At 40.0% G+C, this 99832-nt stretch carries 100 protein-coding genes and 2 pseudogenes; 42 read left to right on the top strand and 60 right to left on the bottom strand.

What is annotated here, in order from left to right:
• Nucleotides 1-43: 43 nt before the first annotated feature.
• Both gshA and F7734_RS13955 read right to left on the bottom strand, forming a co-directional pair.
• A complete protein-coding gene (gene gshA / locus F7734_RS13960; protein ID WP_166481890.1) occupies nucleotides 44-1177 on the bottom strand; it encodes a glutamate--cysteine ligase in 1134 nt (377 codons plus the stop codon).
• A 216-nt stretch (nucleotides 1178-1393) separates the two neighbouring features.
• Nucleotides 1394-2305, bottom strand: coding sequence for a histone deacetylase (locus tag F7734_RS13955; RefSeq protein ID WP_155745289.1), 912 nt, complete (start codon nucleotides 2303-2305; stop codon nucleotides 1394-1396).
• Between the two features lie 542 nt (nucleotides 2306-2847).
• On the opposite strand from F7734_RS13955, the gene F7734_RS13945 reads away from it, so the two are divergent.
• Both F7734_RS13945 and F7734_RS61980 read left to right on the top strand, forming a co-directional pair.
• The gene (locus F7734_RS13945; RefSeq protein WP_155745288.1) at nucleotides 2848-3099 is read left to right on the top strand and encodes a UPF0175 family protein; all 252 of its coding nucleotides are present in this window, start codon (nucleotides 2848-2850) and stop codon (nucleotides 3097-3099) included.
• A gap of 28 nt (nucleotides 3100-3127) precedes the next feature.
• Entirely contained in the window at nucleotides 3128-3283 is a 156-nt protein-coding gene (locus tag F7734_RS61980) for a hypothetical protein (RefSeq protein ID WP_207714098.1), read from the top strand.
• A 64-nt stretch (nucleotides 3284-3347) separates the two neighbouring features.
• On the opposite strand, the gene F7734_RS13940 is transcribed toward F7734_RS61980, so the two are convergent.
• Nucleotides 3348-3683, bottom strand: a complete 336-nt coding sequence (locus tag F7734_RS13940) for a hypothetical protein (RefSeq protein WP_155745287.1) — start codon at nucleotides 3681-3683, stop codon at nucleotides 3348-3350.
• Nucleotides 3674-4318, bottom strand: a complete 645-nt coding sequence (locus F7734_RS13935; protein WP_243146872.1) for an AAA family ATPase — start codon at nucleotides 4316-4318, stop codon at nucleotides 3674-3676. Before F7734_RS13935 ends, F7734_RS13940 begins: the two co-directional genes overlap by 10 nt.
• Before the next feature lie 526 nt (nucleotides 4319-4844).
• Here F7734_RS13935 and F7734_RS13930 point away from each other — a divergent pair.
• From F7734_RS13930 to F7734_RS13920, 3 genes are read left to right on the top strand one after another with little or no spacing between them, the layout of a single operon-like run.
• Complete coding sequence (locus F7734_RS13930; protein WP_155745286.1) at nucleotides 4845-5069, top strand: hypothetical protein; 225 nt, start codon at nucleotides 4845-4847, stop codon at nucleotides 5067-5069.
• Complete coding sequence (locus F7734_RS13925; protein WP_155745285.1) at nucleotides 5066-5497, top strand: PIN domain-containing protein; 432 nt, start codon at nucleotides 5066-5068, stop codon at nucleotides 5495-5497. The genes F7734_RS13930 and F7734_RS13925 overlap by 4 nt, the downstream gene beginning before the upstream one ends.
• Before the next feature lie 12 nt (nucleotides 5498-5509).
• Nucleotides 5510-5722: a HepT-like ribonuclease domain-containing protein gene (locus F7734_RS13920; RefSeq protein WP_243146871.1), complete on the top strand. Its 213-nt coding sequence runs from the start codon at nucleotides 5510-5512 to the stop codon at nucleotides 5720-5722.
• A 170-nt stretch (nucleotides 5723-5892) separates the two neighbouring features.
• Here the strand turns inward: F7734_RS13920 and F7734_RS13915 are convergent, their stop codons facing one another.
• A complete protein-coding gene (locus F7734_RS13915) occupies nucleotides 5893-8169 on the bottom strand; it encodes a caspase family protein (RefSeq protein ID WP_155745284.1) in 2277 nt (758 codons plus the stop codon).
• A 244-nt stretch (nucleotides 8170-8413) separates the two neighbouring features.
• The gene (locus F7734_RS13910) at nucleotides 8414-8608 is read right to left on the bottom strand and encodes a hypothetical protein (RefSeq protein ID WP_155745283.1); all 195 of its coding nucleotides are present in this window, start codon (nucleotides 8606-8608) and stop codon (nucleotides 8414-8416) included.
• A 111-nt stretch (nucleotides 8609-8719) separates the two neighbouring features.
• Between F7734_RS13910 and F7734_RS63410 the strand changes: the two genes are divergently transcribed.
• Together F7734_RS63410 and F7734_RS13900 are read left to right on the top strand one after the other, a co-directional pair.
• A complete protein-coding gene (locus F7734_RS63410; protein WP_243146870.1) occupies nucleotides 8720-8974 on the top strand; it encodes a hypothetical protein in 255 nt (84 codons plus the stop codon).
• A 159-nt stretch (nucleotides 8975-9133) separates the two neighbouring features.
• Nucleotides 9134-9454: an RNA-binding protein gene (locus F7734_RS13900; protein ID WP_155745282.1), complete on the top strand. Its 321-nt coding sequence runs from the start codon at nucleotides 9134-9136 to the stop codon at nucleotides 9452-9454.
• Nucleotides 9455-9770: 316 nt separating this feature from the next.
• On the opposite strand, the gene F7734_RS13895 is transcribed toward F7734_RS13900, so the two are convergent.
• The 7 genes from F7734_RS13895 to F7734_RS13865 all read right to left on the bottom strand — a co-directional run bounded on the left by F7734_RS13895 (nucleotide 9771) and on the right by F7734_RS13865 (nucleotide 23772).
• On the bottom strand, nucleotides 9771-11555 hold the full coding sequence (locus tag F7734_RS13895) for a CHAT domain-containing tetratricopeptide repeat protein (protein WP_155745281.1): 1785 nt from the start codon (nucleotides 11553-11555) through the stop codon (nucleotides 9771-9773).
• 96 nt (nucleotides 11556-11651) lie between these two features.
• Complete coding sequence (locus tag F7734_RS13890; RefSeq protein WP_155745280.1) at nucleotides 11652-17393, bottom strand: tetratricopeptide repeat protein; 5742 nt, start codon at nucleotides 17391-17393, stop codon at nucleotides 11652-11654.
• Between the two features lie 102 nt (nucleotides 17394-17495).
• Nucleotides 17496-20504 (bottom strand): CHAT domain-containing tetratricopeptide repeat protein, encoded by a 3009-nt coding sequence (locus F7734_RS13885; RefSeq protein WP_155745279.1) that lies wholly within the window; start codon nucleotides 20502-20504, stop codon nucleotides 17496-17498.
• 17 nt (nucleotides 20505-20521) lie between these two features.
• A complete protein-coding gene (locus F7734_RS13880) occupies nucleotides 20522-21739 on the bottom strand; it encodes a CHAT domain-containing protein (RefSeq protein WP_243146869.1) in 1218 nt (405 codons plus the stop codon).
• A 399-nt stretch (nucleotides 21740-22138) separates the two neighbouring features.
• Nucleotides 22139-22699, bottom strand: coding sequence for a DUF3808 domain-containing protein (locus F7734_RS13875; protein ID WP_166481889.1), 561 nt, complete (start codon nucleotides 22697-22699; stop codon nucleotides 22139-22141).
• 49 nt (nucleotides 22700-22748) lie between these two features.
• The gene (locus tag F7734_RS13870) at nucleotides 22749-23420 is read right to left on the bottom strand and encodes a tetratricopeptide repeat protein (protein ID WP_155745276.1); all 672 of its coding nucleotides are present in this window, start codon (nucleotides 23418-23420) and stop codon (nucleotides 22749-22751) included.
• Between the two features lie 169 nt (nucleotides 23421-23589).
• Entirely contained in the window at nucleotides 23590-23772 is a 183-nt protein-coding gene (locus F7734_RS13865; RefSeq protein ID WP_243146868.1) for a hypothetical protein, read from the bottom strand.
• A 171-nt stretch (nucleotides 23773-23943) separates the two neighbouring features.
• On the opposite strand from F7734_RS13865, the gene F7734_RS13860 reads away from it, so the two are divergent.
• Complete coding sequence (locus F7734_RS13860; protein WP_155745275.1) at nucleotides 23944-24339, top strand: type II toxin-antitoxin system RelE/ParE family toxin; 396 nt, start codon at nucleotides 23944-23946, stop codon at nucleotides 24337-24339.
• Nucleotides 24311-24628, top strand: a complete 318-nt coding sequence (locus F7734_RS13855; protein WP_155745274.1) for a DNA-binding transcriptional regulator — start codon at nucleotides 24311-24313, stop codon at nucleotides 24626-24628. The genes F7734_RS13860 and F7734_RS13855 overlap by 29 nt, the downstream gene beginning before the upstream one ends.
• 4 nt (nucleotides 24629-24632) lie before the next feature.
• Here F7734_RS13855 and F7734_RS13850 read toward each other — a convergent pair whose 3' ends face one another.
• From F7734_RS13850 to F7734_RS13820, 7 genes are all read right to left on the bottom strand, one after another.
• Nucleotides 24633-24857 carry a hypothetical protein gene (locus F7734_RS13850; RefSeq protein ID WP_155745273.1) on the bottom strand — a complete coding sequence of 75 codons (225 nt, stop codon included), beginning with the start codon at nucleotides 24855-24857 and terminating at the stop codon, nucleotides 24633-24635.
• Nucleotides 24832-25350 carry a tetratricopeptide repeat protein gene (locus F7734_RS13845; RefSeq protein WP_207714097.1) on the bottom strand — a complete coding sequence of 173 codons (519 nt, stop codon included), beginning with the start codon at nucleotides 25348-25350 and terminating at the stop codon, nucleotides 24832-24834. The genes F7734_RS13850 and F7734_RS13845 overlap by 26 nt, the downstream gene beginning before the upstream one ends.
• 49 nt (nucleotides 25351-25399) lie before the next feature.
• Nucleotides 25400-26071 (bottom strand): tetratricopeptide repeat protein, encoded by a 672-nt coding sequence (locus F7734_RS13840; protein ID WP_155745271.1) that lies wholly within the window; start codon nucleotides 26069-26071, stop codon nucleotides 25400-25402.
• Nucleotides 26072-26240: 169 nt separating this feature from the next.
• A complete protein-coding gene (locus tag F7734_RS13835; protein ID WP_155745270.1) occupies nucleotides 26241-26732 on the bottom strand; it encodes a hypothetical protein in 492 nt (163 codons plus the stop codon).
• Between the two features lie 385 nt (nucleotides 26733-27117).
• Nucleotides 27118-27846, bottom strand: a complete 729-nt coding sequence (locus tag F7734_RS13830) for a DUF928 domain-containing protein (protein ID WP_155745269.1) — start codon at nucleotides 27844-27846, stop codon at nucleotides 27118-27120.
• Nucleotides 27839-30373, bottom strand: coding sequence for a CHASE2 domain-containing protein (locus F7734_RS13825; RefSeq protein WP_155745268.1), 2535 nt, complete (start codon nucleotides 30371-30373; stop codon nucleotides 27839-27841). The genes F7734_RS13830 and F7734_RS13825 overlap by 8 nt, the downstream gene beginning before the upstream one ends.
• 61 nt (nucleotides 30374-30434) lie before the next feature.
• Nucleotides 30435-34847 carry a tetratricopeptide repeat protein gene (locus F7734_RS13820; protein WP_347566193.1) on the bottom strand — a complete coding sequence of 1471 codons (4413 nt, stop codon included), beginning with the start codon at nucleotides 34845-34847 and terminating at the stop codon, nucleotides 30435-30437.
• Nucleotides 34848-34878: 31 nt separating this feature from the next.
• On the opposite strand from F7734_RS13820, the gene F7734_RS63405 reads away from it, so the two are divergent.
• The 3 genes from F7734_RS63405 (at nucleotide 34879) to F7734_RS13810 (ending at nucleotide 36185) form a co-directional block, all read left to right on the top strand.
• On the top strand, nucleotides 34879-35067 hold the full coding sequence (locus tag F7734_RS63405; RefSeq protein ID WP_243146866.1) for a hypothetical protein: 189 nt from the start codon (nucleotides 34879-34881) through the stop codon (nucleotides 35065-35067).
• 224 nt (nucleotides 35068-35291) lie between these two features.
• On the top strand, nucleotides 35292-35498 hold the full coding sequence (locus tag F7734_RS13815) for a hypothetical protein (RefSeq protein WP_155745266.1): 207 nt from the start codon (nucleotides 35292-35294) through the stop codon (nucleotides 35496-35498).
• 366 nt (nucleotides 35499-35864) lie between these two features.
• On the top strand, nucleotides 35865-36185 hold the full coding sequence (locus F7734_RS13810) for a hypothetical protein (RefSeq protein ID WP_155745265.1): 321 nt from the start codon (nucleotides 35865-35867) through the stop codon (nucleotides 36183-36185).
• 227 nt (nucleotides 36186-36412) lie between these two features.
• On the opposite strand, the gene F7734_RS13805 is transcribed toward F7734_RS13810, so the two are convergent.
• Nucleotides 36413-36673, bottom strand: a complete 261-nt coding sequence (locus tag F7734_RS13805) for a hypothetical protein (RefSeq protein WP_155745264.1) — start codon at nucleotides 36671-36673, stop codon at nucleotides 36413-36415.
• Nucleotides 36674-37174: 501 nt separating this feature from the next.
• On the opposite strand from F7734_RS13805, the gene F7734_RS13800 reads away from it, so the two are divergent.
• The 3 genes from F7734_RS13800 to F7734_RS13790 all read left to right on the top strand — a co-directional run bounded on the left by F7734_RS13800 (nucleotide 37175) and on the right by F7734_RS13790 (nucleotide 38462).
• Complete coding sequence (locus tag F7734_RS13800; protein WP_155745263.1) at nucleotides 37175-37549, top strand: STAS/SEC14 domain-containing protein; 375 nt, start codon at nucleotides 37175-37177, stop codon at nucleotides 37547-37549.
• Nucleotides 37542-37967 (top strand): HNH endonuclease signature motif containing protein, encoded by a 426-nt coding sequence (locus F7734_RS13795; protein WP_155745262.1) that lies wholly within the window; start codon nucleotides 37542-37544, stop codon nucleotides 37965-37967. Before F7734_RS13800 ends, F7734_RS13795 begins: the two co-directional genes overlap by 8 nt.
• Before the next feature lie 162 nt (nucleotides 37968-38129).
• The gene (locus F7734_RS13790) at nucleotides 38130-38462 is read left to right on the top strand and encodes a hypothetical protein (RefSeq protein ID WP_155745261.1); all 333 of its coding nucleotides are present in this window, start codon (nucleotides 38130-38132) and stop codon (nucleotides 38460-38462) included.
• Nucleotides 38463-38543: 81 nt separating this feature from the next.
• On the opposite strand, the gene F7734_RS13785 is transcribed toward F7734_RS13790, so the two are convergent.
• On the bottom strand, nucleotides 38544-38942 hold the full coding sequence (locus F7734_RS13785) for a hypothetical protein (protein ID WP_155745260.1): 399 nt from the start codon (nucleotides 38940-38942) through the stop codon (nucleotides 38544-38546).
• 17 nt (nucleotides 38943-38959) lie between these two features.
• On the opposite strand from F7734_RS13785, the gene F7734_RS13775 reads away from it, so the two are divergent.
• Together F7734_RS13775 and F7734_RS13770 are read left to right on the top strand one after the other, a co-directional pair.
• Nucleotides 38960-39136 (top strand): hypothetical protein, encoded by a 177-nt coding sequence (locus F7734_RS13775; RefSeq protein WP_155745259.1) that lies wholly within the window; start codon nucleotides 38960-38962, stop codon nucleotides 39134-39136.
• A gap of 465 nt (nucleotides 39137-39601) precedes the next feature.
• Complete coding sequence (locus F7734_RS13770) at nucleotides 39602-39919, top strand: hypothetical protein (protein WP_155745258.1); 318 nt, start codon at nucleotides 39602-39604, stop codon at nucleotides 39917-39919.
• A gap of 171 nt (nucleotides 39920-40090) precedes the next feature.
• Here F7734_RS13770 and F7734_RS13765 read toward each other — a convergent pair whose 3' ends face one another.
• The gene (locus F7734_RS13765) at nucleotides 40091-41449 is read right to left on the bottom strand and encodes a DUF1822 family protein (protein ID WP_155745257.1); all 1359 of its coding nucleotides are present in this window, start codon (nucleotides 41447-41449) and stop codon (nucleotides 40091-40093) included.
• Nucleotides 41446-42870, bottom strand: a complete 1425-nt coding sequence (locus F7734_RS13760) for a hypothetical protein (protein WP_155745256.1) — start codon at nucleotides 42868-42870, stop codon at nucleotides 41446-41448. Before F7734_RS13760 ends, F7734_RS13765 begins: the two co-directional genes overlap by 4 nt.
• Nucleotides 42871-43148: 278 nt before the next feature.
• Between F7734_RS13760 and F7734_RS13755 the strand changes: the two genes are divergently transcribed.
• The 5 genes from F7734_RS13755 to F7734_RS13735 all read left to right on the top strand — a co-directional run bounded on the left by F7734_RS13755 (nucleotide 43149) and on the right by F7734_RS13735 (nucleotide 48167).
• The gene (locus tag F7734_RS13755) at nucleotides 43149-45386 is read left to right on the top strand and encodes a S8 family serine peptidase (protein ID WP_243146865.1); all 2238 of its coding nucleotides are present in this window, start codon (nucleotides 43149-43151) and stop codon (nucleotides 45384-45386) included.
• A gap of 196 nt (nucleotides 45387-45582) precedes the next feature.
• Nucleotides 45583-45777 (top strand): type II toxin-antitoxin system HicA family toxin, encoded by a 195-nt coding sequence (locus F7734_RS13750; RefSeq protein WP_155744954.1) that lies wholly within the window; start codon nucleotides 45583-45585, stop codon nucleotides 45775-45777.
• A complete protein-coding gene (locus tag F7734_RS13745) occupies nucleotides 45774-45929 on the top strand; it encodes a type II toxin-antitoxin system HicB family antitoxin (protein WP_155744955.1) in 156 nt (51 codons plus the stop codon). Before F7734_RS13750 ends, F7734_RS13745 begins: the two co-directional genes overlap by 4 nt.
• A 316-nt stretch (nucleotides 45930-46245) precedes the next feature.
• A complete protein-coding gene (locus F7734_RS13740; RefSeq protein WP_155745255.1) occupies nucleotides 46246-46467 on the top strand; it encodes a hypothetical protein in 222 nt (73 codons plus the stop codon).
• Entirely contained in the window at nucleotides 46461-48167 is a 1707-nt protein-coding gene (locus F7734_RS13735; RefSeq protein WP_155745254.1) for an RluA family pseudouridine synthase, read from the top strand. Before F7734_RS13740 ends, F7734_RS13735 begins: the two co-directional genes overlap by 7 nt.
• A 51-nt stretch (nucleotides 48168-48218) precedes the next feature.
• On the opposite strand, the gene F7734_RS13730 is transcribed toward F7734_RS13735, so the two are convergent.
• The 3 genes from F7734_RS13730 to F7734_RS13720 all read right to left on the bottom strand — a co-directional run bounded on the left by F7734_RS13730 (nucleotide 48219) and on the right by F7734_RS13720 (nucleotide 50516).
• Nucleotides 48219-48572, bottom strand: coding sequence for a DUF5615 family PIN-like protein (locus F7734_RS13730; protein ID WP_155745253.1), 354 nt, complete (start codon nucleotides 48570-48572; stop codon nucleotides 48219-48221).
• Complete coding sequence (locus F7734_RS13725; RefSeq protein WP_155745252.1) at nucleotides 48569-48805, bottom strand: DUF433 domain-containing protein; 237 nt, start codon at nucleotides 48803-48805, stop codon at nucleotides 48569-48571. The genes F7734_RS13730 and F7734_RS13725 overlap by 4 nt, the downstream gene beginning before the upstream one ends.
• Nucleotides 48806-49226: 421 nt before the next feature.
• Nucleotides 49227-50516: a Tudor-knot domain-containing protein gene (locus F7734_RS13720; protein WP_155745251.1), complete on the bottom strand. Its 1290-nt coding sequence runs from the start codon at nucleotides 50514-50516 to the stop codon at nucleotides 49227-49229.
• A gap of 335 nt (nucleotides 50517-50851) precedes the next feature.
• Between F7734_RS13720 and F7734_RS13715 the strand changes: the two genes are divergently transcribed.
• A complete protein-coding gene (locus F7734_RS13715; RefSeq protein WP_155745293.1) occupies nucleotides 50852-52330 on the top strand; it encodes a Rieske 2Fe-2S domain-containing protein in 1479 nt (492 codons plus the stop codon).
• A gap of 6 nt (nucleotides 52331-52336) precedes the next feature.
• On the opposite strand, the gene F7734_RS13710 is transcribed toward F7734_RS13715, so the two are convergent.
• Nucleotides 52337-53092, bottom strand: a complete 756-nt coding sequence (locus tag F7734_RS13710) for a DUF4058 family protein (RefSeq protein ID WP_155745250.1) — start codon at nucleotides 53090-53092, stop codon at nucleotides 52337-52339.
• Between the two features lie 309 nt (nucleotides 53093-53401).
• A pseudogene (locus F7734_RS13705) lies at nucleotides 53402-53785 on the bottom strand (ATP-binding protein); the annotation flags it as partial.
• A gap of 600 nt (nucleotides 53786-54385) precedes the next feature.
• Here F7734_RS13705 and F7734_RS65255 point away from each other — a divergent pair.
• The 3 genes from F7734_RS65255 to F7734_RS61975 all read left to right on the top strand — a co-directional run bounded on the left by F7734_RS65255 (nucleotide 54386) and on the right by F7734_RS61975 (nucleotide 55456).
• Nucleotides 54386-54517: a hypothetical protein gene (locus F7734_RS65255; protein ID WP_279239710.1), complete on the top strand. Its 132-nt coding sequence runs from the start codon at nucleotides 54386-54388 to the stop codon at nucleotides 54515-54517.
• A 50-nt stretch (nucleotides 54518-54567) separates the two neighbouring features.
• Complete coding sequence (locus F7734_RS13700; protein ID WP_155745248.1) at nucleotides 54568-54897, top strand: helix-turn-helix transcriptional regulator; 330 nt, start codon at nucleotides 54568-54570, stop codon at nucleotides 54895-54897.
• A gap of 208 nt (nucleotides 54898-55105) precedes the next feature.
• On the top strand, nucleotides 55106-55456 hold the full coding sequence (locus F7734_RS61975; RefSeq protein ID WP_207714096.1) for a hypothetical protein: 351 nt from the start codon (nucleotides 55106-55108) through the stop codon (nucleotides 55454-55456).
• Between the two features lie 3 nt (nucleotides 55457-55459).
• Here the strand turns inward: F7734_RS61975 and F7734_RS63400 are convergent.
• From F7734_RS63400 to F7734_RS13675, 5 genes and pseudogenes are all read right to left on the bottom strand, one after another.
• A pseudogene (locus F7734_RS63400) lies at nucleotides 55460-55598 on the bottom strand (IS4 family transposase); the annotation flags it as partial.
• The gene (locus F7734_RS13690) at nucleotides 55531-55740 is read right to left on the bottom strand and encodes a hypothetical protein (RefSeq protein WP_155745247.1); all 210 of its coding nucleotides are present in this window, start codon (nucleotides 55738-55740) and stop codon (nucleotides 55531-55533) included. The gene F7734_RS13690 and the pseudogene F7734_RS63400, both read right to left, overlap by 68 nt.
• Entirely contained in the window at nucleotides 55718-55939 is a 222-nt protein-coding gene (locus F7734_RS13685) for a hypothetical protein (RefSeq protein ID WP_155745246.1), read from the bottom strand. The genes F7734_RS13690 and F7734_RS13685 overlap by 23 nt, the downstream gene beginning before the upstream one ends.
• 357 nt (nucleotides 55940-56296) lie before the next feature.
• Nucleotides 56297-56716: a type II toxin-antitoxin system VapC family toxin gene (locus F7734_RS13680; protein WP_155745245.1), complete on the bottom strand. Its 420-nt coding sequence runs from the start codon at nucleotides 56714-56716 to the stop codon at nucleotides 56297-56299.
• A 5-nt stretch (nucleotides 56717-56721) separates the two neighbouring features.
• Nucleotides 56722-57015, bottom strand: coding sequence for a helix-turn-helix domain-containing protein (locus F7734_RS13675; protein WP_155745244.1), 294 nt, complete (start codon nucleotides 57013-57015; stop codon nucleotides 56722-56724).
• 143 nt (nucleotides 57016-57158) lie between these two features.
• Between F7734_RS13675 and F7734_RS13670 the strand changes: the two genes are divergently transcribed.
• Genes F7734_RS13670 through F7734_RS13655 form a run of 4 tightly spaced genes read left to right on the top strand, consistent with a single transcriptional unit; the run spans nucleotide 57159 to nucleotide 59021 of the window.
• Nucleotides 57159-57419: a hypothetical protein gene (locus tag F7734_RS13670; RefSeq protein ID WP_155745243.1), complete on the top strand. Its 261-nt coding sequence runs from the start codon at nucleotides 57159-57161 to the stop codon at nucleotides 57417-57419.
• 4 nt (nucleotides 57420-57423) lie between these two features.
• Entirely contained in the window at nucleotides 57424-58077 is a 654-nt protein-coding gene (locus F7734_RS13665) for a hypothetical protein (RefSeq protein WP_155745242.1), read from the top strand.
• A 24-nt stretch (nucleotides 58078-58101) separates the two neighbouring features.
• The gene (locus tag F7734_RS13660) at nucleotides 58102-58557 is read left to right on the top strand and encodes a hypothetical protein (RefSeq protein ID WP_155745241.1); all 456 of its coding nucleotides are present in this window, start codon (nucleotides 58102-58104) and stop codon (nucleotides 58555-58557) included.
• The gene (locus tag F7734_RS13655) at nucleotides 58554-59021 is read left to right on the top strand and encodes an HNH endonuclease signature motif containing protein (RefSeq protein WP_155745240.1); all 468 of its coding nucleotides are present in this window, start codon (nucleotides 58554-58556) and stop codon (nucleotides 59019-59021) included. Before F7734_RS13660 ends, F7734_RS13655 begins: the two co-directional genes overlap by 4 nt.
• A gap of 78 nt (nucleotides 59022-59099) precedes the next feature.
• Here the strand turns inward: F7734_RS13655 and F7734_RS13650 are convergent, their stop codons facing one another.
• Complete coding sequence (locus F7734_RS13650; RefSeq protein WP_155745239.1) at nucleotides 59100-59366, bottom strand: peptidoglycan-binding domain-containing protein; 267 nt, start codon at nucleotides 59364-59366, stop codon at nucleotides 59100-59102.
• 395 nt (nucleotides 59367-59761) lie between these two features.
• Between F7734_RS13650 and F7734_RS13645 the strand changes: the two genes are divergently transcribed.
• A complete protein-coding gene (locus F7734_RS13645) occupies nucleotides 59762-61030 on the top strand; it encodes a hypothetical protein (RefSeq protein WP_155745238.1) in 1269 nt (422 codons plus the stop codon).
• A gap of 2 nt (nucleotides 61031-61032) precedes the next feature.
• On the top strand, nucleotides 61033-61989 hold the full coding sequence (locus F7734_RS13640) for a pyridoxal-phosphate dependent enzyme (RefSeq protein WP_155745237.1): 957 nt from the start codon (nucleotides 61033-61035) through the stop codon (nucleotides 61987-61989).
• A 60-nt stretch (nucleotides 61990-62049) separates the two neighbouring features.
• On the opposite strand, the gene F7734_RS13635 is transcribed toward F7734_RS13640, so the two are convergent.
• A complete protein-coding gene (locus F7734_RS13635; protein ID WP_155745236.1) occupies nucleotides 62050-62331 on the bottom strand; it encodes a hypothetical protein in 282 nt (93 codons plus the stop codon).
• 255 nt (nucleotides 62332-62586) lie between these two features.
• Entirely contained in the window at nucleotides 62587-63402 is an 816-nt protein-coding gene (gene nudC / locus F7734_RS13630; RefSeq protein WP_155745235.1) for an NAD(+) diphosphatase, read from the bottom strand.
• A 108-nt stretch (nucleotides 63403-63510) separates the two neighbouring features.
• Here nudC and F7734_RS13625 point away from each other — a divergent pair, with 108 nt between their 5' ends.
• Nucleotides 63511-65010, top strand: coding sequence for an NAD(P)/FAD-dependent oxidoreductase (locus tag F7734_RS13625; protein ID WP_243146864.1), 1500 nt, complete (start codon nucleotides 63511-63513; stop codon nucleotides 65008-65010).
• Nucleotides 65011-65057: 47 nt separating this feature from the next.
• Here F7734_RS13625 and F7734_RS13620 read toward each other — a convergent pair whose 3' ends face one another.
• Both F7734_RS13620 and F7734_RS13615 read right to left on the bottom strand, forming a co-directional pair.
• The gene (locus F7734_RS13620) at nucleotides 65058-66170 is read right to left on the bottom strand and encodes an ATP-binding protein (RefSeq protein WP_155745233.1); all 1113 of its coding nucleotides are present in this window, start codon (nucleotides 66168-66170) and stop codon (nucleotides 65058-65060) included.
• A 19-nt stretch (nucleotides 66171-66189) separates the two neighbouring features.
• Nucleotides 66190-68373 (bottom strand): histidine kinase dimerization/phosphoacceptor domain -containing protein, encoded by a 2184-nt coding sequence (locus F7734_RS13615; RefSeq protein ID WP_155745232.1) that lies wholly within the window; start codon nucleotides 68371-68373, stop codon nucleotides 66190-66192.
• Between the two features lie 180 nt (nucleotides 68374-68553).
• On the opposite strand from F7734_RS13615, the gene F7734_RS13610 reads away from it, so the two are divergent.
• Nucleotides 68554-68862 carry a hypothetical protein gene (locus F7734_RS13610; RefSeq protein ID WP_155745231.1) on the top strand — a complete coding sequence of 103 codons (309 nt, stop codon included), beginning with the start codon at nucleotides 68554-68556 and terminating at the stop codon, nucleotides 68860-68862.
• Between the two features lie 130 nt (nucleotides 68863-68992).
• On the opposite strand, the gene F7734_RS13605 is transcribed toward F7734_RS13610, so the two are convergent.
• The 5 genes from F7734_RS13605 to F7734_RS13585 form a co-directional block, all read right to left on the bottom strand.
• A complete protein-coding gene (locus F7734_RS13605; RefSeq protein ID WP_155745230.1) occupies nucleotides 68993-70390 on the bottom strand; it encodes an ABC transporter substrate-binding protein in 1398 nt (465 codons plus the stop codon).
• 322 nt (nucleotides 70391-70712) lie between these two features.
• Complete coding sequence (locus F7734_RS13600) at nucleotides 70713-74300, bottom strand: AAA-like domain-containing protein (RefSeq protein ID WP_155745229.1); 3588 nt, start codon at nucleotides 74298-74300, stop codon at nucleotides 70713-70715.
• A 5-nt stretch (nucleotides 74301-74305) separates the two neighbouring features.
• Entirely contained in the window at nucleotides 74306-75754 is a 1449-nt protein-coding gene (locus F7734_RS13595; RefSeq protein WP_155745228.1) for an AAA-like domain-containing protein, read from the bottom strand.
• A gap of 362 nt (nucleotides 75755-76116) precedes the next feature.
• Entirely contained in the window at nucleotides 76117-76767 is a 651-nt protein-coding gene (locus F7734_RS13590) for a hypothetical protein (RefSeq protein ID WP_166481888.1), read from the bottom strand.
• Between the two features lie 462 nt (nucleotides 76768-77229).
• Nucleotides 77230-77919 carry a cadmium resistance transporter gene (locus F7734_RS13585; protein ID WP_155745227.1) on the bottom strand — a complete coding sequence of 230 codons (690 nt, stop codon included), beginning with the start codon at nucleotides 77917-77919 and terminating at the stop codon, nucleotides 77230-77232.
• Between the two features lie 531 nt (nucleotides 77920-78450).
• Between F7734_RS13585 and F7734_RS13580 the strand changes: the two genes are divergently transcribed.
• Nucleotides 78451-78900: a hypothetical protein gene (locus F7734_RS13580; protein ID WP_155745226.1), complete on the top strand. Its 450-nt coding sequence runs from the start codon at nucleotides 78451-78453 to the stop codon at nucleotides 78898-78900.
• A gap of 23 nt (nucleotides 78901-78923) precedes the next feature.
• On the opposite strand, the gene F7734_RS13575 is transcribed toward F7734_RS13580, so the two are convergent.
• The 3 genes from F7734_RS13575 to F7734_RS13565 form a co-directional block, all read right to left on the bottom strand.
• Nucleotides 78924-79064, bottom strand: coding sequence for a hypothetical protein (locus F7734_RS13575; protein ID WP_155745225.1), 141 nt, complete (start codon nucleotides 79062-79064; stop codon nucleotides 78924-78926).
• An 87-nt stretch (nucleotides 79065-79151) separates the two neighbouring features.
• Nucleotides 79152-79769 carry a methylthioribulose 1-phosphate dehydratase gene (mtnB, locus tag F7734_RS13570; RefSeq protein WP_155745224.1) on the bottom strand — a complete coding sequence of 206 codons (618 nt, stop codon included), beginning with the start codon at nucleotides 79767-79769 and terminating at the stop codon, nucleotides 79152-79154.
• Between the two features lie 21 nt (nucleotides 79770-79790).
• The gene (locus F7734_RS13565; protein WP_155745223.1) at nucleotides 79791-80345 is read right to left on the bottom strand and encodes an acireductone dioxygenase; all 555 of its coding nucleotides are present in this window, start codon (nucleotides 80343-80345) and stop codon (nucleotides 79791-79793) included.
• A gap of 436 nt (nucleotides 80346-80781) precedes the next feature.
• On the opposite strand from F7734_RS13565, the gene F7734_RS13560 reads away from it, so the two are divergent.
• Together F7734_RS13560 and F7734_RS13555 are read left to right on the top strand one after the other, a co-directional pair.
• On the top strand, nucleotides 80782-83001 hold the full coding sequence (locus F7734_RS13560) for a hypothetical protein (protein WP_155745222.1): 2220 nt from the start codon (nucleotides 80782-80784) through the stop codon (nucleotides 82999-83001).
• The gene (locus F7734_RS13555; protein WP_155745221.1) at nucleotides 82973-84007 is read left to right on the top strand and encodes an NAD(P)/FAD-dependent oxidoreductase; all 1035 of its coding nucleotides are present in this window, start codon (nucleotides 82973-82975) and stop codon (nucleotides 84005-84007) included. The genes F7734_RS13560 and F7734_RS13555 overlap by 29 nt, the downstream gene beginning before the upstream one ends.
• 156 nt (nucleotides 84008-84163) lie before the next feature.
• Here F7734_RS13555 and F7734_RS13550 read toward each other — a convergent pair whose 3' ends face one another.
• From F7734_RS13550 to F7734_RS13535, 4 genes are all read right to left on the bottom strand, one after another.
• The gene (locus F7734_RS13550; protein ID WP_155745220.1) at nucleotides 84164-84466 is read right to left on the bottom strand and encodes a HigA family addiction module antitoxin; all 303 of its coding nucleotides are present in this window, start codon (nucleotides 84464-84466) and stop codon (nucleotides 84164-84166) included.
• A gap of 13 nt (nucleotides 84467-84479) precedes the next feature.
• Entirely contained in the window at nucleotides 84480-84620 is a 141-nt protein-coding gene (locus F7734_RS13545; RefSeq protein ID WP_347566192.1) for a type II toxin-antitoxin system RelE/ParE family toxin, read from the bottom strand.
• Nucleotides 84621-84635: 15 nt separating this feature from the next.
• Nucleotides 84636-84761, bottom strand: a complete 126-nt coding sequence (locus F7734_RS65250; RefSeq protein WP_279239709.1) for a hypothetical protein — start codon at nucleotides 84759-84761, stop codon at nucleotides 84636-84638.
• A 134-nt stretch (nucleotides 84762-84895) separates the two neighbouring features.
• Entirely contained in the window at nucleotides 84896-85492 is a 597-nt protein-coding gene (locus tag F7734_RS13535; RefSeq protein WP_155745219.1) for a hypothetical protein, read from the bottom strand.
• Nucleotides 85493-85659: 167 nt separating this feature from the next.
• Between F7734_RS13535 and F7734_RS13530 the strand changes: the two genes are divergently transcribed.
• The gene (locus tag F7734_RS13530; RefSeq protein WP_155745218.1) at nucleotides 85660-87372 is read left to right on the top strand and encodes an ATP-binding protein; all 1713 of its coding nucleotides are present in this window, start codon (nucleotides 85660-85662) and stop codon (nucleotides 87370-87372) included.
• Complete coding sequence (locus tag F7734_RS13525; protein ID WP_155745217.1) at nucleotides 87369-88856, top strand: tetratricopeptide repeat protein; 1488 nt, start codon at nucleotides 87369-87371, stop codon at nucleotides 88854-88856. The genes F7734_RS13530 and F7734_RS13525 overlap by 4 nt, the downstream gene beginning before the upstream one ends.
• A gap of 186 nt (nucleotides 88857-89042) precedes the next feature.
• Here the strand turns inward: F7734_RS13525 and F7734_RS13520 are convergent, their stop codons facing one another.
• The 7 genes from F7734_RS13520 to F7734_RS13490 all read right to left on the bottom strand — a co-directional run bounded on the left by F7734_RS13520 (nucleotide 89043) and on the right by F7734_RS13490 (nucleotide 94552).
• Complete coding sequence (locus F7734_RS13520; protein WP_155745216.1) at nucleotides 89043-89525, bottom strand: DUF3368 domain-containing protein; 483 nt, start codon at nucleotides 89523-89525, stop codon at nucleotides 89043-89045.
• Nucleotides 89509-89763 (bottom strand): UPF0175 family protein, encoded by a 255-nt coding sequence (locus F7734_RS13515; RefSeq protein ID WP_155745215.1) that lies wholly within the window; start codon nucleotides 89761-89763, stop codon nucleotides 89509-89511. Before F7734_RS13515 ends, F7734_RS13520 begins: the two co-directional genes overlap by 17 nt.
• Nucleotides 89764-89875: 112 nt before the next feature.
• The gene (locus F7734_RS13510) at nucleotides 89876-90787 is read right to left on the bottom strand and encodes a pirin family protein (RefSeq protein WP_155745214.1); all 912 of its coding nucleotides are present in this window, start codon (nucleotides 90785-90787) and stop codon (nucleotides 89876-89878) included.
• Nucleotides 90788-91197: 410 nt separating this feature from the next.
• Complete coding sequence (pstB, locus tag F7734_RS13505) at nucleotides 91198-92028, bottom strand: phosphate ABC transporter ATP-binding protein PstB (protein ID WP_155745213.1); 831 nt, start codon at nucleotides 92026-92028, stop codon at nucleotides 91198-91200.
• Between the two features lie 116 nt (nucleotides 92029-92144).
• Complete coding sequence (pstA, locus tag F7734_RS13500; protein WP_155745212.1) at nucleotides 92145-93047, bottom strand: phosphate ABC transporter permease PstA; 903 nt, start codon at nucleotides 93045-93047, stop codon at nucleotides 92145-92147.
• A 4-nt stretch (nucleotides 93048-93051) separates the two neighbouring features.
• Nucleotides 93052-93984, bottom strand: coding sequence for a phosphate ABC transporter permease subunit PstC (gene pstC / locus F7734_RS13495; protein WP_155745211.1), 933 nt, complete (start codon nucleotides 93982-93984; stop codon nucleotides 93052-93054).
• Between the two features lie 118 nt (nucleotides 93985-94102).
• On the bottom strand, nucleotides 94103-94552 hold the full coding sequence (locus F7734_RS13490) for a substrate-binding domain-containing protein (protein WP_243146863.1): 450 nt from the start codon (nucleotides 94550-94552) through the stop codon (nucleotides 94103-94105).
• Between the two features lie 565 nt (nucleotides 94553-95117).
• Here F7734_RS13490 and F7734_RS13485 point away from each other — a divergent pair.
• From F7734_RS13485 to F7734_RS13475, 3 genes are all read left to right on the top strand, one after another.
• Nucleotides 95118-95702 carry an IS607 family transposase gene (locus tag F7734_RS13485; protein WP_155745210.1) on the top strand — a complete coding sequence of 195 codons (585 nt, stop codon included), beginning with the start codon at nucleotides 95118-95120 and terminating at the stop codon, nucleotides 95700-95702.
• Entirely contained in the window at nucleotides 95680-96903 is a 1224-nt protein-coding gene (locus F7734_RS13480) for an RNA-guided endonuclease TnpB family protein (RefSeq protein WP_166481891.1), read from the top strand. The genes F7734_RS13485 and F7734_RS13480 overlap by 23 nt, the downstream gene beginning before the upstream one ends.
• Nucleotides 96904-97213: 310 nt before the next feature.
• A complete protein-coding gene (locus F7734_RS13475) occupies nucleotides 97214-98311 on the top strand; it encodes a Gfo/Idh/MocA family oxidoreductase (RefSeq protein ID WP_166481887.1) in 1098 nt (365 codons plus the stop codon).
• 424 nt (nucleotides 98312-98735) lie between these two features.
• On the opposite strand, the gene F7734_RS13470 is transcribed toward F7734_RS13475, so the two are convergent.
• Nucleotides 98736-99140: a hypothetical protein gene (locus F7734_RS13470; protein WP_155745209.1), complete on the bottom strand. Its 405-nt coding sequence runs from the start codon at nucleotides 99138-99140 to the stop codon at nucleotides 98736-98738.
• A 223-nt stretch (nucleotides 99141-99363) separates the two neighbouring features.
• Entirely contained in the window at nucleotides 99364-99456 is a 93-nt protein-coding gene (gene psaM, locus F7734_RS13465; protein ID WP_347566191.1) for a photosystem I reaction center subunit XII, read from the bottom strand.
• Nucleotides 99457-99832: the final 376 nt, after the last annotated feature.

The following is a 99832-nucleotide window of genomic DNA, read 5'->3' as shown; positions in this document are numbered from 1 at the left end:
CCCTTGTCTCCCTTGTCCCTACCCCCTACCCCCTACTCCCTAGTTAAGCAACAGAAGAACACAATTTGTCTTCTAATTCGATTTCGCGTTCCTTAGCAGCATCAATCGCTTGGGAAATAATATGTCTTGGGCTAATACCCAAAGCATGGAGTTGCAGCCATTGTTGGGCTTCATTGCCTTCTCGCAGAATTTTTTGTAACGGCGAAAGGAAACAGGCAAAACCGTGTTGTTTGGCGATCGCCCATACATCCTGATAGATTTCATTAATCCAATCTCTTGCTGAGAGAGTTCTACCATCTTGCCAATGCCTAAGTTGAGCATCTAGACTGGTAGCCGCCGCCGCTGCTTCATTTGCCATGGAGAGAGAGATGAGTTCCTCTGGTGAAAACTCACTTTGAATTAAAGGATCTAACCGAGGGTTTTCAATAACTTGTAGCAACCGTGCCTCTAGGAAAGCAGTGATGGCAAGCAAGGCGACTGGATCTATGATTAAATCGCAAATTCGTAACTCCAGACGATTTAAGTCATAGGGACGGCGATCGCCATTTGGTCTAACTGACATCCACAAATGACGGACATTTTGCATTGTTCCGGCTCTTAGCTGGCTTTCCACCCATTGAACGTGGTGGGCGTGGCTTTCAAACAAAGGAACATAAGCAGGTGTTTGTGGAAAAATACCCCATCGAGTGGAATGATAACCTGTTGCTTTGCCATCTATAAAAGGCGATGAAGCACTAAGAGCAAGGAACAAAGGCGCTTCCACCCTAATAATTCGGCACGCCCGCATTAATAATTCCAGGTCACTAATACCTATATTGATATGAACGCTAGCTGTAACGACCTTAGTGCCGTAAGTTTGCTCAATATAATCGTGATAGGGATTTGTTGGGTCAGAGCGAAAAAAGCGAGTACTATCACCCAAAGATAAAGAACTGCCTGGAATAATAGTATAGTCACCCAATTGCTTGATATAGTTTCGTAACTTTACGCGAGGCTGTAATAAAGCACACAACAACTGCTCGTAACTTTTTGCTGGAGCCGTTGTGTATTCTACATTCCGGTTATCTGGCTCTCGTACAAATCCATCTAAAGATGTGACAATCTTGTCGGAGAGACCGACGATATCACCATTGGCTGTACCAGTGTACATTTCTACTTCAAAGCCTTTTGACAGCACCTTAATTATTCCCCTCGGCTCTCCATACTCCTAGATTGTATCTGGAATCACTAAATTTCTGCATCATACGTTTGAGTTACTTAACAAGTAGGGGTTAGTGGTTAGTGGATAGTGGATAGTGGATAGTGGATAGTGGATAGTGGTTAGTGGATAGTGGATAGTGGTTAGTGGTTAGTGGTTAGTAGATACCAACAACTAACAACCAACAACTAACCACTATCCAATACGATATACTTCGCTAGCAGCACGATGCACGAGGGAGTGACGCCATACTAGGGATTTCATATCGTCAGCGTAACCACCGCCAATGACACAGGCGGTAGGGTAACCAGCTGCAACGCAGGTACTCAAAACCTGCATTTCACGCCGAAAAATGCCTGTATCGGTGAGTGCTAATTTTCCCAATCTGTCACCTATGTGAGGGTCAACACCAGCGTCGTAAAATACGAGATCGGGCTTGACATCAGATAACAAATCTGGTAGATAATTTGCTAATGTTTGTAAGTAATCATCATCTTCCATTCCCACTGGTAAAGGAACATCTAAATCGCTTTTCTGTTTTGTACCGGGGAAATTGACTTCACAGTGCATTGAGAAAGTAAACACTCTATCATCTTCTTGAAAAATAAAAGCAGTGCCATCTCCTTGATGCACATCTAGATCTACAATCAGAATTTTTTGAACAAAACCGAGTTTTTGTAACACGCGGGCTGCGATCGCTAAATCGTTGAAAATGCAAAAACCAGAGCCATAACTGGGAAAAGCATGGTGAGTTCCGCCTGCGGTATTGCAAGCCAAACCGTTCTCAAGTGCGAGTTGGGCGGTGAGAATGGTACCGCCAACCGCCACACAGGTACGATTGACGAGTGCTGGACTCCAAGGTAAGCCGATACGCCGTTGCGCTTTGGCATCCAAAGTCCCTTCGATGTAAGCTTGAACGTACTCTGTAGTGTGAACTAACTCGATAAATTCCTGCGGTGGGCGCGAGGGGGTATGAAATTGTTCTTTTTGTGCGACACCATCATGGAGTAGCAGATCGTAAAGTAATTTAAACTTGGGCATCGGGAAGCGATGACCTTCGGGTAATGGGGCAACGTAATCGGGATGATAAACAATAGGTAAATCCATATCACTCTATTGAAGCATCAAGATTTCGATTAACGACTGAAATTCCATTATTTATCCTCTAGTTCTTCAAACAAAGCACTAAGATCCCGATAACCACTCACTACCCTTAGTATTTCAATTCCCCTTTAATTGGACGAGAAAATATTAAATAATTATTAATTGGAAAACTTCGTAAACTAACAAATATTACTCATTGGCTAATAAGCTTGCTCCCGACGCTGTTGTATTTTCTGTTGCAGGTGGCTGAACAAAGTTTCGCCATCAATAACTTCTTCCCGTAAAGATGCTTCTACACCAATGGCGATTTCCTGTTGCAATTCTTCAAATCGTCCCTTATAAATACGATTGCGCTCTGCAAATGTTTGTAAAGCTGCTAGGACGACTTCTTCAGATAACGCATATTTCCCACTTGCTACCTGGTTGCTGATTTCTGGACTCGTGACTGGGAAACCACTGTATTTCTCACCGAGCGTGCATTTGTATCAGAAATTTTTGTTAAAGTTGATGTGTAAGCTTTGAGAGTTGTTCAGGGTTGATGATAAATGAGTCAATTTATTCAGCCAATCAACTTGGAAATATCACCCGATTCCTTAAATCAAGGTGAACAGGCTATCCGTCAGGAATTAGCCCTACAGTTATATATGCAGAATATTTTTACCTTTAGTCAAGCGCGTCACTTGGCTAACTTATCTATATGGGAATTTCAGAAACTTTTGGGGCAACATAAGATTGAACGTCATTATAATGAAGCAGATTTATCCCAGGATATTGAAACAATTGAAGCAGGTTTTTAGAAATTGTGACGATTATTTGTAATGAAATATGTCAGATTTTAGCACTACGATTGTACGTCCTGTTTACTACAGAATTATTGAGCGTCGGGGTAATGGTGGTTCTTCCGTACTTAGTGGGCTAATTTTATCTAAAACTTTTTTGAGAGCTTTGTGTAATCAGCTTTTTAAGCATTATCTAAGCTAGATCGATCCATAAAGCACTTAATCACCGCATTGAAATCCCATACAATCAGGTTCAGATACGAAGCTTATTGATAATTTAGCCCACTAAGTACGCAAGAACCGTAATTTTCAATCTCTTTGCGCTCCCAGTACCAACCTAAGGGAACCTGCGTACCCCCATCCGTGATGTACCAGTTTCTGGGATGAGCGCTTGGCGAAGAATCATCATCATCAAAATCACGATCTCTCAGTCCCGCAATTGTTGAACCAGTCCGCACGTCTTTCCCACCCAGTATCCGTTGAGCGAAACCTTGCTTGCTACCGATTGGTCGCACTACACAGCCAGGAGGGACAATAGCAGAAATAACACGTACATCGGGGCTTTTCGCAACACCCTCACAGTATAAAATATTTACAGGCACAACGAACCCCCAAGCAACCGATAAGTATCGCCCTCACCAATTACGTCGCTAACAGCATCATTATGAGTTGTCACGATAAACTGACAAGTTTGACAGAGTTTGGGAAGTTGGCGCACTAACAACTGTGCCGCAGGCGGATGAAGGTTGAGGTCAATTTCATCAATTAATACGACTGAGTAGGCAATTTGCTGGCGTATAAACTCGTAGAGAATCGGAAATACTGACTGTTCTCCGGCTGACATTTCAACTAAGTCATATGAGCGATTTCCATCATCAATAAGAAAGTAGTAATCTTCGGGTGTTGGGGAATCAACTCCAGGCATTGGTTCGACACCTGCAAAGGTGCGTCCGGGGAAAATCTTAGTATATAAGTTTTCTAATTGTGTCAAGTAATCTACAGTAGAAGTACGAGTCAGTTGAGCAAATTTCCACCCGTTGAGGTACTTACGCAGCCTCGCCACGCCCACTTCAAAAGATATGCGACCGCTTGTAGATTTCCCGATACTCACTCGCCCTGCACTTGTACCGTTTTCTTCTGGTTGCGGCGTCACACCAAGATTGCGGAACTGGTCAAACCAAAAAATACCAGGTAGCTTAGAAAACTCAGAACGCACCGTAGGATCGGTTTCTAACAAGCTGCGTGCGTAGTAACGTCCGGCAAAGTGTATAGCGATGCAAGTAATATAATTCGAGCGATACCCCAGTAATTAACGGTTAGACATTGGTCACTCCTCTTGTATGGCTACAGGCGATCGCTTGTTCAATCTCTTGTATTTCTGAGGACAAACCAGGTTATGCAAAATTTATGCAAAATCAAAAATTAACCCCAGCATAGTTACGATACTTTGAGGAGATATACCGTACAAACACTGATAGTCATTTGGAAAGTAAAGATATTGTGAAGAAAAACCAAATAAGTCTCTTTGGTACTGAGTTTTTCTCTTTCTGCTGACAGGGTTGCTGTGTTCAGCCTCAAGCGTTGGGCTAGGCAATCCTTTATAATAGAAAAAATTCCGTTCTGTAGCTGATAGTGACCATCTACCAATTTATAAACTTCAAATGGTTGATGTTCGTCACGTCGCCAATACGTAGCGTTGGGTTTTTCTATTATACAATTGGAATACAGCCGATAGAGATGGTCTAGAAGTAAAGGTTTGAAATATGGAGTCAGTTGAGTTTCAGGTTATTGTAAAAAACGGTATTATTGAAATTCCTCAAGCATACCAGGAAGATGTTCAAGACGCTGATTTTGTCAAAGTGGTGGTCATGAAGAAAGCAAGGAAAAAACGAATTTCACCAAACGGATTTTTTGCTGAACTTGCTCGAAATCCAGTTGAAGTAGAGGGTTTCTTAACTCGGGAAGAAGTTTACGATCGCAAATTATGAGTCAATCAGGATGCTTTGTTGATTCCAATGTGTGGCTGTATTGGTTAGCCGACGACATGAAACTATCGACTGAGGAACGTTTGAGAAAACGGCACTTGGCGGTTGAAGTTATAAAAAATGAGAATTTAGTTATCAGTACTCAAGTGCTCAACGAAGTATGTGCAAATTTAATCAAAAAAGCTGGGTTTGGAGAAGACTATATTCACCAAGTCGTTCAGGAATTTTATGACAGTTGCGATGTCATAGTATTCAACTATGATATTCTAATTCAAGCTAGTGAACTTCGAGGTCGCTACAATTTTTCATTTTGGGATAGTCTGATTGTCTCTAGCGCACTCTATGCGAAAGCTGTCATTCTATATTCCGAAGATATGCAGGATGGAATAGTGGTGTCTGGGCAGCTTGAGATTGTTAATCCATTTAAATAGGGATTAGTTCTAATGCCTCAGAAGCAAGCATTAGACTGCATCTTTCGACAGGCGCAGCTTATCCAGATGTACCTTGGAAGTCCCGTAGCAGGTTTTAGAGATGTACTGATTCATGATTATTTAAAGGTGAATTTAAATCGAGTTTGGGGCGCGATTGAGCAGAATTTGCCCCAACTTAAGGCAACTATTGAGGCGATTTTGCAAGAATTTGGGAAATGTAACTGAACCAGAAACTCTACATAATTTGATTAGAGATAAAGTATTGCGATCGGCTGTGGCGTTATGAGAGACGATCGCCTGTACTTGAGCAACATCTTTGAATGTATCGATCGCATAGAGTCTACTATTGAGAGTCTATCGCTCAATAAACAGTTCTATCTATGCTGTGTATTTATTTAAGCAACAACCTCAAATGGAATTGACATTACAGCTAACTTGGTAGCATCACTTCCAAGAGTATCTGGAGGAAGCTGTGTATTTTCATTACCAGTTGTCCCGCGTGTGCTTCTGTCTAAATCATCTAGTAAACTATTAGTTAAATCTAAAAATTCGTCTCCAGTAATATTTGGTATTGGACTACGTTGATTGCCTATTCCTCTGGTATTTGCTAACGTTTTTATTACATCTATAAAATCACGTAACGGCGCATTGCTGGCAATTATAACTGCTTCTCCAAAACCAAGTGGTTCTGAAATATCAAAGGTGGTAGGATTTTCCCCTGGTTCGGGTGGTTGAGGAATTAAAAGTTTTTGCCTTGGTTGTATTATTGTCGCACCCTCTGAGCGATCGTAAGGGAAAATAACGTCCATTCTTCCGGTGCTGTCTATGCCTAAAATACTAACGTGGAGGGGTGCAGATTCATTATTTTGAATTTGGAAGGCTATTTTCATTCCTACAGGTAATTTTGGCACACCTAAATCAGAAAATTTTATTGGTTTTGTTGGTTGTGGACGATTTCCGACTCCTATATTTTGTTGAATACTACGAGTTGTGAAAGTTTCGGCAAGTAGTTTTTGATTTCCAGCAACAACCATTGAAGCTGTTATATTTATTTTTGATGTATTTGTATTGCCAAGTATATCTTTAACTATTTTGGCTGCTAGAAATGATTTTAGTTTCGGTTGTAAGCGTTCCACTGCGTTGATTACAGTTTCTTTTGTATCGCCAAAGGAAGTAGAGATGATTTCATCTAATGTTGGTGAAAATAGTCCGAAACTACCGACAGGAGGCAAATTTGGCATCCGTTTTTGTTGTAGTTCTTGGTATTTTGTTTTGGTCATGCGACCAAAAATATAATGTACTTGACTTTTTTCAAGGGGTAGTACTTCAATGCGCCTAATTGCTTGTAGTGTTTGTTTGGCTTGTTTTATAGTGTTGCTATCTAAAGAAGTATCATCTAGTCCAATTTTTAAAGTTAAATCTTTGGGGATAGTGCGGATACGTTCTTGTAAAAGTGTACCTTTTTGTAATTGGGTACGTGTAGTGCCAAGCAATCTACCTTTAGCTGTCAATCCTTGACGGGATGAAATTTGAACCTGTCCCCGTCCTTGACCATTTGCATCTACTACTGTAAAAACCGCTTTTTCATTAAATCCTTCTAAACTTTGTGAAGGTATCCCACCCAACCATAAATTTACTTCATCGCCATTAACATCTGTGACAACAGCTTCTGCTGGAAGTGCTTTGAGAGTGGAATGATATATTGATGTATTTGAATTTTGTCGCAAATTTTGCTCTATTTCTGGTATCTGACGCTCACCGGCTCCTTCTTGATTCCAGATGATTTCTTGAGTGCTTTCACGAACATTCACAAAAGTTTTACTAAAAGATTCATCCCCTATTTGTTGCCAAAGATGTTGAGTTAATGCGTAAGTAAAAGCTCCAGCACTAAAGTCACTTGTTCTGGTTTCAAGGGCTTCTTGGTCACGTTTAGCAGCAGTAATTACAATACCCTTGGCAACATTTTTTTTTCGTTGGTTGATAAACTCTTGTGGTGAAAGTCCGGTTTTTGCAAGCAATTTACGCTGTTGTTCATACTCTGCGGGACTGGGCAAAAAGTTACTTCCTCCATCGCGGGAACGCACTATTAAATTACCTCGTTTGGTTGCACCAGAGTAACAACTATCTAGGACGACGGTGACATTTTCGGTTTTTAATGCATGCATGAGTAAAAATAGGGTATGCCCCATAATGTCCTGAACTACACCACCATTAGGAGGTAAAGAACTATCGAAGGGAACAAGGGTACCGTTAAGCCCATCCGGCGTATCACGGTCTTTATCTTGTACTCTTGAACCATGCCCTGAATAATGAAATACTACCACATCGCCCGGTTTAGCTTGGTCGATTAAATGTTGTTCAAAAGCCTGTAAGATACCTTGGCGTGTTGCTTGTGCATTAGTCAAAGTCAGAATATCTTTGTCGTTAAAACCAAAGCGGTGAGTTAGTAACTCGCGTTGCAACAAAACATCATTTTTACATCCTTCTAATGGTGTGATGTTATTTTTATACTCATCAATCCCTACCAGTAATGCCAATTTGCGGGATGTATTTTGTGCTACAACTTTAGCGTATTGTTCGGATTGGCGCATGATGTCCAATTGGCTTATACCAACTGTTGCTAAAGCAGAACTAGCGAATTGCAGAAATTGACGGCGTTTGATGTATGTCATAAGATTTTGGATTTTGAGTTGAATGTGAATGATGTTAGGTTTTGTACTTTAATACTTAAGTAGTATCAAAGCTGTATATTTCCAGCTTTTGGGAGGATATGCAATCATTTGGGGCTACAATTTATGGGACAACAAGTAAAAGATGACAAAACTGACAACTATAAGTTGGCAAAAACTAAGCTGTAATGCCCATTCTGACGTTGATATTTTTTGCTAGATGCGCCCGACTGACAGCCAGAATTTGTCAACAAGTACTCATGACAACCATCGCTTGCTGTAGTGTATTGTTGGCTACTGCTTTATTCTCAGGTTTCTGGCGATGATAAAGCGGAATCAAACCTAGTAGCGATCGCAGTTCGTTTGCTTTGTCATTCTGAGTTCGAGAAAGATTTAAGCTTTGCTCAAAATATTCTCGGATAATTTTTAGATAAAACTTCATACACAAGATACAAAACTTTGGTTTGGGCGAATTAGAACTAATACACGTCAAGGAATTATTGCTATCGATTTACAAAGATGATAACGTCAGTGTAATTTAACAGATTATCGTTTGTATACCATCGCCGAAATGCACGATCGACAAATTGTTGCGACTGCAATGGTTTTAGTAAATCAAGGAGAAACAGTAACAATCTATAAAGCACCTCAGAAACGCAAGGGTCAAAAACTACTCAAGGAAGGCTTTCAACCAGTTGATTTTCCATATAATCCTCCCTACGCTGACGGAAATTGTTACTTTGCTGGACCTAACGACAGAAGTATTGCAGAAGAATACAATCAAAGCTACAAGGAAGGCATCCTTTGAAGTTGTGATAGATAAACTAACTTACGAGGAGTATTTCAAACCTCTAGAGTATCGCTACGATCAAAAAGGAGGTCGTGAGCGAGTTGAGGTGATCATCCCTCAAAAACTATTTTCAGTCCTCAACAAATTTCCACGTGTACTTAAGCCACAATAAGCACCATGAACAGTAATACCTGGGAGCAAGTTAAGTCAGAGTACAAGCTTGGTCAGTTTGTACAAGGTAAAGTCGAGCACCACACACCTTTTGGGGTTTTTGTCAATATTGGTGAGTCAGTCGTGAAAGGGTTAATCAAAATACCTGACTTTTTGGACGAAGGTGAGATGACAGAGGAAATGTATCCGGAGATCGGTGCATTAGTAGGGGCAATTGTTGTTGGATACAATGAAAGTAACCGTAGTGAAGTTTATCTTAATGCTAAGCCTAGTGTTTTACATCAAGCCCTTGTCCCTCTTCAAGGTCGTAATGCATTGATAAACTAACTCTTCTTTAAAAATCCAAATCTAAGATTTTTCTAACCCGGAACCGTCTATTCTGTGTGACTAGCCAAGTCAACTCACAGATAGTTCCATCGGGGGATAACTACAATACTGTTGCTAAAGCTAGGAATGCTACGTTACTTTAGGAAAAGTGCTTTCCAATTTTGGAATATATTGCTACACTCTCTGTCCGCCATGAATTTATTATCCCGATACTTGTAAGTTTCGAGAAGAAAGGAAAGGTGCGATCGCCCTCCCATTTTTTCGTACCCAAATTATACTTAGGACGCACTGACAACGATATGACAATTTTGCCAAATTATCGTTGTTGTCCCAATTTAGCAGAAGTCCAATCTCCGGAAGGTATGAAAGCAGCCCAGTAAAAAGGATGTTGATATTGCTGGGACTTCAGCATTTCTAATTGCGTCTGTCGCAAGGCTTCGGAACGTCCTTCATTTTTGATGAGTTGCCTGTAATATTTAACCATTAGTTCTTTTGTACCTAAATCGCTAACATCCCATAGACTAATTAATTGACTTTGGGTACCAGCCATCACAAAAGCACGACGCAAACCATATACCCCTTCGCCGTTGGTTGCTTTACCTACTCCTGTTTGACAAGCTGAAAGTACGACTAATTTAGTACCCAATAAATTTAAGGAAGATGCTTCTAATGCTGTCAATACACCATCTCCGTTACCACTACGACGCTCGTTAAACCCAGCTAAAGCAATACCGGAACGCAGTAGGGGATTTTCAATGTTTTTACTTACTCGACGACTGGAACCAGGTTTGACTGTGATGCCACGATTTTCTACTGCTAAATCAAGAGTATCGGGAACCTCTATTTTTTCGTCAGTCAAAAAGAAACCGTGGGTAGCGATATGGAGAATACTAGGCGATCGCACTTGTTTTAATGCATCTTCTGTGGCTTGACTACCTGTTAAAAGGTTGACATTTATACCTTTTTCTTTTAACAGAGGTAGAATAGCATCTGCTTCTTGTTTTGTTCCTGGTAAGGGACTAAATGTGAGTCTGTTGATTTCTGAGGAGCGTTTTAACTCTTCCCCGTTACCTACGGCGATGAAGGCTTGCATCCCCAAGTTATTGACAAAATTGGGATGTTGGGAACCAACAATACTTTCTGTGATGTCAAGAGATTTTTGCGTGAGTTCCACTGCTTTTTGATTATTTCCCAGAAGAAAGTATGTCCAAGCTTGGTTGCTCAGGTTAATTGCGACTAGGGTATGTTTAGTACCATAGGCTTTTTCGTAAATCGCTAAAGAACGTTGTAAGAGTTTAAGGGATTCTTGAGGCTTACCCTGCACATTATATAAACTTGATAAATTATTCAGACTGAGAGCAACATCGGGATGATTGGAGCCAAATATTTTTTCTCTAATCTCTAAGGCACGTTTGATAAATGTTTCGATTTGAAGATTATCTGTTGGTTCACCAAATAGCTGTCGAATTTTTAAAGATTCTTGCAGAGGTTCTACGGACTCTTGGGCTTGATTCTGAGCAATATAAACTAAACCTATATTAGTTAATGTTTCTCCCTCCCCTTTCTTATCTTTTGTTTCTCGGCGTATACTCAAAGCTTGTTGAAATGTGTCTAATGCTTTTGAATATTCTTTTAACCCCTGATAAGTTTCACCCAGATTATCTAATACATTACCTTCACCTTGGCGATTATTCAGCTTTTGATAAATAGCTGACGCTGGAGTTAATGCTTTCTGCGCTTCTAGATATTCGCCTAATGAGTTATAAACTTCACCCAAATAATTTAATGCTTCTGATTCACCTAAAGAATCTTGTTGTTTTTGTCGCCGTGCTAAAACTTGTTGAAAAGTTTTCTCTGCATCTCTGAGTTTATATTCGCGTAACTGTGTAATCCCTAGTTGTAATAATTTATCTGTAGATATTGCTTGAGGAGTAGAGGAAATTGAGTTTTGAGTAATAATTTCCTGTCTAGAAGAAAAAGCTGCTTTGTGTATTCCACTTAATAAAAGTGTAAGGCTAATAAATGTACCTAAGCGTAGAATCAGCAAGTTTAATTTAGCGTTGGGTTTCACTGATTTTTTAGCAGATGATATAGTTTGCATAAATTTGTGATTGTCAATGGTTATTAAAATTTGTCTCTCTTATGCGGGTTGGTGATGTATATTTCTAGCTTTTGCGAGGATATGCCAAAATTGAGGCTAAAATTTAGCGGGAGTCCAATCACCAGAAGGAATGAAAGCAGCCCAGTAAAATGGATGTTGGTATTTTTGGGACTTCAACATTTCTAATTGTGTCTGTCGTAAGGCTTGAGAACGCCCTTCATTTTTGATTAATCGTCCGTAATATTTCACCATCAGTTCTTTAGTTCCCAAATCATCCACACTCCAGAGACTAATTAACTGACTTTGAGCACCAGCCATCACAAAAGCACGACGCAAACCATATACCCCTTCGCCATTGGTTGCTTTACCAACACCAGTCTGACAGGCGGAAAGTACAACTAATTTAGTACCCGATAAATTTAAGGAAGATGCTTCTAAGGCTGTCAAAACACCATCTTCATCACCACTGCGACGGTTGTTAAATCCAGCTAACGCGATACCGGAGCGTAGTAAGGGATTTTCAAGGTTTTTACTCATCTGACGACTGGAACCAGGTTTAACTATAATTCCACGATTTCCCACAGCTAAATCATGAGTATCTGGAAAGTCTATTTTTTTATCGGTGAGAAAGAACCCGTGGGTAGCGATATGTAAAATACTGGGCGATCGCACTTGTTTGAGAGCATTTTCTGTGGCTTGCGTGTCTGTCAGGAGTTTGACATCTTTTAATAAGGGGACGATGGCTTCGGCTTCTTGCTTTGTTCCTGGTAAGGGTGAGAACTTTAGCCTGTCAAATTCCGAGGAACGTTTTGTTTGGCGATCGCTGTTTTTAGGGAGAGATAAATGACTCGTAGCATTGCCAAAATCAATATTTGCCATTACCACTGGTGTTTGACGGCTGGGTGATTGATTTGATAAGCGCAGTAAGTCACGCCCAGTAGTAAGGTAATTAATAGTGTAATTTTCTACCAAGTAGCGGTTTTTTTCATCTACCAATGCAGCGAAGGGAATCAGATTCAGCTGGCTGTCGGGAGAAAGTAGCAGTTTTCGCTTGTCACCCAATAGTTTGCGGATGGGTTGCATGAGTTTGCTATCCAGGCGACGCGCAATTGGTTTGACATCGCGGGATTTACTTTGCAGAATTTCACCAAATTCCGTAATTTCTCGTTCGATGGCTTCCGCTTCCCCTAAATCTGCCCATTGTGGTGTGCCTTGGGATGTCAAGATATATGCAGCATAGCGAGGTTTGCCATAGCGATCGCTTCTTTTTCCGGCTTTGGGATTGATTAAAGGTTGATACAGCGTAAATTCTACTAAAGCTGCATCAGTAGGTATTAATTTTTGCACTGATTCAATTGTGGTTACTTGGGTGGCAGTGCGAAATTCGCTGCTACGTTTAGAGAGTTCTGCTTCTAATTTGTCGTACTCAACTTGAAGTTTTGCAAATTCTTGACCAAAATTACTAGATTCAGTGTAAGTAAGTCTTGCCAGTTGGGAACTAATGGTTGTGAGTTCGTCAAATAATTTTTGGTTTTCCGGGGTGAGATTTTGTCGCAACCAGCTACGACTATCGCTCTCGACATCAAGTATCCGTCCTTTACGCCGGAGGATTGCGGTGAGAGCCAGTTTTGCAGCTTCGGGATTATTAGGTGCTGACTGCAGGTGTAAGGAAACTGTGATGTCGGTTGACTCATTGACTAACGCCATCATATAGTTTTGTTTTTGGCGTTCTGAACCGATACCAAGGATAATATTGAGATTGCGATCGCTAATATCCAAACTGCGGTTTCTCAACTCAATCGCACGGTTTATATCCCCTTGAGCATGGTAGGCATAAGCTTGTAATCTTAAATCTTTGACAACATCAGGATGTTGGGAGCCAAAAACACTTTCTGTCATCGAAAGCGATTTTTGCAAGAGTTCCAGTGCTTTTTGATTATTTCCTAAGAGAAAATAAGCCCAACCTTGGTTACTTAAATTGAGTGCAACTTGTGGATGATTAGTACCATATACTTTTTCCAAGATACCTGCAGAACGTTGTAAAAGCTGAACAGATTCTTGATGTTTGTCTTGGTTCTGATATAAAAGAGCTAAATTATTCAGACTGAGGGCAACATCAGGATGATTTATGCCAAATACCTGTTTTCGGATACCTAAAGCACGTTGAATAAGTTTTTCTGCCTCAGTATACTTTTCCTGGTGGTAATAAGTAGATGCAAGATTGCTAAGGATTGTCGCAATAATAGGATGATTGCTACCAAATACCTTTTCATTAATAGTTAATGCTTGTTCATATAAAGCTTCAGCTTCCCGATCGTTTCCCAATTCACTATATAGATGAGCCAAATTCTGAAGTGATTGAGCGACCAAAGGATGCTCATCATTAAAAGCTTTTTTGTGAATCTTTAAAGCATCTTGATATAAGTTTATTGCTTCTGGATAATTACCTTGGGCTAAGTATGCACCAGCCAAATTATTCAGACTAACTGCAATGTCATGATGTTCTGTACCAAATACTTTTTCATTAATTGCTTTAGCGCGTTGATGTAATTCTATAGCTTCGTTATATTTAGCCAAGTTTTTGTATACCTCAGCTAGATTGTTGAGGCTTGTAGCAACATTGGGATGCTCTAAGCCAAAAACTTTTTCATGAATAGATAGCGCACGTTGGCAAATTTTTAGCGCTTCTGAATAATTACCTTGCTCTGCATATAATATACATAGACTATTAAGAGTAGTGGCAACAGAAGGATGCTCAGAACCTAATATTTTTTCTCGCATTGCTAAAGCACTTTCAAATAAATAAAGGGCTTCTTTATAGTTCCCTAAGTCAGTGTAAAGGCTTGCCAAATTACTAAGGCTTCTAGCACTATTAATATTCTCCAAACCTAATACCTTATTATTAATCGCTAGAGCGCGTTGATGTAAATCTATTGCTTGTTGATATTTTGCTTGTATACTGTGCAATTCTGCTAAGTTATTGAGACTAAGAGCAATATCTGGATGTTCGGAACCTAATCTTTTTTCTCGAATAGCTAAAGCACGTTCATGCAAGGAAAGAGCTTCTTGATATTTACCTTGGTCTTGATATACACTTGCCTGATTATTCAAACTACTAGCAACATCTGGATGTTCGTCACCAAATATTTTCTGACGGATTTCTAAAGCACGTTTGTATAAAATCATGGCTTGCTGGTAATTACCTTGCGTGCTATACAAGCCACCAAGATTATTCAGGCTAATAGCAACTAATGGATGTTCAGTACCGAATACTTTTTCACGAATAGCTAAAGCACGTTGAAATAAACCCTGTGCTTCCGTATGTTTTCCTTGTGCTAGGTAGATATTGGCTAAATTGTTGAGGTTAGAAGCAACTTGAGGATGTTCCGCACCAAGAATTTTCTCATTAATAGCCAAAGCAGTTTTTAGTAGGGGTATTGCTTCTTGATATTTTCCTAAATCTCTATATACAGAAGCAAGATTATTCAGACTGAGAGCAACATCAGGATGTTCTTTTCCAAATGCTTTTTCATTAAGAGATAAAGCACGTTGATGAAGTTTAACGGCTTCATTATAATTTCCTTTATCTTGGTATAGATTAGCTAAATTATTGAGACTACTAGCAACTCTCTCTGCTAAAGAATTTATTTTATAGGCATCTTCACTAGGTTTAGCTGTTAGTGCATTCTGATATAGCTGTTCGCGGATTTTTAAAGCATGTAGCCAAGTTTTTTCTGCTTCATCATAATTACCTAAGTCTCTATAGGCTGATGCTAGGTTATCAAGCTGAAGTGCTAGGTTAAAATCAGACCAAAAGTCTTTCTTTGATTTTTTTTCTGTGATTGTTAAGGCACGCTGATAAAGTCCTAATGCTTCTTGATAATTTCCTAAACCTGTATATATATTAGCTAAATTATTCAAGGAAGAAGCAACGTCTGGATGTTCCAAACCACGAAGTTTTTGAATAATTGCAAGAGCACGTTGACCAACTTTTAGTGCTTCTGGATAATTGACCAATTTAATATAAAGACTTGTCAAATGATTTAAACTACCAACAACTTCTATATTTTCTTGACCAAGAAATTTTTCTTGAAGTGCCAGAGAACGTTGAAAATATGGTAATGCTTCTCGATACTTCCCTTGATTGTTGTAGAGATAACCTAATTTTTTGATATTTTTTACTATTTCAATACTTTCCGTACCATATAAAACCTGCTGGCGCTTGAGTACTTGTTGATAATATGATTCAGCTTGAGAATAATTTTGTTGATTTTCATATAGTAATCCTAAATAGCCTAGAAAAGTAATCAATTCCTCCTCTGGTCTTTTAATTTTTTCAGAAATAGCTAAAGCTTTCTCGCAACTATCACTTGCTTGTTTATATTTTTTCCAGTTATGGTACAGATTACACATTCCATAAAGATTAATGCTTTCAAATAAAGGTAGTTTATTTTCTTGAGAAATTGATAAACCTTGCTGATAATATTCAATTGCTTTTGGATATTGCTGTAGATTGTCATAAGTCAGTGCTATCGAAGCAAGCAAAGTTGATTGTGCTGGAGGATTATTGAGTTCTTTAAAAATTACTAGTGCTTGCTGGTATAGTTCTAAAGATTTATCAAATTTTTGTTGCTGGTTATAAATAGAAGCGATTTGATTGAGAGTATTCAATTCTAATTCTCGCTGCTTGAGTTCTTGAAAAATTCCTAAAGCTTGCTGATATAATGCTAAGGCTTTATTATACTGTTGCTCCTTGCTGTAAATTGAAGCGATATTTATCATAATTTGAGCTTCTTCAGCACGATTTTTTTGTTTTTGATAAATAGCTAATGCTTTTTGGGCTATTTCTAAACTTTGCTGACTGTGTTCAAGTGCCTTTTGGGGATTTTTTAACTGATTATAGGCATCTGCAATATCAGCAAGAAGCCTTATTTCTTCCAAAAAATTACCGCTTCGTCTAGCAAGTACAAGTCCCGATCGCATATGCTCTAACTGTTTGTCAGCTTGTCTTGAAAAAATATGAACTGTCGCTGCTGACATCAGTGCGGTACTTTCAGCTTTAGGATTATTTACCTGACGACTAAGCTTTAAAGCTTGATTTAACATTTCAAAACTTTGGTCAATGTTACCTAAGACATAGTGGCTTAAACCCAATAAAGTAATTGTCTCTGGTTCGTTAAAACTATCTTTAAGTTGTTGTCGAATAGATAGCGATCGCTGTAAAACTTCTACAGCCTGAGAAAAATAACCTTGATTTATATAAACCGTACCAATATGACTTAAACTATTTGCTTCACCTTTTACATCTTTAATTTCTCGCCAAATAATCAAAGCTTTTTGAAAATTATCCAACGCTTTTGAATATTGCTTAAATCCACTGTAGGCATTACCAATATTACTTAGCGCTTCTGCTTCATGTGGACGTTTTTTTGATTCTTGAGCAATTTTTAAAGCCTCTTGAGAAAATTTTAAAGCTTGTGTTGGCTCACTCAATAAATTATAAACTTCGCCTAAATAGTTTAGAACGACAGCATCTCCGGCAGCATCATTTTGTTGTCGTCTTTGCAATAAAACTTGTTGAAAGGTTTTTTCAGCATCCCTAAGTTTGTATTCGCGTAGCTGCGAGATTCCTTCTTCTAATAATTTATCTGTAGATGTTGCTTGAGAAGTTGGAGAAAGTGAGTTTTGAGCAAAAAATTCTTGCTGGGATTTAAGTGCAGTAACTGCTGGGATACCACTTAATAATCCAGTAATAGTAATGATTGCTCCAAACCTCAATATGGCAAGATTAAATTGATTACCTATTGAGATTAATTTTGGCGTACTATCTGTTTTCATCTTTGTCTTTCCTAATTTTAAATAAATTTCCTTGGCACAATACAAGCATTTATCGCTCTATTGTTTAAGCATCAATCATAGCTAAGGCAATTAGGATTGGATTTATTCCGACTCCCCAATAAGAGTAAAAGCAGCCCATTGAGAAGGATTAGAATATTTTTTCTTAGTAGTCAGCATCGCATTTCTTAAGGCAGTAGCTTTGTCAAGGCTTTGTTGCAAGTTTTGATAAAACTCTGTCATCAAAAAGGCAGTTGAACCATCATCTACAGCCCATAAAGAGACAATTACACTGGGTGTACCAGCGCTAATTAAAGAACGAGATAAACCAATAACGCCATCACCAGTTATTCGACCTCTACCTGTGTCGCAAGCGCTGAGAACAACCAAATCAGCATTGATTTTCATATCGAAAATTTCTTCTGCTGTTAATAGTCCATCGTCCTTTTTATCTTCCTTGCTTAGAGGTGATGAGAGGTAGCTTATATTTTCTGGGGTGATAGTGAGCCTTCCTTCGGAAGGAGCTAACGCTATCGCACTATCTAATCCTCGAATATCATCAAATAAGCCGTGGGTAGCAAAATGAATAATTCGCGCTTGGGGTAAGCGTTGTACAATCGCTGCTTCTGTTGCGTTATTGCCAATTAAAGCTTGAGTGTTAAATAAAGATGCGATCGCTTTTGCTTCTTTCTCAGCCCCAGGTAAGGAAGTTAATTGTTGCGGTTTATCCCCAACTTTTAAGGCAACCTTCGGCATGGTAGGATTGCCTACAATGAGTGAAGACATGAAATTAAGCCCTGCTACCACACTTCTTGAACTTTTTCTTCCCTTTTGACGTTGCTGACGGGTTAAATCTAAAACTTGAATTGAGGGTGACGTGAGAATAGTATGTTTTTCTATCAGGTATTTACCATCTTTATCTTGTAATGCAGGGAAGGGTACAAGAAATAACGAATTTTGAGGGATGAAGATTACCTTGTCCGTTTCTTTTTTAGGTAATAGGTCAGCAATAGGATTAATTAATAATTGATGTAGTCGTTTTAAATTGTTTTGTGCTTTACCCGGATTTGGTTTATGAGATACTCGAATACCACGACTTCTGACACCGATTGATTGACGGCTAATTTTAACTAATTCTTCTAAATTTATATTTTCTTTTTGCCACAAAGGTTTAAGATCAGCTTTGCGGAATGTGACTTCACCTGTGGGTTTTATCACCCAGATATATAGCTCTGATTCTTCTGCTTTTTGTCTACCTGCTACTTTGAATTCATCAGTAATAATTGAATATTGAACGAGGGTGGCATTTTGTGATTTGGCAATTTGTTTAATTTGGTCAATATTTGGTGGGTTTGATAATTGTTCTTGAGAGTTAGAAGATACTTGAGAAGCGAGTAACTCTACAAAGGCACGTCCTCTTCCTTGCTCGGCTATCTCTAGCGCTCTATCTGTCTTATTTTGAGCAATCAGGACGGATTGTAAAATGCGGTAAGTATTAGTTTGTCCCTCAAAAATTGAAACTTTAAAAGCATCATTACTACCTAATCTCTGACGTTGAGATTCCCAAACCTCTATTCCCAATAGTAAGATTTTTTCTGCTTCTGGGAGTTTACCTGATTTTTCCAGAGCAGCACCTAAGTTATTCAGCGCATTACCCTCGCTTTGACTGTCTTTTATTTGACGTGCTATTGTCAAATGCTGTTGATAGTACTTAATTGCCTTAGCATAATCCCCCAGATTAGCATAAGCATTTCCCAAATTACCTAGTGCTTTTCCTTCACTTTGATGGTCTTTGATTTGACGTGCAATTGTCAAATTTTGTTGATGATACTCAGTGGCTTTGGTATAGTTCCCCTGGTTAGTGTAGACATTTCCGAGATTGCCCAGCACTTTCCCCTCACCTTGGCGATTTTTGATTTGGCGTGCGATCGCCAACACCTGTTGATAGTAATCAATTGCCTTAGCATAGTTGCCTAAAAAATTGTAAGCAATTCCCAGATTACTTAGCGCTGCAATTTTGCCTTCAGGATCTTTGATTTGGTGTGCAATTGTTAATGCCTGTTGATTGTACTCAATTGCCTTGGCGTAGTCCCCCAGGTTATAGTAGACATTTCCCAAATTAACCAGCGACTGACTCTCGCTTTGAGGGTTTTTAATTTGGCGTGCAATTGTCAATGCCTGTTGATGGTAATCAATCGCTTTAGCATAATCCCCTAAGTTTCGGTAAGCATTTCCCATACCACCCAGTGCGTTACCCTCACCTTGAGGGTTTTTAATTTGACGTGCAATTGTCAATGCCTGTTGATGGTAATCAATCGCCTTTTCATACTCCCCAAAGGAATTGTAGGCAGTTCCCAGATTATCCAACGCCGTCCCCTCACTTTGAGGGTTTTTAATTTGGCGTGCAATTGTCAATGCCTGTTGATGGTAATCAATCGCCTTTTCATACTCCCCCAAGGAATTGTAGGCAGTTCCCAGATTAACCAGCGCCGTCCCCTCGCTTTGAAGGTCTTTGATTTGGCGTGCGATTTTCAACGCCTGTTGATTGTACTCAATCCCTTTGGCATAGTCTCCTAGAGAAAGGTAAGCAGCTCCCAGATTACCCAGCGCTTGACCTTCACTTTGAGGGTCTTTGATTTGACGTGCGATTGTCAAATCTTGTTGATAGTACTTAATTGCTTGGGCATGGTTTCCCAGGTTACGGTAGGCTACTCCCAGATTACCCAGCACTTTTCCCTCAACTTGAAGGTCTTTGATTTGGCGTGCAATTGTCAAAGCCTGTTGATAGTACTCAATTGCCTTAGCATATTCTCCAAGGTTACGGTGGGCAATTCCTAGATTGTTTAGTACCTTACCCTCGCTTTTTCGATCTTTTATTTCTCGGTAGAGATAAAGTGCTTGCTGCCAAGATTTTAATGCTGCCTCAAATTCACTCGTTTTATACTGCTCGCGCCCTTGCTGTAACAATCTATCAGCTTCCGCTTTCTTTGTATCTGTTGTCTGCGCCAAAATCCGCGATGCACCAAACACGATTGGTAAACTAGAACCCAACGAAGTCGAAACAACAGCCAACAGACAAATAAACACACCTAACCCAAGTTTGCAGGAACGCATCGTCATACCTCACACCACTAAAACAACCCAATCAACGTAAAAGCAGCCCAATCTTGAGGATTTGGATACTTTTTCATCGTTTCCAGCATCGCTTGACGTAACGCACCCGCTTTATCCGTATTTTTCCTTAAATTACCATACAACTCAGTTATAAGATATGCCGTCGTCATATCATCCACTGCCCACAAGGAACCAATGACGCTATCCGCACCAGCACCTAAAAAAGCACGAGAAAGCCCAATGACACCATCACCTGTGATTTTTCCCAATGCTGTATCGCAACTAGCCAAGACAACTAAATCGGCTTTGAGGTTTAAATTCTGGATTTCTTCAGTCTTCAACCAACCGTCATCTCGCTCGGAGGAAGCAAGGGCAATGACACCAGGAGAGTTTTCTTCAACGCAATTATTGGGTAAAGTATATGTGGCGAGGTGAATAATTCGCGCTTGGGGCATTTTCTTCACAATTGCGGTTTCTGTGGCAGCATTACCTATTAATGGTTGAGCTTGGAACATCTCTGCAATGTTTTTTGCTTCTTTTTCTGCACCTGGTAACGGTGGAACTTTACAGATTTCCTTTCCTGTTTTGAAGGGTATTTTTGGTGCTGTAGGGTTTCCTACTATTAATAATTCATTGCCTGTTATATTTGTAGGGATAAATGATTGTTCACCCTTCCCTTTATTTTTTCGTTGATAGAGTAAATCTAATATCTGAACTGACGGTGCAGTAGAAATAGTATGTTTCTCAATCAAATACTTACCTTCTTCATCTTGCAAAGCTGCAAAAGGAACGGAGAATAACTCACCTTGAGGAATAAAAATTAGTTGTTCATCTGGTTTTTGTGGTAGTAAATCAGCGATTGGTTTAATTAATACTTGATGCAGCTTTTGCAAATCAGTACTTGAAATTTTTTTCTTTGGATTGTATTCTAATTTAACTCCTTTTGTAACTTCGCTTCTTGCACCAAGGTTACGTCGATGTCTTCTAAATAAATTAAGGAATGAATTTTTTTCTATCTCTCCCAAGGCTTTTAAGTCAACTTTACGAAATTGCACATCGCCTGTAGGTTTAATTACCCAAGTATATAATTCAGATTCTTGAGCTTCTGTTTTCCCATTAACTACAGATTCATCAGCAATAATTGAGTATTGAACAATTGTGGCATTTTGTTGTTTAGCAACCTGCTTTATTTGCTCTGTGTTTAATGCTTCTGAAGATTTGGAAAATTGTTTCATTAATGGTTTCGCGATTTGCTTAGTTGTAGTTTGCTTAAAAGTAATTTTATTTTGGAATATATGCGATTTATTATTAGCAAGCGCACTGCTATAAGTAGCTGTAACAGTTGTCAAAATTATAAAAGCGGGAACAAGTTTAGTAATCAAGTAGGGAAAATATTGTTTGGAGTTTTTTATCATCTTTCTATTGGTGAAGGATTGTTGTGAGAGTTGGTATTATTGGGAAATAGTGGTGCGTTACACTGACAATAACGCACCTTGCTATAGCAGTTTTCAATTGGGTGCAATACATAATAAAGTTATGGAACCGCAGATGAACGCAGACGAACGCGGATAAATCTGTACTTCACTCAAGTGAAAATCCCTATAATCGAATTATTCAATACAAACAAAATTGTTCTAGCTAGTCTGAATGTTTTTTATCATGTCTTGTGCTTTTTTTGCCAATTCTGGTTCTCCTTGCGCTTTAAAAAGGTTAACTGCCTGATTTAAATCTAAAACTGCTGCTTCTTTATCGCCTAATTTATATTGACTAGCAGCCCGGAAAAAATAAGCATGAGCAAATTTAGCATCAAGCGCAATGACTTGGTCAAAGTCTGATTTTGCTGCCTCATATTTATCCGTAGATAAATAAGCAATTGCTCTACCAAAATAAGCATAAGTAGCAATCTCATTATTACGTTCAGTCTGTAGAACTTTGTTAAATGCTTCAATTGCTCCTTTATAGTCATCTTTTTTTAAGAGGTCATAACCCTGCGATAATTGAGTTTCAACGCTGGAACTATTACCACTTGTGTTAGCTGGTTTTAGTTGGGAATCTCGAATCTGTGGTTTTTCTAGCAACGGTGAAACTTGTGCTGCTAATTGATTGGGATTTTGGAAGTTTTGAGCATCCGCTTTAGCACTATAAAAACTTGCTCCTAATACAACTAAAGTAACTGCTAATTTTAAGCCTTTCATTGTCATGTCTCCTGTGTGTTTACAAATTTGTTACTGTATCAAGATAGTTTTAAGCCGTCGGAATTTCTTTCAATACATTTAAAGCTTGTTCAGCAGCTTCAGGGTTTCCTTGTTTTTGATAAAGTTCCGCAGCTTTTTGTAAATCGGATTTTGCTTCATCTGTTTGAGCTAAATTCGCTTTAGCGATCCCTCGCCAAAAATAAGCGTGAGCAAATTCAGGTTCCATTTTGATGGTTTGCTCAAAATCTGCAAGCGAGTCGCGATATTTTTCTAGTTGAACGCGAGCAAATCCTCTGCCAAAGTAAGGATAAGCGGAACTAGGGTCAATACGTATCGCTTGCTCAAAATCTTCAATTGCTGTCTGATATTCTCCTAATTGGGTGTAAGTAAATCCTCTAAAGAAGTAAGCTGCAAAGTTATTTGCATCAATTTTTAAAACTGTATTACAACCTTCGAGTGCTTTGGGAAAATCTCCTTTCTCTAAATCTCGTGATATTTGAGTTAATAACGCATCTACATTATTAGCATTACGAGCTTTGGGAGAAGAATTGAGTTGGGACAGTGGTTGGATTTTAGGTAGTTTTAACTGGGGTTTTAATTTAGTATTTGCTTGTGTCACCAGCAATACATTAGAATCGCTTAGGCTACCTGCAAAAGTTTGGGGAGTAAAAAGTATTGTTCCGACAACTGCGATGACTGCTGCTAATTTTAAGCTTTTCATTTTGTTTACTCCTTGATATTTGTTGATGTTGGGTTGATGTTAGATGAATGAAGTTTTACTAAGATAAATAAATGCACCCGTTGAAATTATGTTTTGTTCGCTCACAGGGATATGTATTTCTAGAGGAAAAGAGGATATGCCAAAATGTATCTCTCTTTAACTAAAATTTTTAAAACCGATAGCCTACACCAGCTTTCCAAAGTGTTCCTCCCCCATTGGTGAAATAAGTTGCATCAGCATACAGCACGACATTTTTGCTAACTGCACCTTCTGCACCACCTTGCAATACTGTTCCTGTACCGAAGGAAACTGAGGAAGTGCTATCGTTTACAGTCAGCGCAGAACCACCCACTCCTGCATAAATATTTACGTCACAGCTACGCCAATCTCGCCAAATCCCGCAATCTCGCCAGAGTTGGGAGTGAGTTTACCTGTGTCTGGCTGTTGTTCTGTCGCTATTTGGCGAGATTCAAAAGCTAAAGTATAGGACTAAGTGCTATACTTTAACCAAAGAGACTATAAAATGAAAATTTACAAAAACCGTACTTTTGACCGTTGGGCGCGAAAGGAAGGCTTAAACAATCTTAGTCTCTGTAACGCTGTAAACGAAATGGCAGCAGGGCTTTATGATGCTGACCTTGGAGGTGGACTGTTTAAAAAACGCATAGCAAAACCTGGGAAGGGTAAGAGTGGTGGATTTCGGACACTAGTAGCTACTAATAATGAAGATCATTGGTTTTTTATTTTTGGCTTTTCAAAAAACGAACGCAGTAACATTGACAAAGATGAAGAAGAAGCTCTGAAAATGTTATCCAAGCAATTACTTGCTTATACATCAGAAGAACTTGAGCAAGCAAAAAATAGTAATGCGTTAATAGAGGTAATTTGTAATGCGGAAGAAAAAATCAGCAATTCTTGAAGCAGTTCATGAGACAGCAGAAGACCTACACAAAGCTGGGCTAATGAATCAAACTACATTGCGCGAATTTGAACACCTATGCCTACCTCCTATTGAGCCTCTAGAACCTAATCAAATTAGAGAAATACGGGAATCATCTCAAGTCAGTCAAGCTGTTTTTGCACGTATTTTGAATATAAGTCCTTCAACAGTTCAAAAATGGGAAATAGGACACAAGCGTCCTAGTGGAGCATCTCTTAAGCTACTGCACTTGGTCAAGAATCGTGGGTTAAACAGTATGCTGTATTAAAATGTTAACGCATAAAATTCATAAGTTCCAAGCTATCAAATACCTCTTGTACTGTTTTCGATTGCTCGTCATTTAAGTTAGGAGAAACGTTTCTCCTAGATTCTGTCTCTTCCTCTAAGTTAGAAGAAATTTTTTCTTCTAACTCAGTAGACTCATCTAAACTGGAAGAGACATTTTTCTCTGGTTCTGCCTCATCATTCAAGTTAGGAGAAATGTTGTTGATACTCAATGGCTTTGGGGTAGTCTCCCAGACTATAGTAGGTATTACCGAGACCACCCAGCGCATTACCCTCCACTTGACGGTCTTGTGTTTCTTGGGCAATTTTCAGACTTTTAAGCGCAATTACTTGGTCAAAGTCTGATTTTGCTGCCTCATATTTATCCGTAGATAAATAAGCAATTGCTCTACCAAAATAAGCATAAGTAGCAATCTCATTATTACGTTCAGTCTGTAGAACTTTGTTAAATGCTTCAATTGCTCCTTTATAGTCATCTTTCTTTAAGAGGTCATAACCCTGCGATAATTGAGTTTCAACGCTGGAATTATTGCCACTTGTGTTAGCTGGTTTTAGTTGGGAATCTCGAATCTGTGGTTTTTCTTGCAACGGTGAAACTTGTGCCGTCAATTGATTGGGATTTTGGAAGTTTTGAGCATCCGCTTTAGCACTATAAAAACTTGTTCCTAATACAACCAAAGTAACTGCTAATTTTAAGCCTTTCATTGTCATGTCTCCTGTGTGTTTACAAATTCGTTACTGTTTCAAGATAGTTTTAAACCGTCGGAATTTCTTTCAATACATTTAATGCTCGTTCAGCAGCTTCAGGGTTTCCTTGTTTTTGATAAAGTTCCGCAGCTTTTTGTAGATCGGATTTTGCTTCATCTGTTTGAGCTAAATTCGCTTTAGCGATCCCTCGCCAAAAATAAGCGTGAGCAAATTCGGGTTCCATTTTGATGGTTTGCTCAAAATCTGCAAGCGACTCACGATATTTTTCTAGTTGAACGCGAGCAAATCCTCTGCCAAAGTAAGGATAAGCGGAACTAGGGTCAATACGTATCGCTTGCTCAAAATCTTCAATTGCTGTCTGATATTCTCCTAATTGGGTGTAAGTAAATCCTCTAAAGAAGTAAGCTGCAAAGTTATTTGCATCAATTTTTAAAACTGTATTACAACCTTCGAGTGCTTTGGGAAAATCTCCTTTCTCTAAATCTCGTGATATTTGAGTTAATAACGCATCTACATTATTAGCATTACGAGCTTTGGGAGAAGAATTGAGTTGGGACAGTGGTTGGATTTTAGGTAGTTTTAACTGGGGTTTTAATTTAGTATTTGCTTGTGTCACCAGCAATACATTAGAATCGCTTAGGCTACCTGCAAAAGTTTGGGGAGTAAAAAGTATTGTTCCGACAACTGCGATGACTGCTGCTAATTTTAAGCTTTTCATTTTGTTTACTCCTTGATATTTGTTGATGTTGGGTTGATGTTAGATGAATGAAGTTTTACTAAGATAAATAAATGCACCCGTTGAAATTATGTTTTGTTCGCTCACAGGGATATGTATTTCTAGAGGAAAAGAGGATATGCCAAAATGTATCTCTCTTTAAGCAAAATTTTTAAAACCGATAGCCTACACCAGCTTTCCAAAGTGTCCCTCCCCCATTGGTGAAATAAGTTGCATCAGCATACAGCACAACATTTTTGCTAATTGCACCTTCTGCACCACCTTGCAATACTGCTCCTGTACCGAAGGAAACTGAGGAAGTGCTATCGTTTACAGTCAGTGCAGAACCACCCACTCCTGCATAAATATTTACATCTTTTGCCACACCGATGTCATAGGTAACTGTAGGGATCGCTAGAGTTGCACAGACATCACTTTCACAAGCACCTGTTGCAGTAGCACGGATAGAAATTGGTAAATTTTTAAAGTCAATACGTCCTGTCACCGCAGGTAAAACACCACTTCCATCTCCGTTAATTCCCACTCCGATATAGCTTCCATCCATTCCAGTTGCAGCACTTGCTGATTGAATTGAAAATAAAGTTGGAATGCAAGCGATCGCAGAAGCCGCAAAAATAGTTGCTAGAGATCTGAGAGCCTTCATTGTTGGATACTCCTTGATATTTGAGATGAGAAAAGTTCTAAGAAAACGAATGATTTAACCTGTTAAAATATATGAATTACAGGTTTTTTCTGACTTGAGGTGATTCCTCTTTGTCTGCTCGTATTTATATATTTCTGAGGTTTGAGAGGATATGCCAAAATTGGAGACTTTTTTGGAAATGAGTTGTAAGTTAAGTGATAAATTAGCCCAGAATGCTTATCAAATAAGGCTTAAGACTCTTGAAGATTTTTAGTCAATATTTTCTTTCAACAAAGTTTTTTATATATCTTGAAAATCTGGACTGCGAACACACAGAAAAACATAAAAATACCCAGATAATTTATCTGAGTATCTTCTAAAAATATGATTGCTGATTTTTAACTACTTATTGCGACTTGTTGCACTCTGTTTTCATCTGTTGCAGAATATTTTGACGTATTTTAAGTAACTCAGTAGAGGGCTTTTCTACTGAGTAAGCTTGCTGTAACGCATCAGCCCATAATTCCTCTTGTATAAAATAGTTAGCCTTTGTCAGTGCGATCGCTTCCCCATTAGCTCCTTGGGCTTTTTGTTCCTGCTCCAAACCTTTTAATTTATTGGTTATGCGTTGTCGTTCTTGTGGTTCCATTACCATAAATTTAGTATTTCCAATTACTGTATCTCCCTCAAAGACTACCCAATAATAAGTTTCACCTGGTTGTAGTGGTTCTCCTGTATAACTGATAAATTGTTTCCCTGAAACTAATTTCTGAACCCATAAAGTCGTCTGTCTATTCTTCATCAGACCAACTTGTTGTATATTTCCTTGCCAAAGAAATAACGGGCGATCGCTCCAAACAATTCTGGGTATATTTGGTTTACCCTGTAGTGCATCTGGAGATATCATACAAACAGAACTTGGTGCAGATGAATCACGAAGTGGACGACCGACGGCTTTACGTGGTTTAACTGGAGGTTTTGGTTTAGATAAAGGTAGGAAAACATTAACCCAAGATAAAAAAGAATTTGTTGGTTTTATTTCCGCTTTTAACTTCAAGTTGGCAAATAATGGCGACCAAGTAATATTGAGCGCTAAAATGACTAAACAAGGCTTGATGTAATTGAACTTATTCATAAGCTTTTTTCCTCACAAATGCTAAAATAGCATACGACCAAATTGTCAGCGATGGTAAAAACCAAGGTAAAATCACTGCGATTGATGAAAGATAAATTTGCAAGCTTATTACACCATAAGCTGCTGTCAATGCACCTGAAGCTAATAAAATTTGTAACTTGATACGTGGATTAATTTGTATTATAAAATATAAAGTTTTACCAAGCAAAATAGCTATTAAAATCATCCACAAATCTGGGATAGGTACAACGATCCTGTTATTTAACAAATGATGTACTTTATAAGCATGAATCTCACCGCCAGTCAATACTTGATTTTGATTTTCTGGATTCTCTAAGTGTCGCCATAGTTCTAGAGCAGGAGGTAAATCAAAGTTATCTTCGCCATCTTTCGACATTCCTGCTTCACCATATCCCCCTGGTGCAATGATAACTATTTTATTTTTTAAGTTAGAGATAGATAGCTTTTGGCTATTATTTTCTAACAATTGCCAAGCTGGAATACTGCGATACACATGATTTGGAGGAACAGAAAAATCAACAATCGGGTGCAGCCACATTTGACCAAAATAATAGCTAAATTCTGTGAGTGGTTGTAAATTAATTCGTGGTAGCTTAAAACTAGCAATATTCTTCAGATTATTCTCTTGTAAGAACTTTTCAATCTGCTTACTAAAGTCTGTTTTACTATTTAATTTAGGCTGTGGTGGTTGTGTGAGTCCATCTTCAACAGTTTTATCTGCAACTGCAATCAATCCTTGTTGTTTTTTATTTGATGTGGTAGCTGTTTGTGGTGCTGTATACTGTAACTGATGCGATATTGCTAATAAATTAGAAAAAAATAATGGTTGAGATTGAGATTTGTCTGATGGGGATACGAGTTGCATATACCCTGGTAAAACCTCAATTTCCCCTTGCAAAGTCCAATTAGGACTAGCAATTTCAGGTAATACTTTTAACCTCTCACCATTTCGGACACTAGTTGTTGCCAGAACAAACCATACTGGTTGAGATGAATTTACACCAGCCTGAAGAGATTTAGCTAATAGTAGATCGTTCTCTCCCTGATATCTATCCAATAAATAATCAATACCGATTACCTTAGCACCTTTGGCTCGTAATTTATCAATTATTCTTGCAAAATATTTTCTATCCATCTGTCTTGCATTGGATAGCTTTGAGTCTTTAGTTGCATCTCTAAGTGATTTTTCATCTATTTGTACTAATAAAACTGGTGGAGTTTGTCTTAGTTCAACTTGTCCTGTTAATTGACGGTAAATAGCTTGTGTTTTTAAACGCTGTGCTAATAAATTGTTCTGTACAGGCAATTGTGTACTGACAAGAAATAAAGCAAAAATAGCAACCGTTTCAGTTCGAGATGGGCTGATTTTTCTTAAATTCTCTATGATACCCAATTTAAAGCGGAATAAATTTGCTTCTGGATGAAGAAATAAAGAAGGGATAAGATATGCACTCGGATAAGTCAAGTTCTCTTCTAATTTCAGATGCTGACAAGCTGAAGTTAAAGCTTCTTGGACATCCTTATATTGAGCCAATATCTGTAAAAAGTGCAGCAAAAAATCAGAAGCAACTTTATTATGAATTGGTTCGCGCATGATAGCTACTTGACTTAATCCTAAATCAATCAGTGTGTTAGCAATACTCAAACCATTACAAGAGTTAAATAAAGCAAATTGCAAACCTTTTTCTAAAGCTTTATTTAATAAAGGTATAATTTCACTCATTGATAAAGTTGTGTTGGGAGCAATTGAAATTTCTCCACCTGTCAACGCTGTTTCATTGCTGTGACCAGCGAATAATAAAATATCCCATCCTAGTTCTGATGTAATAGCTTCCTTTAGTTCGGATTTGAGTTCATCAATATTTTTTTCTGGTTGCCATCCGACAAATTTAATTTCAACAATGCGTTTAAGTTTTTGGATTGCTTTCTTTTCAGCTTCAAAATTTAAGCCAGTATCATCGCCTAAAATTACTAAAACTCTAGATTTACCGTGACGAATATTATTTTGCTTGGCTACCGATCTATGGATATTGATAGGACTGCGAACAATATTAATTTTACTCGAAGAAAAAACTAATTCCGTACAAATCTCCCAACTTTCCCAAGGTAAGTGTGCTAATTCTAGAGCATCACAAGTCAGAAAAAGATTAATATTTGTCGATTGGAAATTAGCAGATAATAATGATACTTGAGTTATTGCTGACCTAATTTCATATAGTTCACTACTACGCAGCCAATTATGAAATTCAGATAGAAATTTTGCCTCTGCTTGTACTAATTTTGCGTGCCAATCAAGAGTTGGTGTTTGAAGAGTGCCGGAATTTGCTATCCTTCCTCGTAAAGATGTTTTGTAAAAACTTAGGTAAGTGCGTTGCCATTCCTGATAGAGAAATGTCAAGTTTTCGGGATAGGGAATTTTGGCACTGAGACGTTGTGCGGTTCCCCAAGTTAATTCAAATAAGCAAACCTGTTCAATGCGTTGTACTTTGAGGTGAAAGTTAGTCATTTCTGATTTGTGGTTTATTATTTGTTAGTTGGTAGAGATGCGATCGCATCTCTATTAATTTTTAAAGTCCATTGCCAATTAAAATAAATGGTGCCCAGTAGTAAGGATGTGAATAACCGCTTTGATGTTTTTCATTTCTTGAGGACGTACCGGGTTGTATATTCACTGTAATACCACGTTGTTTGGGGTTTCTGCTGAAGTTATTCCCGTCTAGTAAGCTCAATTGCGCTTGACGTAATGCTTCAGATTTCGTCATTTTCCCTGTGGCGAGGTTTTTGTAAAATAGTTGCATTAGTTGAGATGTGCTAGGGTCATCAACTTTCCACAGAGATGCCATAACTGCTTTAGCTTTATCTTTTAGGAAATAAGAACTAATACCTTGAATTTCTATGCCATTTTGGTCTGAACCACCAAGCGCTGTTTCGCAAGCAGATAACACCACAAGATGAACACCACGTAAATTTCGTAAATATTGAATTTTTTCAATTGGATATTGTTCACCTGTTCCTAGAAGAATGTAAGATTGTGTAGGGTCTTTAGGTTTAAAAAGAGCGTGAGTGGCGATATGTAAAATGTTACGCCCCTTAATGTTATTTTCCAATGTATCCTGATTAAAATCTTTGTTGATAAACTTATCACCTGGGTATATTCCTTTCGTATCGCTGAGTGATTTGATGATGGAATCTAATTCTACGGGTACATATTTTAATGCTGGAAATCTACCATCGGATGTTGTGGCTTCATTTGATAAGCCTAAACCTAAAACCTGTGTTTTATTCACCTCAGAGGGTAGTTTATCATCAAAATTTGTTAAACCCACATTTATAATAGATGTGACAGTATAATTCTCAATCAAATACTTATCACCATCAAATAGCGCTCCCATTGGAATATAGTTAATAGCAAGGTCTGGTACCAATACCAAATGTTTGATTTTGTTTGCTTTGAGTTCAGCTTCTACAGGTTTAATGAGACAATCATACAGTTTTTTGCCTGTTGCTTTTACCTGTTTGATATCACTAGATGAACTTTGTAATAATTTGCGAAAACCAGTAACATCTTTAGTTAGTTCACTTTCGCTTATTTTACAAACTTTACTATTGAAAATACCACCTTTTGATGCCCAAAGTATTCTGATTTTATCCTTAAGTACCAAGGGATAAATCAAGACTGTATCCGTTTGCTCATCTACTATTTTTGAAGCCCCAGCAATTAAATCAGAAGTACGGTTAAAGACCTTATCAATACCGGATTTATCAACTTCAGAATTTTGAATATTTTTTCTTAGCTGATTGAACTCCTCCGTTAGTTGTCGATACTGATTTTTTAAACTAGTTATTTGAGAACAAGTTTTATTTTCGCATTCAGCAAGTTGCTTCCCAAATGCGATTAAAGTCCCATGTTTATTAATAATTTGCTTTTCTGTGCTACTCAATTCTACATCTGTAATCTTTGTCGTACTTCTCGTTTGACGGGTAAAATCATTGATATTTTGAAGTGCCAAAAGTTCAAGTATTTGTTGTGCTTCTGCGTCTCGCCCTTGAGAGGATAACAAATCTGCTAGTTGCCGATAAATATCAGAGGTTTTGACTTTCCCAAAATCAACGGTTGATTGTAAGAAAGAAGCTTGTAAATCTGGTGTTAATAATTTAATACCAGTTCGCACTTCTTCAATACGATTGATAGCTTCTTTGTAATAACTAATGGCAAGTTGAGGTTGATTTAAATCAGCATAAGCACGACCTAAGCCAGCATAAATACTAGAATCAGCACCTACGGCTTTAGCTTGGGTTTTAATTGCTAGTGCTTGATTATATGTTTTAATTGCTTCTTGCTTTTTACCAAACTTACGCTGCAAATTTCCTATAAATGTGAGTACACCCTTCTCATGGGTGGGATTTTTCGATTTTCTTGCAAGTTGTAAACTAGATTGTGCTCCTTCCATTGCTTTTTGCTCGTTCTTTAACTCACCAGAACCTAGACTCAGTACAATATTTCCTATTATTTCTATTTCAACTGTTTTGGTTTTGGGTAAAATAGCTAAACCTTGATTCGCATATTCAATGATTTTTTGTGGTTGGTCTTTACCAAAATAAGTGTAAGCAATAAGAAATAAACTTGTACTCTCAGACTGAGGATTTTTCATTTTCTGAGCTAGGGTAAGTGCCTGTTGTAAATATTCAGCACTTTTTTGTTCATCTCCTAAAGTGTTGTAGAATAATCCAATTTCAAGAAGAGTTGTCTGCTCAGAATATGGGTCGCTATTTTGTTTAGCAATTGATAATGCTTCCTGAAACAATTCCAAACTTTTCTGATAATTGCCTTGATTAGTATAAATCTGTCTTTGAATATTTAAAGCATCTATTTTTAGCTTGAAATTTTTAGTTTCTTCTGCAAATGTCAAAATTTGCTGTGCGGAATCCAAAGCTTGCTGATAATTTCCCTCTCCTGTAGAAGCTGCGCTAAGTTGTTTTAATGCTTCTACTTCCAATTCAATATTATTAATTTTCTTGGCAATTCTTAAAGCTTGCTGGAAAAATTCAATTGCTTTTTGAAATTCTTGGCTCTTCTTATATATATCACCTAATGTCATCAATGCACTAGCCTCAAATTCTGGGTTTTTTAAAGTTTTTGCAAAGTTTAAACGTTGTTGGGCATATTCAAAAGCTTTATCATATTCCCCTATATTCTTGTAAACTAAACTCAAAAAACCCAAAGCAGACAGCTTTTGATAATAAGCATGATGTTGAGACTCCTTCGGTAATTTCTGAATATCAATTTCATTGGATTTTATTAAAGCTTGTTGTGAAAACTGAATACCTTTATCAAAGTCACCTAAAACACTATAAGTAATAGCAAGTCTTAATAAAGCCTGTGCTTCAAAAGCTGTATCTCCGAGTTGTTTAGCAATTTCCAACTCTCTCTGACCTAATTCAATAACTTTGCTAATATCTCGTAGGTCTTTATAAACTTCTGGTATAAAAGATAAAGCATATCTCTCAGCATCTAAATTTTCAGACTGTCGAGCAATATTCAAAGCTTGTTGAATAAATTTCTCTGCTTTTTCTAATTCTCTTAATTGGAGATGATAATTACCTATGAGTGAGTAGGATTTACTTTGGAGTTCTAATATATTTTTCTCTATTGTTGAATTCTTTAGTTCTCGTGCAAGTTTTAAAGTTTCTGGCACCAATTTGAGAACTTCATTAGCTTGAATCATTACCTGATAATAATCTTTTTTAAGTGCGAGATCGTTAGCTCTTACAAAATAAAAGCTCATGATTTGCATGAGAATATCTAATTGTGCAGAACGATTATTTAGTACTTCTCGTTGGATAGCTAATGCTTGCTGAGAAAATTCAATTGCTTTGTCAAATTGTTTCTGAAAACTGTAAATCAGCCCAATTCCAACAAGACTTTGAGCTTCTAGTATCCTATTCTTTATTTCTCTGGCGATGATTAGTGATTTTTGTAAATTTTCCATAGCCAGGTCATATTTACCTTGTTGAACGTAGCAAACTCCAATAATAGAGAGTATTCTGGCTTCTTGCTCAGTGTTTTTAGCCGTTAATGGTAAAGCCTGTTGATACAATTCTAAGGCACGGTCATATTTCTCTTGTTTTGTATAACTCTCTCCTAGAGATGCGAGAATCTCAAATTCAATAGATTTATCTTTTACTTCACGAGCAACAGGTAATGCTTTTTGATAAAATTCAATAGCTCTATCATATTTCTTTTGATTAAAATAAGTATCTCCTACAGCACCGAAAATCCTAGCTTCAAAAGAACGAATTCCTGCTTCTTGAATGAGTGGTAATGCTTGCTGAAAAAATCTCAATGCATTGTCATATTCTTTTTTCTTAAAATAAATACCTCCTATCTGCTGTAAACTACTGCCTTCCCTAGCGCGGTTTCCCACTTCACGATTCACAGCTAAAGCTTTATTGAACCAATTCAAAGCATTAGAATAATCATCTATATTATTGTAAGCTGCTGCTATCCAAAAGAGAGTCAATCCCTCTTGAAATTTATCACCCAATTCTTGATGCATCGCCAGTGCTTGTTGTAAAAGCTTTAAGCTTTTATCGTGCTGTTTCAAGAAACTGTAAGTCAATCCCATTCGACCGAGAGTAACAGCTTCTCCAGCTTTATCTTTCACCTCGCGGCGAATTTCTAAAGCTTGCTGTAAAGTTTTTAAAGCTTCCTCTTCTTTAAATAAGGAAAGGTAAACCCCACCAAGATTATCTAGGGTTTCTCCTTCTCCAGCGCGGTCTTTAATTTCTCTACGAATCGTCAATGCTTGCTGTAAAACTTCTAATGCTTTTTCCTGTTGAACCAAACTGTTATAAACCTGTCCTATATTATTGAGGGTTTGCCCAATACCCGCTTTATCCCCCAATTGCTGCCTAATCTCCAACACCCGTTGATAAGTCTGCAACGCTTTGGGATATTCCCCACGCCGAGACTGCTGCACCCCCTCTTGAAACAACTTATCCGCTTGGGCTTTGCGATCGGAACTTGTCGCAGTTTGTGCTACTGTATGCTTGACGATCGCATTATTTGCAGCAACTCCAACACCACAAGTCAGTGAAAACACTAAACTAGCTAGGGCGAAACTCTTCAAACGGTTAGACATTGGTCACTCCTCTTGTATAGCTACAGGCGATCGCTTGTTCAATCTCTTGTATTTCTGAGGACAAACCAGGTTATGCAAAATTTATGCAAAATCAAAAATTCACCTCAGCATAGTAACGATACCTTGAGGAGACATTCCGTAGAAACACTGCTAGTCTTTTGTAAAGTAAAGATATTGTGAAGAAAAGCTCAAAAAGTTTCTGGAGTTAGCTGCAACACAATACTAATACCTTTTGCTATCTTATAAATGTAAACCAGTTTTGTGATTTTATGGTTAACAGTTATGGCAGGAAGAAAGAAACTCGAACGCACAAATCTCCACGCACGAGTAGCCCAGGGTACGGGAGAAAAGCTAAAAGAAATCGCCCAAAATCTAGGCTATATCTACGATAACGAAGGTTCTACCGGACAACTATTAGATGCGATCGCTAACGGAGAAATTATCTTAATCCTCAGTAATAAATCATCTGTCATCTCTAAAAATAGTTAAATTTATTCACAAAAACTGGTGTAAAAGTAATGGAAAATAAAATTGGGGACAATTGTGTCCCCATTTATCGAATTAAGGAGGTGATTTATTGAATCAAAACGGTAACGGTCACCCTTGGTTTTTGGAATCCTGTTAAAGTCTTTATCCGTACTCTTCTGAGACTTTGGGAGAAAGAAGATAAAGTATCTGGTGAAACATACCTCGTAGACTCGGAGGTTGTTGAAAGTGACCTAAATGATGTGGCTGATGAACCACAGCAAAGGTCACAAAATGATGACAACTAATTAAAACGATAGCCCCTAACTTAACTTGGGGGCTATCTTCCTTAATAATCTTACACTTGTTATTAAATATCTCCGATTAAATATGTCAAATTCCAGTACTACGATTGTACGTCCTGTTTACTACCGAATTATTCAGCGTCGGGGTAACGGTTGGGCTTTTAAAGAGGGTACACCATTTATAAACCTGTTTAATGCACCTTTGCTTTCCCAAGAAGATATATTTGCAGCTTTTGACACTTCAATGAAAAAAGTGGCAATCGCACTTTTCCGCATCAACGGTGGAAAGCAGGGTTACTATATCGCCAATATACTGGATAAAAAATATTACTATTGTGGGACTCAGTGGGAGGATGTAAAAACCAAGCTCAAGGAATTGGGAATTGGTAGAGATGACCCTATTTAGGATAAGGTTTTAGACATTGGCTCAAGTAACTGCTCAAGCGGTTCATCTGTCATGCTTCGACGAGATGCGTTTTCAGTAAAGAACTACAGGGGCGCTATGTGTAAATATTTACGCTAAAGAGTTAACACACACAAGTTACCCTATTAATTCCCGTAGCCTGCTCTTACTTGGATAGTGTTGCCAAAAACTCCTCAGGCAACATTGCTGGAACTACAGAATTACCAAAATCAGATGTATTTCGTGTTCCTATGACATTTCTCCTCTAAATAATCCACATAGGATTCTGCCAGATTTTCTCTTCCTAACTCAACCGCACCAATTAAACTTTGAGTCCAAGGGTCAAGTTCGTTTAAAGGCTTTTTGCTTGAACTCTCAGAAATAGATGATAGTGTTTCTTTTTGAATCGATGCTAACACCGACTGAACTAAATACCAGCGCTCGCTAATTGGTAACTGCAATGCCTGCTCTTGCAATTCTTGCAAAGTCATTCGTATTTTTTCACCCAGATCTGTATATCTTTACATTGTAAATTGATGACGGTGTTTTGAAAAAACCAATTAAGTGTCTGTTCACGATCGCTAATTAACTGAAGCCGATCTAGCCGACTCTCCAACACCACAAGTTAGTGAAAACACTAAACTAGCTACGGCGAAACTCTTCAAACGGTTAGACATTGGTCACTCCTCTTGTATGGCTACAGGCGATCGCTTGCTCAATCTCTTGTATTTCTGAGGACAAACCAGGTTATGCAAAATTTATGCAAAATCAAAAATTCACCTCAGCATAGTAACGATACCTTGAGGAGGTATACCGTACAAACACTGATAGTCATTTGTCAAGTAAAGATATTGTGAAGAAAAGCCAAAAAAGTCTCTTTGGTGCTGAGTTTTTCTCTTTCTGCTGGCAGGGTTGCTGAGTTCAGCCCCAAGCGTTGGGCTAGGCAATCCTTTATAATAGAAAAAATTCCGTAATATCCTTTGAAAGTCCCCATGAGCCTCGACGAACTCATCCAGGCAGCTAATCAACTGGACGAAGCAGATCTGGAGCGGCTCTTCCAGCAGGTTGTCATCCTTCGTGCCCACCGCAAAGCAAACGTCCTGCCATTAGAAGAAGCTCAACTGCTCCATAAAATTAACCAATGTATCGACCCAGAACTCCGCGCTCAATACCAAACGCTTCGTGCCAAAAAAGAAGCTGAAACTCTCACGGACGCTGAATACAACACCCTGATCCAACTCAGCAATCAAATCGAACAATTCGGTGCCCAACGCCTCGAAGCCCTCGCCAACCTCGCTCAACTTCGTCAAGTCTCCCTATCAGAACTCATGGAAACACTAGGCATTCAACCTGTTACCTATGTCTAGTGAATATGTTCCTGTTGCACTCAAGCAACTAGTCTTTAACCGCGCCCGTGGTTTGTGTGAATATTGCCGCAGTCAAGCGAAGTACGCGATCGATCCGCTAGTTATTGACCACATCCAACCTGTTAGTCGGGGTGGTCAAACTATCGCAGAAAATCTTGCTTTATCCTGCCAAACTTGCAACAACTACAAGTACAACAAAACTGAAGCGCCCGACCCAGCTACAGGACAACTTGCTCCTCTTTTTCATCCCCGGCAAATGGACTGGAACCAGCATTTCGCTTGGAACGAAGATACAACTCAAATGCTCGGTATTACACCGATTGGACGGGCAACGGTTGCCCTACTCCAAACCAACCGTGAGGGTGTGATTAATATGCGTCGAGTCCTTGCCATTATGAATGAACACCCACCTGACTAGTCGGTCGGTGCGAGCGCGAGTTAAAGAATTACTTCAAAATTTTCACAACACGAAGAAGGCACCTACCCAACTAGACACTGGCAACTTTTGGGTCTGGTTACAAGGACATACCCTAGCGGGCTACTAGGGGCTTTACTCAAAATAAAACAGATTTACATAATTATGACAGATTCCAGCACTACAGTCGTTTGTCCTGTGTACTATCAAATTATTCAGCGAAGAGGGAATGGTTGGGCATTTAAACATGGTGAGCCATTTCTGAACTTATTCAATGCCCCAAATTTGTCTCCTGAAGACGAATTTGCAGCGTTTGGTACTTCGATGAAAAAAGTAGCGCTCGCGCTTTTCCGCATCAATGGTGGTAAGCAGGGTTACTATATCGCCAATATACTGGATAAAAAATATTACTATTGTGGTACTCAGTGGGAGGATGTTCAAACCAAGCTCAAGGAATTGGGAATTGGTAGAGACGACCCAATTCAGGATAAAGGTTAGAGAGTGAAGGTAAACGAAGATGAGGTTTAATTAGCACTTTTGGATCTGCAACAGAGTAATTCCACGTGAGCAATGCTCATCCTACGAACGAACTGAGTGAACTGTTTGAGAAACTTGAGGGAATGTTTCATTTTGATTGGGTTTGGAGTACTCATCAAAGAGTTGAAAAAATTGTTCCAATGCTTTATATTCATCCGGCGAAAAAAATAGGATGATTTTGTCCCACGACTGACTAGAGGGAATTTGATACTTTTGCTGAATCCAAGTCTGAAAATTGGAAAAGTGCTTCTCCTGGTCAGTTTCTGGTTGTCCAAGTTGATGACGGGCAAAGAAATACCCTGCCAGAAAGGTTCTCAGATGGGAAATGGAAGGTTGACCCAGATACATAGCAGGGCGTTTTTGAATGTTTCGGATCAGATCGTATAAGTCAAGCATGAGTTCTTTTGCATAATCAAAAATTTCTGAATGGCTGCTGCACATTCGACGCACTCAAACAAATGAAAGCGGTTAGCGATCGCAGTAATTTGTTGGCGAAGTTCATCATTGCCATATTAGCCGAACTAGCTAGAAGACAATTACAGACAGAAAATAATTTACAACGCACTCAAGAACAAATTGAACGCACTCAAGAACAAATCGAACGCACCCAACTGCAAATAGACGCTACTCAATAGCAGTTAATTCTACCGGACAACTATTAGATGCGTTAGCGAAGCTTATCGAAGATATCGGCAACGGAGAAATTATCTTAATCCTCAGTAATAAGTCATCTGTTCTCTCTAAAAATAGTTAAACTTATTCACAAAAACTGGTGTAAAAGTAATCTAAAATAAAATTGGGGACAGAATTGTCCCCATTTACCGAATTAAGGAGGTGATTTATTGAATCAAAAAGGTAACGGTCACCCTTGGTTTTTGGAATCCAGTTAAGATATTTATCCGTACGCTTTCTCAGTTTTGGGAGAAGCGGGATAAGGTTTCTATAATAGCTAGTCCTGTTTACTATCGAATTATTTAGCTTCAGGGTAACGGTTGGGCTTTTAAAGAGGGTGAACCATTTATAAATAGTCACTAATAAAAAGCGCACTAGAACCACTCTAGTGGGTAAGATTTGTAAATAGAACTTTGTTTAATACCATTATGACCACAAATCAACCAACTATAGAAGAACGCTTAAGTAGACTAGAAACTTTATTTGTCAACGTTGGCGAAAAAGTTGCAGAGCATGATGGCAACATTGACGTACTGGTAGCGAACATCCAGCAATTAACCGAAAACGTATCAGCAGTAAACCAAAGAGTAGACGCACTAACAGCGAACGTTAATATTCTAGCAGAGCAAGCTGCACAAGACCGTCAACAAGCTGCGATAGACCGTCAAGAATTCCGTAATTCAGTTAATCAAATACTCAATTACTTACGTGACCGCAATGGGGGAAGCCCACCACCGCAAATTTAAAAACTGGCAATCCAGAGAGACCACCAGTTTCTAATCCAAAAATATAGATGCCCTTCTAAATGAGGGGCATTTTAGTTCTTGCGTACTTAACGTGCTAAATTTAAGAATAATGCCAAGAAAGTAAAGCTCTAATTTCAAAATTGCCAAAATTTCTAAAGCCAAATCCACTGCTTACCTCCCCAAATCAAACGCAAACGGAGGTAAAGTTACCTCAACCCCATCCATCAAACTTACACTTACCAAAAACTTCTCATCCCAATAACCGATCGCACGAGTAAAGATGTAAGAATCCTCGCTTTCCGCATTTAATCCCAGTTCTTCTAAAATACCCGTTTGGTCGCTAACCCTAAGTTTAATATTAGACGGTAAACTCATCAAAGCAGGTGCGCCTAAAATTAACAATAAACTCCACTCTGGCTGCTCAGATTCTGCTACCAAATGCCAAGTTACCGCATACATTCGCAGAGGTATCCCAGCTAACAGTAAATCTTGATAGGCACCTCTTGCTTGTATGGGAATTTCCAAACCCCTCTGTCGTAGTTGGGTAACAATAACCTCAAACTCTTCCTCAGGACTACGTATTGGACGCATTGCAGAAGCTGATGCAATTGGTAACAGCACCCAAGAAAGTTCCTGCGCCAACTCATCTAACTCATCCCACAACCAACGTCCAGCGTTGACTGCTGGTTGCGTAATTAATTTGATTAAATCCTGTAAAGAAGTATTGACTGAAGGCTGATTTTGCGTTTCTAAATGTTGCTTTTGTAAGGTATAAACCCAATTCAGTAATTCCGGATTAGTAAAAACAGCAGTTGCTTGTTCCCAGGTTAAAATATCAGATAATTCTCGTTCAGGCGATCGCAACTCTGGCAATAATTCCAGTAATTGATTTTGTACCGTTGCTAAAATCCCAGTCCGGTGTGTGGGAATTGCTGGTAAAGATATGGCTGATACTTCCAGACAACGTAAATATAGCAACAAACGGTCTGGATTATCCTCAAAACACGCTATTGGTAATTGATAACTCCAATCCGACTGTAGCGACGTTAAATCTAACACCTCTATCAATTCTTGATAAGCTAAAAAAGCATAAACATTCGCCGCTTCTTGTTCTTCTAACACCTCCACCAAAACATAAAAATGGGGAATAAACTCAGGTAAATCAATAACGACTCTAGGTAAACTCACCATTTCATCGCTGAGACTACCAGTAGCAATCAGACAAACCTTAAATTCACCAACTTGTAAATTAGCAACACCATTAATAAAATTTGCAAAAGCTGGTTGTAAAATTGTACATTTATCTCGATTAATCGCTATTGATTCTGCCCTTTCCTCTAACCATTGCTCAAAAGCAAATAAAGCCAAACAATTAAGATAAACTTGCCATTGCTTCAACTCATCAGGAATGCGATCGCTAATTTCTGCGGCTCGCTCAATATCATCATATGATAAAGCGATCGCTGACGTTGGTAAGGTTTCAAAATCTAGATAAGACATGGGTAAAATATTACTTGATAGGTTACTCATAATTGATTATTCTCTTGTTTTCTAATATCGAGATATTCACATAAACGTTCTGCAAAAATATCAGGTTTTAAATAACTTTTCATCGTTCGAGATTGAATTTCTGCATTTTCGATAATCTTGCTGATTTCTGACGAAAGTACAATTGTCAGTTGCTCATCTAATTGCTTCAAAACTTCTCGTTCGGCATATAACTTAGCTTTTTCTTTCACAGCATCCTTTAAAGCCATCAACATTTCCTGTTGTACATCAGTCCGAAGTTCCTTTAATTTCAATAACTTTGTTACTGCATCTTGCGCTCTCATTCCCAGTTTTTCAGCAATTTCCTTCATTGCTAACTTCTGACATTGCGATAGTTCGAGAGCAGTCAAAAATATGTGTGCTTTATCACCTTTTTTTCGTTGTAATTGCCTTACCTTTGATTCTGTAACTTTAGCTAAAGCTTGCTGTAAAGAAATTTGAACTTGCTGACGATAAAACTGTAAAAACTCAGCTTGTTCGTCATTGGATTCAACAACATCAATTGTTGAGGGAGCGGGAGTTTCTTCTAATAAAGAATTAAACTTTCCCTGATTCACAGCATCTAGAGAATCTATTGGTAAAGAACCACCCCGAACATAAATTCGATACTCTCGTAATTGAGTAGCCAGCTTTTTCAACTTTCTCCTCACAGTTTCAGCATCAAATAATCGACCCGTTTTATTCTTGATATATTGGGCAATATTTTCTAATTGTTCCGTAGTCGGTTCGGTGCATATACTTCTTACCTTTTTTCTTATTTGTTGTAGCCTTTGAACGCGGTAAATAGTATGATAACTCTGTAAAAGATATTGTGCTTCTTCAATTTCTACATGACTCACACTCAGAGTATGGAATTCCTTGAGAATACGCTCCAATTGTTTAGGTTGAGTATCGTTTAAAATTGCCCAATCACTAATCAAGTAAACACCGCATTCCAATAAAAATTTATTTAATTCTGGATGCTGTTTTACCCTTATCATAGCCCAAGTCGTCAAGCTACTTTGCTGCGAATCAAAACTCTGAAGAATTTGCCGAGAAAAACATTTATACTTACTTGCTGGTGATAATTTACCATCATCATCTAAGACAAAAGGTAACAAATCGCTGCAACGAAAATTATGCTTTTCACCAAATTTCCTTACTAATTGCAGACACCCTTGCTCTAAAACCCAAGAAAGAAAGCAAAGTAAACAACGTTCTGCAAGCAAAGCTGTTTCGTTAAGTGCATTATTGTATAACTGTAACAATTGAAACTGAATATCTCCGTCAGGTACATCATCACCCGGTACCAAAGGGGCAAACATCTGTGTGAAAAAAGACTTAGCAGCAGGTATTTCCAGAATTTTCTGCTTACCTCCCGCATCAATCTTCACTAAGTTCCAATATCTTGAAGCATTGCCCATAAGTAATTTTCTCTAAATATCATTGTTGATTGTCACATAGTAACTGCTCCTATACGCAAGAATTTATATCTTACTCCCTTTCCGCCCGAAAATTACCTATTTAAATGAACCACAAAGACGCAAAGAGCGCTAAGAAAGAGGAAAAGTAGATTGGTAATCTTATAGCGAGAAGGGAGTAATACATTTCATACTCAGGTAGGGGTGCTCTTGCCGCCGCGCCCCTACAATTGGGTGTACTTTACCTGTCATCTTTTAGTAATTCTAAGGAAATTGACCTTATGCAATTTTCAGAAATTGCATATCCTCCAAAACCAGAGAAATACACATATCCAGCAAAATTAATCGGTGTTGCAATTATGAAACGTTTCCTCTCTAGTCTGGTTTTAGCAGCTTGCTTTCTCTGTTCCACCAATCTTCCCTTCATCCCCCACCAATACCGGGAACTCGCGCAAGCACAAACAACAGATGAATTGTTTTATACATTTTACGGTCAAAAAATTCCTCTTAACTTGCGACGCGATCGCATTGCTGTCAGCTTTAAACCAACTAACACCCGCTCTCGCTCCATCCTACCTTTACACTTACAGTTACAACAGGATTTAAGACGTGGTAGTGGCAATACTCGCAATATGAACAACAGTGGCTTTGATATCGATGTAAAACCATTGGGAGAAAATATTGCCCTGGTGAATGTACCGAACGGCACTCGTAGTTCCCTAAATTCAGTTCAACAGCAGATTCAAAAGCAGTCTTACGTAAAAGAAACCCTACCTATTTTAACCCGCAAATCAGGGGAAACATCCAGAGAAAAAGAATCCGAGCAAGTTATTGTTCTACCCAATGAGATTGCGATCGGCTTTGACCGGGATATGTCTGAAAGTCAAAGACAAATGGTATTATTGCGTCACGATTTAGAGGTGATTCGCCCGTTGAGGTTTAGTAAAAATCGCTACTTAGTCCGTTCTAAGTCGGTATCCGGGACAGAGATTTTAAATGTGGCAAACGAATTAGCGCAGTTGTCAGGTGTACAATCTGCTACACCAAATTTCATTCAAGCCACATCCTACCAACAATCGAAACTATTGGCGAATCTCGCTCATTTACCAGAAACTCCCAACGCCACTCAACGCGTGGAACAGCAGTTAGCACAGTTACCCCAACCAAAAGATACACCTGTCGAAGCAAAATTACTGCCCTTGCAATGGCATTTAAATAGTACCCCAAAACGCGGTCAATTATTAGGTCGTACCGACGTTCGCGCTACAGAAGCATGGAAGCACAGCAATGGTGGACGTGGGGTTGTGGTAGCGATAATTGATAGTTTAATTCAATGGGATCATCCTGATTTAGTCAAGAATATCTATAAATCTGGTTTTCATGCCGATAAGTTACCTGGTGAAGAATATGGTTGGGACTTTTCTAGCAAAGGAAAAGGAGATGCAGACACGCGGTTGAGTTCTCAGGAATTGGCACTCCTCCAAGCAGAATTTCAAGATACTTTTAAATTACCGACCGACCAATTCTTAAAGAAATATCAACAGTTTGCCGATATATTCAAAAAACGTAGCCCCAACGCTTCCCCCAGTGAAATAGCCCTTTACATTCGGAATCACATTCGTCATCAAATCAGTAGCGAGTTTCACGGGACTTGGTCTGCGGGAGTAATTGCTGCCAATTCTCCAGATAAAACTGGTGTTCTCGGAGTTGCACCCAATACCCAAATTTTACCAGTGCGGGTGTTTGGCTTGAGTGGTACGATTAATTCCGCTTCTTTAATAGAAGCAATTGGTTATGCTGCTAGTAGAAATGTTGATGTCATTAATATGAGTTTGGGAGGTTTGCTTCCCGATGAGGGATTAACCGAACAAATTTTTGATGTATTGGATACTAACCGCAATTTAGTCATTATCGCTTCTGCGGGGAATGAAAATTTAGATGGTGTTGCTTTCCCTGCTGGTATTCCTGGAGTTGTATCGGTTGGTGCTACAAATATGACGGGTAATCGTACCTACTACAGCAGTTATGGTGGGGGATTAGATGTCGTTGCACCAGGGGGAGAAATCCAAAATGGTATGAGTGGGGGAATTTTGACTACAGGTGGTACTTGGCTGGATGGTTTTTGGCAAGGAATGTCTGTACCGGATAGTTCTTGGGGTGTGGCTTTAGACTCTGTAGGTAAGTACGTTCAGGTACAGGGTACTTCTTTCTCGGCTCCCATTGTATCGGGAGTGGTGGCACTTATGAAGGGGGAAGACCCGAAACGGCGTTTGAGTCGAGATGAGATGGTATCGATTTTGAAGAAGACTGCTACCTATGATGGGCTAAATCTTTCTCAGGCTGATGTGAATCGGTATCGGTTGCAGAGGGAAGTGGGTTTTGGCACTGTTGTAGATGCTCCAGTTTCTCGACCTTCAGGGATTTTTGCCAAGGCAAAACCTGTGTCAGCACAGGAGTATTTCTTTGGACGGGGTTTGGTAAATGCTGATGCTGCAGTGGCAAGTGTGAGGCAGAAATAGGGATTGGTGGTAAGCTAAATACTATGAAAAGCGCTGTCCTCAAAGTGGCGAAATCCTGAGACTTCCGCGCACTCCTCTAGTAGAAGCGATCTCATATGGTTTTCGGTTCTTCCGCTACTTTTAAGCTGGTTTTCCTTGGTTTCGGAGTCAGCGAAACAGTTATTCTGAAAAGAATCTAAAATATAAAGAAAAAGTCATGAAAGTTCGTGAGGTACTCAAGCGATTAGAAGCGGATGGATGGTATGAAGCGAGAATGCGAGGAAGTCATCGAGTCCTGAAGCACCCCCAAAAATCCGGTATCGTTGTTGTACCGGGGAATTTTTCTGATGAAGTTGCCATTGGAACTCTCAAAAGTATCTGGAAACAAGCGCAAATGGAGTCCGAATTATGAAAGAATATGTTGTCATTTTTGAATGGGCTGGCAGTAACTATTCAGCTTATGTTCCAGATTTGCCTGGTTGTATTTCTACAGGGAAAACCCTTGAGGAAACAGAAAGCAATATTAAAGAAGCCATTGAGCTTTATATTGATACTCTCCTTTGAAGATGGTCAAACTATTCCAGAACCATCCCTTAAGGCGAAGGCAATTTCTGTTGCAGTGCCAATGAACTTATGAGCACCAAGAGCGGTTTGAAGAGATGATTTTTTCTTTCGGTTCAATGGATATTGAACGCAGTCTGGTTCGAATACTACTTGGTTAATGATAGTCAAGATGCCAGAACCCCGGTAAATAAGTGCGAAACCGGGGTTCTAATTTTGGCTACTCCCTTGCAGTATAGAGTCTGGTTCTTCAACCCACATTCAGCAGGTTAAATTAAAAAAAAGTTATTTTCAGTAAAGTTGATTGAAAATTTCAAAAATGAAAGAAGAAGTTCAAATAGACGTACAAGATATAGACCATTTGGGAATCATAGCGGGAATTATATTGCGATCGCAGGCATACAAAAGTTGCCTGAACAAAAAATGGCGAAATTCCATCAAAGTCAACACCCTAGGCTTTGGGCGACCAAATCTAATTCATCGCGCTCAGAATCCCCGACCGTTTACTAAGGGGGAGTTAGTCAATCTAAGTTTATGGTAGTTCTTCACCCACTTTCAGATTTTCTTGAAAGCGATACGGCTTCAGCCGTTAAGCCTTCGGCTTATCGCACCACAGTAAACTCCACTCCTACCTATTACTATGAAGGGCGCTGTCCTCAAAGCGGCGAAATACTCAGACTTCCGCGCACTACTCTGGTGGAAGCGATCGCACGTGGTTTAATGAAATATCTTGCGACTGACGAGCGTTATTCCCGTCAGGGTAAAATGTATGGAGTCTTGCTAGTGGAACTACCATCGGGAGAACAACGGATACTCAAGGCTTTCTCAGGGTTGCTAAATGGTAGCAGTATAGTTGAGGGTTGGGTTCCACCTATTCCTGGGCGAGAACAAGTGGCTTTAGACGAAGCCAGTGTACTGGTTGAATTGGAAAATATTAAGCAAAAACTGATTTCCCTCAAGCAAATTCCAGAACGACAGCAATATGAAATTTTGTCGCGGGAGTTTAAGTTACGCCTGCAAGAAATGAGCGATCGCCATCAAAATACCAAGCAGCAACGACACGAAAAACGCTTGATATTTTGTGAGACGCTAACAGGAGAATTACTGACTGTAGCCCTTGAACAACTTGATGAAGAAAGCCGTCAAGATGGAATCGAAAAACGTAGATTCAAACGCCAACAGGATGAGGCATTGCGATCGCTCAAGCAATTGATTGAAACTGCGGATGGGCAAATTCGTGAATTGAAACAGTTGCGGAAAGAACTATCCCGTCAACTTCAAGCTCAGATGCATGCTGCTTACTCTGTCATGAATTTTTTAGGGCAATCTTCATCTTTGCAACAGTTAATTCCCAAAGGTTCTATGCCTACTGGAACGGGAGATTGTTGTGCTCCAAAATTGCTGCACTATGCGGCAACACATGGTTTAAAACCATTGGCAATGGCAGAGTTTTGGTGGGGATTTTCTTCTAACGATGGAGATAAAGTTTCAGGAGAATTTTATGGGGCTTGTGCGGAACGATGTCAGCCATTAATGGGGTTTTTGCTTTCAGGATTGCCACAGGGAAATGTAGAGACAAGAGACGCATCTTTAAAACTTTCACCAGAGGAAATACTACCCATTCTTTATGAAGACAAATGGTTAATTGCTGTCAACAAACCTGCGGGATTATTATCAGTTCCAGGACGTTATCGCGATCGCCAAGACAGTGTTCTGAGTCGTTTGCGTCATTTATTGCCCGATGGAGAAGAACTTATTGCCGTACATCGTTTAGACCAAGATACTTCTGGTATTCTTTTGTTAGCTCGCGATGGGCAAACGTATCGGCAACTCAGCCAGCAATTTCAGCAACGACAAGTTCACAAAGTTTATGAAGCCCTGCTTGCTGGTTCTCTGACCACTAAGAGCGGTATTATAGAACTGCCTTTGTGGGGAAACCCTGAAAATCGCCCCTATCAACAAGTTGATTGGCAGTATGGAAAACCCAGCGTGACTCACTTTCAGGTAGTGTCAAAAGAAGGAAACTACACTCGCGTAGAATTTATACCCCTGACAGGGCGAACTCATCAATTGAGAGTTCATGCTGCTGATAAAAATGGACTTGGAATACCTATATTAGGCGATCGTCTTTATGGATGTCATGTTGAAGCAAGTCGGTTACATCTACATGCTAGAGAACTGAGCTTACTTCATCCGCAGCACGGAAAAACTTTGTACTTGCAGGCAAAGACACCATTTTGACACTTAATTTTTGGCAGCGACAAAGTTGAGCGTATAAAATCTTGACTAAGACTACAAATGCACAATCATGGAATCCTGGCTCATTTCAATGTAGGAGTGCTCTTTAAAAAGTTCAACTAAAGATTGAAAGTTTGCTGAAAACAGGGTTTCAAGTTCTGAGTTCTTGATGTTCCCTGTTGTAATTAAAAGTAGTTTATAGGGTTGCTGAACAGTTAAGAAAGTGTTGACAAAATCTGAATCTTTGGTAACTACAATTCGATTTTCTTGAATTGATATAACATTAATTTCAGTATCGGAAGTAGCGTTTTGCCTAGGTAAATCTCTGGTATGAATTGTATCGTAGCCTGAAGTTTGTAGGAAACGCGCAAGGCGAATCGGTAACTGAGCATCTACAAGAAATTTCATGAGGCAATTTTATGAATACTTTTAACCTGACTAAGTCGAGCTGCAAACAACAAAACAGCCAGAATATCTTCATACTCTATGTCGTCATAATCTTCCAAAATTTCCTCCGTGGTCATACCAGAACTAAGTAGCTCCAAGATTAACTCAACTGGGTAACGAAGTCCTCGAATGCACGGTTTTCCGTGGCAGATATCAGGATTATGGGTGATGCGTTGTAAAAGTGTGTTATCCATGTTGTCTCAGATCTCCGCAAACGTTACCTTTTAAAGGTTACAGCTTGTTAAAATACAATTATACTTGATAGTGTTAAACCTGTGATAGAACACTTTTTGTTGAAGACTGCTTAATAGATATGGTACAAAGTCTTTGGAAAAACAGCTTGCCGATAAATGATAAATTGCGATCGCACTTCATAAGCTGTTCGTTGTCGAAATGCGAATCGCAATCTCCTAGAATTTTAATTCTGCTGTAGAAATATGGGTACGGGAGTTGGTTGAAGAGCAATACTTGTCGGTTAAGCTAAAAATTCAAATTTAAGGTAGGTTGGGTTGAGGAACGAAACCCAACACTTATCAGGATTTGTTGGGTTTCGTTCCTCAACCCAACCTACAAAAACGCTTATCCGAGCAGTATTGGGTTGAAGAGAGCTTGTTGTTAACAAACTTCTTCCTCATCAACCCATTCATCATAGGATGAGTCGTAACCGATGTAATGCACAAAATATTGCTGACTTTTGATTTTACCAATTGTTGCAGAATACCACTCCTCTTCTTCCTCATCCCAAACTTTTACCTTTTGACCTACTCTATATTCACCGTCATCAGATGAGTGGCGATCGCGTATCCGAATATCGTCTTCTTCAACCCACTCGTTATCAGAGGAATCGTAACCACTATACTGAATAAAGTAACGGTTACCTTTGACTTGTTCAACAGTAGCCTTGTACCACTCCTCATCTTCACTATCCCAAACCTCTACTTTTGTCCCCTCTGCATACCGATCGTTATCAGTTTTTATAGCACGGGACGTTGGTGGCTGTTCTTGAACTTCTTGTTTGACTAAAGTATGAGCTTGTAAAATCAGACTGCGAGCCACAGTTTGAATTCCTGTATGCTCGTAGTAATTGGTGGTTTGATCTAGGAATGCTGCCACAAAGTCTAAATTATCATCAGCCATCTGAATAAAATTGCCTAGATGACTAAAAATTGATTGGGGAGTTACACCAGTTTTTGAGACTAAGTTATTCATCCAGCCTTGCACGGAGTTGAAACCCTGAGTGATAAAACCCACTTTATCAGAAGGATTGCTGCCTGGTAGAAAGTTGTTGATGCTTGAAAAGATAGGATTTTGAGCGATCGCGTCAGTATTTGCACCACTTATCACTTCCTGTATCTTGCTGAGAAAGTCAGGACCTAAGGGCAAAACTCCATCCAAACAAACTAAAGCAACCATCCGCATCAGAGATGCATCTTTATAGTTATTTGTGAGAGTATTGACAAATTCTTGTGGGTTGGGTTGGGGAATGCCATTGAGTTTGGAGAATGCAATAATTTCGACAGCTACTTTCAGGACTAAATCAATTGTTTGAGTGACGTCAGCTTTTGGTGTAATTTTGCTTAAGAAGGAAAGAAAACCGATTTTCTCACCTACTTTGTTGGCTAAAGCAGCAGTTGCCATAGCTGTATCTGCGCTATCAATCGTTTGATAAAGTTTGATGGCAGCTTGGTAGCCTTGTTGAGGATCGTGGTACAGAACAATAGCGCGATCGCGAATTTGCTGAATGACTTGGGGATTGGTTTCTCCAGTAATTGCACGGATACTGTTGTCAAATCCTACCAGATTATTCCACTGCCCTGGTGCTACGTAATCCAGTGCCTTTAAAACTTTGACAGTAATATTGTCAGATGGTAACTCGTCAACCAATTGAATAATGGATTTATCCATATGCTGATTCTCAAAACCCTAAATGGTGTTTACAACAAAGTTCAGAAACAGTAGCTACTCTAGTGCAGGGCAAATAACACCAGTAAAAACTCGGAAAGCAAAATTAATTTATAAGACTCATTTACGGGAAATGCACTACTGAGATTACCGTTACATGAACTCTATTGATAGAGTTCCCGAAGCTGACACAAAAGTAACAGTTTTGCTTAAAGAATAAAAATGTGTTTGTTGGGTTTCGTTCCTCAACCCAACCTACTAATATCCGTATTGGTTGTGTTAAAATTCTTTAAGAGAGGTTGTTTTATTAAGAATAAGGAGTACCTGTGGCTACTGAGATGAGTCTGCCAGGAAATATACGTGATGCTGTCGAACAATTTCACCAGCAAGAAGAGGTATTTCAGTGGACTAAACAGTGGTATCCGGTAGCTGTTGTAGATTTCTTGGACTCTTCTCGTCCCCACGCAATGCAGTTACTAGGAAAAGAGATTGTCTTGTGGCGGGATGGGGCTGGTAAATGGCGTTGTTTTGAAGATTGTTGTCCCCATCGATTGGTTCCGCTTTCAGAAGGTCGTGTTGAATCTGACGGGACACTTTTGTGCGCGTATCACGCTTGGCGTTTTGATTCTCAAGGGAATTGTGTCAACATTCCTCAATCACAAAATGAGCAAACTGAGGCAAAGAATTGCTCAAACACGAGGTCGTGCGCTACCGCTTATCCCACTCAAGAATGCCAAGGGTTGCTGTGGGTATGGTCAGAATCAGGTTCGCAAGCCCAACAGGAAAGTCAATTGAGGTCACCGCGAATCATACCAGAGCTTGAAAATGGCTCAGACAAAGCGGTACAGCTATTTTGGAATGTACGCGATCTTCCCTATGGATGGGACTTTTTCATGGAGAATGTGGCAGATCCCGCTCATGTCCCTGTCTCTCACCACGGACTTGTTGGAAGTCGCTATAAGGATGCCAAGTACTATAACATGAATCTAGTGCGGAATGTGTCTACTCAAGAAGGTTTTTCTTTTGAAATTACACCAACGGCTCCTAATATTGAACAAGCAGTTCATGACTTTCAACCGCCATGTCACATGAGGATTGTCTCAAGCAATACGGATGGCGGAAAGCTTATACTAGCATTGTATGCTACCCCGACTCGTCCGGGATGGTGTCGTCACATCGGATGCCAAGTGTTAGTGAAGAATGATGCAGGGCAAAAGCCAAAAGGTTTGGGGATTTTTGGACTACCCATGCCAATTTGGTTGGGTCACGTGTTGTCTTCTTTATTCTTACATCAAGATTTGGTGTTCCTTCACTATCAACAGAAGATTCTGGGACGACGAAAGGACAAATGGCTCAATGCAGTTTATACTCCAAATCCCCAAGATAAAATGGTAATTACGTTTCGCCAGTGGCTGGAAACAAGAGCTGGAGGCGGTGTTCCTTGGGTTTCGGAAGATGGTTTGGCTCTAGAAGAGGCGGACAAGCAGAAGCTTTTTGATGTGTGGACAACTCATACTCAACACTGTAAGGTTTGCCAGGATGCTCTGAAAAATTTCAATCGTCTCTCTGTATTGGCTTATATAGCTGCTGCTGTGTGTTTGCTTGTGGGGGTCATTGTGGATGCACGAGCTATAGCTGTGAAAGCTGCAATCGCAAACTTCCAGCAAACAAGTGGCTCGATTCTAACTACTATCCCTCCTGCAGCTTTCTGGTGGGCAATTGGAGGCGCGATTCTATTTGCTATCGTGGGATACCAAATTAAGAGATTTAGCCGACTCTTCTATATTTATGAGTTTGAACACGCCCGCAATGATTGATTTTTTTTAGGAGATGAAACTTCGCAGCCAAGTATCATCTTCTAGAGATAACTTGGGAATGCAAGGTGTATTGTAGTCGATCGCCAGTTCTAACCGAGCGCGATCGTACACCCGATGTAGCAAGGGTTGCAATTCCAACAATGGCTCTGGTTCTTCAGGACGTAAAGGAATTGGAAAAGCTGGTATCGGTTGTCTCAAGTTAAAGGCGTAGAGTTGAGCTTTCGGACGTTGAGGGCTTCGACTTATTAAAATCCGATAATCGGATGGAATTGCACCAATCATGGGAAGTGGTTCACCTCCCCGCAGTAAATCTATTTCTATTAAGTGAGTCGCACTCGTAAGAATTTTTTGTCGCTTTTGCAGATAAGTACTGCGTCCTTCACCAGTGCGTTTATTTTTAGGTGATAGCACCTCGATAGTCGTGATGACGGTTCCAGTATTTCCTTCGCGAATTTCTAGAAAACGCTCTTGAACTTCCTCTGCAATTGGAATCTCAATGTTGACAGGTTGAACCATGGTAGCAGAAGTTGTCGCTTGAGTTTTCTTTGGCACAGAAGCAGTAACAGATACATCGGGAATGCCAACCAACACACTTTCCTCTGCTTCGCTCAAATATACCCGCTTTTCCACAGCAACACGGTAATCTCGACTGAGGCGATCGTCAAGAGCATCAGCGATCGCCACAATCATCCGGCTATGAAATTCTGACCACAATTCTGGGTTTTCCAGATAAGGATTCATCCCAGGTAAAGGAGATGGCATCGTAAATAGGAATAAATTTAATCATTTAATAAATATGGTACAAAGCTAAGATGGGTAACGCTAGGATTGTCAAGGTGACTTATAAAATTTTGATTAGCAATTGCTCATATTCCCTCTCTGTGCTCTGGAGCGTCCTCTGCGGTTCAAAAGTAATTTATTTAACCGCCGAGACGCAGAGTACGCTGAGGTAAGAGGTGAGAAAGCTATTAATTTCCTAAAGTTTTGATCCACCTTGACAGGGCTAGATGGGTAACGCCCACCATCTCAAGTCAAATAACCGTCAAATAAAACTCGAAGCTCAAAAGCTAGTTAAGCCCAAAAAGGAACATACTTTGTGTGTTTTTTAGATTCACTACTTGGATCGTAAGGTTTGATCAACCCCGCCTTTATTGTGTCTGTGATAATACGTGAGGCAATCGAGGCATTCTCTGAGGAAATTGAAAATCTTTTTCGCAATGAAGAATTAGTCATTTGTTCGTTAGATACAAATCGCAAACAAGCATGCTGATAACACGCTCTTATTCTGTCTTCCTTGTCCATATCTGCTAACTTCTTATAAGCAAATAAAATAGCTTGAGTATGGCTCTCTGTTACCTTAAAAGCTGGGGCTGGTAACTGAAATACTTCAACCACATCAACCACTTTGTCAATACCACTACCACGTTCTTCACATATATTAATACGACGCATAAAAGCTGCTAGAGCGCCGGTTCAGTAGAAGATATTGACAAATCCGGCATACTGTGTATAGCACGACAAGGAACTCAAATACGGCAAAGATCTTGGTTTGATAGCATTGAGAGCGCGAGCATTTGATGTGCTTGTCGATGACAATTAATATCAATAGACTTGTAGATAGCACTCTTTGAGTACAAACTAAGACTTGGGAAAAATAGAGTGCGATCGTACTATCTTCTTGTAGGCGGCTTTGATAGCGTTCCTGACGGGATTGAACCTGATACTAAGTCATGAAATGACATCAATTTTTCTAGTGGCATTGTGGTGAATAGACATATCCGGATTTACGTGAAACTGACTAAGCATGATAAATAACAAACGCTTGAACCACCAGACAAAGCCAAAAAAATCTAGAAATACTATGAAAATAAAATAGACTCGTCGAAGAGTAGATGATGAAAGCAGCACCGCCTTCTTAAGCACGGGTGATGAATGAATGGATGGTTATGCAATGGAGTTGTGGAGTATTGTAGTTGACAAAAAGCCCATGTTTTAGTGAACTCAAAGATAAGGAGAAAAGAGTATTAGGAGTACAATGACTATGCGTCCTATAGTTTGGAACCCACCGATAGAACTGTCAACTCAAGAAGAAAAAGTGGTAAAACGGATAAGGAACAAGCCAAACAATTACGGAGAGAAGCAGAAAACCAACTGCAACTGCTGACACAAACTGATAATTTTGCTTAATCAGACTTTTACAGTTACCGTTATTTTGCCACCCAACACGGAGAAAAAGAATGACTGAGGAAATTAAAGTACAAGCAAGTAGCGGTAATGTATTTGCCGATTTGGGTCTAGAAAACCCTGATGAATTACTGTTAAAAGCTGAACTTGTACGCAAGATTAGTAACATTATTACTACACAACAAATAACGCAGGCTGAAGCAGCAGAACTTTTAGGAATTGATCGAGCAAAGGTTTCTGCTTTAATGACGGGAAAATTATCAGAATTTTCGACTGTGCGCCTATTTCGCTTCTTGAATGCACTAGGTCAAGATGTAGAGATTGTAGTGACAAGCAAACCTCAATCTGACTTACAAGCTCAAACACGAGTTGTGTCTAGGTAATCTTTAGTAATATAGCGGTTTTCACTCTTATTGAAGTACAAATTTATCCGCGTCCATCTGCGTTCATCTGCGGTTCCAAAACTTTTTATGTATTGTACCCAATTGAAAACCGCTATAGTTGAGAACCAATGTCGAGCCAAAATTCAAAATCCAAAATCGTATAATTTATGACTTTTGCTGTAGGGTCTTTAATTAAAGTACTCTAGAGTTGCGAAACAAGTTTCATATTGAAGCAGAGTTGGTGTTGCCAAGTACGGTGACTCGCTTGCAACAAAATTGTCGTTTGGGACAATCGCTGTTCGATTTATACCCTTTTACAATTGTCTCTACGGATTTTATTAAATCTGACAGTCGGCGTGATGAATTTCTACGGGCTTGTCCGGAATTGGTCATTGTTGATGAAGCTCACACTTGCGCTGAAGGTGAGTGTTTCAATTTTTGCTCCCGTTCCTTTGTGTATCAGTTTCTTGGAAGGAAATTTAGCTCTAGTTTTTTTAACTACTCGCGGGTTACTTCTTCCTTCACGTTCTGGTATTTGAACATCTGCGGATTTCTCTAACAAGCCAGGTAAAAAAAAAGGTATTTCTTCACAGCGAGAGACGTTGAAATTTGGGAACAGCTCGACGCACTACGTTAAGCGTTCCGGTAAAGCTTAATCGTAAAGGGGATATTTGAGCGTGCGAAGCAACTTGAAACATCAGCGATAGCGTAAGCGCTAACGGAAGACAGCCGTATCGCACAGCCCAATGTCCCAAGCTGGTATGCTTTTTGAGCCTGCTCTTTTATCTCAGAAGACAAAGCAGCATATGCTTGCCAAAAATCAGGTGTCGTTAAGGACTTCATCAAGATCCCTCACGTTATTAGCTGCAATGTCAGCTTCTGCTTTAGCAATTAGGTTGTTTAATTTACCAGATTTTAAATCTACTTCTATTTGCCGATCCCATGCTTCATCTAAGTATGTCTGAATCCATGTGGCAAGTTGGCGAATTTCGTTTTCTGGAAGTTGTTTAATTGCTGTTTCGATTTCTACCAAAGAGGACATAAAGAAAATACATTTTTTTTGAAAGTACTTTTATGACTAGTTTACAATACAGAGCTATCTGTTGCTTGCCTACCACGTTAATCTTTCGCCACATTAATACTTATGTGCTTCTGCATAAGTATTAATGCTGTAGCTATCCGTTTTTCATAATCTTTTCCTTGCGTTTGAAACCATGCTAGGGTTTCTGCATCAATTAGAACCAGAATACTGGTCTTTGCGCCGGAGAGTTTACAGTCCCTGATGATTTTAACGAGCCTTTACCGGAGTAAATGGTAGTCGAACTATGACACCAACCTCTGTTTCTTCTTTGCTCATATTGTCGCGAGCGCAAAATACTAGACAAAACAGTATTATATTTCAATCAACCCAATTTACAACCCGTAATCCAGGAATTTGTTGAAAATGTCTGATATTCCGTGTCACTAATGTAGCTCTATTGGCTAAGGAGATACTCGCAATTAACAAATCAGCTCGTCCAATTTTGCGTAGTTTTGATACTATACGCAAACGCTCAAATTCATCTGCTGCGCTTTGACTGATGGGAACAATTAAAAGTTCTGCTAAGAATTCTTCTGTGCGAAACAAAAACTCTTGCGCCCTTAATAAACTTTCACTATTTTCTGCTTTAATCAGATACTCAATACGCCCGCGCAGCATTTCTGCTTTTGTAATAATGGTAATTCCCACCTCTGAAGTTTCAACAGCATTCAACCTAGCAATAACATTCGTGTTTCCAGCATAAAGGTGGGTTAGAGTATCAGTATCAAGCAAATACATTTACGTTATAATGACTCATCGACTTCAGAACGTCCTCGCGCTTCATAAATACTTGTTCTCAATTGAGCAAGAGATGTATCATCTGCAAAAGCCCCTGCTTGTTGAAGTAGGGTAGAACGACTATTTTGAGCACGCAACCAATCATCAATTGCAACTTTCAAAAACCTCCATTCGTTTTCAATTTGACGACCGGGAAGCTTTCCTTGTAAGGCTTGACGCTGTAAAGTTTCCATTGGCAAACGTAAATATTCCGAAACTTCTTCTAGGGTGAGAACTTCTGGTAATATGACTTGCTTCATAAACTGTTTTTTACAACGCTTTACGTGGTCTACGATCATAGCATATATTAGGGACTTTGAGTTTCCAGATCGCTAATTTTTTCTCGCGGCTAATCAGCACCTAAAGCTACATATTGTTTCACTTTGGGAAAATCAAATTTTTGATGATGAGTAAAACTGATTTGCTTATCTTGTCGCGATCGCAAAATACCAGGCAGACCAGTATGATTGGTATAATTCTTCCTAATCATAGGCTGCTAGGTTTTCCCAATGGACGCAGATTAACCAATCATGATGGTATTGGTGGGTTTCTGACCTCAGAAAAATTAATTGGTGAATTAAGCAGAAGTCGTCCGGAACAAAAAGTTTGCTCGTTGAATCTGCTACTACAGATGATTGTTGACGATAAGTATTGGGGGGTGTGAAGCGGTGACTGGAACGCACAAGCAAGAGCTAAAATTTATTATCAAACTGGATACAGAGCGTAAAAAAGTTCTCCGCGTGTCCTTGGGTTGGACGATGGCAGATGTTGAACGAGCGATCGCACAATCGCCATCAGTCACAGTTGAGGATGTTCTCAAAGTCTTTTCTCAAGAAGAATGGAACGAATTATCATTGAGATTGGCATCTTTTGCGGGTCCAGAGACGAAAACTCGTCAAAGACAGCAAGCTTATCAGAAAGGTCTTGTGACCATGCGAGATAAGAGTATTGTCACTCTTAATGAAACATTAGCTGCTCTTGAGGAACAAATTAGAAAAGACCGAAAGCAAATTGAAATCAACCAAAAAGAACTCGAACAACAGCAAGAAAGAATTAACGAGCAAAGAAAAACACTTGAAGACCAAAAGCAAGAAATTATCAGACAAGAAAAACAAATTGAAATACATCAAAAGACTTTAAATGAAAATCTTCAAGCTATTAACAAGCTCAAAGAGGGAAGTGAAATCTTAATAGAGGAAAACGAGCAACTAAGAGATATAGCAGAATATCAAAACCAGACATTAGTAAAAATAAGAAATTTTATAATCTCTACCATAAAATATATCCCAAATGAAATCAAGAAGATTTTAGACATTGGCTAGATTCAGACAGTTATACAGAATTTTATGAAAACTATCACGAGAAAACAATTAAAGTCATTAGGATGCTCAAATTATTTAGCTAAAAAGCTAACAGTTGGTGTTATGTACACCAAGGCTAATAAAGAGCATACTTACGTTTGTCAAGGTGTAGTCAAAAGAATTGAACATACATTGAAGAATTCACTACGGCTTCAACATAGAAACGCATTACTACTTGAAGGTTTGTTGGAAAAGTTGAGAAGACCATCTTCTGCTCTGGAGTTTCAGCAAATAGTTAATTCACCTGAAGTTGCAGAAGTTGAAAATCAAATTGATAATTTTAATAAAAGATATTCAGAGATTTGTAGAAAATCTACACAAGCAATACAGATGATATCTGATGCAATAGAAGGGCATTATCAAACTATGCAAGAGTACGCGGATTCACTATCTTCAAAGGAGAGAGAAGAATTCTTGCAAAGTGTTGGAGGGACTTTATGAAAAGTATCAGTCAACTGAGAAAAGAGCTATATGAAATTCAAAAAAGATCGGAAACAGCAATAAATGGTATTGAAGAAACTAATCAAAGATGGAACGAACAGTGTTCGCCTCGTTCTTTGTATCACCAGTTAAAAGTATCTGGAACTTATGACAAGTGGATTCAAGAGCAAATAAAAATTCAAGGAAATCGCTGTTTTAACAAAAAGTGTCGATGTCTTTTTACTGAAGACAATCCATATACTATAGATCATGTCAAACCCTTGACACCCAAAAAGACTCCAACAGATCCCGATGAGCTTTGGGGCTACACAACCAACACGACAAATAACTTTATCCTGCTTTGTAGGGCTTGTAACAAATTGAAAGGCAACCGTACTGATATTAATATATGGGCTGGTTGGGATAAAACAGATATACAAAAACTCAGACAAACATCAAAACCTCAACTGAAAACTAGGATTTGATGATATCGCAATAGTTGTTATCTAAATAAACCACATTTTTTATAAGGGCGCAAGGCATTGCGCCCCTACTTGTTTTACTTACAAAGTTTCTTCTCCATCACCAGGTAAAGCACTCAGTTCTTGCCAAGTTTTGAGTCCGACCACTCCATCTACAGATAATCCTCTGCTTTTTTGAAAATCTTTCACAGCAGCTTCTGTTGCTTGACCGAAATTGCCATCAATTTTCAGAAATAATCTGGGAACACTGATACTTTGAAACATTAACAACCGTTGCAAAATTTTGACGGCTACACCAGAATTACCATTTTTTAGAGTGGGAAGAGTTGTTTGTGTGATACTGTTCATCTATCGTAGAGAAGTATTAGTTGAATTTGACAATAACTAACTTCTGTAGATTTACTCTCAATTCCAGAAATAAAATAAAGGATTACCCATTAGGGTACTCAGTTACTACAGTCAAGATAGAATTCAAAGAATTTGATTCCATTTCTCAAACCCTACTCAATACTGCTCGGATAAGGAAATTGTAGGTTGGGTAGAGCGAAGCGCGAAACCCAACAAATGCTGATAAATGTTGGGTTTCGTTCCTCAACCCAACCTACGTGTTTTCGTATTTTTAGGCTTAACCGACAAGTATTGAAACCCTACTATGAAGAGATGTAGAACATACAGTTGTTTCCGAATCTTCATGTTAATCTTGGAGAAAGTAGGTCAAAATTGGCTCTTTTGTCGTTTCTATTATGAAAACCAATCTTTTTCAAATTCCATTTGTACTGATGCTAGTAAGTGTCGGTATTTCGCAAATAGCTTATACTCAAACTCCTATATTAAAAACGTCTAAACTATCTGAAGAAGTTGCGACGCTGCGACAACAAGGTCAAACGGGATTGGAAATATTTCTCAAATCTCATGCCAATGAATTAAATTCTGCTAACGTGCAAATCCGTCAGGCTTTAGATTCACTCTGTCAGCAAAAGGATTGCTATGCTTCTCAGCTTTACTGGTACACCGATCTGGAAAAAGCGAAAGCCGCCGCAACAGCTAGCGGTAAACCAATCCTATCTTTGAGGTTGCTGGGTAACTTGGACACAGATCTCAGCTGCGCCAACAGCAGGTTTTTTAGAGTCGCACTATATCCCAACGCGGAAATTTCCAAGTTATTAAGAGAAAACTTTATTCTACATTGGCAATCAGTTCGTCCCGTTCCTAAAGTAACGATTGATTTTGGTGACGGGCGCAAACTAGAACGCACAATTACAGGTAATAGCATTCATTACATCTTAGATAGTTCGGGTCGTCCCATTGATGCAATTCCAGGGCTATACGGACCAAAAGCTTTTCTCGATCGCCTCCAGCAAGGGGAAGTCGCAGCAAAGGAATACAGCAAACGTAACAGTTCCCAACGCGAAGCTTTTTTACGACAATACCATAGCGATCGCCTCACCACTCTCCAAAACCAATGGACAGCAGATTTAGCGAAACTGGGTATCCAGTCTCCACCCCGGTTAGTTGCATCTCCTAGTAATGAAAGCGAAACTCCCAATGCTACAGTAGCAGGTACGGTAGCAGTCTCAAAAATGAGAGTGGAAAGTCCAATACTAAACAATCTCCAGCCACAAAGCACTGAAAATCCAAGCACTCCTTTAGAAATAACAGATCGAGCAACTTGGAGCAGAATCGCCCAACTTTACACAGAGTCTGCCAAACTGGATAAAAACAGCATTGCCTTAATCGGTGATAAAAAGTTTCAGTCTGCTAAAAATCCACAGGAGCTATCAAACCTGATTCGTAATTTTGAAGCGGCAATGGCTCTTGATACAGTTAGAAATGAGTATATCCTGCACAGGCAAATTCATCAATGGTTTGTACAAGGTAACCAAACAAGCTATGTGGATTCATTAAATGAAAAAGTTTACGCCGAACTGTTTTTGACTCCCAGTAGCGATCCTTGGTTGGGACTCGCGCCTATCGACATTTACAGTGCGATCGATAATGAGGGTATCCGCTAAATATGACTTCCTCAGAAACAGTCGCCAATTTTTTTAATGTACCTGTCAGCCCAATTCAGGAAATTTTTGACGAAACGCTAACAGAAGCTAAAATTAGGCTTTTGATTAAAAGAGATGATTTGCTAAATTCTTCAGTATCAGGTAATAAATTCCGGAAACTGAAATACAATTGCTTGAAAATCAAAGAGTTAGGATTTCCACGGCTTGTTACATTCGGGGGTGCCTTCTCAAATCATATCTACGCTACGGCTGTCGTGGGAAAATATGTGGGCATTAAAACCATCGGTATTATTCGCGGTGAACGTACCGAACCCCTCAACACAACACTTGATTTTGCCGAAAAGTGTGGAATGAAATTGCTCTTTGTCAGCCGCTCTGAGTTTCGCGATGAAAGTTTGATTTTTCAACAGATAAAAAAAGAATTTGGTAATGTTTATTTTTTGCCATCAGGCGGCTCGAATACTTTAGCTTTGCACGGCTGTAGAGAAACTGTTGACGAAGTTCATTCACAAATGCTAGTTCGACCTGATTATTTTTGTACGGCGTGTGGTACGGGTTGTACTTTAGCTGGTATTGTTGCGGCTGCTGATTCAGATCAATATATTATTGGGTTTTCAGCATTAAAAGGAAATTTTTTGAAAAATGACGTGCAAAGATTGCTTGACACGCAAGATAATTTACGCTGCCAAAATTGGCAAATCACCGATGATTACTGTTTTGGTGGCTATGCCAAATGGAAGCCAGAATTAATTGATTTTGTCAATGACTTTAAACGAAAATACTCTATTGCTCTCGATCCAATTTACACTGGAAAAATGTTTTTTGGTATTTTCGATTTGGCAAAAAAAGGATTTTTCCATCACAATATTACAATCGTCGCCGTTCATACGGGTGGATTGCAGGGTATTGAAGGTTTTAATCAAGTTAAACTCAAAAATTCTAGTTTGAGACTCGAATAAACAAACCAGCTTAGTCTCTGCCACACTATGTGCAAAGCACGGGCTGTGACTAACTTTTGGTTATTTGATAACTAACAACGGTATCTTGTTATCATCATTAGATTTGGATAGGTAGCCATATACCGAAATCCTGAGATTCAACTGTTGACAGGCATGACACCAACAAAAATAATCAGGCTGAATTGCATTTACTTGAATACGTCCAACATAATAACTTCCGTCTTCAGTATTTCTAGCAACAACGCAAAACCTCTCGTACAACAAACACTGGTCTTCTTGTTGAATCAATTCTGTCTCATAAGAAGAATTTTTGGATTGCGAAAGATATGCTTGTGAATTCATGGTTATAGTTGGTAAAAGCACAAATATAAAAAACAATAGATATACAGTACACGGTATCAAAAAGTTTCTTATACATCATGAGATTTTTCTCACTATTTCCTCATGCTGTTTTCATGCAGTGGTCTGATTATCATTAATATGACTGTACCTAACCCACCCCCCATATTCTTCTATGCAGTAATGCAGTTATGAGATTTTGGGGGTTTTGTTTTTCTGGCAGTGGGAGTGAATTTATATCATGGAGATCGCAGTTTATTAAGTTGAAACAAACCAGTCGAGGAGTTTTCGAGCAATACTTGGCTTGGGAGGAATCTGCGGTAGGTTATATTTACTAAACCAAGCAGCATCGACTAACTCCTGGGGTTCGATGACGATATCACCACTTGCATAAGTTGCAGTAAATCCAATCATTAGTGAGTTGGGAAATGGCCAGGGTTGCGAGCCAAAATAGCGAATATCTTTGACCTCAATCCCTACTTCCTCTCGGACTTCTCGCACCACTGTTTCTTCTAATGATTCTCCTGGTTCCACAAATCCAGCCAGTATGCTGTACATACCCGGTGGAAACCGAGGCGCACGAGCTAATAATACTTCTTCACCCCGCGAGACAAGAACAATCATTGCAGGTGAGAGGCGCGGATAATTTACTAACTCGCATTTAGGGCAACGCTTGGCACGCTCATGTGCTAATTGAACTGTAGGTGTCGCGCAATGACCGCAGTACTGGTGGGTACGATCCCATTCCATAATCTGAACGGCGCGACCACATACTGCATACAAGTCCTCATCCAAGCTTCCATACAATTCCCGCAGTCCCATTAACCTCAAACTATCAGGGATGATAGAATCCTTGGGCAGTTCGGCTGAGTAACACCCAATGCCATCAAGAGTACCGAGGAATTGCGATCGCAGTGCCTTCAAACCAATTTCTGCTAAACTGACAAACCTGGGAATGTGGCTAACTGTCCCTTCAGAACGGATTAATAACTTGTTGCCAACAAACGCGAACCACAAAGAGGGTTCGGATTCTACTAGAGGTGGAATAATGCCAGGGATGAAAGTTCGCTGCATATCACTAGAACGCCATTACTCCGATCCTAGCACTATGAGCAATGCCCTGAAAATTGCTATAACAGCAGTTAAGATATAAAAATTGAAATGCATAACGGGATTCCTTTTATGGAGAAGCTCGACGTTGTTGTCATTGGTGCTGGACCTGTTGGATTGGCAACTGCCATCGGCTTACGCAAGCGAGGAGTTGAAAATCTGTTAGTTGTCGATCAAACTCGCGCTTTTCGTCAAGTCGGTCAAACGGTGGATCTTCTCCCCAATGGATTAAAAGCTCTGAAATATTTAGATTCTGTAGCTTACGAACAAATCAAAGAAGTTGGTAATCGATTTTTGAATCCCAAGCCACCTAACGAGGAGACTGTCAAGACAACTCCAGGAACACAGCCTGCAAAAGCTACACGCGAATGGGTACAAAAGAATTTGCGCGGAGAGCGAATCTCATCGTTTTCTCTGAGTTATGATGATTGGTTTAAAGAGTATGGAGAGGGTCGAACATCAATTAGTTGGTATAATTTGCAAACAACCCTCAGACAATTACTTCCCGAAGACCGAGTTCGCCCCAATCATCGATGTATCAATATAGAGGATGAATCGGAGACTGGGTATATTCGGGTAGATTGTGTCTCCGATACAAGGATAGAAGCCAATCCTTATGCACACTGGTCTGAAGAACAGAAACCGGAAGAGAACCAGCCTCAAAATGGAGAAACACAACAATTTGAAACAAAATCTTTCCGAGCAAAACTCATCATTGCCGCCGATGGAATCAATTCTACGGTTCGCCAAATTCTTTACAAAGATAGTCCATACTCTGCTTTTGCAAAACCAAAATATTCTGGGTTTGCAGCAATTGCCTGTAGTCAAATTATTGACATTCCAGACAATCTAAAGTCAGCGCTAGAAGAAAGTTTTTTCCAAGGGTCACCTCTTGTCACAATCCGTAATGATGAAATTTCTGGAGAAGATTTCCGTAGGGAAGTGCCAAGGATGATTATGTTTCAGAGACCTAACGGTCCAACTGGATACCTCATACATATTGCTTTGCCTCTAGATATATTACAAGGAAAATCTGGCAAATCTTTAATTGACATAGCCTTACCTGCACTGGAGAACGCTGGCTACCCCGATGTTCTCAAACAGCTCGTAAGCATATCTACTCCTGACAATATGCGACAACGCCCGTACTACGTCCACCATGCTAGTATTACGGATTCCTTACAACTTCCCAGCGCTGCTTCTATCGATACACAAGACAATCTTATCAAAATTCAACCACCTTGGAGTTCGGGACGAGTGGTCTTGGTTGGTGATGCAGCCCATGGAATGCCTCCCTTCATAGCACAAGGAGCAAATCAAGGGCTTGAAGATGCGTTAGTCATTGCAACTTTAATTGCTAACGTTGCAACAGAGAAGGGTTGGGATAACACGCAAGCCATAACTCAAGCCTTTGAAAAATACGAACATTTTCGTCGTCCCTTCATGGTTCGCGTCCAACAGGCGACATTACAACAGTTATCCCCAAGTCTTAAAAAAGAGTGGCAAGAATACAGCGATTTAGTATTTCGTCGAGAATTTGCACAAATGTTACCAGCGATCGGTGACAAATGACAAATGACAAATGACAAATGACAAATGACCAATGACCAGTGACCAATCTACTTACTTATTGCTGGATTCCTGAAGGGAAATTTGACAGTAAATGTAGTTCCCACTCCGACTTCGCTCTGCACAATAATTTCTCCACCATGTAAGTCCAAACATTTTTTGACAAGCGTTAGCCCTAGACCCGTTCCAGGAATTTTGCCAACATTTTCACCTCTATGAAAAGGCTTAAACACATACTGTTGCTCTGCTGTTGGAATGCCAATACCTGTGTCTTTTACCTGAAAAATTATCTCTCTGTCCGGACAAAATAGTTCTAGATAAACATTACTACCTTGAGATGAATATTTGATAGCATTTGAAAGCAGATTACTAAGAATATGCCATAACAGTTTTTTATCCAAGTCAGCAGTGGTACATTGGTCGTGGTTTATGAAAATAATGTGATGGGTTTGATCTGCGCTAAATTGCATCTCTTCCACCAGACCTTGGCAGAATTTGTCCAAATCTAATGGTGCAGGCGAAAAATCTAATTGACCTCCTTCTGCTTTCCCGACTGCCAAAACATCATTCAACAAATTTTCCATTGTTCTAACAGATTCTTGAATAAGATATAAGTATTCTCGTTTTTTGACCTCAAGTAATTCATGACTGTGATGTTCAAGTAATTGAGCAGAAGCTAAAATACTAGTCATTGGTCTACGAAATTCATGGACAACCATCGACCAAAACCGAGATTTGAGTTCACTCAGTTCTTTTTCTTTTGTCAAAGCCACATGCACTGCTTCTTCTGCCATCCGGCGGCGCAAAGCAACTTCAATGGCAGCGTATAATTCTCTTTCATCAAAAGGTTTGATGATGTAACCAAAAGGCTCTGTGACTTTTGCTCGTTGTAAAGTTTTTTCATCTGCATAAGCAGTTAAAAAAATCACAGGAATATTGAATTCAGTCCGGATATGTTCGGATGCTTTTATCCCATCAATTTTGCCTTTTAATCTGATATCCATTAACACTAAATCTGGCCGAGTTTCTGCTGCCTTTTCAATAGCTTCTTCTCCAGACGAAACGGCTGCCACTACAACATATCCTAAATTTTGCAATCGTTTAGCTATATCCTTGGCGACAATCCTTTCATCTTCAACAATTAAAATCTTTGCATTAGCCATTTCTCTTCTCCTCTACTGTCTACTGTAATTCAGCGAATTCAATTATAAATTGAGTGCCTTGGCTGTTATCAAGGTCTATCGTTCCTTCTAGTTGTTCTGTAAAAGTACATACTAATTGTAGCCCTAAAGATTCTGTATCTTTGAAGTCAATATCTTTAGGCAAACCAACACCGTTATCACTGATAGTTAGTCTAAATTTACCAGAATTAATTGAGTGAATTGCAATAGAGATTTGAGGTTTTTTGTTTTTTGGTCTAAAAGCATGTTTGAGAGAATTTAAAACGAGTTCGTTGATAATTAATCCACAGGGAATCGCCGTATCAATGTTTAACCAAATATCTTGAGCATCTATTTTCAAGGTAACTGTCTGCGCTCTGGCAGAATATGAACGAAGTAAATTGGTTGCTAGTTCGCGAATATATTCAGCAAAATCTATTCTAAATAAGTCTTTGGATTGATACAGTTTTTCATGGATAAGTGCCATTGAACGGATGCGATTCTGACTATCTTTAAAAGATGCTAGTGCTTTTTCATCTTTAATATAGTCAGACTGCAACCTTAACAAACTGGAAATAGTTTGAAGATTATTTTTGACTCGATGATGGACTTCTTTGAGAAGAATTTCTTTTTCTTTGAGTGATACTAATAACTGCTCCTCTGCCCGTCTACGCTCAGTCAGTTCGGATTGAACTTGCTGATATAGTTCAGATTGCTGAATGGCAATAGCGACATGGGTTGCTAACTGTTGAAGCAAATCAACTTCAAACTGCCGCCAATACCTAGGTTCGGAACAGTGGTAGGCACACAATAGCCCCCACAAATGTTCTTTCTGGAGAATAGGAACTATGAGGCTAGCTCTAATGTTATACAAAGCTAAAATATCGATGTGACATTGAGTAAAACCAGCTGTGTAGATATCTTCTGCCACTAGAGTGCGCCCTTCTTTGTAAGATTGGGCATAATTTTTTCCAAAGCAGGTGTCTTGGATAGTGCTATTCAAGGCAGGTTGCCAACCGGAAGCTACGGATTCAACCACAACTGTTCCACTTAAGTCTAAGTTGAAACGATAAATAATGACTCTCTCCGTCTGAAGAAACTGCCGCACTTCGGCAACTGTGGTGTTAAGTATTTCATCCCAATTAAGTGATTTGCGAATGCGGAGTGCCATCGCGGTTAGGAGGCGATTGCACTGAAGTTGTTCCATGAGTTCTGCTGGAGTCTGTTGCACTTCGAGTTTTATATTAGCGTCACTACTTTGTAACAGTTCGGTTTTTTTATTTTCAAACTGTTCAATGGAACGCTGTAGTTGCTCTACAGATCTCCGCATAAGTGCAACATCAAGTGTTTTCAAAAAGTTAGTTGGCGTGACAATACCTAATATTTTGCCACATTCATCAGATACAATAAATTGCTGTACTCGTCGTTGTTGCATTTTCCAGTAGGCAGCTAGTATTGATTCTGTTGGCTCGCAATTCAATAATGGTGTTTGCATTATAGTCTGAGCTTGCGTCTGCGATAAATTTACTTGCAGAGCTTGAAGCTGAATGATATCCCGATCCATTACAAGCCCCACTGGCTCAATGTCTGCTTTAGTACCTCCTGCTGTTAGCACCACGCTATTAACCTGATGTTCTACCATCAACTGAGCTATACCAAGTACTGAAGTCGTTACCGATGTCTGAACTATCGGAGTAGAAATAACCTCTGCCAACTGCCGCGATCTCAGTAATTCATCTAGTTGCAGCGCTTGGCGAATACTTTCAAGGGTGACCATGCCTAAGAGCTGTCCCCCAGCATCGATAATTGGTAGGTGGCGTATCTGATGTTGGCGTAGTAATGACAGAGCGGTAAAAATATCTACTGTGTCAGATTGTGATAGGGTAAATACTGGCTGCCTCATCAATTCAGCAACTTTCATTTCTGCTAAATTCCTGCCGGAGGCAATAACTTGCAGTGCATCGGCATCAGTAAATACTCCGAATATTTGTGCATCTTGTATTACTAGTACGCCACTGCCTCTAGCTTCGGTTAGAAATGCAGTATCTAATAGCAAATTCAAACTGGGTAGGATGCAACTGCTACGAGCTTTGCCCATAATTGTAATTGTTTCTATGAGTGACGTATTGGGAGTCACTTTCAGAGGGCGGCGGTCAATTGCAGGCTCTAAGCTAAACAAAGATGCTGATGGCTCTTGCTTGGGCATACTTAAGGTGGGTGTTGCTGCTATAACTGAAGTTTAAAAAATTTTGGGAGTTGCAAGAGTTAACTTGCGGAGGAAATACAAAAATCTTTCTGTTTTCTAGTAGTGCCTTAGAGCTCAATTAGAGCGCAACACGAGTTAGTAGTACGCGACGGTGCCTCTATCTCTATTGACCCCTCAGGAGTGCTAACAAGCGATGATAGTAGCGGTGGTTCCCTTAATCTTGGTGGAAATATCACGGTTGTAACGAAGGATTTGTTGCTTTTGAATAGTCCTGGTGGTAACCTGACAACTAATGACGGTGCCTTATTAGGTGTTAACCTCTCCAATCCACTCCCTATAACCAATGGCGCAACGATCCAGATTACAGCAAGAACCATCAGATTAGTTAGCGTACCTGAACCTGACTCTATATTAAGTTTGCTAGCTTTTGCAGTTTTTGGCGCAGCTTCAATACATAAAGTCAAACAAAAAAGTAAATTTGTTTTTTAAGTAAAAGAAAATAATTACAGCAAATTTCAACCTGGTGAGGTACAAAAATTACCCCCCTCTGTCCCCCCTTACAAAGGGGGGATGAAAGGAGGGTGTACCTCATGAGACTGAGAAAGGCTATATTGTCTTGCTATTCAGCAAAAATTTCATTTATCTGTTGAATTGCCTTATCAGCTGCTTCCTCTGGAGAAACACGATCTATGACGACTCGACGCAAAGCTTGACCCCAAACATTTTTCATCAATACTTTACTATAAGAAGAATTTTGAGCGATATATAATAGACGAGTTTGTTTCATAATGAGTGGTTTAGCACCCTCCGAGATGTGAGGATCTTTCTTATCTGTCCAGAAAGGGTCTTTCCAAACAAGCTCGTGTACTGGAAAAAAACGCCCGCCTGCAACTTTCAGATAATTTCCCATGATTTTAGGGCTGATGAAATATATCAAAAAATCCTTAGCTAATTTCTGATTTTTTGAATCGGTTAGGATAATTGCTTGGGTGATAAGAGAAACATAACGCATGGGCTTGCCGTTAGGTTTATTGGGATATCCAATAGTACCCAAGTTGTTAAAGTAAACATCAGAATTTCGGCGCACAGCCGCAGGAATTGAAAGAGAATTGTTAGCAGTCATGACCACATGACGGTTAAATAAGCTGCGATTGTTATCTGGGTTAAACCAATTTACTGCATCTGGAGGTACATAACCTTGGTCATAAAATTGGGTATACCAAGCTATGCAATTAATGATTCCCTGACGGACTTTTGGATCGCTTGTACGCAATCGACCTTGAGAATCTACAATTTCTACATCATAAGCTTCCAAAATCTGCTCAAAGACTTCAAAAGTATCTCCAGCCCCTACCGATATAGGTAACCCAAGCCCATAAATTTTTTTATTTTTCTTAGTTTGCAAAGTATCTTGTATTTGTTTCCAAAAATCCCAAAAACCATTCCAATCTTTGGGAATATCTTTTTCACTCTTATCCGCTTCCTGGAGCAAATCTCGCCAGTAAAAAATATAAGGAATGCTCTGGTGAAGGGGAACAGCGTAATAGCTTTGCTTCTTTGTGAGATTGTTATAAAAATAAGCACTTGCCAATACAGTGTCGGAGTAAAAAGGTTTGACAGATTCAATGACTTCAGAAACATCTGCTAGTTTACCTTCTCGAGCAAGACTTGGATTGAGAATCCGATCTGCATTGTTACTCATAACAATATCTGGTGGATTGCCTGCTCGAATTGCCCTTTGAGTCTTTTTTGATAGCTCATCAGCACTAAAAAGAGAAAGCTCGGTTTTGTGACCGGTTTCTTGTTGCCACTGCTTTACGACTTGCTGTATTGCCTCATCTTCTTCTAGCGTAAAACCTTTGTCCCACCAAAGTGTTAAGATTCCGTTCTTCGTAGAAGATTCGCTTGGCAACGATTTGTCAGAATTAGAATTATTATTACAAGAAAAAACGCTCAAACTGAGTGTGGCTCCCAGTAAGAGAACATGACAAGTAGTTTGTAATTTTGCAGTTACCATGCTCAATCACTCCCATTTGGCAAAGATTTCTTTAATTTGCGCGATCGCCATCTTTCACTATTCGGGCGATCGCTTTATCCCGGATGTTTTCTTGTAAAACTAAACTGTAAGCACTGGGGGCAATACTGCAAGGGATAAGGAAATTGTAGGGCTTTTCCCTTGGGGAAACTCAATAAATGTCTGTAAATGTTGGGTTTCGTTCCTCAACCCAACCTACGTGATTTCGTATTTTTCGGCTTAACCGACAAGTATTGGCACTGGGGGTATGCTGAGAGCAATATAAACATTTTTTGATACAATTGTATCATGATTTGGACTGCTACTATTTGCGATAAGTGCAAAGATTGCGATCGCTTTCACTTAAATCGGGATTTGTTGTTAAATAATCCTGTACCCAGTTACAGGCATGAATAAAGAGCTTATCTGAAGCTAAAACCCGGTCTAAATCCCATAAGATAACAGTTTTATCATCACTGACCGATGCTAAAACTTTACCATTGGAGTTAAATGCAACTTCTTTGACCGTATCGCTATGCCCGGAAAGAGTTGTCAACAATTGACCGTCAAGAAGCCAAAGTTTGATAGTGTTATCTGAACTGGCTGAGGCTATCATTTTACCATTAGGTGCGATCGCAACTGTATAAACCCCCGCACCATGTCCAGTCAAAGTCTTCAACAGCGTACCATCCCTTTTCCAGAGTTTGACGGTCTTGTCGTCGCTTGCAGAAATAACCAAATTGCCATCGGGACTTATGGCAACTGCATTCACCTGATTGCTATGCCCTGAAAGAATTCTTACTAAAGTCCCATCCCGTCTCCATAATCTTACGGTGTTGTCATCACTTGCTGAAGCAATGATTTGACCGTCATTGCTGACAGTAACTCCATTGACGCCTGAATTATGCCCAACCCGTGTTGCAAAAGCTCTGGTTTCAAACTTAAGCGTACCCTTAAGCTGCCAAAGTTTAACCGTTTTATCATCACTGCCTGACACAATGGTTTTACCGTCAGGAGCGATCGCAATCGCCTTGACCACATCTTTATGCCCGACAAGAGTCTTAAGCAACTGACCCTTTCGATTCCAGATTTTAATAGTATTGTCCGAACTAGCGGATGCGATGGTTTTACCATCCGGGGCGATCGCAACACCATTGACCCCCGCCTGATGACCAATGAGGCTGAGGTGTAATGTCCCATCTGGATTCCAGATTTTGACTGTGTTGTCCCGACTTGCCGAAACAATCATCTTTTCGTTAGGTATAAAAGCCACCCCATGAACGGCATCGCTATGACCGGAGAGAGTGTTTAATAAGGAACTGTTTTGCCTCCAGAACCTCACAGTATTGTCCCGACTTGCTGAGGCGATTGTCTTGCTGATGGGGTTGATTGCAACTTCTTTGACTCCTGCATCATGACCGCGAAGAGTTGTTAATAACGTGCCATCTGGTCTCCACACTTTGATTGTTTTGTCTCGACTTGCCGAAGCAATCACATTACCATCAGAACTAATAGCAATTCCTTCAACTTGATTGCTATGTCCGATGAGAGTTGCTTTCAAAGTACCGTCTAAATTCCACAGCTTGATAGTTCTATCTGCACTCACCGAGGCAATTATCTTTCCATTGGGGCTGAAATAAACTCCTTCGACTTCATCGCTATGCCCTTTGAGTGTACCTACTAAAGTACCGTCCATTTTCCAGAGTTTGACTGTTTTATCGTCACTGGCTGTAGCAAGCATTTTCCCATCGGGGCTGATGGCAACTGCCTCAACTTCATCACTATGCCCTTTGATTGTGCGTAGCAAAGTTCCATTTGCCGTCCATAATTTAACTGTCTTGTCGTCACTTGCGGAAGCGATCGCACTACCATCAGGACTAATAGCAATTGACTCTACTGCATCGCTATGTCCTTTTAGGGTTTTTAGTAAGGTGCCATCAAGATGCCAAAGCTTAACTGTCCTGTCTTCACCACCTGAAGCAATGAAAATCTTTTTTTTATCTTGATTGTAAGTCCCAATAGCAACTGTGTTAACTCCTGCAGTGTGTCCTGATAAAGTCTGAATGAGAGTGCCATCTGGTTGCCAAAGTTTGACGGTTTTATCTGCACTGGCTGAAGCAAATATCTGCCCATCTGCACTAATAGCAACTGAATTTGCCCCCGCACTATGTCCTGACAAGCGGTTATATTCTTTCACTTCATAAATAGCTTGTCTCAATACAGATTCAACTTGTGTTTGGGTTTGTGTATCTGCACTTCCAAAACTTTGCAGTTTTTGCCCAGCCCTAATTCCTTCCATCAAAGCATCTAATTTTTTATCTGAAGCGTACAAAGCTTTGGAAGATGTAGCAATGGCTTTTAATTCGTTTTGCAATACGTTGCGATATTGGAAGAAGGTTGCAACTCCTAACCCCAAAGCAATGACAAATCCTAAAGTAAGGGTACCTAGAGATATTCTTTGAAGTTGGGCAAGTTTTTGCTCCTGAGCCAATCTGGCTTTGATTTCTCTGGTGCATTCTGCAGCCAACCTTGTTTCCACTTCTCTGCGATCGAGTTCTTGACTTGCTGCTAAAAATTGATAGTCCAACTCGCTCAAACTTTTGCCAACAGACCAAGCTTGTGCTTCTAACAGGGCTTGTCCTCGCAACAACCTGGAAGAATCTTGACGTGATGATGCAAGCCAAGCATTTAAAGATTGGGAATAAGGACGCAGTTTTGCTAATTGTTTTTCTATCCAAGCTTGATTAAAAATTTCTTGATAAATACGGTTTTTAATTTTGAGTTTTCCCTGTTGCTTTACAACTAGCCCAGATAGTAAGAGTTCTATTTGTTCTGGTGAGTCATCTATTGGTACGTCAACTCCTTGTAATATTCTTTGATAAAGTGCTAACAAACTACCAGCACGTTGCTCGTTACAGAGGAGGCGATCGCGAATTGTCTTTAAATGCTCCGGTTCATCATGGGCTTCCCAATCATTAATAATATGTGTTTGTACGAGCTTCTCCAAAACAATTGAGGGAAACTGGTAATATATGCTGATGAGATGGTAATTCACAATTGGCAAGTGATAATCCAACTTATATCGTTCTTCTGTTTCCGAATACCCCGTTTCCTGATGTAAAGCCATGCTACCGCTCATTCTTTCGTGTTCTACGATATGGCACAGCTTTTGTGTGAGAAATGGTTGCCCATCAGTCCAACTTAAAATTTCTTTAAGCACTGCCATGGGGTTAGCAACTTTACCCTCTAACCCTGCTGCTAGTGGCTCAACTTCTGATAAACGAAAACCTTGTAAATCGATAGATGTCCCAATATTAAATGGCGTACAAGTCCGGTCAGAAATCAAATCCGAGGGAGTGGCTACACCAAACAAAGCCCAAGTTAGACGTTTGTATTCTGGATTTTCTGCCCGTTGATTGTAGCAAGCACGAATCAACGCAAAAAAATCAGCAACTGGAAAATTTAAGCTAAGAACGTTATCAATTTCATCAATAAAAATAAATATTTTTTCACTTTTTAATTTAACTAATAAAATATCTTCAACAAACTGACTTAATCGCTGTAAGGGAGGTAAATCCTCTCGCTCATTCCACCAAGTTTTTATATTAACCGAGCCAAACAGATCAAATCCCCGCAACAAATCTACAACTATACCCTTATACCATTGAGCAGGAGTAATATTTCCATTTCCGATCCTAGTCATATCAACAGAAGCACAGCAATAGCCAGCTTCTTGCAATCGGTATCTTGTTCTCAAACGCAAGCTAGATTTGCCCATTTGCCGGGAACTAAACACATAACAAAATTCACCCCTCATTAAGGCGTCGTATAGTTCAAAATCAGCTTGTCGCTCCACATAACTAGGAGCATCCATTTTGAGACTGCCACCAATTTGATATTCGTAAGATTTCATATCAACTAGTTCAATTGCTCGCAGAAATAAAGCCGATACAACTCACAGCTAGGCACTGCATGATTTCCTTCCAGCTTTACCAAACCCATGCTTTCTAATTTGTAAGCAGTAATTGCTTCCAATTGCACGTCTTCAGTTGCGGTCAAAACACGTTTAAATGCCGTTGCTAGTTCGGGATGCTCCTGGAAATTGGCGAGATGATGCCGCAGGTAATTGCTATAAATACCGCCAATTGTGGGTGCTTCCTGCAGGAGTTCTTCTAGGGTCACCTCTTGACGTGCCAAATGGTAAAGAGCAAGACGTACTAAATAAGGATGACCACCAATCATAGCCACAAGAGGAACCAGTGTTTGCGCCCCTACCTCACCTTTTGCCCAATCCAACCCATGACGGATGGCTAAATCTTGCACCTGTGCCAAAGTAAATTCTGGTAGCTTAATTGCCAGTCCGACGTTAAAAGGAGATTGATTGATATCCAAAGGGATATAAGCTTCTGTGGCATGAACCACAAGCAATCGCAGTTTTTGCCAAACGTCCAATTCTGCAGCATCCTCATACCAAGAGCGCAGGAGTGGCAAAAAGTCACCAGAGATTTCTGGATACTCAAAAATTCGGTTGACTTCATCCAAAGCGCATACCACTGGAGAGTCGATTTTCCGCAAGAGATACTCTTGGAAATACAACGTACAGCTGACTTTGCTGCCAATGTCTTCATCCCAGTAATCATCTAGGCGTGGTTCTATCTGCAACTGGCGACTGGCGTTGGCACAAAACCACCGCAAGAATTTATCCAAACTGGTGAAAACGTGACTGTCAGCCAGTTGAAAACCGATGGACACAGTGTGTAAGCCTATTGTCTGTCTGGCATGAGTCAAAATTCTCTGCATCAGGGAGGTTTTACCCGTCTGCTTGGGTGCTTTAATCCGGATTAAGCTTCCGGGTTTAGCAATCTCGGCACAAGCTCGTTCTTCAATGGGAGGACGCTCGATGTAAAAGAAGGAATTAAGCGGTACAGGACCACTGGGAATCTCTAAGCTATAGGGAACGGAGAGTGAAGGTTTTTGCTCTTCTTGGCTCGTATAACCGATAGAAGGTTCCTGGTTTTCGCGATCGCCAGACTGCAGTTCCAGATATTCTTTATCTGCTAGCTGTTGGTAATGCAACAGAACCGCTTGGGCATTTTGCAATTTCTTCTGAAGAGCAGTATTTTCTGCTCGCCTTCTAATGACCGAACGAAAATTACTTTTAGTTACCTCTTCATCTAGAGATTGAGACAGTAACTTCCATAATTTGGAACCAACATCTTTAATATAGTTCGCATCATAGCTAGCACTGTCCGCTATTTCCTGGTAAGTCTGTCCTTCCCAGGCTTTGCGGAAAACTAGTTCCTGTAGATTGCTTAAGCGGTTTTCTAGAAATGTATCTAGAACAACCAATGCCTCATCAACATTCATCTGTTAGAGAAGGATCGGGTTGACTTTATACGACTCTATCTGAATTTTTCACATTTTTTTAACTTTTTCATTTAAATTTAAGACTGTTACTCTGCTTTTAGTAATATTTTTTATCTTATTATTGTATTTTTTGATACCTTTTCTTGCGCGTTTTCTTTGGGTCAAAGAGGCTAAAGGCAATACTGCGTAGATTTTGCTTAAAAATACGAAAATACGTAGGTTGGGTTGAGGAACGAAACCCAACATACAGTGTCTTAATGTTTACTTTATAAATCATCTCTTAAAAAATAAAACAACCCCCTCAATTGAGGAGGTTGAAACAATATTAGGTGGGAAAACTTGATGACAAAGCAGTGCGCTTTCTAGTCAATAGGAGCGTTGGGGACTTGAGCGCTTACTTCTGCTTGAGAGAGATTGGGAATTGTCCAGTTTGGCTCACCAGCTGCAATGACTCCAGCAATAGGAGCGTTCAATTCAACTTCACCGGTAACAGGGTTAGTTCTAGCAACCAACTGTGTCCCATCGACAATCTTGAGAACGAAAGGCTGTTGTCCTGCTGTTTGTTCAACTTCAGAGGCTGCAGGAGCCGGAAGGTTAATACCAGCTACCTTCGCGTCGTTAGGTAAGTATATACCATCGCAGTCCCAGTCATCATCTGTCTTATGACCGGCTCCCAAGTAGAAGAGGGTATTAGTAGGGGTGCCAGATTTGCTTGGTTTATGAGCGTAAACACCTATTGTCTTTCCTGTATCGTTGCGGCAAACACCCCAATCTTCTGTGCTCTCTTGGATATATTTCTGAAATTGCAAGTCAGAAATTCTTTTTTGTAAGTCTTCTGCAGTGTAACCACCTTGAGAGGGATCGTTTCTGATTTGCAGGAGTTGATCGAGTTGTTGATTGATCCCAAGATACTCAGGACTCTTTTCCGCGATCGGATCTGCAAAAGAAGGCTGAGCAACAACTAAGTTAACCAATAGTAGCAGAAACACCAAAATTGCTTTGAAGCTTTTCACAATTTTTCTCCTCTTTATTATGAGAACACCGAGCTTTTTTTATTGCTCTTTGAATTTAACTGGACTGTTATAGAAATCCTGTTAAATTGTTGAAATCTACGTAGGTAGGGCTAAAGCCCACTCTACTGCTCTGGTCACTGGTCACTGTTAACTATCCTCGGAGGTATAGTCTACTCAATACTGCAAGGGCTGAGAATTTTTGTAGGTTGGGTTGAACGATATTGAAACTTAACAAATGCTTGTAAATGTTGGGTTTCGTTCCTCAACCCAACCTACATATTTTCGGATTTTTAAGCTTAACCTATGCAGTATTGATAGTCTACTATATTTGAACTCTCTTAATAGCAACACACACGATTTTTTTCCAAATTATAGAAAGAATTGATTAAAACGGAGCGTGGCTTTTTAGAAGATTAGAAAATTTTATAGTCACCTAATTATGTAGGGATTGACTAATTCTTGTTATGCAGAAGTGACGCGCTGACGTGATATATTAAAAAACATCCAACCAAAGAACATGACAGCAACTGATAATATCGCTAGTACTAAGCTATCTAATGCAATATATACACCCAAACCAATCAAGAGGAATGGGACAAGCAAATTCCCGTAGCGCATGAGTATTTTCGCGATCGCGTTTTGATGAGTTAGCTGATAGGCTATGTAACACCAAACTGCTACAAGGATAAAGAATATACTTATAGTAATTAGCAAATTTACTGTACTACTGCTGGCAAATAATGGCATATAAATACCGATGTTATCACCACCATTAGCAAAAGTGATAGCTGCGACACCATAGGTTTGAGGAGACAAAAAACTACCTATAGGTGAGAATCTAGACGAAGGTATCTCTAATTCATCGTCTGTATCTTCCTCTTCTAGATTGACCAAGCGATTTAGACCAACAGCAATGGGGATAAAGCCAGAAACATCCAACCAAACACTAGGCAGAACAAAACTCCCAAAAAATCCTAACAGACTGATAGCAACCAAGACTGTGAAGCCCAGATACTGTCCTACGACAATATGGCGGTGCCGAAATGCTGAATTGACTTGGGAGAAAAGTAGTGTCAGGATAACGATATCGTCAAGATTAGTCGCGGTAAATGCGGCGATCCCAGAGGGAACAGCATTGATAAACGTACTCATTGTTGCTAGTCCTTCAATATAAATATAAGTTTCTCACTCGTTAATTTGTTGTCGTGTTATGTGAACCGTCAACTCATCTCTGTCATATTTACTGTAAGTAACTCTTTTGAACTAAGCAAATGTTCTTTCTTGTTAAATTGATAAATAGAAGTGATTGAAGGTAGTAACCACAGTGTTCCTCTCGTTCCCAGGCGGAGCCTGGGAATGCATACTGCGAGGCTCTGCCTCGCTTGATACTGAAACACTGCTGCAAATAAACCTCTATGAGATTGCGTACAACCCTCGTAAAGACACTTCAAACAGCGCGTCTCTACATTCTTTTTCGCTCCTATGCCTAATGTACAGCAAAGTGTAGATAGCAGAAGAATACAAGCTTAAACCGATCAGATTATATGATATTTGTTCAATCTACTCGAAGAGTGAATTAATTTAACGACTTATGACTTGAGAACTTCTGCCTGGGGAACGATATGGCTTCCAAGTCAGATGAAGTAGAAATAGAGTACTAAGTAAACGTGCAAATTGTATTCTATGAAATTCAATTATTTGATGAAACGGCTTTCTAATGTAGGACGCTTTCTAGCTACCGCTCTGTTTTGTGTATCAGCGATCGCCTTCGTTTGGCAAGGTGCGTCTTTCTCAAAGACTACAGCAATGGCAGCTCCTGTTGCAAATTTGATAGCTGAAGCAGACTTAGGCTCAAAAGTTCAAGGAAAAGTCAGTGAAGATACTGGACGAACCAAGAATTTCATCCGAGATGCGAAAGAAAGTCTCAAAGAAACAGCAAATAAAAATGCTGAAAAAGTTGAGGACGCAACAGATAATAATGGTAGTTTTATTGAGCGCAAAGCTAAAAGAGATGCGGCTCGAATCGCGAAAAGAGCAGAGGAAGATGCAAATCGGACTGAGAAAGTACTAGAAACCGAAAAGAATGTTGTTGAACGTGCTGTTGATAGCGTCAAGGATGCTTTTAGCAAGTAGAAAACAGATAGGGGTTGTAATATTCAACTTGTCCAAGCAGTATCGGCAGTGATAACGGCAATATTTCTCGCTATTGCTAAAGCAAGACAGGAACGGTCTCCCAAGGAAAGCCCGAACTGTCTTGTTTGTTCTTCACGGATAGTGACAGTATCGCCTTCCATCATCCTCAGAATAAATTAGGAGGCGGAGCCTCAAGTAAGGCATTCCCAGGCGGAGCCTGGGAACGAGTTAGGAGTCCAATAACCAAATCATTAAATTCCCGCATGCCTTGCTGCTACTAGATAGCGAAAAATATATTCAACTAATTCAATATAGTTGCGGGCAGTTTCGGGAGAAGTTGCCCAAACGGTAATTCCATGATCTCGAATCAGCAAGGCTGGCACTTCAGGAGGCTTTTTGGTAAACCGTTCTTCAATTTCATTTGCAATCCGGGCAACTTGTAAGTGGTTGGTAAATATGGGAAGGCAGCATTTGGGGTTTTCTTCCCAAACTCCCAAACCTTTAAGCATTTCTAATGGTGGAAGGGGTAGACTATCTCCTTGTACAAAGCGAGAAACTAAATTGGCTTCAACTGAGTGGACGTGATAGCAACTAGTTGCTTCGGGAAACAATTTATAGATAACTTGATGAATTGCTGTCTCAGCTGAAGGCTTCACATCAGGATAGGTTTGCTCCACTTTACCTTTTGGACTGATGCGAACAAAATCACTCTTGCATAATTCTCCTTTAGAACGTCCACTGGCTGTAATCCAGAAACTACCATCAGGTAACTTCACTGACAAATTCCCTGCAGTTCCTACCATCCATCCTTGATGGTAAAAATGACGGGCAGTGGCAATAATTTCAACAAGTTGTTTGTCATTTGTCATTTGTCATTTGTCATTTGTCATTTATCGAGCAGCTACTTTATTAGTACGAATTTCTGTGCCTGTATACTCAGGTGTCCAACCTTCTGTTCCAGTAAAATAACGCACTGCTTTTATCCGCCTTGCTGGAGTCAGATAAAACCAATGTTCGGTTCCTACTGGTACGTTAATATACTCTTCTGGTTGCACTGTCAGTTCTACCTGGCTGCCATCTGGTCGTACAAAACCAAATATGCCTTCTCCATCAATAATGTATCGTACTTCGTCTTCTGCATGAGTGTGTATCTTGTCAAACTTTGACAGCATAGTATCAAGGTTTGGAATTCCAGGATGCAATACGATTAAGTCGCGTGTTTGATAACCTGCTGTTTGCTGTAGTTGCTTGAAGTACCCATCTAAGGATGTTAAGACTTGTTCTTTTTCCTCTTCGCTCAGGCTATCTTGTGCTAAGAGTCGGTGCAACTGTCCATCTTCTCCTACTGCCCAGCGATTGAGTTGAATACCCAAAGGTGCGAGTTCTTGCGTAATCTTATCTAAATCGGTGTGTCGCGATCCATCTTCCAGTTGTAGAATTGCCATATATCACCTCGTAAAGTAGAGGATAGATTGTACGGTATTTTTATAGATTATATGTATTTCTTGGGTAAAAAGCTGGAAAGTTGACACGCATTTAATTAAAAAATTTAGTGGAGTTTTACGTAATTCTGCCAAGACGACTTGAATAATTTTATAGGCTCAATAAAAAAGTACTAAATCATGCGTACTGAGTAAAAAGTTGTACTAGCATGACAGGCTAATCTGGTGCATAGTTGTAGTGCTTCTTACGTGTATCCAAATTTTCAAGGCAGATGGCTTCCTTCAGTGTAGGTGAACATCGCTCACCTACGCTTGTAGCTAATTATAGAAACACCAAAGGAATGAGTACTGCTTGTGATTCGTAATTGCTCTATCCCCAAGAAGTGCAATTACAAAATGCTTATAAAGTTGTAACTGTATACAAGGAAATTAATTGTTCATGTCCTTAATTGATGAAGTCAAACAGGTTTGCGATCGCTTAGCTCTTCTAGGATGGCGGGATTTACTGCTACAACATGGATTAGATATCACGGCAAGTAACCTCAAGCAGGAGCTAACTAAGGACTTACCAGCTATCAAGCGTCAGATTCCAGGATTTGAAGATTTTGCTTTTGAAGGCAAACGCGGAGTAGAAGCAGGAAATCCAGCTCGCAGTTTGCTATTTCATGCCTTCGCTTCACCCAATGTTGTTCTAGGTGCTCAAAATACAAATCCCAACGCATACCCAACTCTCGCCGAACTCGAAATCATTGAAAACTTTGTTTACGGCGTACAACCTCCTTCCTTACAAGACTTACGAGTTCGCGCTCAAAACCAACCGTTGGCGATCGTTGTCTTTGGTTCAGAATATCGCCCTGGAGCAGAAACAGTTCACCGCAAGCACGCAGATCTGTGCTTTTCACGCACGGGTGTTGCTAGAGTAGGAACGGCTGAAGCACTCTACGATGCCAAAGCGCGTGGATTTTTACCATTTGTAGAGTCCGATCCAGCAAGTTTCCGTGTTTTACCCGCTCGTTATTCTGCCTATATTGCAGTTCAACGTCGTGGCAATCCAGAAACTTTCGGTCCCATGCGTTTTCAAACAGGAGATGACAGCAGGTTATTCTGGGTTCCCCTCCACAAGATCTTTGACGGTACAGAGTGCATTCGCGGTTTGAACTTGCAGGTGAGTTTGCTTTCCCGTCACGTCAATCAAAAACTTCGGCGAGTTCACCTATCCTTAAAAGGTACGGGATGGGGTGAGCCAGACATTAGCAATCCACCCTTCATTTTTTCTGAAGGCATTGCTGAACTATCAACCAAATCAGAGTTTGGCAACGGGCTTTTAGTTCCGGTTGTTCACCCAAATCTGATTGAAGCCGCAAAATATCAAGGTAAACTACTAACTTTTAGAGTTCCAGAAAATAGTTCTACTCTCTCCTCTAGCTTGGAAATTCCTGCTGATGGAGATGCAAGACACGCTCCTGAATACGTCCATGCCCGTCACAGAGTCTTAGAAAACGGTCAAATTGAAAACCTGAACGATCGCCCAGATGTGGAACGCCTTGTCCGAGAAGGTGGGTATGATGCTCAACACTATGTAGACTTTACAGGTGATGGATGGGTTGAAGCTATCTGTCCCGAATTGGCAGTAGCAATTCCCCGCCGCATCCCTGCCTATTCTCTAGTCACAGCGCCAGATTTCTTCCCCAATTGCGACCAAAGAGAACTCTTAGAATGGACTGAGCAGTCAGTCCCTTCTAGATTGAGAAACAATCTCTGGCGAATTCCACCAGATACTTTATCTGATATCAGGTTAGCACCCAATCTTCAGTTAGAAGATGCAGACTTTATCCCAGAAGATAAAACTGTCACTGCAATTATCTCACCACCAGTGACTGGGTCGGTGCGGCAAATGCCATTAACTGGTTCCCCAACAATGCGGCACGCGTATTTACCTGATTCGGCAGCTGGTATCTTTGCTCCAGGTTGGGATGTCAGTACGGATACAACTGCTGAAGGTGTCAGTCACTTGGCATCTTACGGCTTGGGTAGCCCTTTCCCAGAAGATGCAAAACTTTGTGCTGCACTCAGTACATTTTGGCCCGCAGTGGCTCCCGATGCAGCTCGGACTTTCCAACCAAATCCCAATTGGCCTACCGTTAGCCCCCTGACAGATGAAGAAATTGGTCAAGTTGGCAACCAGTCTTGGGATGGCGTGACTGGCCCGCGTAAGGTGACAAGGGATGGTAAAATCTTTATAGAATATCCTGATTTTGCCCATGCAGATTATGTTGAGAACACTTTGCAGCACAAGTTCTCAATATCTCTTACAGGTCAGGTGGATGTACGTGAATATGAAGCCAGAGTTTTGGCAATGGCAAACGTTTACAGTGTCTTGAGGCTGAATACCCCTCAAGCTAGGGGTCAATGGAGCGTGTTTTCATTCCGTCAAGTGATTTCCACTGATGCAGAATTGACACAGGCACAAACTCAAACTGGAACGAGACTCAGTGGTACTATCTATAGGTTTGAGATTTACCGACCTGGCGCTGTCTTAAATACAAGCGATTTTCGCAAACGTCTCGTTGAAATTACGGAAAGTGTGACTTTGTTTGTTACACCTATCAATATCTTGTTAAAACGTGGCAATGGTAACTGGTCTCGCAGACGTATCTAGTTTTGATGTCATTGTAGTGGGCAGTGGACCGGGTGGTTCTGCTGCCGCTATTTGGTGCGCTCAAAAGGGCTTACAGGTTGCCCTGATTGAAGCAAAACCATTTCCGCGATCGCATCCCGGTGAAACACTACATCCCGGTATTGAACCACTCCTGAAGCAGTTAGGCGCTGCTGAGGCAGTCCTAGCGGCTGGTTTTATACGCCACAGTGGAAACTGGGTGCAGTGGGATGCAGAACGCCAGTTTATCCCTTTTGGTGAAGATGAATCGGGAGCATGGTTGGGGTTCCAAGCGTGGAGAGCCGATTTTGATTGTATTTTGCTCGATCGGGCAAAAGCTGTAGGCGTCACTGTTCTGCAACCCTGTCGCGCTTCTCAGGTACTTGTGGAAGGGGGTAGAGTTGTTGGTGTTCAAACGTCTCAAGGAACTTTGAGAGCATCTAGAGTCATTGATGCTGGTGGCAATCATCATTGGTTGGCTCGACAATTAGGATTGCAAATTCACCAACACTCTCCTCGCCTCATTGCTTACTACGGTTATGCCACAGGTGAATGTCCAAAACGAGATGATACTCCTGCGATCGTCGCTGATTCTGATGGCTGGACGTGGACGGCTAAAGTGCGATCGGGCTTCTACCAATGGACGCGTCTGTCACTCATTGGCGAGAAAGTCAAAAAAGATTGGCTGCCAGAAGAATTTCAGAATCTCGAAATTCATGAGAAAATGCAGGCAGCCGATGTGACTTGGCGAATTGTCTCCCAACCTGCTGGGCTTGGTTACTTTATAGTTGGGGATGCAGCTGCGGTTCTCGACCCTGCATCCAGTCATGGGGTGTTGAAAGCCATCATGTCTGGTATGTGGGCTGGGCATTTAATTACTGCACAATTGTTAGATAATCTCAGCGAGACTCATGCGATTCGAGAATACTCTCAATGGCTTGACAATTGGTTTCGCCATGATGTAGATAAGCTCAGTACAATGTATGCCAAGAGAGGATTTATAAAGTAGGTTGGGTTGAGGAACGAAACCCAACATTTCACCCAACATTTCACCCAACATTTCACCCAACATTTCATCGAATTATTGGGTGTCTTCGTTTTACCCAAACCACACAATACATTTGGCGATTTAAGATTTACTATATAAATGACTTCTAACTTAAAATTAAACCGCTTTAAATTGCGAAATAGCTTTTAATTCCTCTTCTTCTTCTTGGAGAACGTGGTATATTTCCCAATTTTGCTGGAGATTTAACCAAAAACTAGAACTATTTCCAAAAAACTTGGACAACCGTAGCGCGGTACTCGGTGTAATACCACGCTTCTGATTTATCAACTCATTGATTCGTTGATAGGGAACGTGAAGCGCATCTGCTAGCTGTCGCTGGGTTATGCCCATTGGCTCGAGAAAATCTTTAAGTAATATTTCACCAGGATGGGATGGAGGTCTATACTTGGGAACTTTCATTAATTTTTATCTCCTAATGATAATCGACTATTTCAACTTCGGATGCGCCTTCAAGTGTCCATATAAAACAAATTCGATATTGGTCATTAATCCGAATACTATGCTGACCCTTACGTTCGCCTTTTAGCGTTTCTAACCTATTACCCGGTGGAATTTTAATGTCATATTATCAAATAGCGCTAAAACGAAGTAAATTTTGGTCAATCGTAGCAAAACTGTATTCATAGCCATCAGAACGGTGAATAAGTTTAACGTATTGCCGAGCTACAGCAATGCGATGACCACTAATTAGCACTTCTACTCCTTTGTCAGTGGGCGTTTTGACTCTAGTGCGATCGCCTACCTCATTGCAACGTCTTGCTTGAGAGCGATCGCATACTCCGCAATTAGACAGGGTAACTGAAAGTGTTTTGTACTGGGAACTCTACATTAATTTGCACTTGTAATAGGAGGTTCATTAGCTGCTGAAATAGCGGTATCTATTAATTCTTGTTGGGACATTACAAAAGCAGCAGTTCCTAATGCAAATTGCAATCCATTTTGTTCCCAGAAAACATACCTAAGAGTATTATGCCCGCTACCTCTAGTGAGGTAAAAGCCACGAATCCCATTACCCAAATCTACTGGTGTTATATTCTCCCCTTTTGGAGGCCAATATTTCGGCTTGCGACTTTTAAACACACTAAGACCTCCAATCGTACATTCATTAGGTTTAGGAGAAGAACCACAGTTTGGTGTTAACGCTAAACGAACTTCAATGGCTTCTTTAGTAGAACCAACATAGGGATAAATTTTGCCATCGACAGGAAGCTCGGAGAATGCTTTTGAAATGAGTGACCAATTTAAGGTAGGAAGTGTAGATGGCAAACGCATTTCTGTACCTTGGGGTAGCTGGTTACGAATATCGTTTAAGATGGGTGTAAAAATAGGTGCTGGCTCAGCTGGTGTATATTGCGTGTTACTTAATAAACTGGCACCTAGAATTGCTAGGCAAGCACTAAAACTTAGTAGTGGTATTCTCTTCAATTTACACACTCCTCTTGGTAATACATACGTGCAGGCAATATATTCTCGATCTAAGCCCGTTAGAATATTACTTGTGCGTTATTTGAGCTCAATTTGAGATCAATTGAAAAACAGCTTGGTAATAATCTCAAAGGTAAACTAGGGTTAGAATTTGCCGGAAAATCACTATGAACGATCGCTTGGTTTCTGTGACCCCATCTTTGCGGCGAAAGCTAAAGTCGGCATTTCAGCAACAGTTCAAGTCAACAGAAGATTTTTTGCTGAAGTGGAATCAGCAGGCGGATACTCTGAGCAAATCTCCTTCAGAAGCTGACATCGAGAACATTTTGTACTCGCACACCCAAAGCACTTGTGTTTACTGGATAATTAATGGTGTTTGTCAGTTACTACTTAACCGACCTTACAGAGATAACAGCCTAAAACAAGTACCTTTAGAGTTAAAACACAAGCTGCGTGACAAGTTTCACGAACAATTCAAGGTACGAGGACAGATTGCTTGGGGAGAATTTGGTGTCGCTTGGGGAAGGCATCTTAACGATCCAGATCCTCCTCGACATCAAACACTCAGAAGTTTTTTCGCTAATGAGGAACGGGACTCCTGCGAACATTGGTTAGTGAACGGGTTATGTCAGCTGTTGCTCGATTGTTCCTTTGATGAATGGATGGAACAGGGGTTGGAAAATTGTCAGAAACTTCTACCTGGTGAGTTCCAATCCCCAATCCCTAATCCCTTATCTTCAATAACTCCCCAGATTCGTCTTGATACAATTCTGTGGGTAGGACGCACGGCGTTGGTTGCTAAGCTAGAACATCAGTTGCAAGAAGACTGTCGAGTTTTATCAATTGTTGGGATAACTGGTATTGGAAAAACATCTCTTGCAATGCGTCTGACTTTAGAATCCTCAGTAGCTATAAGGTTTCAAGAACTATATACTGTTAGCGTGGATCGCACGTTATCTAATTTTTTAGAAGTAGCACGTCAACTTTTGGGAGAAAGTATAGCACAAGAAGAAAAGCTACAAAAGGAACCCGATTTGTTGGTGCAGGCTGTAGTCAATAAGTTGCGATCGCAACCCTGTCTGGTAATTTTAGATATGGTTGAGGAAATTTTAGAATCAGATGGCGAAGGAAGTCATCAATTTAGCGAGCCAATTTTTACAAAATTCTTCGAGCAAATTGTTAAAGCCGAACAAATGCCCAGTCGGATCGTTTTGACTTCTCAAGATTTGCCCCCAACGATCGCAGAAGGACGATACCCATCACGAGTACATATAGAAAGACTCAAAGGGTTGGAAGAAACAGAAGCTCTTGAATTGTTTGAGAGTTGGGATGTGCGTATCCGTGGAGAAGTAGATTTAGAAAATCTCAAGCGAATTATTCGCGTTTACGAAGGACATCCTTTAGCTTTACGAGTCATTGCTGGTGAAATCCGTATGCCACCCTATAATGGAGATGTTCAAGCATACTGGTACGATTACGGTGATGAAATTACGGCTGTAGAACGCATGAAAGGTACTTCAGAAGAAAAATCAAGGGAAGATAAACCTCGGATCGATCGCTACAGTATCGGCTTAACAGATTTAGTCAAAAAACGGATAGACCGTACTTTTACCCGTTTGTATAAAGCAGAACCATTAGCTTGTTTGATGCTTTGCCAGGGAGCCGTGTATAGACGCGCTGTTGAGCGTTCTGCTTGGTTGCTCGCGATCGCCGAACATTCTCATGAAGCCCAAGCCTCTGCCTTTCAATCACTTCAGCGCCGATTTCTCTTGGAAGAGGAATATACCGAGCGTAAAGTTTTGTATCGACCGCACAGCCTCATTCGCCGAGTGGCATTAGATCGCTTAGCTCAGTTAGAAGTAGAGGTGTTACCATTGTGAGCCATGAGTTTGGTAAACCAGTAGAATTACAGAAGCTTTCCCCATCAGAAATTTTGCATATTTGCTGCGATCCAAAGGGTGAATTACGGCTCGCGTCACCAAACACTCAAGTTGAGCGGATGGAATTTCCCCAAACAACCCAAAGCTCATCAATACCAGTTCTTAGAAAATTAAACGCTTTAGAGGTATCTCACCTTAAAGCCGCTTTCTATTGGTTAAATGTCTATAACCCAGAACCTGAGACTTCTCGCTTAGAACAAGTACGCGGTTATCTAGAAGCGTTCCATCATTTGTGTGAAATCTCTGCTTGGCGATCCGCTTACCAAATCCTCTTTACACCAACAAAGACTGCTGATGCTAAACAATTGTACGAGCAACTCAGGAGTTGGGGTTATTACTCAGAACAAATTGAACTTTTTAGTCGTCTTCTCGGTAAGCTAGATTCTGAGGTAGACTGTTTTTGCTTGCAAGGTTTGGGTCGTGCTTATGCTTACTTAGATCGAGTCCCGCAGGCAATGAGCTACTACAAGCAACAGTTAGAACTTGCAAAGGAAATTGGTAACCGACAAGCAGAAGCACAAGCGCTAGGTGGATTGGTTGGTGTTTATTCCTCATTAGGACAGCATCAGACTGTACTGAATTGCCTTCAAAAGCAGTTAACTGTTGCTTGTGAAATCAAAGCTAGCAAAGAGGAAGGACAAGCGCTAGGTGGACTGGGTGCTTATGCTATCTTGAGAGGAAATTATCGTCGTGGAATCAAATATTGCCAGCAAGCGTTGGCGATCGCGCAATCGATTGATGACGAAGAACTGTCCGCGCTGGTTTTGGGATGGATGGGAGGGACGTATTTATCTAGAGGAAAATATAAGTTAGCAATTGAATACTTACAGCAGCAATTAGCAATTAGCACCCAAATTGGGAACCAATGTCAAAGATATTTAGCCTCATACTATCTGGGCAATGCCTACAATCTTATAAAGCAGCCTCAACTTGCCATTGAGTACTTAAGTGCAACTCTCAACTTCGCTCGCGAAACGTCTTCAAAAGCGACAGAAGCATCGGCATTAACAGCTTTAGGTTCTGTATATGCTGACATAAAACAATATCGAGATGCTCTGAAATACTATCAGCAAGCTTTGGAAATAAGTCGTGCGATTGCAAACCCAACAACAGAAGCAGGAATACTGTTTAATCTCTGTTATTGCTATGGTTGCTTGAAACAACCCGATCTAGCGATTGAGTACTTGCAGCAAGCTCAAGCGATTTCCCGTGAAACCGATTCCAAGGAAGCAAAAGAGCGAGAGTTAGCGTGTTTGGCAAATCTTTATTTTCATCAAGATCGATATTTTCAAAGCTTGTGGTTAGTCATGCAGAGTTTAGTCATTTTACCTCCATGGACGAGTGCTAACAGTCGCTTAATCTTGGAGAGAACCCTTGCGGAAACAATTCGATTTTTTCGGAGGCTTTTGGCGATCCCCGCCTAGTATTTAACTGTATTACAGTGGTTTTCAATTGGGTGCAATACATACAAACGTTATGGAACCGCAGCCTGTAGCGGACGAAAGCAGATAAATCTGTACTTCATTCAAGTGAGAACCGCCATAGTTCTGATGGGGTGTCAGAATCCCCCAAGAAAACAGAAAACATTACAGCCCGCCATACTAAAAACCTCACTGCATCGAAATTTGAGCCAATAACTCTGGTGAAATCCGAAATCCAGCTTTATTTACCAAGTCGTTAAAAACAGGCTGTAATGATTTGAGTTCACCTGTCTGTTTAGCTCGAAGCAGAACTCCCAAAACTCCTGTTACACTCAACCCTAGAGATTTGGCAACTTTCCTTCCTTCACGCTCATCCAAAAGCGTCCAATCCGCCTTAAGCTCAATGGCAAGGGCGATCGCCTCAGCTTCCCCTCGATCCAGTGTTTGTTTCAGTAGTTGAGCAAGCGGTTCATTGCTCACCTCTTGAGTTTGAATCCATCCAGATGAAATTGCTTCACGAATTGCTTGAGAACCAAGTCGTTCTTCATTAACTTTCAATTCCTCCAATACCGCATTGGGAATCAGAATTTCGCCGAATTGCCGACGCAAGAGTTCAAGCTGACCTACAATCGCCAGGTTGAGAATTGGTGAAGTGTTACTCACTACGGGCATAGTTTAAGTCATCATCCAATTCTTCAAAACCATAATGGCGAAACACTCCACGACGAGAGAGCAACTGCCCAAATTCATATTTGTCCGTCTCCGCAAGTTCTCGCGCTTTCCCAAAGGAGAGGATGTCTTGTGCATAAAGAGCAATGGCGAGTTCCCTACGCAATTCCTGCTCAATACGCTGCTCAGGTAGGCGAAGGGCTTGTAAGATGGAGTCAGAGATCGAGATTTGTAGTCCCATCTTTACTTAATGTTGTAAAGGTTTGTCCATTACTATCATGGTACACTCAGCGATCGGTCTTGAGAGCTTATATTTCAACAAAGTATCCCCTTAAAACTTATGCGGTCAAGTACTAACTCAACGGTTGCACCTCATCAGATTGAACTTTACCAGGTTCCAAAATCTCTCCTGGTAGTGGAATAAACTCTGTTTCGTCCGGAACCTTGCCAAAGAGACCTTCTTGCCAGTCTCGTTTTGCTTGTTCAATTCGCTCGGGACTGCTAGAAACAAAGTTCCACCACTTGTAGCGCTTGCCTACAGATTCACCGCCAATGACAATACAACGGGCTTGAGTGCTTGAGGCAATCTCAATGGAACCACCAGATTCTAGAACAGCTAATCTATGCTGTTCTAAAGGTTCGCCATTGATACTTAGACCTTCAGTAACGCTGTAAACTGCTCTTTCGCTGTAGTTATCGGGCAGTACAAAGCGTGTTTCAGGCTGTAACAATACGTCTAGATAAAACATGGGGGAGAAAGTTTCAACTGGAGAGGAGCGATCGCAAGCTTGTCCAGCAATCAGCGTTATCGTCACTCCATTTTCACTCCAAACAGGTAAATCCTCAGCCGGATAGTGGCGAAACCAAGGCTCAGTTTCCTCATGTTCTTGAGGAAGGACTACCCAGATTTGGATAGCGTGTAGAGTCGCTTCTCGATCGCGATCGCTTGGGGATCTTTCTGAATGAACAATTCCGCGTCCTGCTGTCATCCAGTTAACTGCACCGGGAAGAATTTCTTGAACGCTGCCTAAACTATCGCGATGCAGCAACACTCCTTCAAATAAGTAAGTTACAGTTGCCAAATTGATATGCGGATGTGGTCTTACGTCTACACCTTTGCCCGGTGGAAAAATTGCCGGACCGAGATGGTCGAAAAAAATAAATGGACCAACCATTTGGCGGTGTTCGTGAGGTAAGCTTCGCCGAGCCTTGAAGCCCCCTAAATCCATAATATGGGGCTTGAGGAGTTGACTGATAGTAGACATAAAATCATCTGGCTCAAGTTTTCTTCCACATCCAATATATACCTTAACTGGTTGCTCTCACCTCTTACCTCTGTGTACTCTGCGCCTCTGCGGTTCAATAAATGACTTTAAAACCGCAGAGACACAGAGGTCGCAGAGAAAAAAGATGAGAAATTGCCGACGAATCAAAATTTTATGAGTCACCTTGACAGGGCTAGCATTGCCCACCCTACGCTTCTATTCAACTGACTGCGCGAGGCTGAGCCTCTCAAGTAGGCATTCCCAGGCTGAGCCTGGGAACGAGGGAGTGCGCAAGGCTGAGCCTCTCAAGTAGGCATTCCCAGGCTGAGCCTGGGAACGAGGGAGTGCGCGAGGCTGAGCCTGGGAACGAGGGAGTGCGCGAGGCTGAGCCTGGGAACGAGAGAGAGCACTTAGCCGAAACGCCCACTAATGTATTCTGCTGCTTCCTTAGTTGCAGGAGTATCAAACATTTGCTCTGTAGGACTGAACTCGACTAATTTTCCTCTACGTTTGTTGTGTTCATCGACTTCGGTATTGAAGAAAGCTGTCCAGTCAGCCACTCGTGAAGCTTGCTGCATATTGTGAGTCACCATAATGATGGTGTACTGTTCCTTAAGTTCAAGACAAAGTTCTTCAACTTGACGTGTAGAGATGGGATCTAAGGCAGAACAGGGTTCATCCATCAACAGCACATCGGGCTTCATTGCGATCGCTCGTGCTATACAAAGACGTTGCTGTTGTCCTCCAGATAACGCTGTCCCCTTAGATTTCAGTTTGTCTTTTACTTCATCCCATAGAGCTGCTTGACGTAACGACTGCTCTACCAGTTCATCCAAATTGCCTTTATAACCATTGGTACGTGGTGCAAAGGCAATATTTTCGTATATGGACTTAGGAAAAGGATTTGGTCTTTGAAAAACCATCCCTACCTGTCGGCGTAACTTTACTGAGTTAATATTTGTGTCGTAAATATTTTTGTTGCGGTAATGAAGTTTTCCCTTAACCTCTGCACCGGGGATCAAATCGTTCATCCGGTTAAAGCAACGCAACAAAGTACTTTTCCCGCAACCAGAAGGACCAATAAAGGCTATGATTTGCCTTTCAGGAATATTCAGATAAACTTCCTGAAGTGCCATAAATCCACTGTAGAAAACTCTAACACCTTCGACATCAAAAACTAAGTTATCTTGTCGAGATTGTGTTGCGCTGTTTGGTCGGTTTCTTGCGTTGTTGTAGGTCATGATTTAATTGTTAGTTGTTAGTTGTTAGTTGTTAGTTGTTAGTGGTTGGTGGTTAGTTGTTGGTGGTTGAGACGATGCCCAATCCCCAATGCCCATCCCTCATTGCCCTATCAATGTCATCGCAGTAGCGAGTATTTTTGTCGGATGTAGATTGCTGCGCCGTTGAGAATTAAAATCACGAGCATTAAAGCAATAATGGTTGCTGCTGCTGAGTTAGAAAAACCTGGCTCTGGACGAGTGATGTAGGAGTAAATTTGGATGGGCAATGCCATAAATCGTTGGAACAAACCAGGGCTAAATGTCAAGAAACTTACCGCTCCAACTACAATCAGAGATGCAGCATCACCAATAGCACGGGAGACTGAAATAATCACACCCGTTAGAATCCCTGGAACAGCATAAGGTATGACATGATTGCTGATGGTTTTCCACTTTGTGACGCCCAAACCATAAGAAGCATTTCTAAGAGAATCGGGAACCGCACGAATTGCTTCTCTAGAAGTCACAATAATAACTGGTAAAGATAGCAAAGATAAAGTTAGCGCTCCTGAAATCAATGCGGGGCCAAAGCCTAAAAGATAATTGAAAACGCCTAATCCTAGCAATCCGTAAACGATAGAAGGAACACCAGCTAGATTACTAATATTAATCTCGATTATATCTGTCCACCAGGTTTTTGGTGCATATTCTTCGAGATATAAAGCTGAGCCTACCCCTATAGGTACAGAAACTAAAATTACGATGAGACCTAACAAAAGACTGCTGATAATTGCAGGAAGAATACCACCGCGATCGGGAAACCTCGAAGGTGTTTCTGTAATAAAACTTGGTGTTAAGAATCTTCCTAATCCGTCACTACAAATATCAAAAATCAGGAGAGCAAGGACAAATAAACCAACGAGTAACCCAAGCAAAAACAGGATTTCAAAGACTTTCCCTACTGTTTCTCTATGGTCTATGTTGTCGGTAAACTCGTCTACTCCTTGTTGAAAATTCTCTGGATGAATTGAATTAGCCATGTTGTTAATCGTATTTCTCCTTAAAGCGTTTTGTAACCCAGTTACTGGCAATATTGAGAGCCAACGTTAGCAAAAACAAAACGGCTCCAACAGCGTATAAAGTCTTGTAATTCAAACTCCCACGAGGACTGTCTCCTCCAGAAATTTGAGCCATGTAAGCTGTCATAGTTTCTACTGACTCAAAGAGGTTAACAGTTAATTTTGGCTGTTGTCCTGCTGCAATCACAACCGTCATTGTTTCACCCACAGCACGAGAAATTCCCAGAATAATTGAAGCGGTAATCCCCGAAAGAGCAGCAGGTAAGAGAATCCTAAATATGGATTCGAGTTTTGTAAGTCCCAATGCGTATGCTCCTTCCCGCAAAGCACGAGGAACGGCTTGTATGGCGTCTAAACTAATAGAACCAACGGTAGGGGTGATCATAACTCCCATCATTAAACCAGCACTTAAGGCGTTAAAAATTTCTAATGGGAGAAAACTCCGCAGAAAGGGTGTCACAAATAAAAGAGCAAAGTAACCATAGACTACTGTGGGTACCCCTGCTAGCAGTTCTACCGCAGGACGTAAAATGGCTGCTACTTTTGGTTGAGCATATTCACTCAAATAAATAGCAGAAGATAAACCCAACGGAATTGCAACAGCCATTGCAATGACAGTAGTGAGTAAAGTCCCATTAATTAATGGCCATACCCCAAAATGTTTATCTGCAAATAGCGGTGTCCATTCTGTATCTAAGAAGAACTCACCTAAGGATACTTCTTGGAAAAATTCAAACGCTACTTGAAAGATAATGACGACAATTCCCACAGTAGTGAGAATTGAAACTAACCCACAACAGAATAAAATTGTTGCAATGATTTTTTCTTGAATGTCGTCAGTTGATTGTTTTTCAATTGAGCGATCGTAACCGTCGTTTAAATAGTTTGCGCCCCGCATAGTTATACCATTTTGGATTTTGGATTTTGGATTTTGGATTTAGACAGTCTCTTCTATTTGATATCAATTATCAGTAAACAGATTGCCAATTTTACCATTAGCCATTAGCCATTAGCCATTAGCCATTAGCCAACAGACATCTCAAAAATTTATTGTTGTGATTTGCTATGACAGCTATTCCGTCAAGCGCAATAGGCAACTCGACAAATTCAATTCCTTTCTTACGACAAGCTTCAATTTCTTCTTTTTTGATGGAACGTGATGCCCCAGCAATATCTATTTGAGCAGAACAGAACTTACTCATACCGCCACCAGTACCGCTAGAAGCAATACTAATCTGAGCATCGGCTTTAACCTTTTTGAATTCTTCTGCAACAGCTTGATGGAGAGGATATCCTACAGCTCCACCATCAACACTTACCTGTTTTTCCTTCTCTTTAGTACCACTACAAGCAGTCATGCTCAAGGCAAGCAACATGAGTAAGTTTGGTAAAACTTGATATTTTAATTGAACACTGGATAACATTCTCACTTGATTAACTATTTTTGTATGTATAAAAAGTTGCATTTTTAAAGTAAGTGTAACGTTCGCAACCGAACCATTTTAGAATTAAATTAATTATCAACAAAAATTAAAATTCATATTTTCATACTCTTAGGGAAAAATAGCCATCAGTGATATTGATGCAGAAAGGCTGCATAAGGAACTCTTTTGACTTATTCCACAGTTGTGGAATAAGCCACAGCAATACTCATAGAGAGTACTGTTAAAATGGGGAAATGTTTGAGTCCAATGATATTAACCTCAAAAGTTTCAAAAGTCCGGTCTTGTTATTTATGAGTGTTAACTCAGTTTAGAAACTATCCCTAAATTTCGGTATTTCGATAAGTTTACCGTATCCTTACCATCAATTATATTGAAAAATTATAAATTTACACATTGCAAAACACAGATTTGTCATTTTTTTTTGACTTAATTCTATTGACAAAATATTAATAATGTGTTTAATTTTTCAAGAAATCCTGGGGTTCACCGTCATTACTAGTAGACAATTTAAGTACTAATTTATAGATATTTCCGAAAATATCTTAAAACGTGTGTTACTATGAAATAACAATTAATCACACGTTTTATGGTCAGATATGTCACACCGAGAGAAGCGATGCAAATCCTCCAAGTCTCGGAAAAAACGCTTAGAGACTGGGACAAAGCCGGAAGAATTACCACTATTAGAACTCCTGCGGGACATAGAAGGTACGACATCGACTCTGTCCTCTCTCCTCAATCAACCAAGCAACGAAAAACAATCCTTTATTGCAGAGTCAGTTCTCATAAACAACGAGACGATCTCAACAGACAAGCAGATTATCTCCAATCCCTCTTTCCCAAAGGGGAGGTCATCAAAGAAATCGGTTCAGGACTCAACTACAAGCGAAAAGGACTACAAACCCTTTTGGGACAAATTCTGTCTGGAGATGTCGAACAAGTTGTATGCAGCTATAAAGATAGACTTGCAAGATTCGGAATTGAACTCATCGATTACATCTGCATCCACAACAATACAAAACTCGTGGTTCTCAACCGCATTGATTTGTCTCCTGAACGAGAAGAGGTTGAAGACATCTTGGCAATTATCCACGTCTTCAGTTCCAAGCTCTACGGACTCAGAAAGTACAAACAAAAAATCAAAGAAGATCCGGATTTACCCGGAAGCTAACTTAAGGATAATTTACAGAAAATGGTATGCAGCTTGTCGTTGGTGTTACAATGCAGCAATTGCTTATCAAAGAGATTGTTTTCTGAGGAATGAAAAGCAGCCTACTAAATATCAATTAAGAGACTTAATACTTAAATTGAGTCCTGATTGGGTTGCGGAATGTCCTTACTCACCACGAGAGGAGGCAGTATTTGATGCTAAGGTTGCTTTTTCAAAAACGGCAACTAAAAATAAGCCAACGCCAAGGTTTAAATCGTATCGGGAGCCTGTAAAAAGTTTGCGAATAGGGGCTAAATACTGGGGTGCAGTTTATGATAGGAAGGGAAACTCTAAACAGATTATTGGATTCACTCATTACATTTCAAATAAAGCGATAATAAACGGCGAAACAGTTGCTATCAAGGATTTACAACTTAATCCAGTTGAACCGCTATGTGAAGAGATGCCTTCCGAATTTACTATCTTGCTTGATAAGGGGAGATGGTTTATTTGTTTTAGTATTCCATTCATCCCTCTAGAAAATTCGCAAAGAAATTGCATCGGAATCGATCCGGGTGTCAGAACTTTTTTAACTGGGTTTGATGGGGAATCTATTTTAGAAATTGGAAATGGCTCAATCTCTCAAGTAGCGATTCTTTGTCAACGCTTAGACCAACTACAATCTCAAATAGCAAAATCTAAGGGAAGGAGAAACAAAAGATTAAGGTGGAAGTTAAGACGACAATCAGAAGCGTTAAGAACTAGGATTAGAAATCTTACTAACGAGATTCATAATAAAGCTTCGGTTTTCTTAACTAAAAACTACAAGCACATTTTCTTACCAACTTTTGAAACATCTAAAATGATTGTTAAGAAAAGACGTAAGCTAAACTCTAAAACAGCTAGAAATATGCTTACGTGGTCGCACTATAGGTTTAAACAGACTCTCAAATTTCATGCCTTGAAGCGGGATTGTGTTGTGCATGATGTTACAGAAGAATACACAAGCAAAACTTGCTCAAAATGTGGGCACATTCATGAAAAATTAGGCGGAAATAAAAAATTTAAGTGTCCTAATTGTAACCATGAAATTTCAAGAGACTGGAATGGCGCAATTAATATTTTCATCAAATCTATCAATGATTTGGTAAATGCTTCAGCTATGGTTGAAGCTGGGGAGGATATACCCCAATACACGGGAGAATTTAGTACTTGTTACTAGTTTTTACTGGGTTAAATGATATCCGCAAATACCTAGAATTTGAGCTTTCGTCTCAACACCGATCTAGGTTGATATCTGCCATGAGGTATTGGTGTTTTTTTATCCTTCACCATGTGGTCTCTTGGTTTTGGATAAGGAAATTGTAGGTTGGGTAGAGCGGTAGCGTTACCCAACAAATGCTGATAAATGTTGGGTTTCGTTCCTCAACCCAACCTACGTGTTTTCGGATTTTTGGGCTTAACCGACAAGTATTGGATGCTATACTGTAGCAATCCTATTTGATTTGTGAAATAAAGGAAATAATCAAGCAGTGATTGGCGTTGCAGTTGTTGGCACGGGATTTGGGCAAAAAGTTCACATACCAGGATTTCAAGCTCATCCTCACACGGAAGTAGTTGCTGTCTATAGTCGAGATTTAGAGAAAGCTGCATCGATCGCGCAATCTTACAATATTCCCCATGCCTGCAATACGGTAGAAGAGATTGTTCGATTACCTGAAGTACAAGCAGTTAGTATTTCCACACCGCCATTTTTGCATTACGAAATGGCAAAAGTCGTGCTGCAAGCCGGGAAACACCTGTTATTGGAAAAACCCGTCACCATGAACGCAGCCCAAGCTCAAGAACTGTACGAGTTAGCCAAACAAAAAAGTGTTATTGCTTCTGTCGATTTTGAATTTCGGTTTGTACCGGGATGGCAATTGTTTTCCGAACTCTTGTCTCAAGATTTAGTTGGTTCCAAGCGTTTCATTAAAATAGATTGGTTGGGTTCTTCTCGTTCGGATGCAACACGTCCCTGGAATTGGTATTCTCGTAAAGACCAAGGAGGCGGTGCATTGGGTTCCTTAGGTTCCCATACTTTTGATTATATTCACTGGTTATTTGGTCCTGTACGCAGATTGAACGCTCATTTCAGTACCGCCATTTCTCAAAGACCATACCCCAAAACGGGAGAATTAAAGCCAGTGGAAACAGATGATACCTGTATGCTGACCCTAGAATTGGCGGATGGAACTCCTTGTCAAGTTTCTATTAGTGCTGTCGTACATGCACACCGCACTCATTGGATAGAAGTTTATGGGGATCGCGGTAGTTTAGTGTTGGGAAGTGAAAATCAAAAAGATTACATCCACGGATTTCACGTTTGGGCTTCGAGTCCGGGTAAACCTTTGGCTGAAGTAGAAATACCAAATCGATTGCTATTTCCAAAAAACTTTGCAGATGGTCGAATTTCTGCATTTATCAGAGTTGTAGACCAATGGGTTCAAGGGATTGAGCGCCAGCAGCAAACAGTTCCATCTTTGAAAGAAGGCATTTATTCTCAGTTATTGATGGACTTATCCCACGAATCAAATAATAAGTCAACTTGGGTAGATGTCCCTTCTTTAGAAGAATTTTTAAATAAGTAATTTGTCATTGGTCATTGGTCATTGGTCATTTGTCATTTGTCATTAGCCATTAGCCATTAGCCATTAGCAATTAGCAATTAGCAATTAGCAATTAGCCATTAGCCATTAGCCATTTGTCATGTATATATGTCTTTTGGAGGGGGTGCGATCGCTACTTCGTCAAGGAAAATAGAGCTGTCACAGGAAACCTGTTTTGGCAAACACCGATAACCCCGAAAGATTCGGGGTTTTTGTATGGGGACATAAAGATATGTATAGGCGATCGCATAATTTGATTTATTTCTTTAGGATGGTGTGAAAGGTTGTTACACAAATGACAATACAAACAACACTGGAATACGCTGCATAGATTAAAGCACCGTAGACCCCGATAACATCGGGGTTTTTTATTTATATATAGTTTGAAAAAATTTTGAATTACCAATTAATCTGCTTCTGATAGTTCCACTTCAGTCCTGTTTTTGGGGAACACGACCTGACGCTGAGAAGGGTCAAATCGGTAGCCCTCTTCTTGCATAATCGTTTTAGTTTGGCGTGGGTCAAAGTTCCGACTAAATTCAGCTTGCAAATCATCAACCCGTTCTTCGAGCTGGTTCACATCAACGCGAATAGCTCTTAGCTTTTCTTGCTGTGACCAGTGATAGGGTAAAAGCTGAATTAGAGCAGAAATTGCTGCTGCTGAGATGACAATATTCACCCCTATTTTTACTGTAGTTTCCACAGCGAGCACTTGATACGAGCGTTGACGAAGACGCCGCTTTGGGCGAGGAGTAACTCGACGCTTTTCTATTGGTTGCAGCGGTGGTCTAGACGGTTGAAAAGCATTCATGGTAGTAAAAAAATAATCGTAAACCTACACCACAAAAAGCGCAGCTGCACTTATTGCGATTTTATGTGCTGTCATATTACTTCATTTTTTCAACTTGGTACACTGAGATTTTGGTAAAAAAATCCTGGCTTTACAGATACAGTTTTCAGTCGTGATGACACCAAGCCGCTAGTGCCTAAAAACCGTACTCGTAAAGCCAGGTTAATAACCTTCTACAAGAGGGTTACGAATTATAAAGTGATGTTACTAAACGCCAAGCCAGAACTCCTGGAATCAGCGCCACAACAAGAGCGATGTACACTTGAGTATCTGAGATACTAGTGATTTCTGCCAGATAGAGAAGATTTGCCATCGGCATGGTTTCAACCTCACAATCTCAATGATTTTGAACAGTTCGTTTACTACTTTTCCCTGTTTTGCGAAGATTGGGGAATAGGTTGTTACAAGATGCAACATAAACAGTTGTAGAGACGTGCCATGGGCTGTCTCTATGTCAAAAATTCACCTACAAAACTCACAAAAGTCAAGTTTTCTTAATAATTTTTATTAAAATATGCAAAATTCCCAATCCCCAATCCCCAATCCCCAATCCAAAATCCAAAATCCAAAATCCCCAATCCAAAATCCAAAATCCAAAATACAAAATCCAAAATCCAAAATCAAAAATCAAAAATCAAAAATAAAAAAAAAAA

The organism is Scytonema sp. UIC 10036, assembly GCF_009725235.1.
The sequence above is the reverse complement of the archived record's forward strand: the minus strand, read 5'-3'. Positions and strand labels throughout refer to the sequence as shown.

Coding starts and splice junctions, on each gene's coding strand:
- F7734_RS13635 (WP_155745236.1), bottom strand. CDS start 62,331: ATGAATTCACAAGCATATCTTTCGCAATCCAAAAATTCTTCTTATGAG.
- F7734_RS13920 (WP_243146871.1), top strand. CDS start 5,510: ATGCCTCAGAAGCAAGCATTAGACTGCATCTTTCGACAGGCGCAGCTT.
- F7734_RS13620 (WP_155745233.1), bottom strand. CDS start 66,170: ATGGCTAATGCAAAGATTTTAATTGTTGAAGATGAAAGGATTGTCGCC.
- F7734_RS13750 (WP_155744954.1), top strand. CDS start 45,583: ATGAAAGTTCGTGAGGTACTCAAGCGATTAGAAGCGGATGGATGGTAT.
- F7734_RS13685 (WP_155745246.1), bottom strand. CDS start 55,939: ATGTCCTCTTTGGTAGAAATCGAAACAGCAATTAAACAACTTCCAGAA.
- F7734_RS13845 (WP_207714097.1), bottom strand. CDS start 25,350: ATGAAAGGCTTAAAATTAGCAGTTACTTTGGTTGTATTAGGAACAAGT.
- F7734_RS13740 (WP_155745255.1), top strand. CDS start 46,246: ATGAAAGAAGAAGTTCAAATAGACGTACAAGATATAGACCATTTGGGA.
- F7734_RS13760 (WP_155745256.1), bottom strand. CDS start 42,870: ATGGGCAATGCTTCAAGATATTGGAACTTAGTGAAGATTGATGCGGGA.
- F7734_RS13790 (WP_155745261.1), top strand. CDS start 38,130: ATGACAGATTCCAGCACTACAGTCGTTTGTCCTGTGTACTATCAAATT.
- F7734_RS13470 (WP_155745209.1), bottom strand. CDS start 99,140: ATGAATGCTTTTCAACCGTCTAGACCACCGCTGCAACCAATAGAAAAG.
- F7734_RS13690 (WP_155745247.1), bottom strand. CDS start 55,740: ATGAAGTCCTTAACGACACCTGATTTTTGGCAAGCATATGCTGCTTTG.
- F7734_RS13855 (WP_155745274.1), top strand. CDS start 24,311: ATGCGGAAGAAAAAATCAGCAATTCTTGAAGCAGTTCATGAGACAGCA.
- F7734_RS13900 (WP_155745282.1), top strand. CDS start 9,134: ATGAACAGTAATACCTGGGAGCAAGTTAAGTCAGAGTACAAGCTTGGT.
- F7734_RS13830 (WP_155745269.1), bottom strand. CDS start 27,846: ATGAATAAGTTCAATTACATCAAGCCTTGTTTAGTCATTTTAGCGCTC.
- F7734_RS13875 (WP_166481889.1), bottom strand. CDS start 22,699: ATGAAAGGCTTAAAATTAGCAGTTACTTTAGTTGTATTAGGAGCAAGT.
- F7734_RS13580 (WP_155745226.1), top strand. CDS start 78,451: ATGAAATTCAATTATTTGATGAAACGGCTTTCTAATGTAGGACGCTTT.
- F7734_RS13835 (WP_155745270.1), bottom strand. CDS start 26,732: ATGAAGGCTCTCAGATCTCTAGCAACTATTTTTGCGGCTTCTGCGATC.
- F7734_RS13585 (WP_155745227.1), bottom strand. CDS start 77,919: ATGAGTACGTTTATCAATGCTGTTCCCTCTGGGATCGCCGCATTTACC.
- F7734_RS13930 (WP_155745286.1), top strand. CDS start 4,845: ATGGAGTCAGTTGAGTTTCAGGTTATTGTAAAAAACGGTATTATTGAA.
- F7734_RS13515 (WP_155745215.1), bottom strand. CDS start 89,763: ATGGGACTACAAATCTCGATCTCTGACTCCATCTTACAAGCCCTTCGC.
- F7734_RS13800 (WP_155745263.1), top strand. CDS start 37,175: ATGAGCCTCGACGAACTCATCCAGGCAGCTAATCAACTGGACGAAGCA.
- F7734_RS13645 (WP_155745238.1), top strand. CDS start 59,762: ATGAAAACCAATCTTTTTCAAATTCCATTTGTACTGATGCTAGTAAGT.
- F7734_RS13595 (WP_155745228.1), bottom strand. CDS start 75,754: ATGAATGTTGATGAGGCATTGGTTGTTCTAGATACATTTCTAGAAAAC.
- F7734_RS13530 (WP_155745218.1), top strand. CDS start 85,660: ATGAACGATCGCTTGGTTTCTGTGACCCCATCTTTGCGGCGAAAGCTA.
- F7734_RS13555 (WP_155745221.1), top strand. CDS start 82,973: ATGGTAACTGGTCTCGCAGACGTATCTAGTTTTGATGTCATTGTAGTG.
- F7734_RS13910 (WP_155745283.1), bottom strand. CDS start 8,608: ATGAAGTTTTATCTAAAAATTATCCGAGAATATTTTGAGCAAAGCTTA.
- F7734_RS13860 (WP_155745275.1), top strand. CDS start 23,944: ATGAAAATTTACAAAAACCGTACTTTTGACCGTTGGGCGCGAAAGGAA.
- F7734_RS13880 (WP_243146869.1), bottom strand. CDS start 21,739: ATGAAACAATTTTCCAAATCTTCAGAAGCATTAAACACAGAGCAAATA.
- pstA (WP_155745212.1), bottom strand. CDS start 93,047: ATGGCTAATTCAATTCATCCAGAGAATTTTCAACAAGGAGTAGACGAG.
- F7734_RS13785 (WP_155745260.1), bottom strand. CDS start 38,942: ATGTGCAGCAGCCATTCAGAAATTTTTGATTATGCAAAAGAACTCATG.
- F7734_RS13885 (WP_155745279.1), bottom strand. CDS start 20,504: ATGCGTTCCTGCAAACTTGGGTTAGGTGTGTTTATTTGTCTGTTGGCT.
- F7734_RS13520 (WP_155745216.1), bottom strand. CDS start 89,525: ATGCCCGTAGTGAGTAACACTTCACCAATTCTCAACCTGGCGATTGTA.
- nudC (WP_155745235.1), bottom strand. CDS start 63,402: ATGCAGCGAACTTTCATCCCTGGCATTATTCCACCTCTAGTAGAATCC.
- F7734_RS61980 (WP_207714098.1), top strand. CDS start 3,128: ATGTCAGATTTTAGCACTACGATTGTACGTCCTGTTTACTACAGAATT.
- F7734_RS13870 (WP_155745276.1), bottom strand. CDS start 23,420: ATGAAAAGCTTAAAATTAGCAGCAGTCATCGCAGTTGTCGGAACAATA.
- F7734_RS13670 (WP_155745243.1), top strand. CDS start 57,159: ATGATGAGTAAAACTGATTTGCTTATCTTGTCGCGATCGCAAAATACC.
- F7734_RS13490 (WP_243146863.1), bottom strand. CDS start 94,552: ATGCAACTTTTTATACATACAAAAATAGTTAATCAAGTGAGAATGTTA.
- F7734_RS13560 (WP_155745222.1), top strand. CDS start 80,782: ATGTCCTTAATTGATGAAGTCAAACAGGTTTGCGATCGCTTAGCTCTT.
- F7734_RS13815 (WP_155745266.1), top strand. CDS start 35,292: ATGGCAGGAAGAAAGAAACTCGAACGCACAAATCTCCACGCACGAGTA.
- F7734_RS13485 (WP_155745210.1), top strand. CDS start 95,118: ATGGTCAGATATGTCACACCGAGAGAAGCGATGCAAATCCTCCAAGTC.
- F7734_RS13655 (WP_155745240.1), top strand. CDS start 58,554: ATGAAAAGTATCAGTCAACTGAGAAAAGAGCTATATGAAATTCAAAAA.
- F7734_RS13925 (WP_155745285.1), top strand. CDS start 5,066: ATGAGTCAATCAGGATGCTTTGTTGATTCCAATGTGTGGCTGTATTGG.
- F7734_RS13945 (WP_155745288.1), top strand. CDS start 2,848: ATGAGTCAATTTATTCAGCCAATCAACTTGGAAATATCACCCGATTCC.
- F7734_RS13755 (WP_243146865.1), top strand. CDS start 43,149: ATGCAATTTTCAGAAATTGCATATCCTCCAAAACCAGAGAAATACACA.
- F7734_RS13650 (WP_155745239.1), bottom strand. CDS start 59,366: ATGAACAGTATCACACAAACAACTCTTCCCACTCTAAAAAATGGTAAT.
- F7734_RS13660 (WP_155745241.1), top strand. CDS start 58,102: ATGAAAACTATCACGAGAAAACAATTAAAGTCATTAGGATGCTCAAAT.
- F7734_RS13605 (WP_155745230.1), bottom strand. CDS start 70,390: ATGGTAACTGCAAAATTACAAACTACTTGTCATGTTCTCTTACTGGGA.
- pstB (WP_155745213.1), bottom strand. CDS start 92,028: ATGACCTACAACAACGCAAGAAACCGACCAAACAGCGCAACACAATCT.
- F7734_RS13745 (WP_155744955.1), top strand. CDS start 45,774: ATGAAAGAATATGTTGTCATTTTTGAATGGGCTGGCAGTAACTATTCA.
- F7734_RS13810 (WP_155745265.1), top strand. CDS start 35,865: ATGTCAAATTCCAGTACTACGATTGTACGTCCTGTTTACTACCGAATT.
- F7734_RS13775 (WP_155745259.1), top strand. CDS start 38,960: ATGAAAGCGGTTAGCGATCGCAGTAATTTGTTGGCGAAGTTCATCATT.
- F7734_RS13890 (WP_155745280.1), bottom strand. CDS start 17,393: ATGAAAACAGATAGTACGCCAAAATTAATCTCAATAGGTAATCAATTT.
- F7734_RS13510 (WP_155745214.1), bottom strand. CDS start 90,787: ATGTCTACTATCAGTCAACTCCTCAAGCCCCATATTATGGATTTAGGG.
- F7734_RS13710 (WP_155745250.1), bottom strand. CDS start 53,092: ATGCCATCTCCTTTACCTGGGATGAATCCTTATCTGGAAAACCCAGAA.
- F7734_RS13700 (WP_155745248.1), top strand. CDS start 54,568: ATGACTGAGGAAATTAAAGTACAAGCAAGTAGCGGTAATGTATTTGCC.
- F7734_RS13600 (WP_155745229.1), bottom strand. CDS start 74,300: ATGAAATCTTACGAATATCAAATTGGTGGCAGTCTCAAAATGGATGCT.
- F7734_RS13675 (WP_155745244.1), bottom strand. CDS start 57,015: ATGAAGCAAGTCATATTACCAGAAGTTCTCACCCTAGAAGAAGTTTCG.
- F7734_RS13725 (WP_155745252.1), bottom strand. CDS start 48,805: ATGGATAACACACTTTTACAACGCATCACCCATAATCCTGATATCTGC.
- F7734_RS13640 (WP_155745237.1), top strand. CDS start 61,033: ATGACTTCCTCAGAAACAGTCGCCAATTTTTTTAATGTACCTGTCAGC.
- mtnB (WP_155745224.1), bottom strand. CDS start 79,769: ATGACAAATGACAAACAACTTGTTGAAATTATTGCCACTGCCCGTCAT.
- F7734_RS13795 (WP_155745262.1), top strand. CDS start 37,542: ATGTCTAGTGAATATGTTCCTGTTGCACTCAAGCAACTAGTCTTTAAC.
- F7734_RS13895 (WP_155745281.1), bottom strand. CDS start 11,555: ATGCAAACTATATCATCTGCTAAAAAATCAGTGAAACCCAACGCTAAA.
- F7734_RS13565 (WP_155745223.1), bottom strand. CDS start 80,345: ATGGCAATTCTACAACTGGAAGATGGATCGCGACACACCGATTTAGAT.
- F7734_RS13765 (WP_155745257.1), bottom strand. CDS start 41,449: ATGAGTAACCTATCAAGTAATATTTTACCCATGTCTTATCTAGATTTT.
- F7734_RS13680 (WP_155745245.1), bottom strand. CDS start 56,716: ATGTATTTGCTTGATACTGATACTCTAACCCACCTTTATGCTGGAAAC.
- F7734_RS13720 (WP_155745251.1), bottom strand. CDS start 50,516: ATGGATAAATCCATTATTCAATTGGTTGACGAGTTACCATCTGACAAT.
- F7734_RS13615 (WP_155745232.1), bottom strand. CDS start 68,373: ATGCCCAAGCAAGAGCCATCAGCATCTTTGTTTAGCTTAGAGCCTGCA.
- F7734_RS13825 (WP_155745268.1), bottom strand. CDS start 30,373: ATGACTAACTTTCACCTCAAAGTACAACGCATTGAACAGGTTTGCTTA.
- F7734_RS13840 (WP_155745271.1), bottom strand. CDS start 26,071: ATGAAAAGCTTAAAATTAGCAGCAGTCATCGCAGTTGTCGGAACAATA.
- F7734_RS13915 (WP_155745284.1), bottom strand. CDS start 8,169: ATGACATACATCAAACGCCGTCAATTTCTGCAATTCGCTAGTTCTGCT.
- F7734_RS13730 (WP_155745253.1), bottom strand. CDS start 48,572: ATGAAATTTCTTGTAGATGCTCAGTTACCGATTCGCCTTGCGCGTTTC.
- F7734_RS13715 (WP_155745293.1), top strand. CDS start 50,852: ATGAGTCTGCCAGGAAATATACGTGATGCTGTCGAACAATTTCACCAG.
- F7734_RS13550 (WP_155745220.1), bottom strand. CDS start 84,466: ATGAAAGTTCCCAAGTATAGACCTCCATCCCATCCTGGTGAAATATTA.
- F7734_RS13770 (WP_155745258.1), top strand. CDS start 39,602: ATGACCACAAATCAACCAACTATAGAAGAACGCTTAAGTAGACTAGAA.
- F7734_RS13955 (WP_155745289.1), bottom strand. CDS start 2,305: ATGGATTTACCTATTGTTTATCATCCCGATTACGTTGCCCCATTACCC.
- F7734_RS13575 (WP_155745225.1), bottom strand. CDS start 79,064: ATGATGGAAGGCGATACTGTCACTATCCGTGAAGAACAAACAAGACAG.
- F7734_RS13625 (WP_243146864.1), top strand. CDS start 63,511: ATGGAGAAGCTCGACGTTGTTGTCATTGGTGCTGGACCTGTTGGATTG.
- F7734_RS13805 (WP_155745264.1), bottom strand. CDS start 36,673: ATGACTTTGCAAGAATTGCAAGAGCAGGCATTGCAGTTACCAATTAGC.
- F7734_RS13735 (WP_155745254.1), top strand. CDS start 46,461: ATGGTAGTTCTTCACCCACTTTCAGATTTTCTTGAAAGCGATACGGCT.
- pstC (WP_155745211.1), bottom strand. CDS start 93,984: ATGCGGGGCGCAAACTATTTAAACGACGGTTACGATCGCTCAATTGAA.